98 protein-coding genes, 3 pseudogenes and 1 riboswitch (2 of these 102 cut by a window edge) are annotated in these 115,343 nt (G+C 63.7%); of the genes and pseudogenes, 49 read left to right on the top strand and 52 right to left on the bottom strand.

What is annotated here, in order from left to right:
• Window positions 1-299 carry the 3' portion of a hypothetical protein gene (locus DM450_RS19465; RefSeq protein ID WP_142638339.1) on the top strand. It extends 22 nt beyond the left edge of the window, so 299 of the gene's 321 nt are visible here — the last part of the coding sequence; its start codon lies beyond the left edge, outside the window; its stop codon occupies window positions 297-299.
• Between the two features lie 1,061 nt (window positions 300-1,360).
• On the opposite strand, the gene DM450_RS19460 is transcribed toward DM450_RS19465, so the two are convergent.
• Window positions 1,361-1,603: a hypothetical protein gene (locus tag DM450_RS19460; protein WP_142638337.1), complete on the bottom strand. Its 243-nt coding sequence runs from the start codon at window positions 1,601-1,603 to the stop codon at window positions 1,361-1,363.
• A 381-nt stretch (window positions 1,604-1,984) separates the two neighbouring features.
• Here DM450_RS19460 and istA (DM450_RS19455) point away from each other — a divergent pair, with 381 nt between their 5' ends.
• The 3 genes from istA (DM450_RS19455) (at window position 1,985) to DM450_RS19445 (ending at window position 4,946) form a co-directional block, all read left to right on the top strand.
• Window positions 1,985-3,448 (top strand): IS21 family transposase, encoded by a 1,464-nt coding sequence (gene istA, locus DM450_RS19455; RefSeq protein WP_260610094.1) that lies wholly within the window; start codon window positions 1,985-1,987, stop codon window positions 3,446-3,448.
• Window positions 3,445-4,302 carry an IS21-like element helper ATPase IstB gene (gene istB, locus DM450_RS19450; RefSeq protein ID WP_142632411.1) on the top strand — a complete coding sequence of 286 codons (858 nt, stop codon included), beginning with the start codon at window positions 3,445-3,447 and terminating at the stop codon, window positions 4,300-4,302. Before istA (DM450_RS19455) ends, istB (DM450_RS19450) begins: the two co-directional genes overlap by 4 nt.
• A 164-nt stretch (window positions 4,303-4,466) precedes the next feature.
• Window positions 4,467-4,946 (top strand): hypothetical protein, encoded by a 480-nt coding sequence (locus DM450_RS19445; protein ID WP_142638335.1) that lies wholly within the window; start codon window positions 4,467-4,469, stop codon window positions 4,944-4,946.
• Between the two features lie 149 nt (window positions 4,947-5,095).
• On the opposite strand, the gene istB (DM450_RS19440) is transcribed toward DM450_RS19445, so the two are convergent.
• The 3 genes from istB (DM450_RS19440) to DM450_RS19430 all read right to left on the bottom strand — a co-directional run bounded on the left by istB (DM450_RS19440) (window position 5,096) and on the right by DM450_RS19430 (window position 8,028).
• The gene (gene istB / locus DM450_RS19440; RefSeq protein WP_013831348.1) at window positions 5,096-5,824 is read right to left on the bottom strand and encodes an IS21-like element ISSsp4 family helper ATPase IstB; all 729 of its coding nucleotides are present in this window, start codon (window positions 5,822-5,824) and stop codon (window positions 5,096-5,098) included.
• Window positions 5,811-7,325 carry an IS21 family transposase gene (istA, locus tag DM450_RS19435; protein ID WP_142632652.1) on the bottom strand — a complete coding sequence of 505 codons (1,515 nt, stop codon included), beginning with the start codon at window positions 7,323-7,325 and terminating at the stop codon, window positions 5,811-5,813. The genes istB (DM450_RS19440) and istA (DM450_RS19435) overlap by 14 nt, the downstream gene beginning before the upstream one ends.
• 76 nt (window positions 7,326-7,401) lie before the next feature.
• Entirely contained in the window at window positions 7,402-8,028 is a 627-nt protein-coding gene (locus tag DM450_RS19430; protein WP_142638333.1) for a hypothetical protein, read from the bottom strand.
• Between the two features lie 472 nt (window positions 8,029-8,500).
• Here DM450_RS19430 and DM450_RS19425 point away from each other — a divergent pair.
• Window positions 8,501-9,864, top strand: a protein-coding gene (locus DM450_RS19425; RefSeq protein WP_142638330.1) for an IS3 family transposase whose coding sequence is annotated in 2 segments (ribosomal slippage) — window positions 8,501-8,848 and window positions 8,851-9,864 — 1,362 coding nt in all. Because the reading frame shifts where the segments join, the coding sequence is not laid out codon by codon here.
• Window positions 9,865-10,699: 835 nt separating this feature from the next.
• On the opposite strand, the gene DM450_RS19420 is transcribed toward DM450_RS19425, so the two are convergent.
• Window positions 10,700-11,533, bottom strand: coding sequence for an IS5 family transposase (locus tag DM450_RS19420; RefSeq protein WP_142632654.1), 834 nt, complete (start codon window positions 11,531-11,533; stop codon window positions 10,700-10,702).
• 135 nt (window positions 11,534-11,668) lie between these two features.
• Here DM450_RS19420 and DM450_RS19415 point away from each other — a divergent pair, with 135 nt between their 5' ends.
• The 4 genes and pseudogenes from DM450_RS19415 (at window position 11,669) to DM450_RS26335 (ending at window position 14,306) form a co-directional block, all read left to right on the top strand.
• Window positions 11,669-11,941 carry a hypothetical protein gene (locus tag DM450_RS19415; protein ID WP_142638328.1) on the top strand — a complete coding sequence of 91 codons (273 nt, stop codon included), beginning with the start codon at window positions 11,669-11,671 and terminating at the stop codon, window positions 11,939-11,941.
• Window positions 11,934-13,328, top strand: a complete 1,395-nt coding sequence (locus DM450_RS19410; protein ID WP_142638326.1) for a hypothetical protein — start codon at window positions 11,934-11,936, stop codon at window positions 13,326-13,328. Before DM450_RS19415 ends, DM450_RS19410 begins: the two co-directional genes overlap by 8 nt.
• A 60-nt stretch (window positions 13,329-13,388) precedes the next feature.
• Window positions 13,389-13,709 (top strand): annotated as a pseudogene (locus DM450_RS26565) (restriction endonuclease); the annotation flags it as partial.
• Between the two features lie 27 nt (window positions 13,710-13,736).
• Complete coding sequence (locus DM450_RS26335) at window positions 13,737-14,306, top strand: hypothetical protein (protein ID WP_260610583.1); 570 nt, start codon at window positions 13,737-13,739, stop codon at window positions 14,304-14,306.
• 114 nt (window positions 14,307-14,420) lie between these two features.
• Here the strand turns inward: DM450_RS26335 and DM450_RS19400 are convergent, their stop codons facing one another.
• Window positions 14,421-15,368, bottom strand: a complete 948-nt coding sequence (locus tag DM450_RS19400) for an alpha/beta fold hydrolase (protein ID WP_142638322.1) — start codon at window positions 15,366-15,368, stop codon at window positions 14,421-14,423.
• Window positions 15,369-15,713: 345 nt separating this feature from the next.
• Between DM450_RS19400 and DM450_RS19395 the strand changes: the two genes are divergently transcribed.
• The 7 genes and pseudogenes from DM450_RS19395 to istB (DM450_RS19365) all read left to right on the top strand — a co-directional run bounded on the left by DM450_RS19395 (window position 15,714) and on the right by istB (DM450_RS19365) (window position 23,596).
• The gene (locus DM450_RS19395) at window positions 15,714-16,064 is read left to right on the top strand and encodes a winged helix-turn-helix transcriptional regulator (RefSeq protein ID WP_142638320.1); all 351 of its coding nucleotides are present in this window, start codon (window positions 15,714-15,716) and stop codon (window positions 16,062-16,064) included.
• A gap of 104 nt (window positions 16,065-16,168) precedes the next feature.
• A complete protein-coding gene (istA, locus tag DM450_RS19390; RefSeq protein ID WP_142637815.1) occupies window positions 16,169-17,689 on the top strand; it encodes an IS21 family transposase in 1,521 nt (506 codons plus the stop codon).
• Window positions 17,679-18,458 carry an IS21-like element helper ATPase IstB gene (istB, locus tag DM450_RS19385; protein ID WP_132470100.1) on the top strand — a complete coding sequence of 260 codons (780 nt, stop codon included), beginning with the start codon at window positions 17,679-17,681 and terminating at the stop codon, window positions 18,456-18,458. The genes istA (DM450_RS19390) and istB (DM450_RS19385) overlap by 11 nt, the downstream gene beginning before the upstream one ends.
• A gap of 718 nt (window positions 18,459-19,176) precedes the next feature.
• Window positions 19,177-20,637 (top strand): catalase, encoded by a 1,461-nt coding sequence (locus DM450_RS19380; RefSeq protein WP_142638318.1) that lies wholly within the window; start codon window positions 19,177-19,179, stop codon window positions 20,635-20,637.
• Between the two features lie 378 nt (window positions 20,638-21,015).
• Window positions 21,016-21,252, top strand: a pseudogene (locus tag DM450_RS19375) (alpha/beta fold hydrolase); the annotation flags it as partial.
• A gap of 114 nt (window positions 21,253-21,366) precedes the next feature.
• Complete coding sequence (gene istA, locus DM450_RS19370) at window positions 21,367-22,881, top strand: IS21 family transposase (protein WP_142632652.1); 1,515 nt, start codon at window positions 21,367-21,369, stop codon at window positions 22,879-22,881.
• On the top strand, window positions 22,868-23,596 hold the full coding sequence (istB, locus tag DM450_RS19365; RefSeq protein ID WP_013831348.1) for an IS21-like element ISSsp4 family helper ATPase IstB: 729 nt from the start codon (window positions 22,868-22,870) through the stop codon (window positions 23,594-23,596). Before istA (DM450_RS19370) ends, istB (DM450_RS19365) begins: the two co-directional genes overlap by 14 nt.
• Here the strand turns inward: istB (DM450_RS19365) and rpoD are convergent.
• Together rpoD and DM450_RS26490 are read right to left on the bottom strand one after the other, a co-directional pair.
• Window positions 23,580-25,466: an RNA polymerase sigma factor RpoD gene (gene rpoD / locus DM450_RS19360; protein ID WP_260610582.1), complete on the bottom strand. Its 1,887-nt coding sequence runs from the start codon at window positions 25,464-25,466 to the stop codon at window positions 23,580-23,582. The genes istB (DM450_RS19365) and rpoD overlap by 17 nt on opposite strands.
• Window positions 25,467-25,820: 354 nt before the next feature.
• Window positions 25,821-26,477, bottom strand: coding sequence for a cold-shock protein (locus tag DM450_RS26490; RefSeq protein ID WP_142638316.1), 657 nt, complete (start codon window positions 26,475-26,477; stop codon window positions 25,821-25,823).
• 434 nt (window positions 26,478-26,911) lie between these two features.
• On the opposite strand from DM450_RS26490, the gene DM450_RS19350 reads away from it, so the two are divergent.
• Both DM450_RS19350 and DM450_RS19345 read left to right on the top strand, forming a co-directional pair.
• Window positions 26,912-27,925 carry a nucleoside hydrolase gene (locus tag DM450_RS19350; protein ID WP_142638314.1) on the top strand — a complete coding sequence of 338 codons (1,014 nt, stop codon included), beginning with the start codon at window positions 26,912-26,914 and terminating at the stop codon, window positions 27,923-27,925.
• Between the two features lie 70 nt (window positions 27,926-27,995).
• Window positions 27,996-29,342: a family 1 glycosylhydrolase gene (locus DM450_RS19345; RefSeq protein ID WP_142638312.1), complete on the top strand. Its 1,347-nt coding sequence runs from the start codon at window positions 27,996-27,998 to the stop codon at window positions 29,340-29,342.
• A gap of 269 nt (window positions 29,343-29,611) precedes the next feature.
• Here the strand turns inward: DM450_RS19345 and DM450_RS19340 are convergent, their stop codons facing one another.
• Genes DM450_RS19340 through DM450_RS19330 form a run of 3 tightly spaced genes read right to left on the bottom strand, consistent with a single transcriptional unit; the run spans window position 29,612 to window position 35,667 of the window.
• Complete coding sequence (locus tag DM450_RS19340; RefSeq protein ID WP_260610580.1) at window positions 29,612-31,375, bottom strand: arylsulfatase; 1,764 nt, start codon at window positions 31,373-31,375, stop codon at window positions 29,612-29,614.
• 48 nt (window positions 31,376-31,423) lie between these two features.
• Window positions 31,424-32,905, bottom strand: a complete 1,482-nt coding sequence (locus DM450_RS19335; RefSeq protein ID WP_142638310.1) for a sulfatase-like hydrolase/transferase — start codon at window positions 32,903-32,905, stop codon at window positions 31,424-31,426.
• A gap of 8 nt (window positions 32,906-32,913) precedes the next feature.
• Window positions 32,914-35,667 carry a TonB-dependent receptor gene (locus DM450_RS19330; protein ID WP_142638308.1) on the bottom strand — a complete coding sequence of 918 codons (2,754 nt, stop codon included), beginning with the start codon at window positions 35,665-35,667 and terminating at the stop codon, window positions 32,914-32,916.
• A gap of 266 nt (window positions 35,668-35,933) precedes the next feature.
• On the opposite strand from DM450_RS19330, the gene DM450_RS19325 reads away from it, so the two are divergent.
• A complete protein-coding gene (locus tag DM450_RS19325) occupies window positions 35,934-36,986 on the top strand; it encodes a LacI family DNA-binding transcriptional regulator (protein WP_142638306.1) in 1,053 nt (350 codons plus the stop codon).
• Between the two features lie 462 nt (window positions 36,987-37,448).
• A complete protein-coding gene (locus DM450_RS19320; RefSeq protein ID WP_142638304.1) occupies window positions 37,449-38,213 on the top strand; it encodes an IS6 family transposase in 765 nt (254 codons plus the stop codon).
• Window positions 38,214-38,319: 106 nt separating this feature from the next.
• Here the strand turns inward: DM450_RS19320 and istA (DM450_RS19315) are convergent, their stop codons facing one another.
• The 14 genes from istA (DM450_RS19315) to DM450_RS19250 form a co-directional block, all read right to left on the bottom strand.
• The gene (istA, locus tag DM450_RS19315; RefSeq protein ID WP_142633904.1) at window positions 38,320-39,813 is read right to left on the bottom strand and encodes an IS21 family transposase; all 1,494 of its coding nucleotides are present in this window, start codon (window positions 39,811-39,813) and stop codon (window positions 38,320-38,322) included.
• A 183-nt stretch (window positions 39,814-39,996) separates the two neighbouring features.
• On the bottom strand, window positions 39,997-40,746 hold the full coding sequence (locus DM450_RS19310) for an HAD-IIB family hydrolase (protein ID WP_004212890.1): 750 nt from the start codon (window positions 40,744-40,746) through the stop codon (window positions 39,997-39,999).
• The gene (locus tag DM450_RS19305) at window positions 40,743-43,244 is read right to left on the bottom strand and encodes a heavy metal translocating P-type ATPase (protein ID WP_004212886.1); all 2,502 of its coding nucleotides are present in this window, start codon (window positions 43,242-43,244) and stop codon (window positions 40,743-40,745) included. Before DM450_RS19305 ends, DM450_RS19310 begins: the two co-directional genes overlap by 4 nt.
• Window positions 43,241-43,849: a cation transporter gene (locus DM450_RS19300; RefSeq protein WP_004212885.1), complete on the bottom strand. Its 609-nt coding sequence runs from the start codon at window positions 43,847-43,849 to the stop codon at window positions 43,241-43,243. The genes DM450_RS19305 and DM450_RS19300 overlap by 4 nt, the downstream gene beginning before the upstream one ends.
• The gene (locus tag DM450_RS19295; RefSeq protein WP_004212882.1) at window positions 43,846-44,532 is read right to left on the bottom strand and encodes a ZIP family metal transporter; all 687 of its coding nucleotides are present in this window, start codon (window positions 44,530-44,532) and stop codon (window positions 43,846-43,848) included. The genes DM450_RS19300 and DM450_RS19295 overlap by 4 nt, the downstream gene beginning before the upstream one ends.
• Before the next feature lie 3 nt (window positions 44,533-44,535).
• Window positions 44,536-44,949 carry a hypothetical protein gene (locus DM450_RS19290; protein WP_004212881.1) on the bottom strand — a complete coding sequence of 138 codons (414 nt, stop codon included), beginning with the start codon at window positions 44,947-44,949 and terminating at the stop codon, window positions 44,536-44,538.
• A gap of 47 nt (window positions 44,950-44,996) precedes the next feature.
• The gene (locus tag DM450_RS19285) at window positions 44,997-45,374 is read right to left on the bottom strand and encodes a hypothetical protein (protein ID WP_039396774.1); all 378 of its coding nucleotides are present in this window, start codon (window positions 45,372-45,374) and stop codon (window positions 44,997-44,999) included.
• Window positions 45,371-45,859, bottom strand: coding sequence for an SRPBCC domain-containing protein (locus DM450_RS19280; RefSeq protein WP_039396771.1), 489 nt, complete (start codon window positions 45,857-45,859; stop codon window positions 45,371-45,373). The genes DM450_RS19285 and DM450_RS19280 overlap by 4 nt, the downstream gene beginning before the upstream one ends.
• A gap of 53 nt (window positions 45,860-45,912) precedes the next feature.
• Window positions 45,913-49,158: an efflux RND transporter permease subunit gene (locus DM450_RS19275; protein ID WP_039396767.1), complete on the bottom strand. Its 3,246-nt coding sequence runs from the start codon at window positions 49,156-49,158 to the stop codon at window positions 45,913-45,915.
• A 3-nt stretch (window positions 49,159-49,161) separates the two neighbouring features.
• Window positions 49,162-50,340, bottom strand: coding sequence for an efflux RND transporter periplasmic adaptor subunit (locus DM450_RS19270; protein ID WP_039396764.1), 1,179 nt, complete (start codon window positions 50,338-50,340; stop codon window positions 49,162-49,164).
• Entirely contained in the window at window positions 50,340-51,617 is a 1,278-nt protein-coding gene (locus tag DM450_RS19265) for a TolC family protein (protein WP_004212875.1), read from the bottom strand. Before DM450_RS19265 ends, DM450_RS19270 begins: the two co-directional genes overlap by 1 nt.
• Window positions 51,618-51,677: 60 nt before the next feature.
• A complete protein-coding gene (locus DM450_RS19260) occupies window positions 51,678-51,974 on the bottom strand; it encodes a hypothetical protein (RefSeq protein ID WP_039396785.1) in 297 nt (98 codons plus the stop codon).
• A gap of 73 nt (window positions 51,975-52,047) precedes the next feature.
• Complete coding sequence (locus DM450_RS19255) at window positions 52,048-54,015, bottom strand: cytochrome c/FTR1 family iron permease (protein ID WP_009824024.1); 1,968 nt, start codon at window positions 54,013-54,015, stop codon at window positions 52,048-52,050.
• A complete protein-coding gene (locus DM450_RS19250; RefSeq protein ID WP_142638302.1) occupies window positions 54,015-54,641 on the bottom strand; it encodes a cation transporter in 627 nt (208 codons plus the stop codon). The genes DM450_RS19255 and DM450_RS19250 overlap by 1 nt, the downstream gene beginning before the upstream one ends.
• A gap of 75 nt (window positions 54,642-54,716) precedes the next feature.
• Here DM450_RS19250 and DM450_RS19245 point away from each other — a divergent pair, with 75 nt between their 5' ends.
• Window positions 54,717-55,136: a MerR family transcriptional regulator gene (locus DM450_RS19245; protein WP_007406847.1), complete on the top strand. Its 420-nt coding sequence runs from the start codon at window positions 54,717-54,719 to the stop codon at window positions 55,134-55,136.
• On the opposite strand, the gene DM450_RS19240 is transcribed toward DM450_RS19245, so the two are convergent.
• Both DM450_RS19240 and DM450_RS19235 read right to left on the bottom strand, forming a co-directional pair.
• On the bottom strand, window positions 55,130-56,332 hold the full coding sequence (locus DM450_RS19240) for an aspartyl protease family protein (protein ID WP_013039112.1): 1,203 nt from the start codon (window positions 56,330-56,332) through the stop codon (window positions 55,130-55,132). The genes DM450_RS19245 and DM450_RS19240 overlap by 7 nt on opposite strands.
• 289 nt (window positions 56,333-56,621) lie before the next feature.
• On the bottom strand, window positions 56,622-57,194 hold the full coding sequence (locus tag DM450_RS19235; protein WP_021224432.1) for a recombinase family protein: 573 nt from the start codon (window positions 57,192-57,194) through the stop codon (window positions 56,622-56,624).
• 191 nt (window positions 57,195-57,385) lie between these two features.
• Here DM450_RS19235 and DM450_RS19230 point away from each other — a divergent pair, with 191 nt between their 5' ends.
• Complete coding sequence (locus DM450_RS19230; RefSeq protein ID WP_142638300.1) at window positions 57,386-58,786, top strand: Mu transposase C-terminal domain-containing protein; 1,401 nt, start codon at window positions 57,386-57,388, stop codon at window positions 58,784-58,786.
• Entirely contained in the window at window positions 58,713-59,591 is an 879-nt protein-coding gene (locus DM450_RS19225) for an AAA family ATPase (protein WP_084592359.1), read from the top strand. The genes DM450_RS19230 and DM450_RS19225 overlap by 74 nt, the downstream gene beginning before the upstream one ends.
• Window positions 59,592-59,905: 314 nt before the next feature.
• Here DM450_RS19225 and DM450_RS19220 read toward each other — a convergent pair whose 3' ends face one another.
• A complete protein-coding gene (locus DM450_RS19220) occupies window positions 59,906-61,144 on the bottom strand; it encodes a tyrosine-type recombinase/integrase (RefSeq protein ID WP_039396757.1) in 1,239 nt (412 codons plus the stop codon).
• 191 nt (window positions 61,145-61,335) lie between these two features.
• On the opposite strand from DM450_RS19220, the gene DM450_RS19215 reads away from it, so the two are divergent.
• From DM450_RS19215 to DM450_RS26560, 3 genes are read left to right on the top strand one after another with little or no spacing between them, the layout of a single operon-like run.
• Entirely contained in the window at window positions 61,336-62,994 is a 1,659-nt protein-coding gene (locus DM450_RS19215; RefSeq protein ID WP_142638298.1) for a Mu transposase C-terminal domain-containing protein, read from the top strand.
• Window positions 62,991-63,914 (top strand): TniB family NTP-binding protein, encoded by a 924-nt coding sequence (locus DM450_RS19210; protein ID WP_036526781.1) that lies wholly within the window; start codon window positions 62,991-62,993, stop codon window positions 63,912-63,914. Before DM450_RS19215 ends, DM450_RS19210 begins: the two co-directional genes overlap by 4 nt.
• Window positions 63,911-65,050, top strand: a complete 1,140-nt coding sequence (locus DM450_RS26560) for a TniQ family protein (RefSeq protein WP_080727012.1) — start codon at window positions 63,911-63,913, stop codon at window positions 65,048-65,050. The genes DM450_RS19210 and DM450_RS26560 overlap by 4 nt, the downstream gene beginning before the upstream one ends.
• Before the next feature lie 230 nt (window positions 65,051-65,280).
• On the opposite strand, the gene DM450_RS19200 is transcribed toward DM450_RS26560, so the two are convergent.
• From DM450_RS19200 to DM450_RS19180, 5 genes are all read right to left on the bottom strand, one after another.
• Complete coding sequence (locus DM450_RS19200; RefSeq protein ID WP_008830650.1) at window positions 65,281-65,757, bottom strand: hypothetical protein; 477 nt, start codon at window positions 65,755-65,757, stop codon at window positions 65,281-65,283.
• An 11-nt stretch (window positions 65,758-65,768) separates the two neighbouring features.
• On the bottom strand, window positions 65,769-67,019 hold the full coding sequence (locus DM450_RS19195; RefSeq protein ID WP_008830651.1) for a molybdopterin-dependent oxidoreductase: 1,251 nt from the start codon (window positions 67,017-67,019) through the stop codon (window positions 65,769-65,771).
• 85 nt (window positions 67,020-67,104) lie between these two features.
• Window positions 67,105-68,259 (bottom strand): TDT family transporter, encoded by a 1,155-nt coding sequence (locus DM450_RS19190; RefSeq protein WP_185928826.1) that lies wholly within the window; start codon window positions 68,257-68,259, stop codon window positions 67,105-67,107.
• Window positions 68,256-69,125, bottom strand: coding sequence for a LysR family transcriptional regulator (locus DM450_RS19185; RefSeq protein WP_008830653.1), 870 nt, complete (start codon window positions 69,123-69,125; stop codon window positions 68,256-68,258). Before DM450_RS19185 ends, DM450_RS19190 begins: the two co-directional genes overlap by 4 nt.
• 83 nt (window positions 69,126-69,208) lie before the next feature.
• Window positions 69,209-69,805 (bottom strand): uracil-DNA glycosylase, encoded by a 597-nt coding sequence (locus tag DM450_RS19180; protein ID WP_008830654.1) that lies wholly within the window; start codon window positions 69,803-69,805, stop codon window positions 69,209-69,211.
• On the opposite strand from DM450_RS19180, the gene DM450_RS19175 reads away from it, so the two are divergent.
• Genes DM450_RS19175 through DM450_RS19165 form a run of 3 tightly spaced genes read left to right on the top strand, consistent with a single transcriptional unit; the run spans window position 69,805 to window position 72,373 of the window.
• A complete protein-coding gene (locus DM450_RS19175) occupies window positions 69,805-70,371 on the top strand; it encodes a DUF305 domain-containing protein (RefSeq protein WP_243692798.1) in 567 nt (188 codons plus the stop codon). The genes DM450_RS19180 and DM450_RS19175 overlap by 1 nt on opposite strands.
• Entirely contained in the window at window positions 70,368-71,804 is a 1,437-nt protein-coding gene (locus DM450_RS19170) for a beta-propeller fold lactonase family protein (protein WP_142638294.1), read from the top strand. The genes DM450_RS19175 and DM450_RS19170 overlap by 4 nt, the downstream gene beginning before the upstream one ends.
• Window positions 71,801-72,373, top strand: a complete 573-nt coding sequence (locus tag DM450_RS19165) for a DedA family protein (protein WP_142638292.1) — start codon at window positions 71,801-71,803, stop codon at window positions 72,371-72,373. The genes DM450_RS19170 and DM450_RS19165 overlap by 4 nt, the downstream gene beginning before the upstream one ends.
• A gap of 67 nt (window positions 72,374-72,440) precedes the next feature.
• On the opposite strand, the gene DM450_RS19160 is transcribed toward DM450_RS19165, so the two are convergent.
• The 5 genes from DM450_RS19160 to DM450_RS19140 form a co-directional block, all read right to left on the bottom strand.
• Complete coding sequence (locus tag DM450_RS19160) at window positions 72,441-73,691, bottom strand: phospholipase D-like domain-containing protein (RefSeq protein WP_260610573.1); 1,251 nt, start codon at window positions 73,689-73,691, stop codon at window positions 72,441-72,443.
• Between the two features lie 129 nt (window positions 73,692-73,820).
• On the bottom strand, window positions 73,821-74,681 hold the full coding sequence (locus tag DM450_RS19155) for a universal stress protein (protein WP_260610571.1): 861 nt from the start codon (window positions 74,679-74,681) through the stop codon (window positions 73,821-73,823).
• Entirely contained in the window at window positions 74,633-75,034 is a 402-nt protein-coding gene (locus DM450_RS19150) for a DUF190 domain-containing protein (protein ID WP_008830660.1), read from the bottom strand. Before DM450_RS19150 ends, DM450_RS19155 begins: the two co-directional genes overlap by 49 nt.
• Complete coding sequence (locus DM450_RS19145; RefSeq protein ID WP_010339505.1) at window positions 75,027-76,415, bottom strand: voltage-gated chloride channel family protein; 1,389 nt, start codon at window positions 76,413-76,415, stop codon at window positions 75,027-75,029. The genes DM450_RS19150 and DM450_RS19145 overlap by 8 nt, the downstream gene beginning before the upstream one ends.
• 23 nt (window positions 76,416-76,438) lie before the next feature.
• Window positions 76,439-76,509, bottom strand: a riboswitch (Fluoride riboswitch).
• A gap of 131 nt (window positions 76,510-76,640) precedes the next feature.
• Window positions 76,641-77,558 (bottom strand): recombinase family protein, encoded by a 918-nt coding sequence (locus DM450_RS19140; RefSeq protein WP_017503726.1) that lies wholly within the window; start codon window positions 77,556-77,558, stop codon window positions 76,641-76,643.
• Between the two features lie 292 nt (window positions 77,559-77,850).
• Here DM450_RS19140 and DM450_RS19135 point away from each other — a divergent pair, with 292 nt between their 5' ends.
• Window positions 77,851-79,200: an IS1380-like element ISSp1 family transposase gene (locus DM450_RS19135; protein WP_013039775.1), complete on the top strand. Its 1,350-nt coding sequence runs from the start codon at window positions 77,851-77,853 to the stop codon at window positions 79,198-79,200.
• Between the two features lie 1,121 nt (window positions 79,201-80,321).
• Window positions 80,322-81,371 (top strand): annotated as a pseudogene (locus DM450_RS26320) (recombinase family protein); the annotation flags it as partial.
• 651 nt (window positions 81,372-82,022) lie between these two features.
• Here DM450_RS26320 and DM450_RS19120 read toward each other — a convergent pair.
• From DM450_RS19120 to DM450_RS19095, 6 genes are all read right to left on the bottom strand, one after another.
• A complete protein-coding gene (locus DM450_RS19120; RefSeq protein WP_260610647.1) occupies window positions 82,023-82,658 on the bottom strand; it encodes a copper resistance protein B in 636 nt (211 codons plus the stop codon).
• Window positions 82,659-82,993: 335 nt separating this feature from the next.
• Complete coding sequence (locus tag DM450_RS19115) at window positions 82,994-84,766, bottom strand: copper resistance system multicopper oxidase (protein ID WP_260610566.1); 1,773 nt, start codon at window positions 84,764-84,766, stop codon at window positions 82,994-82,996.
• Between the two features lie 100 nt (window positions 84,767-84,866).
• The gene (locus DM450_RS19110) at window positions 84,867-86,960 is read right to left on the bottom strand and encodes a bifunctional diguanylate cyclase/phosphodiesterase (protein ID WP_185928825.1); all 2,094 of its coding nucleotides are present in this window, start codon (window positions 86,958-86,960) and stop codon (window positions 84,867-84,869) included.
• Between the two features lie 221 nt (window positions 86,961-87,181).
• Window positions 87,182-87,769 (bottom strand): RNA polymerase sigma factor, encoded by a 588-nt coding sequence (locus DM450_RS19105; RefSeq protein ID WP_260610565.1) that lies wholly within the window; start codon window positions 87,767-87,769, stop codon window positions 87,182-87,184.
• A 6-nt stretch (window positions 87,770-87,775) separates the two neighbouring features.
• Entirely contained in the window at window positions 87,776-88,213 is a 438-nt protein-coding gene (locus DM450_RS19100; RefSeq protein WP_142638288.1) for a Spy/CpxP family protein refolding chaperone, read from the bottom strand.
• A 3-nt stretch (window positions 88,214-88,216) separates the two neighbouring features.
• Window positions 88,217-88,492 carry a hypothetical protein gene (locus tag DM450_RS19095; RefSeq protein WP_142638286.1) on the bottom strand — a complete coding sequence of 92 codons (276 nt, stop codon included), beginning with the start codon at window positions 88,490-88,492 and terminating at the stop codon, window positions 88,217-88,219.
• Between the two features lie 189 nt (window positions 88,493-88,681).
• Here DM450_RS19095 and copC point away from each other — a divergent pair, with 189 nt between their 5' ends.
• Window positions 88,682-89,056 (top strand): copper homeostasis periplasmic binding protein CopC, encoded by a 375-nt coding sequence (copC, locus tag DM450_RS19090; protein WP_142638284.1) that lies wholly within the window; start codon window positions 88,682-88,684, stop codon window positions 89,054-89,056.
• Window positions 89,057-89,060: 4 nt separating this feature from the next.
• Entirely contained in the window at window positions 89,061-89,930 is an 870-nt protein-coding gene (gene copD, locus DM450_RS19085; RefSeq protein ID WP_142638282.1) for a copper homeostasis membrane protein CopD, read from the top strand.
• Window positions 89,931-89,993: 63 nt separating this feature from the next.
• On the opposite strand, the gene DM450_RS19080 is transcribed toward copD, so the two are convergent.
• Window positions 89,994-90,482, bottom strand: coding sequence for a hypothetical protein (locus DM450_RS19080; RefSeq protein WP_142638280.1), 489 nt, complete (start codon window positions 90,480-90,482; stop codon window positions 89,994-89,996).
• A 238-nt stretch (window positions 90,483-90,720) separates the two neighbouring features.
• On the opposite strand from DM450_RS19080, the gene cyoA reads away from it, so the two are divergent.
• The 7 genes from cyoA (at window position 90,721) to DM450_RS19045 (ending at window position 96,508) form a co-directional block, all read left to right on the top strand.
• Window positions 90,721-91,764: a ubiquinol oxidase subunit II gene (cyoA, locus tag DM450_RS19075; protein ID WP_142638278.1), complete on the top strand. Its 1,044-nt coding sequence runs from the start codon at window positions 90,721-90,723 to the stop codon at window positions 91,762-91,764.
• Between the two features lie 21 nt (window positions 91,765-91,785).
• Window positions 91,786-93,783 (top strand): cytochrome o ubiquinol oxidase subunit I, encoded by a 1,998-nt coding sequence (gene cyoB, locus DM450_RS19070; RefSeq protein ID WP_142638276.1) that lies wholly within the window; start codon window positions 91,786-91,788, stop codon window positions 93,781-93,783.
• Between the two features lie 2 nt (window positions 93,784-93,785).
• Window positions 93,786-94,409 carry a cytochrome o ubiquinol oxidase subunit III gene (gene cyoC / locus DM450_RS19065; protein WP_142638274.1) on the top strand — a complete coding sequence of 208 codons (624 nt, stop codon included), beginning with the start codon at window positions 93,786-93,788 and terminating at the stop codon, window positions 94,407-94,409.
• A complete protein-coding gene (gene cyoD, locus DM450_RS19060; RefSeq protein WP_142638272.1) occupies window positions 94,406-94,792 on the top strand; it encodes a cytochrome o ubiquinol oxidase subunit IV in 387 nt (128 codons plus the stop codon). Before cyoC ends, cyoD begins: the two co-directional genes overlap by 4 nt.
• Before the next feature lie 17 nt (window positions 94,793-94,809).
• Window positions 94,810-95,556, top strand: a complete 747-nt coding sequence (locus DM450_RS19055) for an SURF1 family protein (RefSeq protein ID WP_142638270.1) — start codon at window positions 94,810-94,812, stop codon at window positions 95,554-95,556.
• 38 nt (window positions 95,557-95,594) lie between these two features.
• Window positions 95,595-95,804 carry a helix-turn-helix transcriptional regulator gene (locus DM450_RS19050; protein ID WP_312846184.1) on the top strand — a complete coding sequence of 70 codons (210 nt, stop codon included), beginning with the start codon at window positions 95,595-95,597 and terminating at the stop codon, window positions 95,802-95,804.
• A gap of 71 nt (window positions 95,805-95,875) precedes the next feature.
• A complete protein-coding gene (locus DM450_RS19045) occupies window positions 95,876-96,508 on the top strand; it encodes a flavin reductase family protein (protein ID WP_142638268.1) in 633 nt (210 codons plus the stop codon).
• A 97-nt stretch (window positions 96,509-96,605) separates the two neighbouring features.
• Here DM450_RS19045 and DM450_RS19040 read toward each other — a convergent pair whose 3' ends face one another.
• Both DM450_RS19040 and DM450_RS19035 read right to left on the bottom strand, forming a co-directional pair.
• Complete coding sequence (locus DM450_RS19040) at window positions 96,606-98,045, bottom strand: NAD-dependent succinate-semialdehyde dehydrogenase (RefSeq protein ID WP_142638266.1); 1,440 nt, start codon at window positions 98,043-98,045, stop codon at window positions 96,606-96,608.
• Window positions 98,046-98,210: 165 nt separating this feature from the next.
• On the bottom strand, window positions 98,211-99,245 hold the full coding sequence (locus tag DM450_RS19035; protein WP_142638264.1) for a CDP-alcohol phosphatidyltransferase family protein: 1,035 nt from the start codon (window positions 99,243-99,245) through the stop codon (window positions 98,211-98,213).
• A 134-nt stretch (window positions 99,246-99,379) separates the two neighbouring features.
• Between DM450_RS19035 and DM450_RS19030 the strand changes: the two genes are divergently transcribed.
• Window positions 99,380-100,294: a CDP-alcohol phosphatidyltransferase family protein gene (locus DM450_RS19030; protein WP_142638262.1), complete on the top strand. Its 915-nt coding sequence runs from the start codon at window positions 99,380-99,382 to the stop codon at window positions 100,292-100,294.
• Here the strand turns inward: DM450_RS19030 and DM450_RS19025 are convergent.
• Window positions 100,264-101,394 carry a glycosyltransferase family 4 protein gene (locus DM450_RS19025; protein WP_142638260.1) on the bottom strand — a complete coding sequence of 377 codons (1,131 nt, stop codon included), beginning with the start codon at window positions 101,392-101,394 and terminating at the stop codon, window positions 100,264-100,266. The two genes, DM450_RS19030 and DM450_RS19025, sit on opposite strands and share 31 nt — an antisense overlap.
• A gap of 495 nt (window positions 101,395-101,889) precedes the next feature.
• Between DM450_RS19025 and DM450_RS19020 the strand changes: the two genes are divergently transcribed.
• The 8 genes from DM450_RS19020 to DM450_RS18985 are packed head-to-tail and all read left to right on the top strand — an operon-like array spanning window position 101,890 to window position 111,042.
• Entirely contained in the window at window positions 101,890-102,990 is a 1,101-nt protein-coding gene (locus DM450_RS19020) for an inositol-3-phosphate synthase (RefSeq protein ID WP_142638258.1), read from the top strand.
• Window positions 102,987-103,829 carry an NTP transferase domain-containing protein gene (locus DM450_RS19015; RefSeq protein ID WP_142638256.1) on the top strand — a complete coding sequence of 281 codons (843 nt, stop codon included), beginning with the start codon at window positions 102,987-102,989 and terminating at the stop codon, window positions 103,827-103,829. The genes DM450_RS19020 and DM450_RS19015 overlap by 4 nt, the downstream gene beginning before the upstream one ends.
• 7 nt (window positions 103,830-103,836) lie before the next feature.
• Entirely contained in the window at window positions 103,837-105,057 is a 1,221-nt protein-coding gene (locus tag DM450_RS19010) for a glycosyltransferase (protein ID WP_142638254.1), read from the top strand.
• A gap of 7 nt (window positions 105,058-105,064) precedes the next feature.
• On the top strand, window positions 105,065-106,240 hold the full coding sequence (locus DM450_RS19005) for a hypothetical protein (RefSeq protein ID WP_260610563.1): 1,176 nt from the start codon (window positions 105,065-105,067) through the stop codon (window positions 106,238-106,240).
• Window positions 106,240-107,061 (top strand): ABC transporter permease, encoded by an 822-nt coding sequence (locus DM450_RS19000; RefSeq protein ID WP_142638252.1) that lies wholly within the window; start codon window positions 106,240-106,242, stop codon window positions 107,059-107,061. Before DM450_RS19005 ends, DM450_RS19000 begins: the two co-directional genes overlap by 1 nt.
• Window positions 107,058-108,527, top strand: a complete 1,470-nt coding sequence (locus DM450_RS26485; RefSeq protein ID WP_142638250.1) for an ABC transporter ATP-binding protein — start codon at window positions 107,058-107,060, stop codon at window positions 108,525-108,527. The genes DM450_RS19000 and DM450_RS26485 overlap by 4 nt, the downstream gene beginning before the upstream one ends.
• Window positions 108,524-109,831, top strand: a complete 1,308-nt coding sequence (locus DM450_RS18990; protein ID WP_142638248.1) for a glycosyltransferase family 4 protein — start codon at window positions 108,524-108,526, stop codon at window positions 109,829-109,831. Before DM450_RS26485 ends, DM450_RS18990 begins: the two co-directional genes overlap by 4 nt.
• Window positions 109,828-111,042, top strand: a complete 1,215-nt coding sequence (locus tag DM450_RS18985) for a polysaccharide biosynthesis/export family protein (protein WP_142638246.1) — start codon at window positions 109,828-109,830, stop codon at window positions 111,040-111,042. Before DM450_RS18990 ends, DM450_RS18985 begins: the two co-directional genes overlap by 4 nt.
• Before the next feature lie 42 nt (window positions 111,043-111,084).
• On the opposite strand, the gene DM450_RS18980 is transcribed toward DM450_RS18985, so the two are convergent.
• From DM450_RS18980 to DM450_RS18965, 4 genes are all read right to left on the bottom strand, one after another.
• Entirely contained in the window at window positions 111,085-111,813 is a 729-nt protein-coding gene (locus DM450_RS18980; protein WP_142638244.1) for a GntR family transcriptional regulator, read from the bottom strand.
• Between the two features lie 6 nt (window positions 111,814-111,819).
• Window positions 111,820-112,710 carry an N-acetylmuramic acid 6-phosphate etherase gene (locus tag DM450_RS18975; protein WP_185928824.1) on the bottom strand — a complete coding sequence of 297 codons (891 nt, stop codon included), beginning with the start codon at window positions 112,708-112,710 and terminating at the stop codon, window positions 111,820-111,822.
• Window positions 112,711-112,738: 28 nt separating this feature from the next.
• Window positions 112,739-114,304 (bottom strand): sodium:solute symporter, encoded by a 1,566-nt coding sequence (locus DM450_RS18970; protein ID WP_142638242.1) that lies wholly within the window; start codon window positions 114,302-114,304, stop codon window positions 112,739-112,741.
• A gap of 112 nt (window positions 114,305-114,416) precedes the next feature.
• A protein-coding gene (locus DM450_RS18965) for a TonB-dependent receptor domain-containing protein (RefSeq protein ID WP_142638239.1) crosses the window boundary here: on the bottom strand, window positions 114,417-115,343 show its 3' portion. 1,800 nt of this gene lie beyond the right edge of the window; only the last 927 of its 2,727 coding nucleotides appear in the window; its start codon lies off the right edge, out of view — the gene reads right to left on this strand; its stop codon occupies window positions 114,417-114,419.

Here is a 115,343-nt window from a genome sequence, read left to right as displayed (position 1 = left end):
GCAGCTATGTTGAAGGGATGGAAAAAAGCCTCTGCATTGCAATACTGCCGTTGGCCCTCATCGCATATTTCGTTCAAGGCAAGATCGCCCCCATAAAGCTCATCGCTTGCGGTGGGCTTGCAATAATGGTTTCGCTTGGCGCGGCATTTGCGGGAGCAGTGATGCCTGCGACCCGCGATCTATCTGACGCCACTGCCGAGATGCTTGTGATCGGTATCGGCGCGATTGGCGTCTTCGGTGTGATGTTGGTGGTGCCCGCGCTTTCTAGCATCATTTTCCGTCGACAGCGGGGAAGCTAAGGACGCGCATGCACTGGACCGTTTGGCGCCCAAGTAGGCCGCTCGAGGGCCGATATGATGCGTCAGGGAGCGGCCCGTCCGCTTTCCCTTGCCGACCAGATCGACCAGCAGCTTAGATGGGTGGGAAGCGGACGCTTAAGTCATCGCCCTTCGGCATGCCAAACCTGGATGCGGCGAGCTAAAATTAGGCCAAAAATTGCGGATGCACCGAATGCCAATCGGTCGTGAGAGCCGAACCAACCAAGGCTCAGATAGTAATTCAGAGCCGAAGGAATAAGTGTGACCAGCATTAGAACAGCACAAATTATCATGCCCTGTGGAGCGGATTTCCAGAAGTCACGAGCAGGCATGCCGCAATCCGTCCATGAATGTTAATTGCTCCCCGAGCATCTAGCCAAATCTAGAACCTCTGCAACAGGGTTGACGCGATGACCGCAATGGGGCGTATGCAGCTGGCCCGCATTGCGCCCTAGCCAGATGCTCTAGGCGCGATCTGATGACCTTGGAAGCAGCCATTCAATGCCAGCCCGTCGGTCAGTCGTTGCGCTGGTTGGGAAGAAGGTGTGGGGAATCTTGCGAATGCCAGATTCATCGCTGTGATCGCAGATAGGTAGTCAGTGCCGGAACGGCTGCCAGGCGGCTGATCGTGCACTCGCGAGCCGACGCGCTGTTCTCACCAACGAAACGAAAAACGCCCGTAGAGAAGCCGGGCGGCACTAGCCCATGATTGGCGGTGCTGCCGTCCACCTTCGCGCCACAACCCGCCGCTGCCTTTATAACTGCAGCAGCTTCAACGCCCTCGGCGACCCAATACCATCCTGTGGTGGGCTGATCCCAGTAGGCATGGTCACGCGACGGATAGATATCCGGCGTGGAGCATCCGGTCAGCACTACGCTTAGTAGCAGCACTCTCATCGTCACCCCCGTCGAGGTCTATTGACGATGGAGCAGCGGCGGCAATGTTGCGGCTGCAACGGGGTGCAAGTGGAAATTCTGCCACGCGCCCAAGTTGGTCGCTCAGTGTTCGAAGGCGCGCTCCCGAAACCGGTCATGCCGGAAAACTACGAAATTGGGCGAGATGGTGTGCCGAACTGGTGCCGGTCAAAAATTTCGACTTGAGCCAAGCTATCGCCCTCGTTCCAGATCGAAACCCAGTTGTCGGGATGCACATCAATTGAATGAGGATGCCCATCATCGAGAATTACTGCAGCTTCGCCACCCGGAGGGACCTCGTATTGATCGCAAATTGGCTCGATGAAAATCGTAAGTGGGGTCGCCAGGTAATTTCGAATGGGCAATCGCATTCCGAGGCTCTTTCAATTAGCTTGGCCGAAGAGCCTACGTTGGTATCTCGACTTCCGCAAAGGCTCCGATTCGGCGATTGCCTAGCGCCCTTGTCGGTCGTTGTAGGGCGGATTTGAAGCACCCGAAATCTGACAGTTCGCTTTACTTATCGATCAGTGTCGCGCGACATTCAGGTTGAGAAAGCGCGACAAACAAGATGAGAATCCTGCGTTCCGGGATTGGCGAAGGGCGTAGCCCGTAGCCGATCCCGGAACGCAGGAGGCGCCTTTTGAAGGGTGCCTGTGATGGTCGTGGTGGTCGCTATGCATTGGGTTTTCCCAGGGAGGAGGACCTGACGTGTGGCGGGCCGACACATCAACGATCATCAGGTGAGACTTTTCATGACCCACAGACGTAACGATCCCGTCGCCCTGGCGGCGGCCAAGGCCGGTTTCAGCCCGGCGACCGGCTACCGGGTGCTGCAGGATGCGCGCCTGCGTTCCCAGCGACAGGCGCCGCGCGGCCGACGGCGGCCTGATCCGCTATCAGGCATTTTCGAAGAAGTCGTCGTGCCGATGCTGGAGGCCGCCCCCGGTCTTCGTCCTGTCGCGATCTTCGAGGAACTGCGCCGCCGGTACCCGGATACCGAGTTCGGCTCACGACGAACCCTGGAGAGGCGTATTCGCGACTGGCGCGCTCTGAACGGCCAGGATCGGGAAGTCATCTTCAGGCAGGTTCATGAACCGGGTCGGCTCGGCATGTCCGATTTTACGTGCATGAACGATCTGGACGTCGCCATCGCCGGGGCACCGCTGGATCACTTGCTCTATCACTTCCGCCTGCCTTGCGGTGGCTTTGAACATGGGCATGTCATTTTGGGCGGCGAGAGTTTCGTCGCCCTGGCCGAAGGGCTGCAGAATGCGCTCTGGTCTGCCGGCGGAGCGCCCAGGCTCCACCGCACCGACAGCCTGTCGGCCGCCTTCCGCAATCTGGACGCCGATACGAAGGCCGACCTGACCAGGCGGTATGACGCCCTATGCGCCCATTATGGAATGGAGCCGACGCGCAACAACACAGGCATTGCTCACGAGAACGGTGCGATCGAGAGCGCCCACGGCCATATCAAGGCCGCAGTGAAGGACGCGCTGTTGCTGCGCGGAACCACGGACTTCACCGACCTTGCCGATTATCGCCGCTTCATCGACGAAGTCGTGACCGCAAGGAACCGGCGCCATGGTCCCGGCATCGATGCCGAACGCAAGGCGCTGCGATCCCTCCCAAACATGCGGACAACCGATTACGAGGAAGTCCTCGTGACGGTGACGTCCTCGGGCGGCTTCACCCTGCGCAAGGTGTTCTACACGGTCCCCTCGCGCCTGATCGGACATCGCCTGCGAGTGCGCCTTTACGACGACCGTCTCGATGTCTTCATCGGCGGCACAAGGCTCATGACCCTGCAGCGCGGCCGCGCCGGTGCGAACGGCAAGCACGGCCACGTTGTCGATTATCGTCATGTCATTCATTCCCTGCGCCGCAAGCCGATGGCCCTGCGGGGATTGGTCTATCGTGACAGCCTGTTCCCCCGCGCGCCCTACCGCCTCATGTTCGAGCACTTGCTGGACGCCGTGGGCGAGAAAGAAGCCTGCCGGATCATGGTCGAGCTTCTGGCCATGGCCCACGAGCGCGCCTGCGAGGCGGAGCTCGCCCATCTCCTGGAGGAGGACCTGGCGATCCGCAGGATCCCATGCCTGGCGGCATTACGGGCACGCTTCAGCCCCGATCCCGCCACTTTACCCGAAGTCGTAGTCGAGATGGTGTCGCTCTCGATCTACGACGGGCTGATCGAACAGGGAGAAGCAGCATGAGCACGGCTCCCATGATCGACGCACAGCGCCTGAGCCTGATGCTCAATGAACTGCGCCTGCCAACCATCAAGCATATCTGGGGAGATTTTGCGGCCCAGGCGGATAAGGAAGGATGGCCCGCGAGCCGGTTCCTTGCAGCTCTCGCCGAACACGAACTCGCCGAACGCGATCGCCGCCGGATCGGGCGTCATCTTGCCGAAGCCCACCTGCCGGCGGGCAAGACACTGGACTGCTTCGCCTTCGAGGCTGTGCCAATGATCTCCAAGGCTCAGGTCATGGCCCTGTGCGCCGGCGATGGCTGGCTCGACCAGGGTTCCAATCTCATCCTGTTCGGCCCGCCAGGCGGCGGTAAAAGCCATCTGGCGGCGGCGATCGGCCTGGCATTGGTGGAAAATGGCTGGCGAGCGCTGTTCACCCGCACCTCCGACCTCGTTCAGCGTCTGCAGGTCGCTCGCCGCGAACTGACGCTGGAATCCGCCATCGCCAAGCTCGACAAGTACCATCTGCTCATCCTCGACGACTTCGCCTACGTCTCGCGCGATCAGGCGGAAACCTCCGTCCTCTTCGAATTGATCAGCGCCCGATACGAACGCAGATCCTTGCTCATCACCGCCAACCAACCCTTCGGTGAGTGGAACCGCGTCTTCCCGGACCCGGCAATGACGCTCGCTGCAGTCGACAGGCTCGTACATCACGCCACGATCTTCGAGATGAACGTCGAAAGCTATCGCCGGCGCACAGCCCAGGCCCGCCGCACCGGGGCTGGACGTCCTGCCGCCTACACCACACCCAAAGTCCTCGAGACCATCCGCGACAATCAGGATGAGAACGAGGTCCTTGCCAGCGACAATTAAAATCGGCACTGAATGACGCGCCGCGACAATCACATTCTCATCCTGATTGACGCGCAATCCTCATCCTGTTTGTCGCGCTACAGATCAGATCAGCCAGTTTCAGAAACCGGCCGGGAGCAGTCTGAGGGAATTGCCGATTGGCTGGAATGCGGTAAGCCTCAGGCATGGAACTCAGGTATGTGCATTTATCGCCGGAACAAAGCCCGCCAGAACTAACTTGCGGCCCGTTCCGCGCCCTGGTTGTTTCCGATGTGACGGTTACAAAAGAATGGCGGCATCGCATCGCCAAATGGCTTGTGGCGAGCGGCTGCCTATATGTCATTGCTTGGGGTCTTGAGTGCGAAGACTGGCACGATTCCGTTGATTGGGCGGTCCTCGAAGAGTTCGATTTTGGTGATATCCCCGACCACAAGTTCGTAATGACGACATGGCACGCTATCGAACCATTGTCGGAGGCAATGTGGTTCGCCGGACAATGTGCTTTTCACCCCGACGTCGAACTTGGAGCAACGGTAGTCCTGGACGTTGCACCTGCGGCTAGGGAAGCCGAGATTATGGACGCCTTCCTTGCGAGCCAAGAGTGTCAACCGGCGCGCAAAACTGACCCCCTATCGGCGCCCAATATTGACCCCACCTTTCGGTAGTCTGGCGGTTATCCCGGTAGTCGATAGGAGGGGCCCACGGACGACGACGCGCACCGTCAGGTGTGCTGGCGGCGGCGTCCGTGGGAGGTCCCTGTTGACCCACCGGGTTAACCGCCGGGGATGGGGGTCCGGGGGAAGGGGTTTTCGGCTCAGTTCCGGTTTTTGAACCGCCAGCTGTCATTGCCCGTCTCGATGATGTCGCAGTGGTGCGTGATGCGATCGAGAAGAGCGGTGGTCATCTTGGGGTCGTGGAAGACGCTCGGCCATTCGCCGAAGGCGAGATTGGTCGTGATAATGACCGAGGTCTTTTCGTAGAGCTTGCTGATCAGGTGGAAGAGCATCTGGCCACCGGACCGGGCGAACGGCAGGTAGCCGAGCTCGTCAAGCACCACGAGATCAAGCCGCGAGAGTTGGGTGGCAAGGCTGCCGGCCTTGCCCAGGCGAGCCTCTTCCTCAAGCCGGTTCACCAGATCGACCGTATTGAAGTATCGGCCTCTGGCACCGGCGCGCACCACTGCGGCGGTGATGGCGAGAGCCAGATGAGTCTTGCCCGTGCCTGTTCCGCCGATCAGCACGATATTGCGCCGTTCCGGCAGGAACGAGCCCGTATGAAGCGAGCGGATCAGTCCTTCGTTGATCGGCGTGCCATCGAACATGAACCCATCCAGGTCCTTGATCGCCGGAAGCTTGGCTGCGGTCATGCGATAACGGATCGATGCCGCATCCCGGTGCGCCGTCTCCGCACGCAACAGGTCGCCCAACATCTCCATGACCGTTCTGTCTCGGCGGATGCCGTTGGTGACGGCATCATCGAAGGCCGCCACCATGCCCTTGAGCCCCAGCCCCTTGAGGGCGGCCATGATCTCATGCCGCTGCATCGAGGTCTCGCACGGTATCGTAGCGGCCGCAGTTCGCCTCTGGCGGATGCTTGAGCTTCAGGTTGACGACGACGTCCATAGCCTGGGCATCATGAGGCTCGCGGCGACGGGACAGGATGTTGAGGATGATCTCGTCGCTGATAGTACCGGCGCTGAGTGCCTCGCGCACTGCGGCCTCGACAGCCTCCAGGCCATCTTCGGGGACAGCGGCGAGGACGCGTACAAAGCGCCGGTCGGCATCGTCGCCCTTGCCCAACTTACGCCGCAATTGGGCCAGTGCAGGTGGGAGAGCCCAGTCCTGGAAGGGAGCACCATTGCGCAACGCACCGGGCTTGCGGGCGAGGATGGGCAGGTAGTGCCATGGATCGAAGATTGTCTGGTTCCGGCCGAAGACCCGTTCGTGTTCGGCCACGACAGCGCCGTCGCAGCGGATCACGATGCGCGTTGCATAGGCCCGCACCTGCACAGCCTGATGGGCCGCCTTTGCCATCACCGAGTACCGATTGCGATCGAAGCTCACGAGGCACGTCGAACTGGCTACGTGTTCGCTCTCGAAGAACCCGTCGAAGGGAACCGGTAGCGGTTGCAGCATCGGCCGCTCCACCTCCAGCGCCTGCGCGATCGTCATGCCTTCCTGGTCAGGATGCTGGTTGCGTTCCGCCCAGCGCCGGCACTCGGCTTCCAGCCAGATGTTCAGTTCCTCGAGGCTGGCAAAGCGCAGGCGCGGCTTGAACAGGCGCTCCCTACTGGTCTGAACCTGGTTCTCGACCTGACCCTTCTCCCACCCTGCGGCAGGACTACAGGCCACCGGCTCAACGCGATAGTGGTCCGTCATGATCAGAAACCGCCGGTTGAACAGGCGTTCCTTGCCGGTGAACACCGTCGTCACCGCCGTCTTCATATTGTCGTAGATGCCGCGCGTCGGAATCCCACCGAAGAAGGCAAAGGCGCGGGCATGTGCGTCGAACACCATCTCTTGCGTCTCGCGAGGATAGGCACGGACAAATGGTGCCCGTGACCAGCAAAACCGCATATGCGCGACCTTCACGCGCATTGGCTTGCCGGCGATCTCGACGTCCTCATGGCTCCAGTCGAACTGGTAAGCCTCGCCGGGCCGGTACATCAACGGGATGAACGCCTTGGTCATATCGCCGGCGTCAACGCGACGCTCACGCTTCCAGCGTGCAGCATAGCGCCGCACAGCGTCATAAGAGCCGCCAAACCCTTCGCGCTGAAGCAGATCATGGATCCGCGTCATGCGAAGCCGGTCACGCCGGGGCAGCCCTTCGTTCTCTTCAAGCAGTTCTTCCAGGCGAGTGCTGAAAGGGCCGGTCTGCGGCCGATGCTGTTCCTTGCGCTCGTAACTGGCATCCGCGTTCGGCGCCCGGATCGCCTTGCGCACCGTGTTGCGCGACAGCCGCAAATCCCGCGCTATCGCCTTGATCGGCTTACCGTCCCGGTGCTCCCGACGGATCCTCGTAATCGTCTCCACAACCAACATCCCTGTACCCGCCGTCCGGAACCGAAACGGCGGCGCTTCTCACAATGAGATGAAGGGGGTCAATTTTAGACGCCGATCACCCCGCTAAGGGGGTCAATTTTGCACGCCGCTCCACAGTTATGCTGCCCGCGAAATTTGGCCGGCCATGAATTTCAGCGGTGTAAATTCTCTCATTTTTTAGATCGGGTTTTCCAAACTCAAGCGCCGCAACCGGTTTCCCGCGATAGAAACTCTCTATAGCCGCCTCAAGTTTGTCTTCCGATCCGTCATCAGAAGAGAGGCTATGGTAGATGTGATGGATGACGTAATGGGTAGGAAGCGACCTCTTCTTGGAGGCGGATATCAGCCCCAAGGACAGGGCGGTGAAAAAGCCATCAAGCCGCCTGATATCAACGCGATACGCGACCCCCTGTCCAGCTTTCACTGCGCCTTCCGAAAGCATCTTGCGAAGTTTGCCTTGCTGATGCTTCAACTGGGGTGCGACAGACCTCATCCACACCTCGCGCGCCCTGTTGTTCGGCGACGCGTTCATGCAAATCTGCGCTATAGCATATAGGTCATCCTGAGATTTTCCGGTATTGTGGGCGTGGCAAGATTTCACCGTAAGAAGCTGAAACCGCTCATCCTTCGGAAAAAATGCCTTAGGCGGCACGTGTTCCGTCGTCGTTCCCTTCGCTGTACAGCCTTGATAGTAGCAGCTCACTCGCTTCCTTCCCTACGCGGTCTCAGGGCCAGTTCTCGCCAACGGCCATCCTCTAGCCGTTCCCACTCGTTGCACAACATTCACCACGCGTACCCCGGCAGGTTCGTGCAAAAGCGAGCTTGAAGCGCGCTATTTCTGAAGCCCGAGAACATCCCGAGCGAAAAGTTCGCACCGCGCTTCGGCGCGTATTCTTGGGGTCGCACCAGTCACAACATATTTGCGGTTCATCGACTGAAGCCCTGGGTGAGAGCCCTGAAACGCAGGATTCCGGCCAACCAGACCCACCGCCAGCACTGCCGGGGCGCTCAACGCCACCAAGTGCTGCACGTCAGGGGGTAACAGGCGGCGAAGCCGCTCCACGTTGTGCGTCTCCTGGACTTCCGCGTCTGTCCCCCGTCAGCACCCATGGCACAGATTTGAGGTTGTGATTTAAGGAGGGTTGGGGCTTCGTCGTAGTGACGAAGGAACGAAGATGAAGTCCCAACCCTCCTTGAAAAAATCGCCGGTGAAGGCCCCTGCTGAGCGGGTGGTAAAGGACATTCGGCGCCAGACCCGGCGCCATTTCTCGGCCGAGGACAAGATCCGCATCGTGCTCGACGGCCTGCGCGGCGAGGACAGCATTGCCGAGCTGTGCCGCAAGGAAGGCATTGCCCAGAGCCTGTACTACACCTGGTCCAAGGAGTTCATGGAGGCCGGCAAACGCCGCCTGGCCGGTGACACCGCCCGCGCCGCGACCACCGGCGAGGTGCAGGACCTGCGCCGAGAGACCCGGGCGCTCAAGGAATGCGTGGCCGACCTGACGCTGGAAAACCGCTTGCTGAAAAAAAGCATGATTGCGGATGGGGGCGACGACGAATGAGATATCCTGCATCCGAGAAGCTGGAGATCATCCGGATCGTCGAGCAGTCGCACCTGCCCGCCAAGCGCACGCTGGAGCAGCTCGGCATCGCCCGTCGGACGTTCTACCGCTGGTACGACCGCTACCTCGAAGGCGGGCCGGAGGCGCTGGAAGATCGGCCATCGGCCCCGAGCCGGGTGTGGAACCGCATCGCGCCCGAGGTGCAGGATCAGATCATCGAAATGGCGCTGGATCACAGCGAGCTCAGCCCGCGCGAGCTGGCGGTGCGATTTACCGACGAAACGCGCTACTTTGTGTCCGAAGCCACGGTTTACCGCCTGCTCAAGGCCCGCGACCTGATCACCAGCCCGGCCTATGTCGTGATCAAGGCCGCCGATCAGTTCCACACCAAGACCACCCGGCCGAACGAGATGTGGCAGACCGACTTTACCTACTTCAAGATCATCGGGTGGGGTTGGATGTATCTCTCGACCGTGCTCGACGACTTCTCGCGCTACATCATCGCCTGGAAGCTGTGCACCAACATGCGGGCCGAGGATGTGACCGACACGCTGGACCTCGCCCTTGCTGCCTCGGGCTGCGACAGCGCCACGGTGCTGCACAAACCTCGGCTGCTGTCCGACAATGGCCCCAGCTACATCGCCGGCGAACTGGCGGAATACATCGAGGCCCGGAAGATGAGCCATGTGCGCGGCGCCCCGATGCACCCACAAACCCAGGGCAAGATCGAGCGCTGGCACCAGACCCTGAAAAACCGCATCCTGCTGGAGAACTACTTCTTGCCCGGCGACCTTGAGGCCCAGATCGAGGCCTTCGTCGAGCATTACAACCACCAGCGATACCACGAGAGCCTGAACAACGTGACGCCCGCCGACGCCTACTTCGGCAGAGCGGCAGCCATCATCAAACAGCGTGAAAGGATCAAGCGACAGACCATCGAACATCGGCGCTTGCAACACCGCAAGCTCGCCGCATAACATCAACCCCCAGACGAGGCCCGCTCTCCGCTATTCTACGCCGCGATCTGCGCCAAATGTTCTGACGACGGACAACGATGACCTCGATGTCACCGACCATAAGGCCGTAGCGCGAGGGTACGAGTTCTTCCGCACCGCCTTCGGGGGTTTCGACGTTGCTGTGGAGTTGCATCTTCCTGTCCTTCTGAAAATCTTGTCTCGATCAAGACGAGGGCGAAGCTACAGCCGTGCTATGGTGGAAACGATTGGCGTGAGGCAGTGCGCGATCTATCCTCTAGGACAGGTACCGTACTATGATCACATAGTCGGCATGTGCCCTGCAGCTTGCTGCAGTTGGGATGAAGGTGAACCTTGCGTTCGTCGATCGGCGCGAGGGTTCCCGAGCGCAGGATAATCGATAGCTCGCAACCGCCAGTTCAAGGGGCTGCCGGATTCGTTCTGGATCACGACGACCAGCAGCGACAACCGCTTCGGAAAAAATGCCTTTCTTTTACGTCTTCCCGCTCAGGCCCGGCTAACCCAAGCGTCGCCTCAACGACTTCCCAATAAAAAAACGGACTTCATTCGATTGCATATCTTCACTCAAACCGAGCCGGTAACGGGATCTGCACAGAACGAAATCTCCCGCAGCAGCAGAGAACGACGCAAGATCAACAGAGATCATTCTGGCCATTCAAGCCCGTTTATCCATGGGATTTCACTTAGCTTCTCGGAGCCACGCAATCGACCAGCCGTTTTTCATAGATAACGGCCAATCATGATCATTATCGATCTTGTCTGCCCTCCGATATTCGCAGATGATGGAGTCCGTCTAAGAGCCCGATTCAAAAGTGTCTCAAGCGTAGCAATATCTTGCGGTTCTGCGGATGAGCATGCGGATAGAAGCGATCGTGGCCCAGGCGGTAGACGAGGCGATGGTCGCCTCCCAGTCCTTTGCGAGGCGGCGGCACCGCCCCAGCCAGGCGAACGTGCGCTCGACGACCCAGCGGCGCGGGAGGACTTCGAAGCCCTCGGCCTTGTCGGAACGCTTGATGATCTCGATTACCCAATTCCCGACTTTGGCGAGTGCTCTCCTGAGCTTGTCTCCGGCGTAGCCACCATCGGCGAAGATATGGCGCAGCCAGGGGAAGCGCTGGCATATGCCTTTGAGCACGTCGACGGCGCCATCACGGTCCTGAATATCGGCGGTGTGCACGAGGATGGAGATCAGAAAACCGGAGGTGTCGGTCAGGATATGACGCTTGCGGCCTTTGACTTTCTTGCCCGCGTCATATCCACTCGGGCCGCCGCTTTCGGTCGTTTTCACGCTCTGGCTATCGATGATGCCCGCACTGGGAGAGGCTTCGCGCCCCTCGATCTCTCGCAGGTTCATGACCAGCAGCGTGTTCATCACCTCGAACAATCCCGCGTTACGCCAGGCGTAGAAATAGCGCCGAACCGTCGAGACCGGTGGAAAGCACTTGGGCAGCAGGCGCCAGGCACACCCGGCCGAAGCCAGATAGAGCAGCGCGTTGGCCACTTCGCGCATATTCGTGCTGCGCCGCCGACCGCCTTGCTTTGCCGGGGGAATGAACGGGGCCACCAGCGCCCACTCCTTATCCGTCATGTCGCTTGGATAACGCAGTCCCTTGCGGCTATGCTCCTCTCGAGCAATGCCAGTCCATGCCATTGATCACTCCATCTCTCGCAAGGACGGCGTGAATCATAACATGCTGGTATTGCTCAACAACTTTTGGATCGGGCTCTAACGATTTAGCAGCGTTAGACGGCGTGCGGGGGCACGTCATCAAGGGGGGCAAAGCACATGGCAACGCGTGCGCAAATTTGGCAAGCAGCACAGTCTGCTGTTCGAGATGAGGTGCGATCACATCGGCCGCGGCAGCATGTCTGGACAGCAGTGAAACCGGAAAGCTTCGGACTGGACGCCGATGGTTGGTTGATCTGGTCAAGGGCCATGGTCAAGCGCTTCAATGATGCAGGGGTCACTGCGGCGCCGATCGACATATCCGACACCAAGCAGCGCGGATATGTCGACAAAGTGCTACTGGATTTCGCAAAGGCGCTCCGTGATGCGTAAAGTGACGCTTCCCCTGCTGCTGAGCGGTGTGACGTTGCTGATCGCAACACCCGCGCAGGCTGACGACCTAGCCTCCGCCACCAGCAGCATAGATATCGCATGTGCTGGCATAACGTCAGCCACTCCCATAAAGCAGGCCAAGCTTGCCGAGGTCACATTGGTGATCGCCGGGCTTCAGCCGTCGGAACTCCTCGGTCTTGTAACAGCCAAATTAGGACGCCCACCCAGCAGCGACGAGCTATCCGCAACCGCACTGCTGCTGGTGCGCGATACGTCGCTGCTTCCCAAGGCCGTCGCCGATCAGGTCGACGCCATCACAGCGACGATGGCCAATAATCTCACCTATGACGATGGCCTCCTTATCAAGAAGCTGGTCGTCCGAGGCGCTCGCAAAGATCAGTCGCCTTTCGAGGATGGCCTGGAGCTCGTCTGTCCGGGCAAAACCGAATTGGCGAGCATAGATGGTGCAGTCGTTCCTCGTGAGGACAAGGAAGGGCATGGAAAGGGCGAGAACAGTTTCGTTCTCCGTGCGAAGCTTGAAGATGCCACCGTGGCCTCCAAGGATGCGAGCGGCTCGTTCCAGGGCTCCTATGCACGGACACGTTCGACCGATCTCGACGGCGAAACCAATTGGACAAAAACCATAGCCGTTCAGGGCGTGGCCGCGCTCCGCGTTGCCGGCGATTCCAAGAGCAGTTATCTCTACGGTTACGGGGACTATGCGCTCAATCAGGTGCGCAAACGCTCTGCGCCAACCCCGACCCCCGAGGAAAAGGATGGCAGCAAGGATGACGTCAACGCCCTGGAAGTGGGCGCTTATGCCTCCGCGCCCATCGGCATCTCCCAAAGCTTCATTCTTCGCAGTTCGGTCCGAGCTGGCGGCGTATTCGATTTCGAGCATGGCGCACGGCGCCTCGTTGCCGGCTTCCGCTTTCAACCCGTCCTTTCAACGCTGACCATCGGGCCGGCGCGATATCCCTTATGCGGCGTCGGCTTCTACTCGGACAGCATCTTCGGCCTACCGCTCGAGGCGCGATGCACGGGCGCCCTACGCGCCGATGCCAGTGAGGTCCTCAAGGCAGGAAGCGCGGAACTCACTGCCAAGGACGAAATTCTGGCGCTTGGCGGCGAACTCGGATTCGAATTCCGTCCGCCGCTGAGGGGCAACGAGCCAGGCGATGGCCTTGTCGGCGGAGTGACCTATCGTTACCAACAAACCATTGCTGGCGACGCGCCCAGTATCGACCGATTGGATCTGACCCTCAAATACCGATGGTGGATCAACAAGCTCGCGGTCGATTTCGGGCTCACCTTCGCCGATGGCATCGAAACCAAAAGCTTCGCGGATGAGAACAAGTTTGGCGTAACCTTAGGAATTCTCTACTGAAGCATACGCTTGGCATCATAATCTCCAGCACTGCGAGCGTGCGCGACCGAGGGCCCAGATTTGAGAAAGAGTGACCGGCCGGGGAAGAAACTGGAGCGGCTCATTGCCTCATTGGAGCGCACGCTAGCGTCATCGAATGCGACAATCGAAGCGCCGTGCCGGCGGTTGAAGGACCGGGACACCAACCGCCGCCGAGAGCATGACGTGGTCATCACGTGGGACTTTGGGCATCACGTGTTGATCACCGCTATTGAATGCCGGGACCGCTCGCGGCCCGTTGGCGTCCCGGAAGTCGAGAGTTTCGCCAAAAAGTGTGAAAGGACCGGCGTTAATCACGGTGTGATCGTATCAGCCCGGGGTTTCAGAGATTCCGCGAGGGAGAAGGCGGATGCTTGCGGCATCCTATGCATGAGCCTCGAGGATGCGGGGGCCTTCGACTGGCTTCCAATTCCGACCTGCGTGTTCGGATACACCAAGAATTTCGGCCACGTAGACCTTCGGTTGATGTTCGAGCTTGAGGCTCCCGAGACCGTCGGAGCAGTGCATGACGTGACCGGCGCCACCGTGAGCCAAGATCAAATCGTACAGATGGTTTCAAATCTTGTTCCGCTACCGGACGATGTCGATGATAAAATCGGGAAGCTGATCCCTGTCTCGCTTCGCATGAACTGTCCTGGATGGACCATGAAGGACGATCTCGGGAAAATCTGGCAATTGGATCACATCATGGCCCGAACCACATTGCAGATCGATCGGACAGTGTCGTCTTTCGATCTCCACCGTTACTCCGGGGGTGGGAAGTCCTACAATTTCGCGAGTTGCGACGTCAAAATCGCGGGCCTCCACGGTCAAATCGTGATGGTACAAAATGATGACGAGGAAGTCGGCATATGGCTCATTCCTGACAAGACCCCGGTGCCGTCAGTCACTGAACGTACGCGCAGTGAGGCAAAGGATGGAATCAGCACCGATGGCTGAGACCTAGCCAAAAATGCGGGGCCATCTCGCGAGCATTTCCGTTCGACGGCGCCATCACCCAATCCCCATTGCAAGCAGGCTCAAACCCGTAATTCACGGCGCGGGATTGGCGCTTTACCGCGCCACTGGAGCCGGAATAAAAGCGGAAACAGCCGCAATGACCTGTTGCGGTTGTTCCTCCGCGACCCAATGCCCGCTGTCGGTGATCGTTACCGTCTTCACATCCGTTGCGACATTACGCAGGAGGATACCGATGGTTTCACCAAGCCCCCCGGATGCCCCGACCCCCAGCACGGGAATAGCCAGCGGTTTCTTCGAAAATTCGCGATTATCAAGCTCGTCCTGCGCGAAGGCGCGGTAATACTCGAAGCCACCTCGCAGCGCGCCCGGCCGCGCATAAGCGACCGCGTAATAGTCTTCCGATTCCGGTGTCAGTGCGCTGGTGTTCACAGCCTCGACGTTCCTGAACCAGCGAATGAATTCACCTTCCTGCCCCGTGATCAGCATCTCGGGAAGGTCACGCACGCCGAAGAATTTGAAGTGCCATGTCCGCGGCGTCGCCGATATCTCTTTCCAGGGGTCTACGCCTGGAAGAGGCACATCCATGATCACGAGACGCGAGACGTCACTCCGATATTGCGCGGCATAGGCGTAAGCGATCATTCCGCCTATGTCGTGCCCCACCATGGTAACACGTGCCCCCAGTCCGAGTGCTGCAACCAGCGCATGAACGTCCCGGGCCACATTTGCCTTTTCATACCCATCCGCGGGCCGTCCGGTGTCCCCCAACCCCCTAATGTCAGGAGCGATAACCGTGTGCCCACGCGCAATGAGCGCAGGCATAACGTAGCGCCACATGTAGGAGGTCTCGCCCCAGCCATGGAGAAGAACGATCGGCTCGCCGCGGCCGTGGGCGATCAGATAGTGATACTGGACGCCATTGATTTCGATCTTGCCGTCTTGAATTGCAGCCTTGGCATCTGCCGTCGGCGGCGAAGCCATGGCGGTCGTGGGAGACACGGTCACGAGAAGAAGGGCGGCGGCTAGCCAAGCCTTGCGCATTGGAATTGCTCTCAGCAAGATGGGAAATAACCCGTGTGCCACGCGCTGGGGGGTGGATGATATCATCCCAAAGCTCAGTGATGGCTATCCAAGCATCGAGCTCTCCCTGCCCTATTCATGAGCATGACATCCCTCGCTTCGCGAGCCACAAACGGGGTTCGCCAACGGCGGCGACTTGCACCCGGTATTCGGGAAGACTCATGGGCCGATGCGCGGTCCGGCTCGGGTTTCCTCGTCGCCGGAGATCTGCGGCCTTCGCGGGAGCTGCCATTCCTGATTATGGCAGCCTTCCTCGTCGGGCCTCATCGTCCTCAGGCCAATAGGGTCATTGGAGAATAGCATCAGATGTCGGTACGCCGCCTTCCGGAAACTGACACCGATCATCACCGATTCATCGATGTCATCAATCTGATTGGCAACAAGTGGACGGTGTTGATCGTCATAACCCTCCTCAGTTCGCCGAAGCGCTTCAACGAGATCAAGCGCGCGGTAACCGGCATTTCTCAGCAGATGCTCACCCGGACGTTGAAGGCGCTCGAGCGAGACGGCCTGGTGACGCGCACGGTCCATCCGACGATCCCTCCGCAGGTCGAATATGCGCTGACTACGCTGGGGAATTCACTTTCCGAGCCAGTGATGGAGCTTGGAGCTTGGGCAACGAGAAACCTCGACGAGATTGAGACCCATCGCTGTTGATTGCCACTGAGATGTGACCCGGGGGGCGTATAAATTACCATTGAGAATTGACCCATGTTTCCCTCGCCTCCGGCTGCCAGTCGGAGGGTCGTGGAGTGATCGACATGGACTTACTCAGTGTGATCCGCCGGTGGCATTTCCGGCAGAAGATCTCCATTCGGGAGATCAAGAGGCGGACCGGCCTGTCCCGCAATACCATCCGCAAATATCTGCGTTCTGACGCGATTGAGCCGAGCTTCAAGGTTCCGATCCGGCCGAGCAAGCTCGACCCTTACGCCGAGAAGCTGACGGCCTGGTTGCGAGTGGAATCCAAGAAGTCCCGTAAACAAAGGCGGACTGCCAAGCAGTTGCATGCTGATCTGGTCGAGCTGGGATACGATGGCTCTTATAACCGGGTTGCCGCTTTTGCCCGACGATGGCGGACCGAGCTGCAATATGAGCAGCAGACCAGCGGGCGTGGAACATTCGTGCCCCTGGTTTTCCAGCCTGGCGAGGCGTTCCAGTTCGACTGGAGCGAGGACTATGCCGTACTGGATGGCAAGCCCACGAAGCTGCAGGTCGCTCATACCAAACTGGCGCATAGCCGCGCCTTCATCGTCCGCGCCTATCTGCTCCAGACCCATGAGATGCTGTTCGACGCGCTGACGCAGGCGTTCCGAGTGCTGGGCGGCGTGCCCCAGCGTGGGATCTTCGATAATATGAGGACCGCTGTCGACAAGATCGGGACCGGGAAGGCGCGGCAGGTCAACGCAAGATTTGCCGCCATGGCCAGCCACTATCTGTTCGAGACGGATTTCTGCAATCCGGCTTCTGGTTGGGAGAAGGGTCAGGTCGAGAAGAACGTCCAGGACGCTCGGCGCCGGTTGTGGCAACCGATGCCCAGTTTCCCTGGCCTGGCTGAGCTGAACGCCTGGCTGGAAGAGCAATGCATCGTCCAATGGAGCGATATCCAGCATGGCGTCATGCCCGGCACGGTGGCCGATGCGCATGCCGAGGAAGTTTCCTGCCTGATGCCGCTGGGCCGGCCCTTCGATGGCTTTGTCGAGCAGATCAAGCGCGTGTCGCCGACCTGCCTCATCGCCTTTGACCGCAACCGCTACTCGGTACCTGCCTCCTTCGCGAACCGACCGGTCAGCCTGCGGATCTACCCTGATCGTCTGGTCATAGCGGCCGAAGGCCAGATCGTGTGCGAACATGCCCGGCTCATCGAGCGCTCTCATCACAAGCCGGGACGCACAATCTATGACTGGCGGCATTATCTGGCGGTAATCCAGCGCAAGCCCGGCGCCTTGCGTAATGGCGCTCCCTTCCTCGAGATGCCCGAAGCCTTCCGGCAGTTACAGGGCCATCTGCTCAAGCGCCCTGGTGGCGACAGGGAGATGGTCGAGATACTTTCTCTCGTTCTGCATCACGACGAACAGGCTGTGTTGAGCGCGGTCGAGTTGGCTTTGGGGGCCGGTGTCGCCACCAAGACTCACGTTCTCAACGTGTTACATCGCCTCATCGACGGCAAGGCGCCTCCAGCTTCGCCGATCGATGCGCCTCAAGCCCTGCGCCTGACGCAGGAGCCCGAGGCCAATGTCGTTCGCTATGACAGGCTGAGGGATATCCGCCATGCGTCATGACCCCGCCAGCGCCGCGGTCGTCGTCATGCTGCGCAGCCTCAAGATGTTCGGCATGGCTCAGGCCGCCGACGAACTGATCGAGCAGGGCGCGCCTGCCTTCGATGCTGCCGTGCCGATGCTCGCTGGACTCCTGAAGGCAGAGATGGCCGAACGCGAGGTCAGGTCCATCGCCTATCAAATCAAGGCGGCCCGCTTCCCGGCCTATAAGGATCTGGCTGGCTTCGACTTTGCTGCCAGCGAGATCAACGAAGCCCTCGTCCGCCAGCTTCATCAGGGCGACTTCATGGAAAACGCCGACAATGTCGTGCTGATTGGCGGGCCCGGAACCGGCAAGAGCCATATCGCAACTGCGCTGGGCGTCCAGGCCGTCGAGCATCACCGCAAGAAGGTCCGCTTCTTCTCCACGGTCGATTTGGTCAATGCGCTTGAGCAGGAAAAGACCATGAACCGATCCGGCCAGCTGGCAGAACGCCTGCTACGTCTCGACCTGCTCATCCTCGACGAGCTGGGTTATCTGCCCTTCAGCCCATCGGGCGGAGCCATGCTCTTCCATCTGCTCAGCAAGCTGTACGAGCGCACCAGCGTCGTCATCACCACCAACCTAAGCTTCAGCGAATGGGCTGGCGTGTTCGGCGATGCCAAGATGACCACCGCGTTGCTCGATCGGCTAACCCACCACTGCCACATCCTGGAAACCGGAAACGACAGCTTCCGCTTCCGTGCCAGCACCGCTGCGCCAAAAGCCAGAAAGGAGAAGCCAGCATCTTGAACCTGCCAGGATACGGCAGCACATAACCCATACCCACCCGGGTCAATTCTCAATGGAAACCCTGGGTCACATCTCAGTGGCAATCAACATACTACCTTTGTCGCGGCGAGAATCTGCTCTGCCCAATCCGGAGCATTCTTCGTCGCGCCTATTCTGTCCACGAGTGGGCGAACGCCGGAAATATCGAGCGTCCACCAAGGCTGATCAACGGACGGTGCTTCCATTTCAGTACGTGACCTCACTGACGGGTAGTTGGCACAAGCAGATCATCGGCTGAGGGCTATTGTGTATCAGCTTTCGCATCCTAGCCTCCCCTCTTGCGGCACGCAGATCCTGCAGCTCATATCAGGCCATATCCGGGAGACTTATGTAACCATCCCGAGGTGTAGGTTTTTCCGCCTTTTCGATAGGTGCATTGGTGCCCGCGCATGTTTGCTGGGCAGCCGACGCAGGTGCCGACGTCGGCTCAGGCCGTATGCCGGATATTGAGCGTCGAGCTCAAGAATCTCCCTAAACCGGCGCAAGCTCCTATCCAGACCGATCGTTGATGGCTTCTTACCTAGGCTTGGGGGCTAATGCTGCCGCCAAGGCCGATGGGTTAGCCTATTCTTCCGTATGCCCTCCATCCGCCCTCAACCCAGTCGATCTCCGACCATGCCCAAACCTACGCTCCAAGGCGCAATATTTCACCCGAACACGCTTTGGGAATGGAGCGAAGATGACTTCCAACAAGACGCTTACCAACGCCGCAGGCGCTCCCGTTACGGACAACCTGAACATCATGACTGCCGGCCCTCGGGGTCCTGCTCTCCTTCAGAACGTGTGGCTCATCGAGAAGCTCGCCCATTTCGATCGCGAGGTAATCCCTGAGCGGCGAATGCACGCCAAAGGCTGGGGCGCGCACGGTACCTTTACGGTTACGCATGATGTCACAGCGCTCACCCGTGCCAAAATCTTCTCCGAAGTCGGCAAGAAGACCGAGGTGTTCATGCGATTTTCCACTGTCGCCGGAGAGCGTGGCGCCGCTGACGCCGAGCGCGATATCCGAGGCTTCGCGATCAAGTTCTACACCGAGGAAGGCAACTGGGATCTCGTCGGCAATAACACACCTGTGTTCTTCTTCCGCGATCCGCTTCGGTTCCCCGATCTCAACCACGCGGTGAAGCGCGACCCCCGCAGCGGCTTTCGCTCGGCCGAGAACAACTGGGATTTCTGGTCGCTGTTACCCGAAGCACTTCATCAGGTCACGATCATTATGTCGGATCGAGGCATTCCGGCAAGTTTCCGCCATATGCATGGCTTCGGCAGTCACACCCTGAGCATGATCAATGCTGACAACGAGCGCGTGTGGGTCAAGTTTCACTTCCGCACCCGACAGGGGATCAAGAACCTCACCGATGCCGAAGCTGGGGCAGTGGTCGCTGCGGACCGGGAAAGCAATGGCCGGGACTTGTTTCAGTCCATCGAGAAGGGCGATTTCCCGCAGTGGGACCTCAGCATCCAGATCATGACCGACGATCAAGCCAGGACGCACCGGCACAATCCTTTTGACGTTACCAAGGTCTGGCCGAAGGGGGAGTATCCCCTCCATCCCGTGGGAACTCTCGAGCTCAACCGAAACCCGGACAACTTCTTCGCCGAGACTGAACAGGTTGCCTTCTCGCCGGCGAACATTGTTCCCGGCATCGGCTTTTCTCCAGACCGGATGCTCCAGGCACGCCTGTTTTCCTATGGAGATGCGCAGCGTTACAGGCTGGGCGTGAACTTCAATCACATCCCCGTGAATGCCCCTCGCTGCCCGTTCCAGAGCTACCACCGAGATGGCGCCATGCGAACCGATGGGAATCTGGGCGCAACCAAGACATATTTCCCCAATAGCGCGGGCGTGTGGGACGTCGCTCCAGGCCTTGAGGAGCCTGCCCTCGAGCTGGACGGCGTCGCGGCCCATTGGGATCACCGGGTAGACGAAGATCATTGGGAACAGCCCGGCAATTTGTTCCGCCTGATGAATCGTGAGCAGCGCCAGGCCCTGTTCGAGAACACCGCCCGATCAATCTACGACGCTCCAAGCGATATCCAGCAGCGCCACATCGAGAACTGCCGAAAGGCCGACTCCGAGTACGGCGAGGGCGTTGCGGCTGCATTGGCGGCGTACTCGGCCACCCAGGACAAGCAGTGATGTGACGGAGGCCTGGGCCGATGTTCATAGTGATCTTTGGTCTCGGATTCCGAATGCCGGACACTGAACTCGTATCGGCTCAGGCTCGGTGCTGCAGCCTCAAGGTGCCTGCGAACGAACCGGCCGATCGACGATGCCAATGCGATCTCGCGCCTTCGGGTCGCCGGTCCAACGCCGCACCTCCGCCTCCCATCAAGAGAACCTAGCAACAGGAAGGGACTTCGTATGCCAGATGAGAAATTTGCCCGCATGGATCGCCGCGAAATGTTGGCGGCAACATCCGTGATCGGTGTCGCAGCCGCAGTTGGTCTTGCGGGACCGGCCTTTGCCGCCCCCGCCCCCAAAATCCCCCCCCAAGCACTAAAAGGAGTGGTTACAATGAACACAATCACCACGAAGGACGGCGTCTCCCTGTATTATAAGGACTGGGGTCCCCGCAACGGACAGGTCGTCACACTCAGCCACGGCTGGCCCCTGAGCTCCGATAGCTGGGAAAGCGCGTCCTTCTTCCTCGCCAATCAAGGTTATCGCGTCGTCGCCCACGACCGCCGCGGCCATGGTCGTTCGAGCCAGCCGTGGGACGGCAACGATATGGACCACTACGCCGATGACCTGTGGAGCGGCGTGCAAAATTGACCCCCTTAGCGGGGTGATCGGCGTCTAAAATTGACCCCCTTCATCTCATTGTGAGAAGCGCCGCCGTTTCGGTTCCGGACGGCGGGTACAGGGATGTTGGTTGTGGAGACGATTACGAGGATCCGTCGGGAGCACCGGGACGGTAAGCCGATCAAGGCGATAGCGCGGGATTTGCGGCTGTCGCGCAACACGGTGCGCAAGGCGATCCGGGCGCCGAACGCGGATGCCAGTTACGAGCGCAAGGAACAGCATCGGCCGCAGACCGGCCCTTTCAGCACTCGCCTGGAAGAACTGCTTGAAGAGAACGAAGGGCTGCCCCGGCGTGACCGGCTTCGCATGACGCGGATCCATGATCTGCTTCAGCGCGAAGGGTTTGGCGGCTCTTATGACGCTGTGCGGCGCTATGCTGCACGCTGGAAGCGTGAGCGTCGCGTTGACGCCGGCGATATGACCAAGGCGTTCATCCCGTTGATGTACCGGCCCGGCGAGGCTTACCAGTTCGACTGGAGCCATGAGGACGTCGAGATCGCCGGCAAGCCAATGCGCGTGAAGGTCGCGCATATGCGGTTTTGCTGGTCACGGGCACCATTTGTCCGTGCCTATCCTCGCGAGACGCAAGAGATGGTGTTCGACGCACATGCCCGCGCCTTTGCCTTCTTCGGTGGGATTCCGACGCGCGGCATCTACGACAATATGAAGACGGCGGTGACGACGGTGTTCACCGGCAAGGAACGCCTGTTCAACCGGCGGTTTCTGATCATGACGGACCACTATCGCGTTGAGCCGGTGGCCTGTAGTCCTGCCGCAGGGTGGGAGAAGGGTCAGGTCGAGAACCAGGTTCAGACCAGTAGGGAGCGCCTGTTCAAGCCGCGCCTGCGCTTTGCCAGCCTCGAGGAACTGAACATCTGGCTGGAAGCCGAGTGCCGGCGCTGGGCGGAACGCAACCAGCATCCTGACCAGGAAGGCATGACGATCGCGCAGGCGCTGGAGGTGGAGCGGCCGATGCTGCAACCGCTACCGGTTCCCTTCGACGGGTTCTTCGAGAGCGAACACGTAGCCAGTTCGACGTGCCTCGTGAGCTTCGATCGCAATCGGTACTCGGTGATGGCAAAGGCGGCCCATCAGGCTGTGCAGGTGCGGGCCTATGCAACGCGCATCGTGATCCGCTGCGACGGCGCTGTCGTGGCCGAACACGAACGGGTCTTCGGCCGGAACCAGACAATCTTCGATCCATGGCACTACCTGCCCATCCTCGCCCGCAAGCCCGGTGCGTTGCGCAATGGTGCTCCCTTCCAGGACTGGGCTCTCCCACCTGCACTGGCCCAATTGCGGCGTAAGTTGGGCAAGGGCGACGATGCCGACCGGCGCTTTGTACGCGTCCTCGCCGCTGTCCCCGAAGATGGCCTGGAGGCTGTCGAGGCCGCAGTGCGCGAGGCACTCAGCGCCGGTACTATCAGCGACGAGATCATCCTCAACATCCTGTCCCGTCGCCGCGAGCCTCATGATGCCCAGGCTATGGACGTCGTCGTCAACCTGAAGCTCAAGCATCCGCCAGAGGCGAACTGCGGCCGCTACGATACCGTGCGAGACCTCGATGCAGCGGCATGAGATCATGGCCGCCCTCAAGGGGCTGGGGCTCAAGGGCATGGTGGCGGCCTTCGATGATGCCGTCACCAACGGCATCCGCCGAGACAGAACGGTCATGGAGATGTTGGGCGACCTGTTGCGTGCGGAGACGGCGCACCGGGATGCGGCATCGATCCGTTATCGCATGACCGCAGCCAAGCTTCCGGCGATCAAGGACCTGGATGGGTTCATGTTCGATGGCACGCCGATCAACGAAGGACTGATCCGCTCGCTTCATACGGGCTCGTTCCTGCCGGAACGGCGCAATATCGTGCTGATCGGCGGAACAGGCACGGGCAAGACTCATCTGGCTCTCGCCATCACCGCCGCAGTGGTGCGCGCCGGTGCCAGAGGCCGATACTTCAATACGGTCGATCTGGTGAACCGGCTTGAGGAAGAGGCTCGCCTGGGCAAGGCCGGCAGCCTTGCCACCCAACTCTCGCGGCTTGATCTCGTGGTGCTTGACGAGCTCGGCTACCTGCCGTTCGCCCGGTCCGGTGGCCAGATGCTCTTCCACCTGATCAGCAAGCTCTACGAAAAGACCTCGGTCATTATCACGACCAATCTCGCCTTCGGCGAATGGCCGAGCGTCTTCCACGACCCCAAGATGACCACCGCTCTTCTCGATCGCATCACGCACCACTGCGACATCATCGAGACGGGCAATGACAGCTGGCGGTTCAAAAACCGGAACTGAGCCGAAAACCCCTTCCCCCGGACCCCCATCCCCGGCGGTTAACCCGGTGGGTCAACAGGGACCTCCCACGGACGCCGCCGCCAGCACACCTGACGGTGCGCGTCGTCGTCCGTGGGCCCCTCCTATCGACTACCGGGATAACCGCCAGACTACCGAAAGGTGGGGTCAATATTGGGCGCCGATAGGGGGTCAGTTTTGCGCGCCGGTTGACAGACAAACGCTCGGCCATTTCTTCCGGCGTTGGCTCGCGGCCCTGCTCGTGAAGGAACTGGCGACTGGTGCGGACCAGCTTGTTGATCGTCTCGATCATATGCACCGGGATACGGATCGTGCGGGCCTGGTCAGCGATCGAACGCGTGATCGCCTGGCGAATCCACCAGGTGGCATAAGTCGAGAACTTATAGCCGCGACGGTACTGAAATTTGTCGACCGCCTTCATCAGGCCGATGTTGCCTTCCTGGATGAGGTCCAGGAACTGCAGGCCGCGGTTCGTGTATTTCTTGGCGATCGAGATCACCAGGCGCAGGTTCGCCTCGACCATTTCCTTTTTGGCGATGCGTGCTTCACGCTCCGCCTTCTGGACCATGTTCACGATACGGCGGAACTCGGACAGTGCCATGCCGGTGGACGCGGCGATGTCCGATATCTCCAATCGGATGCGCTCGGCAGGTTCTGCCTCGTTTTGCGCGAAAGCTGCCCACTTCTTGTCCGTCTTAGCCACTTCGGCGACCCAGGCGTCGTCCAGTTCGCGGCCCGTGTAGGCTTCCAAGAAATCGGCGCGCTTGACCTTGTGACGTTCGGCCAGACGTAGCATCTGCCCGCTTAGCGCCGTCAGGCGCCGATTGAACGAATAGAGGTTGTCGACCAGATACTCGATCTTGGCCGCGTGGAATTGCACCGATTCCACTTGCGCTGTCAGTTCCTCGCGCAGCGAATGGTACCGTTCTTCCTTGGCGGCCGGGAAATCGATACCCAGCGCCAGAGCGTCGAGCCGCTGGGCCTGCACCTCTTCGAAGGTGCGGAACAGTTCAGTAATGAGCGCGAACTTTTCCAGCGCTTCCGGCGTCAGTGCGGCTTCCATCTGGCCGAGGGAGAGGGTGTGGTCCTCTTCATCGTCCTCGACCTTGCGCTTGGGGATCGGATTGCCATCCTCGTCGACTTCCTCCGAGTTGTCCTCGCCGGAATCGTCATCGTCCTTGAAGGAAGGCCCTGCGATGGCCGCGGAAATCTCGCCGTCGCCTTCACCGTCCTCGCCCAGATTTTCGGGCTGCGGATCCTTGGAGAGCATCGCGTCGAGATCGAGGATCTCGCGAAGCTGCATCTCGCCGTTGTTGAGTGCCTGGGACCAACCGATGATCGCATGGAAGGTCATGGGGCTTTCGCACAGCCCGATAATCATCATGTCCCGGCCGGCTTCGATGCGCTTGGCAATGGCCGCTTCACCCTCGCGGCTGAGCATCTCGGCGGATCCCATTTCCTGCAGGTACAACCGCACCGGGTCGTCGGAACGTCCTGCCGTGTCCGCCTTGCGGTTCTCACCGGGCCGACGCCGCGAATTGCCTTCGTCTAATTCGGATTCCAAATCGGAGTCATCGTCGCGACCGTCGGCGGCGTCCACACCGTCTTCCTGCTCGCCGTCCTCATCGTCATCGTCGTCGTTCTCGATGATCTTGACGCCCATTTCCGAGATCGCGGCCATGATGTCCTCGATCTGATCGGCGGTCATCTGGTCCTGCGGCAGGGCGGCATTCAACTCCTTGACCGAGATGACGCCCTGCTTCTTGGCACGCGCGATGAAGCGCTGAACGGAACCCTTGTCCATATCGAGAAGAGGAGAGTCGTTGTCGCCGCTGCGATCGTCGTTAATCATGCAATCCATTGTCATCTAAGGCATTTTCATGACGATCATTCCGTCAGGACAAGCCTGGGTTTCGAGGGCATCAGCCTGATGGTGACACTGAACGGGCAGTTTCACAGACAGCGATGAACACTTCTGGTTGGGGCTTTATGTAATGTGGTCGGACGTCATTTCCAGAAGGAAGCTGGTCCCGGAGCAGGATGTTCCGTCCATACGACTGAAGGGGGCAAAGCAATGTCCTTGAAGGCAACCGGTGGAGGGCGGCCTGGATCAGGGGCTTCGGTACCTTCCGCTGCCGATCGCCATGCGATCGGGGGCAGCCGGAACTGAGGCCATGGCCACCTGCGGCAGCCATGGCCGGATCCATCAGCGCTGGATCAGATTTACAGCAGATGCCTTGCCGCGGCGATCGATCTCGATCTCGAATTCGAGCTGGTCGCCTTCCGAAAGGCCATGCAGACCGGAACGCTCAACGGCACTGATGTGAACAAACGCATCAGGCTGGCCGTCATCGCGCACAATGAAACCGAAACCTTTGGTGCCGTTGAAGAACTTGACCGTGCCTGTAGCCTTCTCACCAGTCGATTGACGCTGGTTCGAAGCCGGAGCGCGCTCACGGCGTTCGGCCACGATGATCTCACCGACGATGGTCAGCTCAGACGCGGAGACCTTGCCGCCTCGCTCAACCAGCTGGAATTCCAACTGCTGGCCTTCAGCGAGTGTTTCGAGGCCGGCGGATTGCACGGCACTGATGTGCACGAATGCGTCGTCGCCGCCGTCTTCAAGCTGGATAAAGCCGAAGCCCTTGTCCGAATTGAAGAACTTGACCGTCCCCCGGCCCTGGCCGACGACTTGCCCTGGGCCGCCCCGCGAACCGCCACCGCCAAAACCGCCGCCTCGGGATCCACCGAAGCCACCACGCTGGCCGCCACCCCCAAAGCGATCGCCGCCGCCGCCCCAACGATCATCACCACCGCCGAACCGATCGCGCCCATGGCCGCGATTTCCCCTGTCGAATGACATCTTTCAAGCACCCCAATCTACGTCCGAAGTAACCCATCCTCGCGAGTGAACGTAACACGCAAGGCCGCAGAGCCTGGCTCAGGATGCGGGGATGAAGCGATAACAGCACAGCTACGCATTGGCGACCAGAGTTCTGCGGAGGCCTCGATGCATCGCACGCAGACGGTTTCATTACGCTAATGGCGGAAGCTTCGCGCAATTCCGACAATCATTCCGGCCGCGTTCGCCCCCTTCGCAGACGTTGAGGGCGTTGTCAGCCAATCCAAAAACCGGCCATTCGATTTGGCTACAGGTCCGGAGTCGAGTGTTCCCAGTTTCGTACGTCAGGCATAGGCAGAGCCTATGCTTATGCAAAAAATACCTATTTTACATGATGTTTTGAATGGGTGACAAAACGCGAGAAAACAAACAGGAGAGGTGGATTGCCCCATAAAATGGGTCGCCGAAGCTTTGTCGGGTCGACGATGGTGCTCGCTAGCGCTCTCGCCATGCCCGCAAGTGCATTCGGCAAGCAACCTGCCTTGGCGCGGGTAATCCTCGACAACGACTTCGCCGGCGATCCGGATGGGTTGTTTCAACTTGCCCACCATGTGCTGTGTTCATCGGTCAAGATTCCTCTCATCGTGGGATCGCATCTTCCCGCCAGGTTCGGCAGTGGGCACGACGCCCGGGATGCGACTGCGCGGGTGGACGAAGTTCTCCAAATCATGAGCCTTGCCGACAAGTTTAACGTCATGGCTGGATCCGAGACGCCGATCCCGTCACGCACGACCTGGAAACCCAGCGCAGCGTCGGAAGCCATCGTCCGCGAGGCGATGCGGGATGACGCTAAGGAGCCGCTGATTTACGCGGCCGGCGCAGGGCTGACCGATCTCGCGCTGGCTTGGCTGTCTGAACCGCGTATCGGTCGCCGCGTGAAGTTGATCTGGATCGGCGGCAACACGCATGCGGGTTTTGGAAATCCGGGGGCCAAACCCAGCGAACCGGAATTCAACTTCTCGATCGATCCGATAGCCGCGCAAGTGCTGTTCAACGAGTCCGATATCGAGATCTGGCAAGTGCCCTCGGATGCTTACAGCCAGATGCTGTTCAGCACGGCCGAGCTTGAAGAACTCGGCGCGCAGAGCCGTCTGGGGGCCTATCTGAAGGCCAGGGTCGATGCGATACCAGAGATGTTTGCCAAGATACCCGGCGTGCCGCCAGTGGCCATGACCGACGCCTACGTTCTTGGCGACAGTCCGTTGGTAACATTGACCGCGCTGGTTCCGCCAATGCAGCCAGACGCCACTTCAAGCCGGTACAGGTTGCTGCCAACGCCAAGGCTGCTCGACAACGGAAGCTATGAAGAACGTTCGGGTGGACGTCCAATGCGGGTTTACACTTACCTCGATGCGGGGCTGACATTCAGGGACATGGCGGCGCGTTTCAGGCTTCATTCGGCTGCATAAGCTCCTGAACAACCGCCTGTCCGATTTCATGACTGGGCGTGCCTGCCCGCCTCTTCAACAAGGACTCTCTATGATCGACCGACGTTCACTCATCGCCGGTGCTGCCGCGTTCGCCGCAGCGCCCACGCTTGTCGGAAAGGCGGTCGCCGCTCCCGCGCAGAAGCGAGCCTTGCCAGGATCGGCCAGTTTCCCTTCCGGCTTCCTGTGGGGCGCGGCTACCGCCGGCCACCAGAACGAGGGCAACAACACGAATTCCGACCAATGGCTTCTCGAGAATGTGAAGCCCACCATCACCGGCGCGCCGTCGGGGGATGCTGTCAACAGCTTCGAGCTTTGGCGAGACGACCTTGACCTTGTGAAAAGCATGGGGCTCAACGCCTTTCGCTTCAGCCTTGAGTGGCCACGCATCGAGCCGGAACCGGGAATGTTCTCGCGTGCCATGCTGGACCATTACAAGGCCATCATCGATGGCTGCCGGGAACGCGGTATTTCACCGGTGGTTTCCTTCAATCATTATACGACGCCGCGCTGGTTCGCCGCTCAGGGCGGATGGCTGCATCCCGATGCAAGCGACCTGTTCACCCGTTTCTGCGAACGGGCGGCCAAGCATCTGGCAGGCGGCATCGCCGTCGCGACGACCTTGAACGAGCCGAACCTGCCCCGCCTGCTACCCTTCGTTCTGCCCCCGCAGTTCATGGCAGGCTTGCGCGCCAATCTGGCGGCAGCCGCAAAGGCTGCGGGCGTACCGCGCTATCTCGTGGCCAATACCGTCTTGCCGGAGGACGTCCCCGCCCTGACCGCCGCGATGATCAAGGGCCACAAAAGTGCGCGCGCCGCGATCAAGGCAGTGCGCCCCGATCTTCCCGTCGGCTTCACACTGTCGATCGCCGACGACCAGCCCGTCGGCCCGAATTCGATCCGAGACCGGATGCGGGCCGAACTTTATGGAGACTGGCTGGCCGTGGCGCGCGACGACGATTTCGTCGCGATCCAGAATTACGAACGGATCCTGTGGGGCAAGGATGGGCGCCTTCCCGCCCCGGATGGGACGCCGCGCAATTTCCGCGGCGCCGAAGTTTATGCTCCGTCCTTGGCCGGTGCCGCCCGATACGCCCATCAAGCAACCGGCAAGCCGGTCTTGATAACCGAGCACGGTGTCGGAACCGACGACGATACGATCCGCGTCAACCTCATTCGCGATGGGCTGGGAGAGCTCCACAAGGCGATCGCCGAAGGCGTTCCGGTACAGGGCTATATCCATTGGACGCTGATGGACAATTACGAGTGGGGCGCTGGCATCGGCCACGGCGCCTTCGGGCTTGCCAGCGTCGATCCGGTTACGTTCAAGCGGTCTCCCAAGCCGAGCGCTCTGGTTTTGAAGGCGATCGCTCAGTCGAATTCAATATCAGCGGCTTGAGGTGGCCGCAGCCGGACTCGATCACATCCACACGGAAAGGCGCGAAACTCGTTCTCGCCTTTCCGACCGTATCTGCCCCAAGCAGACAGGCGTATTCGATCACCTTGGCAGGACGGCAATCGCCCCCATAGCGGCCGCTGCTGACGCAAGAGTGATGTACTGAAACTTGCCATTGGTTCAGCCACGCGCGGCGATTTTCTCGCAAAGAGTCCAGCGCCAAATATGCAGACAGCCGGCACCCGCTGATGCCAGCTGTCTGACCGTGCGGATCATGGCTGCTGCGGCTGGGCCGGCAAGTCGTCGTCAAACTGGCGGAAGCGACGCAGTTGCGGTGCAGGTTCGGCCAAGGGTGGATTGCTGTATTTGCGCGCCTCGTTCCACCAGAGCGCCTGCAGTTCCTTCAGCTTTTCGGGATATTTCGCGGACAGGTCCTGGCTTTCTGAAAAGTCCTTCGCCACGTTGAAAAGAGCCCAACGATCCTCATCGAAGCTGGTGCCATAGCTATGCATCGCGATCGCTTTCCAATCGGCGGCGGTAATCGCGCGATTGCCCCGTAATTCGAAGAATTGCACGTCCCGGCCGCCCGCTTTTGCCGAAGTGAAGGACGCCCGGAAGGAATGGCCTGCCACGGGCAATTGCTCCACGCCGTTCACCGAGGGATGAAATTCCGTCCCTGCAACGTCGAGCAGGGTCGGGCCAACATCGACGGCATCGATATGCTGCCCTCGCACCACTCCTTGCGCCTTGATGCCCTTCGCCCACGAGACGATGAGGGGCGTGCGGATCCCGCCTGCATAGGGCCACAACTTGTAGCGGCGGAATGGCGTGACCCCCGCCATAGCCCAGGGCCGCTGGTAGAGGGACTGGGTGTCGGGACCGCCGAGTTTGTCGAGATTTTGAGCCATCTCCGCGACTGACGTGCTGGGATCGTAAGGTCTCCAGAACCCGCCGTTCTGCCCGGCTTCAGGTGCGGCACCATTGTCGGAGAGGACGACGAACAGCGTATTGTCATATTGGCCGGTCTGCTTGAGATGTGCAACCAGCCTGCCGATCTGGTCGTCCGCATGGGTGATGAACCCCGCGTAAGTCGCCATGAAGCGTGCGAAAACCGTCTTTTCCTGATCGCTGAGCGACGACCACGGGCGATCGCCCGGATTGATCGGCGGCAGCACCGTGTCCGCCGGGATGATGCCCAGTTTCTTCTGCCTGGCGAAGCGCTCTGCGCGGATGGCATCCCAACCCTTGGCATAAGTATCGCCATAGGCATCGATGTAGGACTTGGGCGCCTGGATCGGTGCATGGGCAGTGCCCAGCGCCACATAGACAAAACTGGGCTTGCCGCTGCCCGAGGCCTTGTCCGTATCGAACGCGGCGATGGCGTGATCGATCAGGTCGGGGGCGAGCAGATAGCCGGGGGCGTTCGGCGTTGGAATATGGGCGTTATCCTGCACCAGATCAGGCTTGTACTGATCTGTCCAGCCGCTCAGGAAGCCGTAGAAATGCTGGAAGCCGCGCTGCAATGGCCAACTGCCTTTGTCATGGCCCGGCGCTTCATCGTACTTCGGCGCCAGATGCCATTTGCCGACCGCCCAGGTCGAATAGCCCGCGCTTTCCAAGGCCTGCGCAATGGTTTCGGCATTGCGCGGCAATTCACCGCGCTGCGAGGGATTGATCGCGGGATCGGGCTGCGCTGCGTTGGAGGCAAGATCCTCCATGCCCACCGTCTGGTTGTTCCGCCCGGTCAACAAGGCCGCGCGGCTGGAGGAGCAGATCGCCTTGCTGTCGAACCGGTTGTAGCGCAGGCCGGCCTGCGCCAGTGCGTCGATATTGGGCGTGCGGATTTCCGAGCCGAATGCGCCAAGATCGGAAAAGCCGGTGTCGTCCAGAACGATGAGAACGATGTTGGGCCTGCCCTCTGCCCGTGCAGGTGCGGGTACCCGTGCTGGCGCCTTGGCGGCGACCGGCGTCAGCGCGCTGGCCCCCATCAAGCCGGCAAGCGCAAGGCCGCCAAGTGCGATCTTCCATCCCTTCATATACTGTCTCCTTATAGTGCTTGCGGTCGGGCGGAACCGCCCAGCGTGTCAGATGCCCCGGCGTGGGTGGCTGCGGCCCGATTGCTGAAGTTCGGTGAGCGTGGCCGAGAGGCGGGCCACGATCTCTGGATGGGCATCGTAAAGATTGCGCTCTTCGCGCGGGTCGGCATCCAGATCGTACAATTGCCCCTTCGGTCCGCCAGCCGCGGGTGCAACCGATTTGGGCGCGCTGAAACCGCCCGATCCCAAGCCCAGCACAAGCTTCCAGTTGCCCTCGCGGATGGTGAACATCCCTTCCAGCGAATGGTCGACGATATTGGGCCGGATCGGCGCATGCCCGGTCTGTTGCAACGCGGGTAACAGGTTGAAGCTGTCCTCGGCCGCATCGTCAGGAAGCGACAGGTCGAGCGCGCCGGCGACGGTCGCCATGATGTCGGTCAGCGATCCCGTCTCCCGGCTTACCGTGCCGGGCGCGATGTGGCCGGGCCAGCGAATGACGAAGGGTATGCGGTGGCCCGCTTCCCAAGCGTCGGCCTTCTCGCCGCGCCAGTCGGCATTGGCGCGATGGGCGAAGCGGGCTGCATCCTCCGGCTTCCAGTCGGCACCATTGTCGCTGGTGACGATCACGATCGTATCGTCTCCGTCCGGACGCGCATCGATCGCATCGAGCAAGCGGCCGATCATGGCATCGGTTTCGACGACGTAGTCTCCGTAATCGCCGGCGTTCGAGGTGCCCTTGTATTCGGGCAGCGGCACCCAAGGCGTATGCGGCGACGGCAGGGGGAAGTAGAGGAAGAAGGGCTTGTCCCTCTTCGCTACCTTCACATAGTCCACGGCCCTGGCAGTGAGTGTCGGCACCACCTCCTCCATGCGGAAGTGCGGCGCGATACCGCCTGCGCGCCAGAACACGCCGCGCGGTTCTTTGCTGCCTTCGGTGTGGCCGCTCGGCGCCTCCACCACATGATCGTTCTCAAAGTAGAGATAGGGCGGAAAGTCGAGCGAGGAGGGAATGCCGAAATAGCTGTCGAAGCCATGATCGATCGGCCCGGGGCGCAACGGTTTGCCGTAATCGGTAGCCTCGCCCGATCCCAGGCCGAGGTGCCATTTGCCGATCCCGGCGGTGCGGTAACCTGCCTTTTGCAGCAGGCCCGGCAGCGTAAGGCGGCCTTCCTCGATCAGGTCGGTGCCGCTGCCGTCCAGCACGCCGGACTTGAGGCGCGAGCGCCAGCAATAGCGGCCGTTGAGGATCGAGTAGCGGCTTGGCGTACAGACCGCGGAGGAGGCGTGCATGTCTGCAAAGCGCATGCCCTGCGCCGCCAGTCGGTCGATATTCGGCGTCGGGATCGCCGACCAAGGGTTGTAGATTTGCGCGTCGCCGATCCCGAAATCATCGAGCAGCACCAGAACGATGTTCGGCCGGCGCCGCGGCACGGGCAGCGCGGAACCGCGCGATGTGGCCACTAACAGGGCGCCGGTAGCCGCGCCTTCCAGCAGGAAGGCACGGCGCGCGAGCTTGCGTGATCCGCTCATCCGCCGGCTCACATCGCGAACCGGATGCCGCCGAAGATGCGCTTGCCTGCATCCAGATAGGACGCCGGCAGTCCGTTGGTGTAGCGGACCCGCTCATCGGTATCGAGAATGTTAACCGCTTCCAGCACGAGCGAGAATCGATCGCTCAGCTGCAGATTTATGCTGCCGTCGAGCGTGCCGTATGCGCGTGTATACTGGCTCATCGCCGGCACGACCGCCGCGCTCGAAAGGAAGCCGCTGCGCCAGGAGTAGGACAGGCGGATGCCGATCGGGCCCTTCTCGTAGTAACCGGTCGCGTTGTAATTGTGCTTGGACGCGCCAGTCAGCTGGGTCGGATCGCTGTTGTCGATATAGGTGTAGTTCAGCACGGCCCCCAGCCCGTCGAACGGCGCGGGCAGGAAGCGGAACGCCTGCTGGTAATAGACTTCGAAACCCTTGACCGTGACGCCGGAGCCATTGACCAGCTTGCTCACGGTGAAATCCAGATCGGAACTCACCCGTGTGCCGTTCGAATAGACGAAGGTCACCGGCACCGCCTGGACGGTGGTCTGATTGCGGATCAGCGACTTCAGATCCTTGTAGAACAGCGAACTGCCGATCAGCGAATCCTTGCCGAAATACCATTCCACCGTGGCATCCAGATTGTTTGCGCGGAACGGGTCGAGGTCGGGATTGTTCTGCGTAATCGTCCGCGCCGTTCCGCTGGCGGTGGTCGTGGGTGAGATCTGGCTGAGATTGGGCCGGGTCATCGTGCGCGAGGCCGAGAAACGGAACAGCAGATCGTCCGTCGCCTGCCATTTGAGGTTCAGCGCGGGGAGGAAATCCCAATAGTCGCGTTTCACCGTGATCGGAGCAGAGGCGGGCACGCGGGTGACATTGCCAGCATCGGGCTCGACAGTGATGGCGGTCAGATCCGGGCTGACACCAACGGTCGCCTGCCGCGTCTGCACTACGCGGAAGCCGACATTGCCGGACAATTGGCCGAACACGAAATCGCCGCGCGCATAGCCTGCAAATACGCGTTCCTGAACATCGGTAATGCCGGTGGCATCATTGGTGTACGTGCCGGCCGCGATCAGCTCATCATCGGAAAAGTTGGAGATGAACGACCGGGTGTCGGACGCCAGCCAACTCGTCGCGAAATTCGCGCCCCCGCCGTAGCTGCCAAGATAGCTGCCCTTCCCCGCCGTGATCAGCTGCATGAAGGGCGCGGCACTGTAGGAACCGGCGATCGGGCCGGCGCCCAGCGGCGAACCGGTCAACGCGGCATAGAGGTTCGAAACCCCGGCCGCCTGAATGGTCAGCGAATTGTTGTCCTGATAAATCTTGCGGTCGCTGTAGTGGAAGCCGCTCTGGAAGGCGGTGAGCCCCTGATCGCCGAACTCGCGCCGCACATTGCCCTTGATGTCCCACAACCGGTCCGAGCTGTGGCGGCCAAACGATCCGTTGATGCTGGCCACCCGGTAGCTGTTCGGATCGAGCCGAGCCGTATCGAAACCATTGTAATAGTTCATCGACCACAGCGTATCGCCGGGGTTCGAGATGAACTCGCCCTCGCCCGTGGCGATATCGGCAATGTTCAGGTTGTTCAGATGCTGCTTAGAGGAGGCATAGGACCCGTCGAGCGAGGCGGTCCAGCCATCGGCATCGTACTGTGCACCGCCGACCAGCGAGTACGTGTTGCTGACGCGATCCTCGAACCGGCCGCCGCCGCGCATGTCAAGGTCGGTCACGCGCATCTGCGTCACCGTTGGCAGCCCGTCGATAACCTCGGTCGTCGCGCTAACGACGTTGCGGGCGTTGGCGAAGATCTGAAGGAATTCGTTGGTTATCGCCTGCACCTTGAGGCGGGTGTAGAAACCGTCGAGCGAAAAGGTCAGCGCGTCCGACGCACGGAACTGCAGCGATCCGATTGCCGCAAGCCGCTGATTATCCTCGTCATACTGGTAGTAGTTGATCTGGTTGGGGAAACGGACAGTCAGGTTCTTGTCGATCACGCCATCGCCATTGAGATCGGCCGGCGCAACGCCGCTGCCTTCCTTGGCCGTCGTATAGCTGGCGCTGGCGCTTTGGGTCTGCGGCTGGCGGCGGTTGTAGGAGACACCCAGCGAGATGCCGAGCCGGTCATCGGCGAACGTGTCCGAATAGAAGGCAGACAGGCGCGGCGATGCCTTGCCGGAATTGGTCTCATATTCGGCCTGCGCGGCGGCGGAAAAGACCCGCTTGCCGATATCGAACGGACGCGGCGTGCGAACGTCGACAGTGCCCGCCAGACCGCCTTCCTCCAGATCGGCCGTCGGCGATTTGTAGACCGACAGGGTCCGCACGAATTCGGGCGGAAGGATGGAAAAGTCGAACGTGCGGCTTCCAGCGGAATCGCCGCTGGCATTGGGCAGAACGCGGCCGTTCAGCGTCGTCTGCGTGAAGTTGGAGGGCAGGCCACGAATGTTCACGCTGCGCCCCTCACCGCGTACCCGGTTGATCTGCACGCCGCTGATGCGCTGAACGGATTCGGCAATGTTGACGTCCGGGAAATGCCCTACATCGTCGGCGCTGATCGCATCGACCACGCTGTCGGCATTGCGCTTGACGCCTAGCGAGCGATCAAGGCCGGCGCGGATGCCGGTAACGACGATTGCCTCTTCCGCCGGCGCATCGGCCGCCAGTGCCGCGCTATCGGCTACCTGTACTTGCGCGAAGGCCGGCGCCGCCGCCAGACTTCCTACGCTCAATGCCACAATCGAACTCAAGGTCGACTTCATGTCTTTGCCCCTCTGACGAAATCTCGGATTCGCGGCCCTCCACGTGGGAAGGCTCAAACCTCCGGTTCGTCCGGTCGGCAAAGCTGAGGGGGAAGATTTGTGCGCGACATGGCGCCATGCACCGCCCCCATGTCAGCGCTGACATCAGTTAGCTGCACATTGTCTACCAAAGAAGTAGAAAATACATTGCCGGCTGATATTTTTTCTATGGACAACATCGCCAGGCGGCGCGTAGCGCCGTGGTTGTATGAGGCTAGGAGGCGCAGATGCGGCCGGTGACGCTGGATGACGTAGCTGCACGGGTAGGCGTATCCGGTAAGACTGTGTCGCGCGTGGTGAACGGCGACGCCCACGTCAGCCCCGAAACACGCGAGCGGGTAGAGGAAGCGGTGCGGCAACTGGGCTATCGGCCGAACCTGGCCGCCCGTTCGCTCGCGACATCGCGGTCCAGCCTGATCGCCCTGTTCACCCCCACCTCCGGCCTGTCTCACTTCTTCAGCGAACTGACCCATTCGGCGATCCGCGCCTGCCGAAAGCATGACCACAATCTGGTCGTTGAAGAGTTCGACATGCATGCGCCCACGGTCGTCGACACTTACCGCCGGGGCTTGCGAGCATTGCGATGCGACGGCATGATCCTGCCTTCGCCGGTCTGCGACGATCTGCCCCTACTCGACGCGCTGGACGCCGACGGCGTGCGCTACGTCCGCATTTCGCCCGCGAAGGAGATAGAGCGCGCACCTGCGATCATCTCCGATCACGCATCGGGCGCGCGCGCGGTGGCGCAGCACTTCTGGTCGCTCGGGCACCGCCGCTTGGGTATCGTCACCGGCCTGCCGCATCAGGCCTCCTCCCCGATCCGCCGCGACAGCTTCGTCGCCGGAATCGTCGAGAGCGGCGGCAACCTGTCCGACATCACGATCCTTGAAATGCAGAACCTGAGGCGGGAGATGGGGCCCGGTCTGCATTCCGGTATGGACCTTGGACGCGCGGCGGCGGCGAAACTGCTCGGCGGACCCGACCGCCCGGCGGCGATCTTTTCCTATAACGACGAACTGGCTGCGGGATTGATTTCGGGCGCACGGGACCTCGGTGTCGCCGTTCCGGGCCAGCTATCGGTTGCAGGGTTCGATGACAGCGAAGCCGCCCGCCTCTGCTGGCCCGCCATTACTACCGTGCGCCAGCCGATCGCCGATATCGCTGCCAAAGCCGTGGCTATTCTCGTTTCGCCTGATGTCTTGGAAAACAGCACGATCCTATGCCCGGTCGAACTGATTGTCCGCGGCAGTACTGGTCGGACAGAAATCACAACCGGCTGAAAAACCTAACGCTGACGTAGACGGCTTAGCGCCTCCCGCCGGCAAAGCCGCCGTTCGCCAGCCCAATTCGGGCCTTGCGAACCTGCCTTACAGCCATCTGCCCACCCGTGGACCTGAACGGATCGCAGAACTTCGGCCGACGCTGACCACGGGAGCCGGACTGACCCTCTCGTTGCGACATTTCATTGAGACATGAAAAGTAGCGTCCTCAGAGCCTTGGCAGGGATCGTTGCTTACTCGGAATCTGAAAACTTCCAGCCCCGTCCAGTGCGCGATGATCTCCACACGGCCCTTTGCTTGCCCCCCTTCTGAAGCCCAGAAAGGATCTTCTTAACTCAATTCCATCATCCCTCTTCGCAAATGCTACCACACGCCGGACGGCAGGTGCTTGCAGTCGGGCTCTGTTGCAAACTCTGGCGCATTCGCCAAGATTGGGCTGCTGGATTGGCAGGATCGGTTGCGATGAACGATTTCAAGGGGCGGCACTTCACCGGAGAGGTCATCCTATGGGCGGTGCGCTGGTATTGTCGATACGGCATCAGCTATCGTGATCTCGCGGAAATGCTGGCTGAGCGTGGGATCGATGTCGATCATACGACTATCTATCGTTGGGTGCAGCGCTACGCGCCAGAGATGGAGAAACGACTCCGCTGGTTCTGGCGGCGTGGTTTTGATCCGAGCTGGCGCCTCGATGAGACTTACATCAAGGTGCGGGGCAAATGGACCTACCTGTATCGGGCGGTCGACAAGCGGGGCGACACGATTGATTTCTACCTGTCACCGACCCGCAGCGCCAAGGCTGCGAAGCGCTTTCTGGGAAAAGCCCTTCGCGGTCTGAAGGACTGGGAAAAGCCGACGAAACTCAACACCGACAAGGCACCAAGCTACGGCGCCGCAATCGCTGAGTTGAAACGAGAAGGAAAGCTCGCGGCGGCAACTGAACACCGGCAGGTGAAATACCTGAACAATGTGATCGAGGCTGATCATGGCAAGCTCAAGATATTGATCAAGCCCGTCCGTGGTTTCAAATCGATGCCCACAGCCTACGCCACGATCAAAGGCTTCGAGGTCATGCGCGCCCTACGCAAAGGACAGGCCCGACCGTGGTGCCAGCAACCAGGGATCATGGGCGAGGTGCGTCTTGTCGAGCGAGCTTTCGGCATTGGACCGTCAGCGCTGACCGAGACCATGGAACTACTCAACCAACACTTGGTCGCGGCCGCCTGATTGCCATGAAGCGGCGGATCTCACTCGCTCGCGGACAATCTTTGCAACAGAGCCAACTTGAGTGCCTTGAGATGATGAGCGAGAAGAAGCTCCGGGGCCTGATCGCTCATGCGGCTTCCTGCCTGTCGGAGAGCAGGCTCAGATAGGCTCTGGCAAAAGTCTTCTCGACCGTTGTGCGTGGCAGGAAGGGATAGACGTCCAGGTCGAGCCTGGGCGGTACGCGTTCGACCCGGCACAGGACGAGGTGCTTGACGGCATCGAAGCCGATGGCGCCAAGGGCGATGGCCTGTTCCACCGCCGCCTGGAGATCGGCGATGGCGAACGTTTCCAGCAGGCGCAGCACTTGCACATATTCGCGCCTGCCATGTTTGTGCATGCGCCCTTCCATCAGCCGCTGCAGTGTCGTGAACGCTTCGGGCAAATCCCAGCCCTGCAAAGGCGCGGCCTGGTCGAATGCGTTGATCTTCTGCTCGATCAGCGGGAGATAGTGGAGCGGGTTGAAGATAACCTCCTCGCGGGCATAGCAACGAGGATGACGGGCGATGACTTCGCTGCGGCAGCCGACCACCACCTCATCGACATAGGCCCTGATCCAGACTTCCTGATGGCCCCAGGCCACCGGAACCGAATAATCGTTGGTCCTGTAGCGCACCAGGGATTGCGAGGAGACCCGCCCGCCCGCCTGATCGCAGGCTTCGAAGGGTGTAGCGGGCAGAGGCTGCATGGCCGCGAGATCGCGTTGCAAGCGCTCACCGATCGTCTCGCTCTGTCCGCGCACCTTGTCCTGCTGGCGCTTGCGGCATTGCTCCTCCAGCCACATGTTGAAGGCCTCCCAGGTCGGGAACTTCGGGATCGGCACCATGAAATTGCGGCGGCAGTAACCAACCAGCCCTTCCACATTGCCTTTCTCGTTCCCCTTGCCCGGGCGGGCATAGCGGTCGCGGATCACGTAATGCGACAGGAAAGCGCTGAACAGCGTAGCACGCTTGCGCGTGCCGTCTGGCAGGATCTTCGCCACAAGACAGCGGTCGTTGTCGTAGACGATCGATCGCGGCACCGCCCCGAAGAACGCGAAGGCATGAACGTGACCGTCCACCCAGGCCTCCGCCACTGCCGCCGGATAGGCCCGCACATAGCAGGCATCACTGTGCGGCAGATCGAGCGCGAAGAAGTAGGCTTTCTGCAGGACCCCGCCGATCTCCACCAGAGCTTCCCCGAAATCGGCCTGCGCATCTCCCGCCGGGTGCGCCAGTGGCACGAACATTTCCCGGCTGCGCTGCTCGCGCTCGCGGATGTAATCCTTGATGATCGTATAGCCGCCGGTGAAACCATGCTCGGTGCGCAAACGGTCAAATACCCGCTTCGCCGTATGGCGCTGCTTGCGTGGGACACTGCGGTCCCCTTCAAGCCATCCATCGATGATCGCCACAAACCCGTCCAACTTCGGGCGCTGCGGTACAGACTGACGCCGGTAACCCGGTGGCGATGAAAATGACAGCATCTTGCGCACCGTATCGCGCGACACATTGAAACGCTTCGCCGCCGCCCGTTGGCTCATGCCATCCGCGCAAGCCAAACGGACCTGAAGATAAAGTTCCACGCTGTAGATCCCCACACCTCCCTGACTTGGCAGAAAGGCTTCAAGGTGGACGACTTTTACGCCGCCCGCAGCGGGACTATCCCGCCGCTAGCGTGGCCGAATATTGCTCCGCCGTTCTCACGACAGAAGCCAGAGCTTTGACAATGCGGCATTCCGCGATGGAGCCGACCATGTATCTTGATCCTATCGGTGCAGACACGCGATGATGGCGGTCACGACGGCGGTGGTTTCCGCGACGTCGCGCACCCTCACTGTGTCGAGGCCGATTTCAGCAGCGGGATAGTCATTCCCACCGGGGAATATCGCATCCCCAATGAACAGCATCCCGTCGAGCGGGACACCGCTCTCGGCACTCAGGCGCTTCAGGCCATAGCCCTTGTCGATCCCTGCTCTGGTCACGTCGATCGATGTCGTGCCACCGAGATTGATCGAGAGCTCCGGCAGCTTCGCGCGCAACGTGGCCTGCAACGCGGTCCTCTTCTTTCGGTCAGGATCCCACGCTTCCTTTTCCTTCAGCGGCGCTGCCTGCCCCAGGCCCGAAAAGGTGATCTGGCTGCCCCGGTCCTCGATCCGTTCGCCCCAGATACGTTCGTCGGCGAGACCGGCATCGGTCAGCGCCTGATCGAAGGCCGTGCGGATCTTCGCCTTCTCCGCGTCGTCGAACAGTTCGGCATAGACCGCGCGCCAAGCGCCATTGATGAACCGATAGAGTTTCGTGCCTGTGGTCGGCATCAACCAGAGACGGTCGAGCGCGACGCCGGCAGGAAGGCGCGAGGCGATCTGCTTTTCGAACTGCGGCCAGTCCCCGCCCGAGATCACCGCCACATCCGTGATGGCGAGCAATCGGGCGAGGATTGCGGCCATATCCTCCGATAACGGCCGCTTGCTCTCGGCAAGCGTGCCGTCGAGGTCGAAGGCGATCAGCCACTTCATGCCGCCTTCCCTGCCGGATCGCGGTAGGCGAGCAGCCTGAGCGCATTGATGACGACGAGCAGCGTCGATCCCTCATGAACCGCCACCGCTGGCCCAATGCCGAGGCCGAGGATGGTAGCAGGCACCAGGAAGGCGACGACACCCAGGCTGACGAAGACGTTCTGCCGGATGATTCCACGGGTATGGCGGCTAAGACCGACTGCGAATGGCAGGTGCGCCAGATCGTCGGCCATCAGCGCCACGTCGGCTGTCTCCAGCGCAACGTCCGACCCCGCCGCGCCCATCGCGATGCCGACCGTGGCGCTTGCCATCGCCGGCGCATCGTTCACGCCGTCGCCCACCATCGCGACCTTGTCTTCGCCGGCGAGCTTCTTGATCGCGGCAACCTTGTCTTCGGGCATGAGGTCGCCCCACGCTTCGTCGATCCCGACTTCGTCGGCGATCGCTTCGGCGACTTTCTGGTGATCGCCGGAGATCATTATCATCCGCGACACGCCCATCTCGTGCAGCCGACGCAACGCGGTCTTGGCAGCTTCGCGAGGCGTGTCCATCAGGCCGATCGCGCCCAGGTCGCGGTCCCCCTTGCGGACCACCATTGTCGTGCGGCCGTTCTCGCGCAGCTTCGCGATTGCGTCCTGCGCGCCCTGCCCCAGCGCCGGAATGCCCTCACTTCCGAACATCTCGGCCTTGCCGATCCACACCGTCTCGCCATCCACGCTCGCGGTGACGCCCCGACCGGTCAGGCTCTTGAGGTCGCCGGCAGTCGGCACGGCACGATCGTTCAGACGTTCGCGGCCGTCCTTGACGATCGCTTGGGCCAGGGGATGGTCGCTCAACGCTTCGACGGCGACAGCCAGCGCCAGCAACTCGCCTTCATCGGCGCCATCGACGGGCACGACATCAGTGATGCGCGGACGACCTTCGGTCAGCGTGCCCGTCTTGTCGAAAGCGATCGCTTTGAGCGACCCGAGGTTTTCGAGCGGTGCACCGCCCTTCACGAGCACGCCGCCCCGCGCTGCACGGGCAACGCCCGACAGGACCGCGCTCGGCGTTGCGATCGCGAGCGCGCACGGGCTTGCCGCCACCAGCACCGCCATCGCGCGATAGAAGCTGTCGCGGAACGGCTCGTCGACGACCACCCATGCGAACAGCAGGAGCACTGACAGGACCAGGACGGCGGGCACGAAGATCCGTTCGAACCGGTCGGTGAAGCGCTGCGTCGGCGACTTCTGCGTCTCCGCTTCGCTCACCATCTTCACGACCTTGGCAAGCGCGCTTTCATTGGAACGGCGTGTCACCTCGATCTCGATCGCGCCGCCGCCGTTGATCGTACCAGCAAAAACCCGGCTTTCCGCGTCGACTGCATCGGGCTTGGCGCGTGCCGCTGCGGCATCTGCGACCGGCACCTTGTCGACCGGGATGCTTTCACCCGTGACCGGGGCCTGGTTGATCGCGCTGGTGCCCTTGATGACGAAGCCGTCGGCAGGCAGGCGCTCGTTCGGGCGGACGATGGCAATGTCCCCGACGACCATCTGCTCGACCGGGATTTCGCTGGTCTGCCCGCCGCGTCGCACGGTCGCGGTTTCGGGCGCGAGCTTCGCCAGCGCCTCGATCGCCTTCTTGGCGCGGCCCATTGCATAATGCTCAAGCGCATGGCCGAGGCTGAACAGGAACAGCAGCAGCGCACCTTCGGCCCATGCGCCCAGCGCAGCGGCGCCGGCCGCAGCGACCAACATCAGCGTGTCGATCTCGAACTTCTTCATCCGGAGGTTGTCGATCGCCTCGCGCAGCGTGAAGAATCCGCCGAAGAAATAGGCTGCGATATAGCAGGCGGTCGGCAGCCATTCGGGCGCGCCAGCGACCAGCCTCTCGATCGCGTAGCCGATCCCCAGCAGCGCGCCACAGGCGAGCGCGAAGATCAGCTCGGTATTGGGGCCGAGAAATTCGGCGTGGCTATGGTCGTGGCCATCGCCGGGGCCGTGCTTCTCTTCGCCCGCGCCGTGGCCCCCGGGGCCGTGGTCGTGGCCGGCATGTTCATCGGCAGCGACCCGCTTGCCCACCCTCACCTTCAGCTTGCGAAGCGCAGCGCGCACCTCCTCTTCGGTGGTTTCGCGGCGATCATATTCGACCCGGACAGACCCGCTGGTGCTGGCGCTTGCCTGGACCACGCCGGGCAAGGCGCACAGCGCATCGCTGACCGTGCGCGCCCGACGTTCGTGGTTGATCCCCGTCACCTGCCAGATCGCATGGCCGTAGCGCTCGGTGATTTCGGCACCTGCGGCGCGCACCATTTCGCGCAACCGTGGCAGCGGCAGCTTGGCGGCATCGAAATGGATGCACAGCGCCGCTGGCGTGTTGCCGTCGAGACAGATCACATGCGCCCGCTCGACACCTTCGCGCTTTGACAGGGTTGATACGAGACGGTCCAGGCAGGCATCGGCCGCGTCAGGAAGGTCCGGCAACAACACTGGAATGTCGAGTTCGAGCTTGTCGTTCATGACGACCTCCTTTCGCTTTTCTTGGTTTCGGCGCGCGCGTCGCGCAGGATTTCGACACCGCCCTTGATGGCGATGATGGCGGTGGCGAAGCCGACCAGCAGGTCCGGCCAATTGGTACCCAACCACAGCACCAGCACGCCGGCGATCAGGATGCCGCCGTTGGAAATGAAGTCGTTGAAGCTGAAGGTGGTTGCGGCCCGGAGATTGACGTCCGGATCCTTGAGGCGCTGGAGCAGCCGCAGGCAGAGGTAATTCACGACGCCGGCGATCGCGGACATGACCATCATGGTAGGTCCGATGGGCTCGCTGCCCTGCACGTAGCGCCGTCCGACATCGATCAAGATGCCGCCCGCGAAGATCAGCAGCATGACGCCCGAAGCGACCGCGGCGCGTGTCTTCCATGTCTGGCCCCGGGTGAGCGCCACAAGGCTCAGCGCATACACAGCCGTATCGGACAGGTTGTCGACGCCGTTGGCGATCAGCGCGCTCGAGTCCGCGAAGAAGCCGGAAACGAAGAAGCCCGCAGCGATCGCCGCGTTCAGCAGCAGGACGATCCACAGTGTGCGGCGCTCCTGCCCGCCATTGTTGTCGTTGCCCGGGATCATCCCATCATCTCCTCAAGTGTCAGCAGGGCCAGGAAGCCGACGAAAAACATCGAGCTGATGAGCGGGGTGTCGGGTTTCTCGTGCGCCTCGACCAGCAACTCCTCCGTGACGAGGTAGAGCAGCGCCATCAGCCCGAAGCTGAGGAAGCCGGCGATCATCACCGGCGACAGCGCGGCGACCGGCACGGCAGCGAGCGCGCCGATCGGCAGCAGCAGGGCCAATGCCGAGACGATCACGATGATGCGCAAGCGCGAGCGATAGGTTTCCGCCAGCTCGTCGGTCAGCGTCAGTCCCAGAAATAACACTTCCAGAGTGAGCGCGATCGTCAGCAGGAGACCTGCCTTCTCGCCCGCCACGAAAGCGAGGCCGAGCACCAGGCCGTCGACCAGAATGTCGATGCCGATCGCGGCGAGTAGCGCCATCGGCCCCTTGAAGCGGGCCTCAAGAGCCTTGAGCCCCAGCATGGTCGCGACGCCCGCCGCCCCGCCGATCAACGTCGCGCTGGGCGATGCCTCATGCTTGACCTGCGGCAGGATTTCGGTCGCTGCCGCCGCGAACACGACGCCGGCAGCGAGATGCTGTAGGCCCGCCACGAGGCCAGGTTTCAACTTGGTGCGGCTCGCGACAATCGCGCCGAGCACGACCGCCAGCACAGGCGCAAGCGTATAGAGCAGTGCCTGCATTTCCTAGGACTCCTCCGGGGTTCGGTGGCAGACGCGGATCTTCCCGCGTCGCGTGAACGCGATCGATCCGCCCGCCACGACAGCCCGCGAATGGTCGCCGCGAAACTCGTCACCGGTTCGCTGTGCGCGCAGGATCTCGGTCCTGCCCTTCGGCAGCCAGGTGACGGCCATTTTCAAGCCGTCATCGATGAAGTCGACATCGGCGCGTGTGCCGTCGTCGCAGTACATGATGCGCTGCGCGATTAGTTTCGACGTCAGATGCTTTTCATGCGCCGGCTCGGTAGGCTGGGTCGGCGCTGGATTACACGCCCCTATAACCGCCCCGGAGACGAGAACGACGCCGAGGCGCGCGATCGCCAGACCGGCCCGATTCAGGCCGCACAAGGTTGTCACATTTGAAATCGACGTGTCAGACATCGGTCTCTTCCGACGAAGCGCCCTGTGGCGTTCGAAGGCAGGGCAGTTCATCGCGTGCCTTCCCGCTCGCAGATCCGGGTACGGCCATCGCCTTCCACGATGGTGAGCTGCGACCCCTTGAAGGTCGCGGTGGCTGTTTCGCCGACATATTGCAGGCCCTGCGCTGGCGCGGTCAGCATCATCGGCGGTCCCCCGTTGGAGCGCCGCAAATCGATCTGCAGGCCGTTGTCCTTGTAATCGACGAACAGCGGTTCCCCGTCGGAACAGCGATATCTATGCCGCCCCATTTCCCCGGTCGCCACGGCGCTGTCGGACGAATGGAACTGCTGCTCCGTTGGCGGGGCTGGCGGCTTTCTTTCCGAGCACGCCGCGAGTCCGACAACGAGGATGACGGCGGGCAGCACCCGCTTACAGTGCATCATCATCCCGCCTTCCTCCTGTAGCGGAAGGGGACGCGCTGACGATTGATAGCCCGGGCAGGCTGACCTACCCGCCAGCGGAGATAGGTTGCGAGGCGATCGTCAGATTCGACCATCAGGGATCGCAGGCGGCGCAACATCATCGCCGCGAACGGCAGGGAGAGCGCCCCGCGCAGCGTGCAGCTATGCGTTAGCCTGGTGCCGCCATCGTCCCCCGCCAGCTCGTACCGCTCTTCGAGCGTGAACAGATAGGGGATGCCGCAGGACCAAGCGAAGGCGTGCGGTTTATCGAATCGATCAATCCGTGCTGGCGTCCGAATTGGCCGGGTGATGCCCTGGATCGCAAAGGTGCATTCTGTGTCGCCGAGCCGGGACGGATCATCGAGAAATACGAGCGGACTCCACGCCCGGCGATGATCCGGATCGGTGAGTGCCGACCAGATGCGCAGTGGCCCGCCGTGAAGCATCGAGCTGGTTATGGTGCGAGGCATATCCCCATCTCCCAGAGATGGGCGGGGCGATCGCGGATCGCCCCGCCCATCCATCAGGCCAAGTTGTTCACGAAGGTCTGACCGTGGTCGTCCCCTTCATGCTCCTCATTGTAGTGCTCGGGTTTCTCGATCACTTTCTGCCCGAACCGGGCATAGAGTGTCGGCAGCACGAACAGCGTAAGAAGCGTCGCCGAGATCAGACCGCCGATGACGACCGTCGCCAAAGGCTTTTGAACCTCTGCGCCGGCGCCTTCGCCCAGCGCCATCGGCACGAAGCCGAGGCTGGCGACTAGCGCGGTCATGATGACGGGTCGCAGACGCTGCATCGCGCCAACATGCGCGGCTTCCTCGCGGCTCATCCCTGATCGGATCAGATCTTGGATCGAGCTGACCATGACGAGGCCGTTGAGGACCGCGATGCCCGAGAGGGCGATGAAGCCCACTGCCGCCGAGATCGAGAAGTCCATGCCCCGCAGGAACAGCAACAGGACGCCGCCCACCAGCGCGAAAGGCACGCCGGTGAACACGATCGCGGCGTCGCGGACCGATCCCAACGCCCCGTAGAGGAGCAGCAGGATCAAGATGAAGCAAGCCGGAATGACCAGCTTCAGCCGTTCGCTTGCCGATTGGAGGTTCTCGAACTGGCCGCCCCATTCGAGATAGGTGCCGGCAGGCAGCCGGAGTTGGCTGCCGATCGCCGCCTGCGCATCCGCCACGACGGATCCGACGTCGCGGCCACGCACGTTGGCTTGCACCACCACGCGCCGCTTGCCGTTCTCGCGGCTGATCTGGTTCGGACCATCGACCACCTTGATCTCGGCGACGCTGGACAGCGGTACATAGCCGCCGCCTGCCACCGGCACCTGCACCTGTTGGAGCAGGCCGATGTCGGCACGCTGCGCCTCCGACAGGCGGATCACCACGGGGAAGCGACGGTCGCCCTCGAAGATCTGGCCCGATGTTCGCCCGCCGATCGTCGCAGTCACGGTGTCCTGCACATCCTGAGCCGTAACGCCCAACCGCGCCATCGCGTCGCGGTTGACGCGAATGTCGAGCATGGGAAGACCGGTCGTCTGCTCCACCTTCACGTCCGCTGCGCCTTGCGTTCTGCGCAGCACCGCCGCGATTTGCTCGGCCGTCCGGTTCATCTGGTTGAAGTCGTCCCCGAACACCTTCACCGCGATGTCGCCGCGCACGCCGGCGATCAGCTCGTTGAAGCGCATCTGGATGGGCTGGGTGATCTCGTAGGCATTTCCCGGAATCTTCGCGAGATTACCCTCGATCCGGCTGACCAGCTCCTCCTTGGGAAGCTCAGGATCCGGCCAATCCTTGCGCGGCTTCAGGATGACGAACATGTCGGTCGCGTTCGGCGGCATCGGGTCGGCCGCCAGCTCGGCGGTGCCCGTCTTGGAATAGACGAATTGCACCTCCGGCTGCTTCGACATCATCCGCTCGATCGGCACCTGCATCGCCTGGCTCTGCTGGACCGACGTTGCCGGAATGCGGAGCGACTGGATCAGCAAATCGCCTTCGTCGAGCTGCGGCAGGAACACCGAGCCGAGCGTAGTGAAAGCAAGCGCCGCCACCACAAGGCTTCCCACACCCGCACCGATCGTCAGCGCCGGGCGCTTCATGGCCCGGTCGAGACCGGGTTCGTAGCGCTTCTTCAGCCACGTGATGATGCGGCCGTCCTTCTCCTCGACCTTCTTCGACAGCCAGATCGCAATCATCGCCGGCACGAAGGTGAGAGAGAGGATGAAGGCGAAGGCGAGCGCGATGATGACGGTCAGCGCCATCGGTCCGAACGTTTTACCCTCCACGCCGGTCAGCGTGAGCAGCGGTACGTAGACGAGGATGATGATTGCCTGCCCGTACACAGAGGGACGGATCATCTCACGCGCAGCGGCTGCCACGGTCGCGAGCCGTTCCTTGACGCTGAGCAATCGGCCTTCATGATGCTGTTGCTCGGCAAGCCGGCGCAGCGCGTTTTCGACAATGATGACGGCGCCGTCGACGATCAGACCGAAGTCCAAAGCCCCAAGGCTCATCAGATTGGCCGAGACCCCAGCGCGCAGCATACCAAAGCCTGTCAGCATCATGGTGATCGGGATGACCAACGCCGCGATCAGGGCCGCACGGAAGTTGCCGAGCAGCAGGAAGAGCACGACGATGACCAGCACCGCGCCTTCGGACAGGTTTTTCGCGACCGTCTTGATCGTCGAATTGACCAGCTCGGTGCGGTTCAGCACCGGCTGAATTACGACGTCAGGAGGCAGCGAAGCGTTGATCGTCTTCAGTTTCTCAGCGACCGCGGTCGACACGATGCGGCTGTTCTCGCCGATCCGCATGATCGCCGTGCCGACGACGACTTCGGTACCGTTCTCCGATGCCGAACCCATGCGGATCGCCTGACCCGTCTTCACAGTCGCAACTTGTTCGACCGTGATCGGCACGCCGTTACGTGTCGCGATCACGGTCCTGGCCAACTCGCTGGCATTGCGAACGAGCGCATCCGAGCGAACAGCCAGACCTTCGCCATTGCGATTGACGAAGCCACCGCCGACGCTGGTGTTATTGCGCTCCAGCGCATTTCCCAGGTCCGTCAGCGTGATGCCGAGCGAGGCCAGCTTCTGCACGTCGGGCACGACGAGGAACTGCTTGGCGTAACCGCCAATCGAGTCGACACCGGCGAGGCCCGGTGTGGTCTTCAGAAGCGGCGTCACGATCCAGTCCTGCGCGGTGCGCAGGTAGGTCGCCTTGTCCTCTTCGGTCGTCAGTCGCTCGCCCTCTGGCGTGATGTAGCTGCCATCGGGCTGTTGGCCCGGTTCACCGGGCTTGTGCTTGTCGTCCTCGCGATGATCGAGACGAACGGTGTACATGTACACCTCGCCCAGGCCTGTCGCGATCGGACCCATTTCAGGGTTCACGCCGTCGGGCAGATTCTCTTGCACGCCCCGCAGACGCTCGCCCACCTGCTGGCGGGCGAAATAGATGTCCGTCGCGTCCGAAAAGACCGCCGTGATCTGCGCGAAGCCGTTGCGGCTCAACGAGCGCGTATATTCCAGGCCGGGGGTGCCGGCGAGCGCGGTTTCGATTGGAAACGACACCTGCTTCTCGACCAGCTCGGGCGAGAGGGCAGGCGCGCGGACGTTGATCTGGACCTGATTGTTGGTGATGTCCGGCACCGCGTCGATCGGTAGCCGGTAGAGGGAAAAGGCGCCGATGGCGGCGACGATGACGGTGAGGAGCAGGACTAGCCAGCGCTTCTCGACCGCCCAGGTTACGATACGGGCGATCATGGCTTAATCCTCGTGGCTCGCTTCGCCCTTGCCGATCTCGGCCTTGAGCGTGAAACTTCCGGTGGTGGCGATCTGTTCGTTGCCGGTCAGGCCCGACCGGACGATCACCGTGTCGCCCGACGCATCGCCGAGCTGGACCGGGGTCGCCTTGAAGCCGGTGGGCGTGCGCACGAACACGACCGACTTGCCCTCGAAACTCTGGACCGCCGTCGTCGGCACGCGGACCGCCCCGCTCCCGCCGCTGCCCGTGAGCTGCACGGCTGCCGTCACAGGCTCGCCGACCCGCCATTCGCCACCGCGATTGTCGAGGGTGGCGAGCGCAGGCACGAGCCGCGTCTGCGGATCAAGCGCCGGCGACACGAAGGTCACGCGGGCGGTCGCCTGACGGCCTGCCGCCTTCACCAGCACCGTATTGCCGGGACGCACCCGGCCCGCATCCTCGGGCTTGAGATTAAGCGCGATCGACACCTGGCTCAGGTTGGCGATGCGATAGAGTTCGGCATCCGCCGCGACCGTTTGTCCCAGCGTCACGGGGCGCGCAATGATCTGGCCCGAGATCGGCGCGGCAATGCCGAGCCGGTTGAGCCCGCCGCCGCCGACACCCGCCGCCGAAACCATGCTCTGCGCCTGCGTCAGGGCGATCCGCGCCTCCGTCGCCGCTGTGCGGGCGGCGATCAGATCCTGTTCAGGGGAGACTCTCTGCGCGAACAGCCGCTGTTCGCGCGCGAGGTTCGAATTAGCGAGCTGAAGCCGCGCCCGCGCCGCCTCGACCTCGCCCTTGATCTGCGCCGCCTCGCGGCTTTCGATGACCGCAATGGTCTGGCCGCGTTCGACCGATTGGCCGAGGTTACGGGTGAGCGCGACCACGCGTCCCGCAATTGCGGCCGAGACGACCTGCGTTCCCTGTGGGTCGCCCTCGATGATCGCGGGCAGCTCGATCGTCCCGGCCCCGCCGATGATCGGCCGTCCGACCTGGACGCCCGCTGTGGCGATCTGGTCGGCACCCAATGTGACGACGCCTTCACCGGCATGACCGCCTTCAGCACCGCCCTTTTCCGTGCCCGCTGCCGTCTCATTGGCAGCTGCGCCTTCGGCAGTTGCCTCGTTTCCGCCATCCTTGCCGCCGCAGGCAGCCAAGAGCAGGGCGAGCGACGCCGCGCCCGCGAGATAAAAGCTCTTCATCACTGATTCCCCCCATTGGGCGCACGAGCGGTCAGTCGCTCCACTTGCGCGCGGGCATTCTGGTAATTGGCAAGCGCGTCGATCGCGGCGACCCGCGTTTCGGCGAGCGTGCGTTCAGCATCGAGCAATTCGAGCTGGCCGAACTTGCCCTCGCGATAGCCGATCCGCGCGATGCGGGCGGCCTCCTGTGCAGCCGCCAGCGCCGGCCCCGACGCCGCACGAGCCGTCGTTGCGGCATTGGCCGCCTGCGCCTGCGCGTCCGTGATCGCCTGTTCGATGTCGAGCGCGGTCACGCGGCGCTGCGCATCCGCCTGGGTCCGCTGCGCGGTCGCCTGCGCAATCGCGGCGCGACCATTGTTGAACACCGGGATCGGGATCGACACGCTGAACACCGCCGCCATGTCGTTGGTCGCTTCCAGGCGGCGGATCGACGGCCCGACGTTCAGGTCAGGCACGCGATTGGCGCGCGCGAGCCGCACGCCGGCTTCGGCAATGGAGAAATCCGCGTTGGCTGCCGCCAGCGCGAGTGTGCCGGTCGTGTTGACCGGTGCCAACGGCCCATAGACGTTCACACCGGGAAGGCGATCGAGCAGCGTGTCATCGAGCAGGCCGTCGATCGGCCGTCCGATCCGACGCGCCAGATTGGCGCGGGCCGCCTCGGCCAAGCGAAGCTGCCGCTCCACATTGGCGTCGGCATTGATACGCGCGACATCCGCGCGCTGTTGCTCGAGTGGCGATGCCCGCCCTGCCTGCACGCGAACGCTCGCGGCCCGCAGCGCATCGCTGGCGATCCGGGCCTGATCGCGGGCTGTCATTACCCGGCGATCGGCCGCGACCGCTTCGACATAGAGCTGCGTTACCTGAAGCCGGACATCCGCCGCGATGATCGCGGCCTGGATCTCGGCCCGGGACAATTGCGCATTGGCGACCGCGACGCGGGCGCCGCGCTTGCCGCCTAGCTCGATCGGGATCGCAAAGCCGACCGTGGTTTCCGCGCTGCGGACCCCCCGATACGGCCCGGAGCCGATGACATTCTCGACTTGGCCTTGAACCACCGGATTGGGCCGCAAGCCGGCGACTGTGCGACCTGCACGGGCCGCGTCGATTCCAGCTGTCGCCGCTTCCGCAGCAGGGGCCGAACCGCCCGCTGCACTGACCGCTTGGTCAAGCGTGTAGACCGGCGCATCCTGCGCAACAGGCGCGGACGGTCCGACCTGCGCCTGCGCCATCGTGGCGCAAGACGCTGCGGCCAGCATGGCCGCGAGGATACGATTCATGAAAATAGGACTCCTGACGATGATCGACAGGGGCGCGCCAACGCACGCCCAAATCGGACGTCAGGCTTGGGGGGGCCTCAAATGGACCATGCCGGTGCGGCCGTCGAGCGACGCAGAGGCGGAGATTGTCGGCTTGAGCACTGTGAGGACGGGGGTATATTCCATCGTCGTGCGCGCAGGCGCGCCGACGTCGTGTCCGTGACAATAATTGTGATGATGCGGGACATTCTTGTCCGAGTCCGATGGCACCTGATCGATGTCACCGGCGGTATGGACCGTGAACTCAACGCCCGCGATGCTTCCCCCCGCCAGATCGGCGGCATGGGCCATGCCGGAGAAGCTGGTCAGGACCAGCATCAGGCATGTCAGGAAAGGCAAAAAGGCTCGCACTAGCTTGCCTCTATCACGGAAGGGTTTTCATGTCATTGCACTAATTCGAACCAAGGGTCACTGAGCCGGAACCCGAGCGGGATCGGTCGCGCCCGTTCCAGGCGAACCCGACCGCAATGGCGACCGCCATCAGGAGTTGCGCCAGCACCGATTGCCAAGTGGGAAACACGCCGAGCATCGACAGCCGTGGCACGTCCGCGAGCGGTGCGATGTTGATAAGGCCGGCTTCCTGGAGCGCGGCGACGCCTTTACCCGCCAGCACGACGGTCAGGACCGCCATGAGCCAGGAGCTATAGCGGAAGAACTGCGCGATCGGCAGCTTGCGACTGTAGCGAAGCATGGCCCAAGCGATCAGGCTGAGCAGTCCAATCGCCGACCCGGCCCCCGCGAGAAGCATCCCGTTGTCACCTTGCGCCGAAAGCGCGGCATAGAACAGGATCGTCTCGAAGACCTCGCGATAAACTACGACGAACGCCAGCCCGAACAGGAACCAGCCCGACCCGCCCGAGAGCGCCCGCGACATCTTCTCGCGAATATAGCGCTGCCACTGATCGGCCTGCGCCTTGCCGTGCATCCAAATCCCGACCGAGAGCAGCACGACCGCGGCGAACAGCGAGCCAAACCCTTCCGTCAGCTCCCGGCTCGCACCGCTGATCCCGATCGCATAGGTGGCGACCGCCCAGGTGATCCCGCCCGCGATGATCGCGCTGACCCAGCCGCCATGCACGTACCGCAGCGCCTCGCCGCGCTCGGCTTTACGCAGGAACGCGATCATGGCGACAACGATGAGCAGGGCTTCGAGCCCTTCACGCAGCAGGATCGTGAACGCGCCCAGGAACGTGGACGCTTCGGTGGCGGCATCAGGCGCGAGCGCCGCTTCCGCATCGTCGAAAAGGCCGCCCAGTACTGCGACCTTCTCCGCGAGATCATCGGGCGACGCGCCCCGGTCGATCGAGGCGCGGAACTCCCCCATCGCGCCCTCGATTCGACCCATCAGCGTCGCGTCGCGCGCGGTGAGTGTTGGCTCGATCGGCTCGAACCCATCGAGATAGGCCGACAGCGCCAGCTCTTTCGCCATGCGCGCATCGCCGCGCCGCGCAGCCGCCACGCTTTCGGCGAGTTTGGCGCGGGCGACCGCGAGCGAGCCGGGAGCCTGTTGTATCACCTGTTCGGGATGACGACGCAGGAACGCGAGCACTGGGTCAGCCTTGGCGTCGCCGATCGCCGCGCCGAGCGCGGCCGGGGTGAGCGCGACCAGGGTTTTCAGGTCCGGAATGCGCCGGCGAAGGGTCGGGTCGGATTTCCAAAGCCGCTCGCCTTCGCGCGCCTGCGCATCCGTGAAGGCGAAGCTCCCGGCTCGGAATGCTAACGCCCAGCGCTGATCGTTGGGCAGATCGGCGAAGCTCTGCATCGCGGTCCCGTCGATGCCTTGCGTCACCACCTGATAGAGCGCGAACACGCTGCGCTGGCGCGCGCGCTCGGCATCGGTGAAAGCAATCGGGGGCGTAGCGAGCTTGGCGGCGTCAGGGCCACGGCCGTTGCCCGTCATCCCGTGGCAGGACGCGCAGGATTGTCGGAACAGGGCATCGCTGGAGACGAGGTTCGGAGCCTTATCGGGCGCGAGCGGCACCGGGTAGGCGCGCAACAGATCGGCCGCGAGCCCGTGCGCCAATGTTGCCACCTGTTCAGTCGGTCCCTTTTCCGCGATCACCGCCTGGAGGTTGGCAGCCCGCTGGATGAGGGCTTGACGCTCCGGCTTCGCCGGCAGGCCCTGAAACCGTGTCGAGACCGACGCGGCGAACTCCGTCATCTCGGCATATTCCGACGTGCTCTTGATCCGACCGTTGGCGACCGCGCCGCCATAATCGACGGCCATATAGTCGAGCAGCCGCCATGCGGTTTGCACGTCGCCGGGTTCGGCGATTGCCGCAGCAGGGATCAGCAGCGCCGCGAGCGCGGAGAGCAGCCGCAACGAGAGCATTGCCCGGATCAACGCGAGCAGACGCACTACCGCTCTCCCAATTCGCGCCGAGCGCCAGTGACGATTTCATAAGCGGAGTGGAGGAACAGGAGGGCGATGAGGCCGGCGACGGCGAGGTCCGGCCAGGCGCTTCCTGTCCACGCCACCAGACCGGCCGCGGCGATCACCGCCACGTTGGCGAGCGCGTCGTTGCGGCTGAACAGCCAGATCGCGCGAACATTGGCGTCCCATTCCCGGAAACGCGCAAGCACCAAGGCGGACACGACATTGATCGCGAGCGCGACAACGCCGATTGTGCCCATCAGTTCGGCATCGGGCGCGGTTGCGTTCAGGGCGCGCCAAATCGCGAAACCGATTACGCCCACGCCAAGCGCACCGAGAAACAACCCCTGCGTCAGCGCGACCTTTGCCCTCGCCCGTGCGGACGAGGCAAGCGCGAGAAGACCGATAAGGCTGATCGACCCGTCCCCGAGAAAATCGAGGGAATCCGCTTTCAGCGCTTGGCTATCGGCGATGAACCCGCCGAACAGCTCGGCGACTCCGAAGCCGAGGTTGAGCACCACGACGGTCAGCAGCGCACGGCGATAGGCCGGATCGGTTTGCGCGCGCGCGGGCTCCCCGTGGCACCCGCAGCTTTCGGTAGAAGCATTCATGCGGCCTTCCTTACCACCTCCAGTCGCTGTAGAAGCAAGCGAAATGTGCGACACGTTCGCATAAGCAAGGATGGCATGATGAAGCCGGTGATGATTGGGCAGCTCGCCAGCGAGACCTCGACGAAGGTGACGACGATCCGCTTTTATGAGTCGATCGGGTTGCTCCGATCCGCCCCTCGCACGGCGTCGGGTCGCAGAACCTACGATGCCAGTGACATTGAGCGTTTGCACTTCATCCGCAACGGTCGCCGGCTTGGCTTCTCCGTCGACGAGATCCGTTCGTTGATGGGGCTGGCGCAGAACCCGGACCAGGATTGTGGTGCCGCCTCAGCTATCGCTGCTCAGCACCTCAAGGATGTGGAGGAGAGACTGGCGCAACTCGCGGTGTTGCGGGATGAGTTGGCAATGCTCAGCCAGAGCTGCACCAAGGCGCGCATGGCCGATTGTCGGATCATGAAGGCGATCGGCAAAGGCCACCCTCAAGCCGATCAATAATAATCGGCCAGCCTGAGCTCGCGCACATCACCCGAGGCCATCGTCAGCTTTACGAGGGTGCCAGCAGGCCGGGAGCGCACTTGCCAGAGCTCCCCACGCGTATAGTTCGCATCGATCGAATGGCCGTTCACCGCCACGATCCGGTCGCCGACCGCCCAGCCAGCCTTTTCCGCGGGACTGTTCGCCGCCACATGAACAACGGTGAGCGCCGTTGGTGAGGCTGCGAGGCCAAGGCCGCTACGGTCCTTCAGCATCGGCAGGCGACGACGAGGACCGAGTGGCCGGAGCCACACGAATCCGGCGGTCACGTCGAACACCACGTCGAATTGAGCGATCAGCGGTAGGCCGACATTGCCAACCGTGCTGGTGGAGAGCCAAGCTCTCATCCCGAGTGTGGGGACGTTCGAGACGCCAAGCCCTTCGATGTTGATGTTCTGGATCGTGAAAGCATCGTTGATACGCACACCATCGACGCCGCCGATCGCCGCGGTCGAGACGAGCTTCCCGTTCAACAGCCCTTGATCGCGGGCATAGGCCGACGAGAGCATCAGCGCGGCCGAGCTGCCAAGATCGATCATCAAGGGCACGGGAGGCAAACCCGAGACGGAAGCTCGAATGAACAGCTCCTGCTTGGCACCGCGCCCGAGCGCGACAGCGCGCCAGTCGGGACCGGCGAGAAACGTGCCTGACTTGACGACCGCCATACGCCTTTTCGCGAAATCGAGCGCGATGCAGCTACCCGTGAACATATCGGCACCGAGGAGGATATCGATCGGTCGTCCGAAGGCCGCCGACACTGAACTCAGATCACCAACGACGGCAAAGGGTAAGCGACGGGTTTCGCGGGCGAGCTGTACGTCGATGTCGCGGACCAGCAGCACCGGGGCCTTGGCGCTCAGCCCGCTAATCATGCGCCGCTCACCATCGTTCAAGCCGAGCTTCGCCGCGAGCGCCGTGCTCATGATCGACGCGCCGCTGCCACTGTCGAGCACCGCCCGCACCGGCACTCCGCGCACTTGTGCCGAAACAAGGAGGGTATCACCCGTGCCGACTTCCAGCGGCTCCCATTCGAGGTGAGCCGCACCGAAGTTCCACGAGCCCGCAGACCGGGAAGTCTGTCGCGCGAGCGTTGGAGAACCGAGCACCAAGCCGGTTCCACAGGCCACCAGCCGCGCCACTAATGAGCGTCGAGACATACCGATTGCTTCAACACGGGCCGTCAAAAAGCCACCTCCAGCCCCCCGTCCGCAGGAGAGCAAATTGCGGTTACATGCTCCAGCCACTGGAGGAGCAAGTGCTTTTGGTGCGCCCGAAAATCCTCAGAAGCGCTTGGAGAACTTTAGATGAAGGATGGTGCAGACCGCTTAGATGCCTTCCCGATAACGAACGGTTCCGGGGGACGCTGGGCCGATCGGGACCGCGAACGGTGTAAACGCTCGCGCTAAGTGGCGGCATTCTGATCGCGCTATTTGTCGGCGAGCGTCGCTACGCGGCTACCGGCTTGGTCTCGGCCGATCGCACATAGGCGTAGAGTTTTGGCTTGGAGATGCCGAGCATCGAGCAAATCTTGGCGATCGGCATCGTGTTCTCGTGGTAGAGCCTGACGGGCAGGTCGCGCTTTTCCTTGCCGAGTGCGGCCGGCCGGCCACCCTTCTTGCCGCGAGCGCGGGCTGCGGTGAGACCGGCCTGGGTCCGCTCGCGGATCAGGTTGCGCTCGAACTCCGCCAATGCCCCGAACAGGTGGAAGGTAAGCTTGCCCGACGTGGTGGTCGTGTCGATCGCCTCGTGCAGGCTCAGCAGCCCGACCTTTTCCTCGTCGAGGTAGGTCATCCATCCGATCAGATCACGGAGCGAGCGGCCGAGCCTGTCGAGGCGCCAGACCACCAGTGTGTCGCCGGCGCGAAGCAGCTCCTTCACCTTTTCCAATCCAGGGCGAGCGGCAGTCGCCCCGGAGGCCTTGTCGGTGATGACCTTCTCGCAGCCGGCAGCCTTCAGCGCATCACGCTGGAGGTCCAGGTTCTGCTCGGCGGTCGATACGCGGGCGTAACCGATTTTCATGCGTAGGGCCGGTGGCGCCCCGATCGGGCGCGGTTTGGGAAGAAAGTCGTCATCGGCAGGTCTATGTTGCCCTAGTTTTCTTTACCGGGTAGATTTACGTCGAACAGGCCGGTTTGGCAACGCGAGCGGACTCGCATGGCGATGGGCAGGCAAATCTCCGTTTTCCTTACCTGCGACACGGACCGTCGGCGGTGACGCATCCGGCGCTTGTCCCGCCGCTGGCGATCGAGCGCTACCGCGTCCTTGAACCGCACCTCGCCGATGGCATCCCGCTCGCGGACCTCGCCCGCACCGGCACGCTGAGCGAGCGGACGTTGCAGCGCTGGCTCGGGCGCTACCGTGCCGAAGGACTTGCCGGTCTCGCGCGTCTGCCGCGCAACGATCGGGGCAGGCTGCACCTGCCGGAACATCTGGTCGAACTGACCCGCACTCTCGCCACCAAGCGCCCGCGACCCCCGGTCGCCGCCATTCACCGAAAGGTGCAGGAACTCGCCATCGCGCATGGACACCGAACCCCCAGCTATGCGGCCGTCGCGCGTGTCGTCAGGGCGATACCGGCAAGCCAGATCGCCGCAGCCTCCGATCCGGCCGTCTACCGCGACCAGCACGAGCTAGTGCATCGGCGCGAAGCCGCGACCTCGAACGAGATGTGGCAGGCCGATCATACCGTTCTCGACATTCTCGTGCTCGATGATGCCGGAACCCCGGTGCGTCCTTGGCTGACCGTCATCGTTGACGATCACAGCCGAGCCATCGCCGGTTACTTCCTCAGCCTCGATGCCCCCAGTGCCCTCAACACGGCGCTCGCCTTGCGGCAGGCGATCTGGCGCAAGCCCAATCCCGAATGGATCGTCAGCGGCATTCCCGAACAGCTTTACGTCGACAACGGCTCGGATTTCATCTCCGAGCATATCGAGCAGGCGTGCATCGCCCTCAAAATCCGCCTCATCCATTCGCTGCCGGGGCGTCCTGGCGGGCGCGGCAAGATCGAGCGGCTGTTCCGCACCATCAACGACATGTTCCTGCCCGACCTGCCCGGCCACCTGATCGCGGGCAAGCCGCTGTCGGCGCCAGTGCTCACGCTCGACGAGCTGCGCGCCCGCTTCGAGGCGTTCGTGTGCGGCGTCTATCATCGTCGCCCGCATGGCAGCACCGGCGAACCGCCGATCACGCGCTGGCAGAAGGGCGGGTTCCTGCCCGCAATGCCCGACAGCCTTGAACAGCTCGACATGCTGCTCGTGCACGTGCCCAAGCCCCGTAAAGTGCTGCGCGACGGCATCCGTCTGATGGGCAGGCGCTATGTCGAACCCACGCTCGCGGCCTTCGTCGGCGAGCAGGTCGAGGCGGTCTATGACCCCCGCGACCTGACCGAGATCCACGTCTACCACCAGGGCCGGTTCGTCTGCCGTGCGCTCAGCTCCGAGCACGCTGGGCACCCGTCGTTGCGCGCGATCCAGCGCGCCCGGCGCGGCGCGAAGGAGCGCGACAAGCAGGTGCCTGCCCCCACGGAGACCTTCGATGGCGACCAAGAGGATACGGCTTTCCGGCCCACCACCTACCGAGGGCTCCGGCTCTACGCCGCTGACGATTGAGTTCCTGGTCGAGCAGCCGTTCCTGGCGACCCGCGAACATGCCCGGTTCGTCGAGTTTGCCGAAGCCTGCGCGCACTACCGCTATATCGGCGTGTGTCATGGCCGGCCGGGCGTCGGAAAGACGCGATCGGCGCGCGAGTTTTCCAGCTTCCCCGACCTGGGGGAATATGCCGCGCTCCGTCCCATTGCCGCGCTCCTTGGCGAAAAGGTCGCTCGCTGCCGCGCCGTCTTCTACACCGTGTCGGTCAGCAACACGCCCAAGACGATCGACGCGGTGTTGGGCCTCAACCTCATTAAGCTGGGCTATGCCCGGCTGACGGTCGCGGGCGGCTCGCAGGACGAAATCACCCATGACGCCGCCCGCATCGCCTGCCCCCTCGTCATCGTCGACGAGGCCGACCGCCTGACCATAAAGTCGCTCGAACATCTCCGCGACATGGCCGATCGCCACGGCTTCGGGCTGATCCTGATGGGTATGCCGGGCTTGGAGAAGCGCCTCGCCCGCTATGCCCAGCTCTACTCGCGGATCGGCTTCGTCCACGAGTTCAAACCGCTTACCGAGACCGAAATGCGGCTGCTGCTCGCGACCCACGCCGGCGATTTCGGGATCAGCTTCGACCCGGCCCAACTCGACGCGATCGAAGCGCAGGCAGCCGTGATCCGCATCACGCGCGGCAACTTCCGGCTCATGGAGCGCCTGTTCGCGCAGATGCGGCGGATCATGACCCTCAACCGCGTCGAGGAGGTCACCGCTGACATCGTTCAGGCCGCGCGCGATTGCCTCGTCATCGGACCCGGCAACTGACAAATAGCGCGATCAGAACGCCGCCATTTAGCGCGAGCGTTTACACAGGATAAGATCCATACCGTTTCCGGAACCACTTTCTTGTTTCCTCTTCGAAATTGGACTGTGCTGATGAGTTTGAGCGATGGTGGCTTCGCTCATACACTACGCGCTACCAGGCCCCTGCCCGTTTCTTAGGCTTAACGTTGTAGCTCAAGACCCCGGGGGCTCAGCCTCCCTTCTCCGGTTCTTGCCGCTGCGCAAATCCCTCGATCTACCTGCCGCCGTCGTGTGGTCGCACGGCATCATCCAAAGACCTATTTAGGCCGTCATGACTAGCCAATCTTCGCCATAAGGCGCCCCGCCGCCCCCTGCTCTGCCGCGAGATTGCGATTATAAGCGAGCGGCATCCGCGGCGACTTCCACCGCAGCGCGTCCATGATGCCGGCCAAATCCTCCCCGCTGGCGAACAGGTCCTGATTGAGCCCGATCCGCGTCGAGTGCGCACTGATCCCCTTCAGCAACCGCGCCAGATCGTCCGCCGTCAAATCGGGCAGCGCGCCGCGATCGAACGCACGCTGAATGATTGCCCGCCAGATCGGGCCGATCGATCCCGGATGGAGCGCCGCGGCGCCGATGTCATACTCGACCCGCGCCTTCACAGCGGGCTTGGACAGCGTCTTGCGCAGATCCCAAGTCTCACGGCCCGAGATGCTGTCGATCGAACGACCCTTCACAGCCGCCCGCGCTTTGTAGCGCCGTACCTGCACCCGCCGGAACAACGGCCCCGCGTCGATCCCAGCGGCCTCTCTCCACGCCGCGACAGCCCGCACAGAGCGGGGCGACAAATAGGCTGTGGCTCCCTCGCCCTCCTGATCGCCTTTGCTTCGCGCGATGGCGAGGAGGCGCGCTTCGGGATCAAGCGCCTCGAGAATGTCATTGATGCTGATTGCGACGAGCTCCGATGCACGGAGCCCCGTGTCATAGGCCACCGACAACAGGGCTCGGTCCCGCAGGCCTGGCAGATCGCCCGCGCACGCCTCCAGCAAAGCTCGCACATTCAGTCCGCGAGGACTGTCGCGCTCCACGTCTCGCACTGGCCCCTTGAAGCGCAAGGGACGCGCCTGAGCCTGCGCGGTGCCCTTCTCGCGCCGGATCGCGCGTAGCCGCAGCTTCACGAGATCAGCCTGGGTGGGATCCTTGAGATCAAGCAGCTGATGGATCTTGGCGATCGACGCCTTGTAGCGGCCAAGCGAGGCGGGCTTGGCCCCCTGCCCTGCCCGCGCGTCGAGATAGTCGGCGACGATCTCGGGCGTGGCCGGCAGTGCAATCCGGTTGTTGCGCCTACACCACGCATCGAACGCCTCGACGTCGGACTTGAGCGCACGGATGCTATGGGGCGATGAAGCGGCCTGATAGGCGGCGATCAGGCCCTCGTTGACGGTGATGCGCTCGCCGGCGCGCATCTGCACGATCGTCCGCGCAAGGTCGGCCGGCGCCCTGACCGCCGGCAGGACAGCCTCAGGCGGCGCTACGGGGATTTCTGGCCCTTCCCGGGCGGTTTCGGTGCTCACGACGCGCCTCGCTCCTCAGCCGCGCTTGTAGCCCACCTTGTCACTTAAAGAATACGGGCGGACGAGAAAACGGCCGAGTTGCGTGGATCATGTACAAGAATACCTCCGGACGTTCGACCTGACAGCGCGATTCTGCTACAAAACGACCGGACCCGGCAACACGAGTCCCTGGCGAAAATCGGGGATAGGTCATGGCCGAAACAGGCACTGCCCTCACGACGGTTGATCATACAGAATGGCGCAAAGCTTGTGAGCGCGAGCCTATCATTCGTGCGCTTACGGCAGAGCCCCGGCTCGGACGCAAAGCGATTGCTGAGGCCGGCCTGAAGCTGAGCCTCAACCGGTCCCGAATTTACGAACTGCTCGCGAGATACCGGGAAAACCCAGTGACCAGTTCGTTGGTCGACCAGCACGATGGATTTCCCAAAGGGCGCTCTCGCCTCCCTTGCGAGGTGGAACGCCTGATCGATGCCAAAATAGAGCAATTTTATCTCAGCCGTCCAAAGCCCACCATCGCACAACTGGTCCGTCAAATTCGCTTTTCGTGCCTGGAGCAGAATCTGCGACCTCCAGCACGGCAAACTGTTGTCCTGCGGGTCAACGCCGTGGAACGGACACGCCTGACAGGCGCCCGTGATGGGACCAAAGCCGCAGCAGACCGCTTCCGACCCGTCGTCAGCTCATACGAGGCGCAGTACCCTCTTCAGGTCGTACAGATGGACCACACGCTGGTCGATATCATCATCGTCGATGAGTATCTCAGGAGACCGGTCGGGCGGCCAACGCTGACCCTGCAGATCGACGTAGCGACGCGGGTGATACCCGGCTTCTACATTTCACTGGAACGACCTTCCGCGATTTCGGTCGGCATGGCGATCCGTCATGCAGTACTGCCCAAGAATGATTGGCTGGCCGATCGAGAGCTCACCTTCGCATGGCCTGTCTTCGGCCTGCCAGACATCCTCCATCTCGACAATGCCTCGGAATTTCACTCACGCGCGCTGACTCGGGGCTGCCAGCAATTTGGGATCGAGCTTCACTACCGTCCACCGCGCACTCCGCACTTTGGCGGGCACATCGAGCGCATGATCGGCACCGCCATCGGCGAAGTTCACCTTCTTCCGGGTACTACGTTCTCCAACATCCAGGACAAGGGAGACTACGACGCTGAGGGCAAAGCCTGCATGACCCTCAAGGAATTCGAGCGATGGTTCGCCCTCCAGGTGGGAATCTATCATCGCACCATTCACAGCTCACTTGGCGTCCCCCCGATGACAGCGTGGCAGGACGATCAAGGTAAGCGTGTTGCAGCCCTGCGCCTGCCGGCCGATGAAGAACGTTTTCTGCTCGACTTCCTCCCGTTCGAGATGCGCCGGGTCCGGCGCGAGGGCATCAAACTCTTCCACGTTTTCTACTGGCATGGCGCTTTGGCCACGCTGGTCGCGAACAGCGTTCATAAATTCCCGATCAAATACAATCCGCTCAACCTCTCGGCCGTCTATCTCGAACTGCCCGGCGGCGAGCATGTCACAGTTCCTCTTCGCGATAAGCGGCGTCCTGCAATTACCAAGTTCGAGCACGACCAAGCCCTGAGAGCGCTTCGAGAGCGCGGGCGAACCGCCGTCGATGAGCAGATGCTTTTCGAGATGGTGAGCACGCAGCGCAGGATTGTGCTAAGGGCCGTAGAGAAGACGCGCGGAGCTCGACGATCAACCCAACGCATCGTCGATGCGCTCATCCGCGACGAACCGCCTGCGGCCTTTGTCCAGCACCAAGAGGCCAACGCGCAGCTGACACCGCCAAATCTCGACGGGCCGGTTGTACCACTCGCGATCGAGGAGCAGTCATGAACGTGCTCTACAGCCATATCTTCCCGGCTTATCGCGAGTATGCCGAATTGACCGATGAGGCCCGGATCGACTGGCTACGCCGCGACCGCTGGATATCGTTGCCACAGGCTGAGGCCGCGCTCCGCCACCTTGAAGACCTGGTAATCTATCCGCCGCGAGGGCGAATGCCCTGCCTGTTACTGTTTGGCGCCACCGGGATGGGCAAGACCGAAATTGTCAGCCGCTTCTCGAAACTTCACGCTCCTCAGTTCGATATCAGGACCGGGCTCAGCAAGATGCCGGTGTTGCTCGCGCAGATACCGCCAGAGCCGAGTGAGGAGCAATTTTACACCGAGGTGCTGACCGCGCTAAATTGCGTCGACCTTAGCCGACTGTCCGTGCGATCGATGCGAGCGGAAGCCAGGCAACTGCTTGCCGAAGTCGAAACCAAGGTGCTCGTCCTGGATGAAATCGACAAGATGCTCGCCGGCACTCCTCGCCAGCAGCGGGTGTTCCTCAATACTATCCGCTTTTTGACCAACGATCTGAAAATTCCAATTGTTTGCGCAGGGACCGAGGACGCGCGGATGGCGGTCCTGATGGATCCGAACCTTGCCGACCGGTTTGGGGCGTTCGAATTGATGCCATGGCGCAACGATCATGCCCTGCGCCAGCTGCTTGCGAGCTTCTCGGGCCTGCTGCCCCTGAGACGCCCATCGATGCTCGACACCGTCGAAGCGCGGCAACGCGTGCTGGCCCTCACCCAGGGTGTGACGGGCCGAATATTCCGGCTCATCGAGGCAGCCGCTGTCACGGCTATCCGCGATGGCCGCGAGATGCTTGATGCCGCAAGCTTCGAGGCCAACGACGTGACGCTTCCTCTCGTCTCCATGTTTACGTCGGCAGGCAAGCGAAGGACAATCGGCCGGGCGACCGTATGAGTTTCGTGGAGCCATTCGCGGATGAACTTCTCAGTTCATGGCTGGCGCGCGTGCGCGATCAGCGGGCTCCGGGTGAGCCTTTGCTGCGCGCCTATCGAAATCGCGCAGGCCATTGGCGGCATCCCGATGTAAACCCAAAAAAATCGATGATCGCTGAGCTTGCCGCAAGCGAGGGCTTCACGGAAAACAGTGTCGCCGAACTCGGTCTTTGCTATCGGTATCCGAGGATCACCCCGGATTTTGTAGCCTGGCACCACGTTCCATCCGATGATCCTAGCCGAGATTTCGCGCCCGCTCTTACCCTCCGGTTGAGCTGGTGCAGTCGTTGCCTTGCCGAGGACTATGCCGCTGGCCGCCCCGCCTATATCCGTGCGGACTGGGCCATGGCTGCGTGGGGCTTCTGTTTCCGGCACCACTGGCCACTCGTCGATCGATGCGTGTCTTGCGGGAGTAGTCATTGGGCGATTAAGCGGTCATCGCAGGGGCCGCCAAGATTGTGCTGTATTCGCTGCCGTCGGGGCCTCGAACGGGCGCACCCCAGGGCGCTCGAGCTTGAGCCAGCAGCGCAGCCCATCTGGATCAATATCGTAGCCTTTGAAGCCGCGCTGAGGGGTGCGCTTAGGGGAAAGGTCCCAGATCAATTTCGCTTCAACGACACTTCAGCCGGTCAGCTGCTCGAAGAATCCGCCAGAATCTGTCTACTGTTCGCAAGGGCCCACAGGCGCTGGAGACTGCGTGATAGACTCCTACATCGGTTTGCGGCGCCTGTGCTCACGCTCGATAACGTTTGCCCCAACGAGCCTTCCTGTGAAATGCCGCTCGCGCTTGCCAGCCCCTCAATGCGTCGTTGCCTTATCGCAATCTGCGCCGCGATGCTCGATGCAGACTGTGACCCAACGGTGCGAAACGAGGACGAGCCGGTTGTCGACGTATGGGCGCGGATGGTCGATAGCATCGCACTCCAACAGTTCATCCAAGATCGTCAGGCGTGCTCGCCGACGTTGAAAAGAACAGTGGAAGCAGCGTGCCATCGGAACGAAAAAGTCGAGCGGATGTCCGCGTTACGGAGCGCCTCGACGGCCTACAAAACTCTCTTCCGTGACGCGGCCGGAAATGCGTTCTCTTCGCGCCATTAAGTACCCGCGAGCCTACGGATGGCAGGCGCATTTGGCCTCTAGCTGGCCGCACGCTTTTTAGCGGCAAGTGTCCATTAACTTAGGAGGTTGGCGGCGCGCACCTGAATGCGGCGCTTCTGCTGGATTTCATCAATTCCATTCCGTCCCGCGATTGGGCAACATGCGCCCATTCCCGCCGCTCAATGCTCCTAGGGTAGCGCCTGAAAGCAGACGTTACGCAGCTTGGCGCCTCAACCCGTTCCTCCGGAGGCATCCGGCGCGGTGCCGGGGGCGGTATCCTGAGCCTTTCCGGTCGGCGCCCCATCCTGCGCTGCACTCATCGCCGTCAGATAGTCGACGATAGCCGGAATGTCCTTGTCCGCCACGGGAGCCTTGTAGACATCCTTCATCTTGGTGACCGTTGCCTTCCACTGGTCCGCTGAAAGCACTGGCTGGGTCATCGCCATGCTGGCGGAATGGCAAGACGTGCAATTCGCATTGATGACATCGGCATGAGGGCCATCGGGATATTGCTGCTCATCGATAGGAAGATCGACCGTATCCGAGGTCATGGTAAAGCCGTTCACGGAAATGCTGCTGGGTGTAGGCCCTGTGGATTGGGGTTCGGGCAGCGGGGTGTAGCTGCCGGGAGGGCCCACCATCATGAGGGTGAAGACGGTCACGCCGAGCAGTCCGACGGCCAGCATGCCTGGGGTTGGCGCTTTCATGCCAAAGCTCCTTATGCCGTCACGATGGTAGTGGTTTCGATATTGCCGCGCATGAAACCGCCAGGGTTCCAGATCGGCGCCATCGGCTGTGCGACGCCTGCCGTATTCCAGCAGCGCGACATAAGCGACGTCTTTCCGGGGCCGGGCAAGGGAACCTGGGCGTCCCACCGCCGGAAACTGTACTTCCCGTGGTCCGGTCCGAGCTTGGTTGCAAACCAGTGGCGACCGCCGTCGGTGGACACATCGACCCGTGCCACGCCGCAGTCGCCGCCCATGGCAATACCGCCGAGCGGGATCGAGGCCTCGTGTGCGATCCGCTGACCTTCGCCCAGACTGGTAACCCACGAACGCGGGATCATGCGGTTGATCGGAACGGTTGGGAAGTCCTTGGCGCCGGGCTTTACATTGGCGCCCGGCGTCGCCGGGATCTTGTAGGCCTTGGCCATCCAGTATTCGTCATCAGGCCCGGGCAAGACCTCGATGTCGTTCAGCATCTTGACCCAGTAAGTCGAGTACCAGCCCGGCACGATCAGCCGGATCGGGAAGCCGTTGAGGAGCGGCAGCTGCGTGCCGTTCATGCCGAAGGCGATCATCACTTCGCCGTCGCGGGCATGATCGATGTCGAGCGCCTTCTCGAAGTCCGGGGCACCGGCGACCACAGGTTGATCGAGCGCCCCGAACCGGACCTGGACCGCCCCCGCCTTCACCCCGGCCAGATCGAGCACATCGCGCAGGCGCACGCCGAGCCACTTCGCATTGCCCATCGCCCCGTTGCCCCACTGCGCGCCGGGGACGCGGGGCTGGAACAGCCCGCGCGAATTGCCCGAGCACTGGTTCACCGCGGCCATCTCCACCCGCGGCAGGCGCATCAGCTGTTCGAGGCTGATTGCGATCGGCTTGTTGACGTGCCCGCGGATAGTGAGCCGGAAGGCATCGACGTCGATCGAGGTCGGGATGTCCGCCCAATGCCAGCGCACGAAGAACTGGTCATTGGGGGTGAACACATCTCGGTCGAAGACATCCATCGGTGTTTCCAGCAACGGCGGATGGACGCGCTGGAGGATCATGCTTCCTTTGCCGGGAAATGCGCTCGTCATTGGGCGCTGCGCATTGCCGCCGGGGAGATGCAGGTCGGTCAGACCCTGCGTGATGCCTTGCGCCAGAGCGGGTGCGGCAGCGATGGCTGCACCGCCGAGCGCGGCATTCTGCAGGAAACGGCGGCGGCTTGTTTCGGCCGCGAGCTCAGCATCCAGTCTGTCCATGGTCGTATCCTCTCGGGCAAAATGGTGGCGGGTGCTGCTGTGAGAAGCAAGCGATCAGAACGCCGTTACTGATCGCAATGCCCGATCAGTTTGTAGCGGCGATACAGGGTGATACGAACAGATTGCCGCGCCATCCGCCGATCAGGGTCTTGGCGGCCACCACGATCCACATCAGCGCGAGCGCCAGGGTCAGGGCGGTGCCGACGATACCGAAGAAGGCAAGGTTCAGGGTCGTGCCAAGGCGAAAGGTTGCCACGGTGAAGACGCCTAGCGGGAAGGTGTAACCCCACCAGCCAAGGTTGAACGGGATACCTGCCCGCCAGTAGCGCCAGGTGATGAGCGAGGCGAGCGCCAGCCACCAGAGGCCAAACCCCCAGAGCAGCAGGCCGGCGATTGTGCCGATACCCTGGGCGACAGCGCCGACATCGGCCAGCCCATGCCCGGCCATGATCGCAGGCGCATCGCCGCCCAGAACCAGCATGCCCAGCGCGCCGGTGCCGATGGGGCCGAGTGCCAGCCAGCTCGATGCGGCCATGCCCTCATGCGGCAGCTTGTGCAGCGCCATGCGCAGGATCAGCAGCGCCAGGATGCTGAAGGCGACCGGGACCGAATAGGCCCACAGGATGTAGGACGTGACGAGCATCCCAAACTGTGCGCTGCCCTGCGCCAGATGCGGCGCCAACAGTCCTCCGCTGGCAGCCGTCACTTCGGCCGCCACGACCGGCAGCAGCCACACCGCCGTCATCCCATCGAGTGAATGCTGGTGGCGCGTGAACATGAAGTACGGGATCAGCACACCGCAGCTCACCGCCATGGCGGCGTCGATCCACCACAAGACCGTGGCGACCGGCACGATGCCCTCGCCGAAGCGCGCGATACCGAATGCGAGACAGCCGTTGATGATCGTGGCGAGGCCCATCGGGATCGTGCCGATGAACATCGATACGGTATTGTGCCCGAAGATGCGCCGCGCTTCGTGGCCGAACAGGATCCAGCGCGCGGTATAGAGCGCGGTAAAAAGGGTGAAGAGCCCGATGTTAAAGAACCACATCACTTCTCCCATCGGCTTGAGCGAAGCGCCGATGCCCGGCATCTGCGGGAGGGCCAGCGCAAGGATGCCCGTGCCCATGGTTGCGGCAAACCAGTTGGGCGTGAACTGGCGGATCATCTCGCGCGGGTGATCGAGCCGGCTGAGCGGGCGCATCCCTTCGAGGATGGGCTTGATATCCGTGGTCATCATCCAAACTCCTTGACCAGTTCGGTCAGCGCGTCGGCTGCCCGAGTGCGATACCGTTCCTTGTGGCGTAACGCCTCAAATGGACGGGCTGGCATCGCGAGCGGCAATTCATGAAGGTGCCCCGCAGCAAGCGCGCGGCGCACCACCAGTTCGGACAGGACCGCGACGCCAGCGCCGGCCTCGACAGCAGACCGTACGGCTTCGTTGGACGGCAGCGTCATGGCGATGTCCAGGTCTGCCGGATCGATACCGCGATCACGCAGCACATCCTCGAAACTCGACCGCGTGCCGGACCCGTGCTCTCGCACGATCCAGTTGGCGCCGCGCACCCAGTCCTCATTGATGGTATCGACAGCCTGCCCCGAGATAAGCAGCATCCGGTCCTCGCCGACTTTCCAGTGGGCGAGTGCGGGCTGGTCGATCGAACCTTCGACAAAGCCCAGTTCCGCGCGGCCATCCAGTACCCGCGCTGCCGCACCTTCGCTGTTGTCGATTGCGAGTTCGACGCGGATCGCCGGGTGACGGCTGTGGAACTGGGCGAGGCGCGAAGGGAGCCAGTAGCTGGCGATGGTCTGGCTGGCGACAAGGCGCAGGGTTCCGCGCTTCAGGCCGCCATACTCGGCCAGGGTAAGCTCCGCCGTCGCGGCGCGGCCAAGGACGGCGCGTGCCTCATCGAGGAACATGCGACCCGCCTCGGTCAGTTCGATGCCGCGACCCACGCGGTTGAAGAGCGGAACGTCATGTCTGGCTTCCAGTGTGGCAATCGCGGCGCTGGCGGCGGACTGGGTCACGCCCAGTGCCTCTGCGGCCCGCGTCATATGTTCGCGTTCGGCGACACCTACAAAGATGCGCAATTGTTCAAGGGTCATGGTGATCTCCTGTCACCATCGATACCTCAGCCCTATCAATCACTCCAACGCATTGATTATATCATTCCAATCGTATTTTAAGATCATTCGATTAGTACGGTCCTGGCGGCCACCAGCGCGCTCGCGATCCGTTGGCCGACATCAGGACTGTTGCAGACATTGGCCGGACTAGGATGGGGCATGGTGATGATTGATACATCGGGCCGCGCCTCTTTGATAAGCGCCTCCGCACCTGCAGCCACCCGTCCCGCCAATATGCAGACCCGCACGCACGGCAGTTTCGCAAGCAGGCCGGGAAGCGTTGCGAGACCCTCGGCAATCTCTGCGCGGCGCAGTGCGCGATTGCGGGCGCCGGGGGCGTGGACGATCCAGGGCACGCAGTTCCACTGAACGATGTCGTTTCGGCCAATGCCTGCAGCCTCAAGATAGCGGCGAAGGTTCCGAGCTGTGCCTGACGGATTGTCCCGCGACACGAAGCGAGTGCGATCAGGCCCGGGCCCCGGCGTCTCAAGAAGCAGGAGAAGGCGCGCATTTATGCCGCCATCGAACGGGTCGAAATGCGGCACCGGGTGTCCTGCGCCAACGAGCCCCTCACGCCATATCTCCAGCGGCGCGATGTGCGGCGCACCAAGAGCCGCTTTGCGTTCGGCGATCAACGCGGGATCATCCAGCCAGACCATTGATCGTCAAATCCTGTCGAAACTACAAAAATCATCGGTTGGATCGATCGCGACGGTTGCGCCATCCGTTCGATAGGCAACGCCTGCGTTGGCGCACATGCTCCTCAGCAGCTCGCATTTTTTCCGTTGCGCACTGCGACGATGACACTTGCGTCCGCTGTGGGCGTTATCGCCGGAGCGCCATGACGAAAGGGCTTCACTTGAAACTGCTATGGGGATTGGCCGGCCTTTGCGCGGCGACAGCATCGGCGGCCGCACTGGCGACATCGCCCGATGGCTTCGCAAGCCAGATGGCAGCCTCCATGGAGCGGATGCACCATGCGATGATGAATGCGCCATCGGGCGACCCGGACCGCGACTTCGCGGCAATAATGATCCCCCATCACCAGGGCGCAATCGAGATGGCGGAAGCGGAACTCAGGTATGGAAAAGACGAACGCCTGCGCCGTCTGGCTCAGGGCATCATCGTCGAGCAGCGGCAGGAGATCGCCGTCATGCAGGACATCCTCGCCGAAAAGACCGGCCCCGCTGCCGGCGCGCATCATCACATGGGAGACGACAAATGAACAAGACGCTGAGCATCGTGTCATGCACCTTGCCGATAGCGGCTGCCCTGGTCGCACTCCCGGCATCTGCGCAGCAGGTCCCCAATGCCCAGCCCGACAGGGCAGTCAGTGCGCAGGACCGCTTCTACACTTCGGACCAGTTTTCCAACACGGTATCGGTCATCGATCCGTCGACGAACACGCTGCTGGGTGTCATCAAGCTCGGCGATCCTACGCCTGCAAATCTCAGCCCGCTCTATCGCGGCCAGCTTCTGGTGCATGGCATGGGCTTCTCGCCTGATCGCCGTACCCTGGCGGTCGTGTCGATCGGGTCCAACTCGGTCAGCTTCATCGATACCGCGACCAATGCCGTGAAGCACACCGCCTATGTCGGGCGCTCCCCGCATGAAGCCTTCTTCCGGCCCGATGGCCGAGAAGCCTGGGTGAGCGTGCGCGGCGAGGATTATATAGCGGTGCTCGACGGGACCACCTTCAAGGAGACGGGCCGTATTGCTGTCCCCAACGGGCCGGGCATGACGATCTTCTCGCCCGATGGGAAATATGGCTACGTCTGTTCCAGCTTCTCGCCAGAAACCGTCGTCATCGACACCAGGTCAAAGCGCATCGTTGGCCGCGTGAAGCAGGACAGCCCCTTCTGCCCCGACATCGCCGCCACGCCTGACGGCAAGCAGGTATGGCTGACGCTCAAGGACGTCGGCAAGGTGATGGTCTTCGACGCCAAGCCGCCCTTCGCCGTGATGAAGACGATCGACACCGGGCCGATCACCAACCACGTCAACATCGCCAGGACAGCTAAAGGCCAGTTCGCCTATGTAACGGTCGGCACGCAGAATATCGTCAAGGTCTTCCGGACCGACACTTTCGAACAAGTCGCCTCGGTGCCGGTCGGCGCGCTGCCGCATGGGCTCTGGCCCTCAGGCGATGGCAGCCGGATCTATGTCGGGCTGGAAAATGACGATGCAGTCGCCGTCATAGATACGGCCACGAACAAGGTCATTGCCACGATCCCGATCGGACAGGGCCCGCAGGGCGTCGCCTATGTGCCCGGCGCCGTGCCTTCGGGGCAAGGCCTCGACAACCTCGTGCCGCTCGCCAAGGCGCAGGGGAAAGCGCAGGTCGTCCTGGAAGGTCAGGGACAGAGCCAGGTGTCGCTGTTCGATCAGGGGCAGGTCCAGATCCTGCAGGCTGCCGTCGCCGGACTGGCGCCCAAGCAGACCTTTACGCTGGGTCTGGCGGCACGTCAGGATGGCACCGGTACAATCGAGCCGCTGGCCAAGTTCATGACCAATCCGGCAGGCGCGGCGATCGTCAATGCGGTTGGCCCGATCCGGCAGATCGTCAAGGATGCCGCGCCTGCAGAGCGCCGCTTCCTCGTAATCCGTTCCGGCGCGCCGGATGAGGCTGGCGCGGTGGTCCAGCGGCAGAAGCCGTGACGCTTGAAGCGATCCTTAGCCAGTACGGCCTTGCGGCTCTGTTCCTTGGTGCGGGCATCGAAGGCGAGACGGTAGTCGTGCTGGGCGGCGTGATGGTCCACCGTGGCCTGATCGCGTACCCCGCCGCCATAGCAGCGGCGGCGCTCGGTTCCTTCGTCGCGGATCAGATCTTCTTTGCCCTCGGCCGCCGGTTCCGCAATCATCGCTACGTTCAGCGCGTCCAGCAGAAAGCCGCGTTCCGCCGCGCCATCGATGTGTTCGAGCAGCGGCCAGTGCTGTTCGTGTTCGGCTTCCGCTTTCTGTATGGCCTGCGCACTGTCAGCCCCATCGCGATCGGCACGACCGCGCTTCCTGCCTCCCGCTTCATGGCTATCAACGCATTGGCGGCCGTGGTCTGGGCGACAGTCTTCGTGACCCTGGGTTACCTGTTCGGTGAGGGCATCGAGGCTGCTTTTGGCCGCGTCCGCGATGTGGGCCATGTTCTGCTGCCCGTACTCGCGGTGCTGCTCCTCGTCGGCCTCGCCGCACACTTCCGGCACCGCAGGCGCGAGGTCACAGCAAAGGACTGACGAGGCGAGCTAGATTTTCGCAGAAGCGGGAAACACGCGGGCGATCACGCCATTCCTCCAGCAAAAGTCAGTCGCTTCGGCGGATGTATCCCCGTTGGACATCCGCGAGAGGTCCGGTGGACGCTTCATCATGCAAGATCAGGCTGATCTCGGCATTCAGCATGAAGGAGCGAACATCGGCATTGCTGGATCCGATGACGGCCATGCGGCCATCGATCGATACGTTCTTCGCGTGCAGCAACCTGTCGCGGTAGAGGTGGAGGCGTACGCCCGCCTCGAGCAGTTCGCTATAATAGGATCGCTGGGCAAGGTTCACGAGCCGCTGGTCCACGACACGCGAAACGACGAGGTCGATCGCGACGCCGCGTGCGACCGCGTTCTTGAGCGCGGTCAGCAGGGCTTCGTCTGGGATCAGATAGGGCGAGACAATGGTGATATTCTCTTGCGCCTCGTGAACGAGTTCGACGAGCAATCGCTCATAGCCGGGCACGCGGTAGTCTGGCCCACTGGGCATCGCCTGCAATTCTGAGGCGCCTGAGGCATCGGGCACGGGCAAGGCCGCGATGGTCTGTTCGGTCTCAAGGAACAAGTCGCTGGCAAAGACCGCATCGAGCGCGCAGACAACCGGGCCTTCAACCCGCGCTACGAGTTCGTCATTTACGATCCCGGGCTTGAAATCGCGGTTCACAATATTCTGCGACCCTACGAAAGCGACCCTGCCATCGATCAGGCACAGCTTGCGGTGATTGCGCAGATCGCTTCGCGCACGGCGAAGCGCCGCGAAGCGAACCGGCAGGACCAGGCGGGCAGTGACGCCTCGGTCCGCCAGCATCGGTAGGCTGCGTTTTGCCCAAGGGCGCGAGCCCAGCGCATCGATCAGGACGCGGACATCGACGCCGCGTGCATGTGCGCGGCCAAGGGCATCTGCGACTTTCTGTCCCGTCCGGTCGTCTGCGAAGATGTAGGTCAGCAGATGCACCCGAACATGGGCTGCATCTATCGCCGTCACCATAGCGTCGATCGTGCCGTCATAGTCCTCAAGCAGATGGAGGGCGTTGCCCCCACAGTTTGGAAAACCGCCCAGCCATTGTGCAAGCACAGCTGTCCGGGAAGGCGCGCTTTTGCTGCTCATCAGCGCCTGCCCGGCACTCTCCCGCTCCGGCGCCGCCCGCCTGAAGCGGTCCCGCCGCCAGGATGGGAACGCGGCCCGGCCGATCAGGCGGTACAGGATGAAGGCGGGCACCGGCAAGAACAGCACGAGAAGCAGCCAACTGCGCGCCGCTTCGGGCGGACGCCGCACCGGAATGACCACCACCATGATGAGCCGGATCGCCCATTCGAGCAGCAGATAAGCGAGCGTCAGGTTCGGGATGGAGATCATCGCGCGATGCTACCTGTCTCTGCTGCGTCGTGTCGATGCGCCCGTCAGATCACGCCCCCTTCAACCTTAGCGAACCATCAGGAGCGGGATGTCCGCCTTGGCGAGCAGGTGCCGGGTGGTTCCGCCTGCGAACCATTCGATCAGCTGGTTATGCCGATAGGCTCCCGTCACAAGCATATCCGCTCCCGCCAGATGGGCCTCAGTCAGGAGTTGCTGACCAAGGTTTTCGTGCGAGCGCGGCACGACGTGGAGCTGGTGCGCAATCCCTGCATCGTCGAGCAGCGCTTCCAGCTTGAGCGCCGGATCACCTGCATCGCCGATCCGAATAGCGGTGACGTCAGTGGCGCCTTCCAACCAGGGCGTGGCCGCCTCGATGGCGCGCCTTGCCGCATCGGAGTCGCTCAAGCCGGCAGCCACACGCGAAAAGCTCTGACCGGGCTGGGGCTTCCAGGAAACCGGGACGATCAGCACCGGTTTCTGGCTATCGAACAGCGCGGCATGCAGGGCGTCCCCGCCGTCCATGTTTCGCTCGTGGGCGATCACGACCAGCAGGTCGGCATTGTTCGCCTCCTGCGTCACCACGACTTGCTCATCCCCAACGATGGTTCGCCAGGCAACGGGTGGCGCGTCCTGGGCGGCTCCTGCGGTCCATGCCACGAAAGCCGTGTGGCAGGCGGCCGATCGCTCGCTGGCCGTGCCTTCCCAATGTTCGCGCAGACGCTGCATATCGACCTCTTCGCTGGCGGCAACGAGCAGGCCGGGATCGACCACGACATTCAGCGCTTCGATTGTACAGTCCCCCACGCTCTGCGCTGCGAGAACGGCTGCATTGAGGCATGTCGCAGTGCTGTCGGCTCCGACGATGACGGAAAGGATCTTTATGCTTTGCTCTCCTGATGCGGCCTTGCCGGGGCTTCGATCGACCAATGTTCGAGCTGTTTGTAGATGACCACCTTCGTCGACAGCAGGGCGGCATGCCGCTGGCAGAACAGTTCAAGATCGGCGCGGTGGCCGATCAGTTCGACGCACATGGTCAGATAGGGATTGCTCGTTTCCGCGCCCTGATCGAGCACCGGCCCGTGGTTGCTGAAGCCGTAATGGGTATGATGGGCTACGGCGTTCATCAGACCGGCAGCCTTGGCCTGGACGACAAGCTCACGATAGAGCGGGCGTGCTGACCACAGCTTCCATGCCTTGCGCGGCTCTGCCGTATCACGCGGCGCCATGTAGATACGCAGCATGCCGATCTCGCTGGACGTGAGAATAGCCGTGTCAGTCATTTTTACGAAGATCCTGCTTTGTGATCTGAGGGCGCGCGGCGCGAACGCTCCGCAGCGTAATGCCGGGGCTGATGGAAATGCGCGGATGCTTGGGGACGGCAATCTGCTGAGACAGGTAGATGCCGCTGTGGCCTGAGCACAGATAGGCGACGAAACAGGCTACGGCGATGTAGACGGCATGGGTAGCACCGAACAGTTCGATGCCCATGATGGTGCAGGCCAAAGGCGTGTTCGCTGCCCCGGCAAAGACAGCAACGAACCCGAGACCGGCAAAAAGATCGACAGGAGCGCCGAATAGGGTGCCAAGGGCGTGGCCGAGCGCCGCGCCGATGAAGAACAGCGGCGTTACCTCGCCTCCCTTGAAGCCGGTGCCCAGCGTCACGACCGTGAACAGCAGCTTGAGCGCCCAACTCCAGTAGTCAGGCCCCGGCGCGAAAAAGCCGGCGATGGTGGGTGTCGAGGCGTCGGGCGCCCAGACGCCGAGGCCAAGATAGTCGCGCGTACCGAGCAGATAGACCAGAGCGATCACCGCCAGGCCGCCCAGGAAGGGACGCAGCGGCCCGAAGCGGACGTGGCGCTTCACGAAGTCGCCGAAGCCGTGCGACAGTTCGGAGAACAGCAGGCCGACCAGTCCAAACGCCACACCGGCAACGCCCGCCTCGAGCAGAAGCACCGGGTCGACGGCAATCGGTCCGACCGCGCGCTGGAGATAGTCGATATGGTACAATCCGTGGTGGATTCCCCACTGGTGACAGGTCCAGTCGCCGACAATCGCAGCTATCAGTACCGGCACCAGCGCCCGATATTCCACACGGCCGACTGCCAGCACTTCGAGAGCGAAAACGGCGCCTGCCAGCGGTGTGCCGAAAACGGCCCCGAAACCTGCGGCAATACCCGCCATCAGGATGATGCGGGTACTCTCGGCATCAAGCCGAAACATCGTGGCGAAGGCGCTGGCAAGGCTGCCGCCCAGCTGCACAGCCGTCCCTTCTCGCCCGGCCGAGCCGCCGAACAGGTGCGTGACAACGGTGCCGAGGAAGATTAGCGGCGCCATGCGCAAAGGTACGCCGCCGCCCGGTTCATGGACCTGCTCGACGATCAGGTTGTTGCCGCCTTCGACGCTGCGGCCAAACAGATGATAGAGCAGCCCGACCGCGAACCCGCCGACCGGCAGGAGGAACAGCAGCCATGGATGCGCAAAGCGCGTGCGCGTGGCAATATCCAGGCTCCAGAGGAAGGCTGCGCAGAGACTGCCCACCGCCGCCGCCATGGGAACAAGGAGCGCCAGCCAACGCAACACGGACAGAGCATGGTCGTGCCGGTCCCGAACAAAGGTCAGGACGTTCAGGTTCGACAGCAATATTGCGAATTTAGCGCGCACGATTCCTCCTTGTTGCGAAAACGCATCAGGTAGGAATCATCAGCCCGAAGGCGGTTCGGCCGAAGCCCGGCGGAAATCCATCGCCTTGCCGGCGCATATCGTATGGCGAATGCGTTTGGTCAAGCAGCAACGCATGCGGAGGTGGATCTGTACGGCAACTTCATGCCTCTCCTGCGCTGGAAGCTGTCAGTCGCCTTTCGGCCCGCAGCCGACCTTCTCCGGCATTCACGGCGATAAGGTCGCCGGTAACTTCGGCACGACGATCAAGCCCAAATTCCGCGCCTGAGAAATCACGCGCCTCACCCCCTCAGGCGACCATTGCGTACCTTTGCGCGGCGTTGGCTCTCGCAAATCCTTGCTCAACCACGTCGCGAGGCTGCGAAGAGTAGCATCTGGATCGTTGTTGAGCTTGTCGGCCACCAGCAATGCGATCCGACTGTCGGGAGCCAATCGCGGCGCCGCCTCGAGTATCACCCGATCAGCGTAGCCCGCTTCGACCAACGTTCGGCATGCCTTCACCAGGGTACGCTCGGAGAACGACCGCACCGGCGGCTTAAGCGCCTGAATACGCCGGAGCACCAAGCTCCAGGGTAAGTGCGGTCGCAACCGCTCGACGATTGGCAGCCATCGAAGCCGGCCATCGACCAATTCGTGAAGATGCTTTTCCTTCAAACTGTGGCGCAAGTCGCCTATCGCCGACGGGTCTCTCGCGCGCATCTTCGGATTTCCCGGTCTGGCGCCGCGCGCAACCGCGGCCTTCAGCCCTGCCCGCGTCCGCTCGCGAATAAGCGCACGTTCGAACTCCGCAAAGGCGCCAAGCATCTGTGTCATCAGCATCCCTTGCGGGCTGCTGGTGTCGATCGGATCATTGATCGAGCGAAAATACGCTCCCTTGGCGCGGAGCGCTTCGACGATTTCCAGCAAATGTGACAACGATCGTGCGAGGCGATCGATCCGCACAACCACGAGGGTGTCCCCCTGTCCCACCGCTGCGAGCGCGCTGGCCAGTTTCGGACGGCTGCGGCTAGCGCCGCTGGCCCGGTCCTCGAATAGGGTTACACAGCCTGCGCGTCTTAACTCACTAATCTGGGCGAAGGTATCCTGTTCGTCGGTAGAAACGCGGGCGTAACCGATCAAGGGCATTTGTCACAATCCATCTAACGGGGTCAACCGACCGGTTGTCCCCGTATGGTAATCGCTTGAGCCCCGGTTGACCATCGTCCGAGGCGGATCAGATGCCTGGCACCCATCCCGTTTGAACCGAGTGTGCGGACGTTGAGAGAAGCCCCCTGCCCCGCCTGTCCTAGCCCGCCTTATTCACCAAAAGTGTCCTGAAGGGTTGGCGGGAGTGGCGTAAGCCTCTGATCTGAATTAGGAACTGGGTGTCTAAGCCGAACCTGCCGCAGGGCAGAAAATGCCACGGGCCACACCCGCCATGAACGATGATATCGCAAGCTCATTTGGATTCCCAGCAGTCGGCCGCAAGAAAATCACAGCTGCGTTCGACGGTGGCCGGCTTACCTCGGATGGCGGTGTTCTACTGCTTGCACAGGCCGAGCGCGCGATGGGGATTTGCCAGCGCCTGGCGGCTTGTATTGCCGATCCGCGCGATCCAGCGCGGGTGATCCATCGCCTGGATGACATTCTGCGTGCCCGTGTGTTCGCGATTGCGTGCGGCTATGAGGATGCCGATGATCTCGATGCTCTGCGCGACGATCCAGGCTTCCGCCTGGCGCTCGGCAAGCTGCCGGAATCGGGCGCGGGGCTGGCCAGCCAACCGACGATGAGCCGGTGGGAAAATGCACCGACTACGCGCGAACTGGCCAGCATGATGGCCGCGATGATCGACATCTACTGCGCCAGCTATCCCGCCCCTCCGACAGCGGTCACGCTGGATATCGACGACACGTGCGACGTCGTGCATGGCTATCAACAGCTCTCGTTCTGGAACGGGCATCATGGGGAGCGCTGCTTCCTACCGATCCATATCTACGACACCGCGACCGGCAGGCCGGTGGCCATGCTGCTGCGCACAGGCAAGACGCCTTCTGGAAAGGAGGCGGCGGGGCACATCCGACGCCTGGTGCGTCACCTGCGCCGTAATTGGCCCGATACCCACATCACTATCCGCGGCGACGGGCACTATGGTCGACCCGAGGTCATGGCCTACTGCGATGCGGCCCGCGTCGATTACGTGTTCGGCCTGCCCACCAATTCAGCGCTGCGCGCCGATCCCGCCATTGTTGCGGTCGCCGATGCCTGCGCGGTCAAGCGCGCCCAGCGTCAGTGTCCCGTCCTGCGCAACTATGCCGAGACCCGCTATGGGGCAAAGACCTGGAAGTGCCAGCGTCGCGTCGTTGCACGGATCGAGGCCAGCACGCTGGGCATGGACATCCGCTATGTCGTCACCTCGTTGGCAACAGGATCGGCCGAGCACATCTACGACACGCTCTACTGCGCGCGTGGTCAGGCCGAGAACCTGATCAAGCGCCACAAGTCCCAGCTCGCCAGCGACCGAACCTCGTGCCGCTCGGCCAATGCCAATCAGATGCGCCTGATACTGCACACTGCCGCATACTGGCTGCTATGGCGCATCCAGCAGGCGATGCCCAGGACCGCTGCTCTGGCAAGCGCGGAGTTTACCACCTTGCGCCTGCGGCTGCTCAAGGTCGCTGCGCGCGTCGTAGAAAGTGCTAGCCGCATCCGCATTGCCTTCGCTTCCGCCTGTCCGGATGCCGACCTGTTCCGCGCCCTCGTTCTCCGGCTGAAGCCTGCGCCGACGTAGCCCATGCGGCAGCGCCGCAGAACTCCGAGCCCAGCCCTTCAACCCGAAAAGCCCATCAATCCGAATGCGGTGAAACAAACGCCAGCGATGCCGGTCGTCCGCGCAATACAGCCAGCCGCAGCAAATGCCCAGAGCGGGCCCGAAACCGAGCGTCGTGAATAAGAGAGGCTAGCCTGTGAATGCGCTAAGAAAGTGTCGCCGAAAAACGCTGGAGATCAGCCACGCAGCATCCAGGCGTCCGGCGGTATTCTTCCCTGAATCCAGCCGTATTCTTTCAACGCAGGATCCAGAAATTGGGCGGCGCCGGAGCGTCCAGTCGTATCCTGAAAACGACAACACCTTATAGAAAGGCGTCAAATCCGCTTATATGATAACTGCAATTATCGCGTGTCCATTTCCGTACTTTTTACTTGGCTTTACTGACCAGATGAATGCTCCGCGCCAGAGCATGCATTGGACAGCCCATAAAAAGGTGAGAATAGGCGAATGGACATCGCGTTATCTTGAAAGCCTTTTCGAAATCATCCGCACCAGTCGGTGAAAATTTTTTTCGAAGCCATCAAAGCCCCTGTGTACGCCTTGGAACTCGGGTGGACGATTCCAAGAAAAGGCCTTCCTTTGGAGCCTCTTGAAGTTCAATCACGCGCCCCCATTGCTGACAGATCGCCTCTTCGACAGTAGGTTTTCCATGTCCGTTCTCCGACGAAGTTTGGACACTTTCGCTCTTTTCGGAGAGGTACTCGGCACCTTCCGAGCCCTTGGGTCGACTGCGCCTCGAGACGCTGAAGTCAGCCACTATTTGAAGAGCTAGCCCACCAAAGCGTGCACGAATCAGAAGCCTTTTGCCGGACTGCGAACCTACAGGTGTGCGCGTTGATCCGCCCGGAGACTGACGCGGGCATTGATGGTGCCCCCGAACCTGCTGACGAGCAGCAAAACCGAACTCGTGATGCCCTGGTTTGCCTTGCTCGCCTGCTGGGACGCCAGATCGCCCGCGAGTTAAACGCGACACAACCTCCGCCTCACGACCAAGAGAAACCCGCAATCAATAAACCGTAGGGGGAAAGGGCGCCGCAGGCGTCATGCGTGCATGACGGCCTTCCGCTGTCGGGAGCTATTTCATGATCCGCACTGCGCTCTATGCCCGGTACTCCACCGACCGGCAAAGTCCATCATCGATTGAAGACCAACTGCGCATTTGCCATGAACACGCCGCCAGAGAAGGCTGGCGCGTGATCGGAAGCTACATGGACGCCGCCATTTCCGGATCGAGCGTGACTCTGCGTCCAGGCATTCAACAATTGCTCGAAGATGCCAGGACGGGGAAGTTCGATCTTCTGCTGGCGGAAGCACTTGATCGTATCTCCCGTGACCAGGCCGACATCGCGACACTTTTCAAACATCTGCAGTTTGCCGGCATAACCATCGTCACTCTCGCCGAAGGCGAAATCTCCGAACTCCATGTCGGCCTCAAGGGCACGATGAACGCGCTGTTCTTGAAGGATCTTGCGAAGAAGACACATCGCGGCTTGCGTGGGCGGGTCGAGAAGGGAAAGGCTGGCGGCGGCCTGTCCTACGGCTACGATCTGGTGAGGCGCCTTGACGCTGGTGGCGAACCGATCCGCGGCGAGCGCACAATCAACCTAGCAGAAGCCGAGGTCATCCGCCGCGTATTTCGTGACTATGCGAACGGCATTAGCCCGTTAGCGATAGCCAAGCGGCTCAACGCAGAGAGAGTTCCGGGCCCATTTGGTAAGCTCTGGGGGGCCACTACACTACGCGGACACACCAAGCGCGGAACTGGCCTCCTTAACAACGAGCTCTATATCGGCCGGATCGTCTGGAACCGGCAACGTTATCTGAAGAATCCTCAGACCGGTAAGCGCGTCTCACGCCTCAATCCTCAGTCCGAGTGGATTACAGCAGAAGTCGCCGAACTCAGAATTATCGATGACGACTTGTGGCAGGCTGTGAAGGCGCGCCAAACCTCGCAGCGAATTGAGTTCACTAGTTCCATCGAAGGCGAGAACGCAGCGGCAAAACTGCATATGCAGCGGCGTCCAAAGTCGTTGCTATCCGGTCTGCTCGTCTGCGGAGCGTGTAATGGCCCGGTATCTCTGCGCGGACAGGATCGTTTCGCATGTTCGGCGCATGCTAGCCGGCGCTCGTGCTCAAACGCTCGTTCGATAAAACGCGAAGTGCTTGAGGCGCGTGTACTCGAAGGTCTGCGCCACCGGTTGATGGCTCCCGAGATTGTTGCTGAAGCGATTCATGCCTATGTCGAGGAAACCAACCGGCTCAATCAACAGCAGCGCGCCGCAGGGATTTCCGACAAGGCGGAACTAAAAAAGGTCGTGAAGGCCATAGAGCGTCTGGTGAACATGGCAGCCGATGGTGAGTCGACACGGGGTCTGATCGATAAGCTGCTGGCGTTGGAAGCACAGGAAGATGCCATACGGGCGCGCATGAGCGAGGCGCCTCATGTTACCCCGGACATCCACCCGAACATTGCGGAATTCTACCGGAAGAAAGTCGAACGCCTAGCGGAGGCGCTGCAGCATCCGTCTGAACGGGATGAAGCCGCATGTGCCATTCGCGGTCTGATCGAGCGCGTCATACTGTTTCCCGGAGCTAAACGTGGCGAGATGACTGCCACGCTTCACGGCGAGTTCGGAGCTATTATGGAATGGGCATCACAACACGAAACGGCCGGAATGGCCTTCATATCCGGGTCTCTTGCTCCGCCATTGTCGGTATCAGTGGTTGCGGGGGTACGCAATCATTACAAATTGCGCCCATTCCAATACGATTCAGCGCTGCAATCAAAACATCGCACGAACGCCGAAAACCGCCGAGACGCCAGACACACCCTCACCCGCATCCCGCGCAATCCGGGCGGTTCCGCCAAGCTTACGCTCCCAGTTGACTCCCACGTAAGGCGCCAGCGAGCGGTTGCGTTCATAGCGAAGCCTCGCGCCCAGTTCGAGGCGCTCGAAGCCCGCTCCGACGTTCAGCGCCGGTACGTCCTGAAAGGCGAAATCCACCTCGGCTTCAGGTTCGAGCACCAAAGACTGGGTGATGCGCTGGGTATAGCCCGCCTTGCCGCGCGCATGGACATCGCCCTTGTTCGAGACGAGCAACTGGCCTTGCAGCTCGAACCAGTACGGCGCCAGCCCTTCGATGCCGACCAGCGCGTAAGTGCGCTGCGGATCGGGTCGAAAATCCTGCCGCATGCCGAGTTGCAGGTTGAACCAGGGATCGAGCGCATGGCGCCAGTAGGCATTAAGCTCGATACGTTCGGCCCGCTCGCCGAATGTGCCTTCGCCCTCGCTGGCCAATACGATCCGGTCGATATCGCCGCCGTACCACGCCTGCCCTTCCCAGCCGAAACCGTCCCCGCCCTTGCCGGTGCGGAATTCCAGTTGATCGACCTGAAGCGCGAAGGTGCTGAACTTCATCTCCTTCACCATCGCCGCGCGCGACGCCGCCATGCGACCAGGCGCAAAGAAGCGCTCGGCAGGAAAGTCGGTCGGCACCGGCGGCGGCGGGGCATCACCCGGCTCGTCGGAGACCGTGCTTGCGGGCACGGCGTGGGCCGAGTGATCCATGCCCTTCATATCCGGCGCGCTCATGTCCATGCCGGACATGTCCATCTGCGAATGGTCCATGCTGGCATGATCCATTCCGGCATGTTCGTCGGCTTGAGGCGGTGTGGGATTAGCCTCCTGCGCTTGCACGGCCAGAGGAGAAGTCGCCAGCAGCAGCGAGGTGAGGACCGGGAAGAACCGAGCCATCAGGCTTCTCCCTCCCGGCGCACCGTCACCACGCGCATCATCCCCGCATGCATGTGCAGAAGCATGTGACAGTGAAACGCCCAGTCGCCCTCGGCATCGGCCGTGAGATCGAACGACGCCTTTCCGCCCGGCAGCACGTTGATGGTGTGCTTGCGCGCGCGGTTTCCCGGCTCGCCGCTGACCAGTTCGAAGAAGTGGCCGTGGATGTGGATCGGGTGCGGCATCATCGTGTCGTTGACGAGATTGACGCGTACGCGCTCGCCCAGACGGAACGGGATCGGCGCCGGATTTTCCGACATCGCCTCGCCGTCCATCGACCACATGTACCGTTCCATGTTGGCGGTCAGATGCACGTCGATCTGGCGGCTCGGCACGCGCGGATCGGGATTGGGGTCGCGCGAGCGCAAGTCGGCATACGTCAACACGCGGTGGTCGGCGCTTTCCAGCCCGGTCGGGCGGTCGGCAAGCCGGTCCACCGGCATCGGCGAGAGCGTGGCGACGCCCGGCCCCATCTTCACGCCGGGCGCGACCGAGGGATCGCGCATCGACATCGAGTGGCCGCTCATCGAACTGTTGGCAGGCTTGCTGAGGTCGATCACGCCGCCCTCGCCCATGTCCATCCCCTCCATGTCCATGCCCATGTCGCGCATGGTGAGCACCGGCCGCTCGCGCAGCTTCGGCGTTTCTCCGACAAGGCCCACCCGCTGCGCCAGTGTCGCGCGGACCTGGCCGGAGCGGTCGATAGCCTCGGCGATCACGCCGTAGCTTTCCGCCGAACCGGGCTCGACGATGAAGTCGTAAGTCTCGGCAATCGCGATCTGCACTTCATCGGTCTCGACCGGCTGCACGGGATTGCCGTCCGCCGCCACCACGGTCAGCGGCAGGCCGGGAATGCGGAAGTTGAAGTTGGTCATCGCCGACGCATTGATGACGCGCAGGCGCACTTTCTCGCCCGGTGCAAAAAGCCCGGTCCAGTTCTCCGCATTGCCGTGGCCGTTGACGAGGAAGCTGTAGGTCGAGCCGGTCACGTCCGAGATGTCGGTCGCGTCCATGCGCATCTTGGCCCAGGCGAGGCGGTCGGCCAGCGACTGGTCCTTGCCCGCGAGCAGTCCCGACAGCGTCTGGCGCTGGCGGTTGAAATAGCCGCCCATCATCTTCAGGCGGCGCATCTGTTCGTGCGGATGGATCGGGCTCCAGTCCGACAGCACCAGCACATGCTCACGGTCGCAGGCGATCGGATCGGCACCGGCGGGATCGATGACGATCGGACCAAACAGCCCTTCCGCCTCCTGCATGCCCGAGTGCGAGTGATACCAGTACGTGCCCGACTGGATGAGCGGGAACTCGTAGACGAACGTCTCGCCGGGATCGATGCCGGGGAAGCTCACGCCCGGAACGCCGTCCATCTGGAACGGCACCAGCAGCCCGTGCCAGTGGATCGAGGTCTGCTCTTTCAGGCGGTTGGTGACGGCGATCCGCACCTTTTCGCCTTCACGCAGGCGCAACAGCGGCGCCGGCAGCGTGCCGTTGACGGTTACCGCGTGCCCCGAACGGCCACCGGTCGAAAAGTGGCTCTCCCCGATCTGCAGCGCGATGGAATTGCCCGAAAGAACGCCGGAATCGGTACTGGCGTGAACGATGCCCGGCGTGCCGCTTCGCGCCCAGGCCGGGAACAGGCCCGCCATGCCGAGGCTGCCCGCAAAGGCGCCGCCAAGGGCCAGGAAACGCCTGCGCTGCAGCAGGGAGCGATGGAAACTGTCGTTCGGCATCATGCATGGGATACGCGCCCTTGGCAGGTATCCCTCACGCAACCGTCAAAAAACACCGCTGCAAGTGCCCCACCCCCGGTTGCGGCGATGGGGAGCCCCGGCGTCAGACAATCGTCAAACGCTGCTCCGGGCCTTCGGCCACTTCGCTTTCGGCAACCTTCTGCCGCAGCATGGCAATCGTGCGCTTGGTTGCCCAAACCGGGGCGGGGCGCCCGAAATGATAGCCCTGCGCATAGTCGCACGACCAGTCCTGCAGGATGCGGGCCTCTTCCTCTTCCTCGATGCCTTCCGCCACGACCTGGATCCCGAGGCGGTGGCAGATGTCGATGACCCCGCGGACCAGCGCAGCGCTGCGTTCGCTCTGGGTGCGGCCTCCGCTGACAAAACTCTTGTCGAGCTTCAGGCGCTGGATGTCGAACTCCGACAGGTAGCTGAGCGAGGAGTAGCCGGTGCCGAAATCGTCCAGCGCCAGCGTATAACCGCGCTGGCGCAGACCTACGAGATTGCTGCGGACGGTGTCGGAATCGGCGAGGAGAATGCCTTCGGTGATCTCGAACCCGATCGAGGCCGGGCTGACGTTGTAGCGGGCGCGGTGGAAGTCGATCTGGTCGAGCAGCGCCGGATTTTCAAGCTGAAGCGGCGACAGGTTGATCGACGTCTTCAGCCCCAGCCACTTGCGGCTGTCGGCAAAGGCCTGCGCGATGATCCAGCCGCCGAGCTGCGGCATCAGCCCCAGCTTCTCGATGACCGGCACAAATTCCGCCGGTGTGGCCGAGGCGCCCTGCTTCAGGCGCAGCAGCGCCTCGACCCCGTTGGGACGCATCGTGCGCAGATCGACGATGGGCTGGTAGAACAGTTCGAAGCCCTGTTCGTCGATGGCCTGCTTCATCTGCGCTTCGAGATCCTTGCGCGACTTGAACGCCTGGCCCAGCGCCGGATCGAAGATGACGTGATGGGCCGATCCCGCCGCCTTGGCCGCACCCAGCGCGATGTCGGCATTCTGCATGAGGTCTTCGGCGGTATGGCCATGTTCGGGGGCCGCGGCGATGCCCGCGGACAGCGTGATGGTCGTGGTGGGATGCCCGCGCCGCCGCTTCTCGACAAAGACCTGCGTCGCCTTTGGGCCCAGCGAATGAATCTGGCCCGCCCCAAGCACGAGAATGGCGAATTCGTCGCCATCGAGCCGGGCGATCAGGCAGCGGTCGGCGCTGAACACCTTGACCAGCCGCTTGCTGAATTCCCGAATGACCTCGTCCCCGCCGGGCAGGCCGAACGCATCGTTGATCGCGCTGAAATCGTCGATGTCGAGCCGGAGCAGCTGGCAGGGGTGATTGCCGGCAATCTGGTCGAGCCGCATCATGAAGGTCGCGCGGTTGACGAGACCCGTGGTCGGATCGAACCGCTCGAGATAGTTCACCCGCGTCGTCGAAGTCCGCGCCCGGTGCGCCATGCCCCAGAACAAGGCGAGGACGATGGCCCCGAACACCAGTTCGGCAGGCAGGATGTAGCGCGTCAGGACATCGCCGGGACGGTCGGGCTGCCAGGCCATCCTGCCGATGGTTTCGCCGCCGTTTCCGGCCAGCCTGACCTGCCGCCAGCCGGCCGGCACGGGTCGGCGCGGCGACAGCAGCGCCAGCCGCTCCAGCATGAACGCGTTGGCCCAGCGGGCGATCGTGGGGTCATCGAAGTAGGTGAACGTGACCAGCTTCAACGCGCTGCCCTCGCCCCCGGAAATCGGGGCAGACGGCGCGATCGGCGCGGCGGAGACAACGGCAGGAACGCCGTTGATGTTGCGGACATCGGTGGTCGCCCCGCCAGCATGGACCATGTCCGAGACCGACTGGGCCAGGGGCTCCATCTCGCGGGTGGACAGGCGACCGCCTTCGGCAAAACCGTAGACCGCACCGTCACGCCCGGCGATCAGGACCGTCTTCGTGCTCACCGTTGCCGTGGCCGGCTGGCCCAGTTCCTCGTCGAGCCATTCAGCCGCACCGTCGGGCCCGTTGGCGGCCAGCTGACGGGCAAGTTCATGCCGCTGACCCAGCGCCTTGGCCTGTTCGTCGGAATTATGCCGCGCACGGGAGATCGCACCGCGCACTTGCTCGACCTGGCGCTGGGACTCCCGGCTGTTCAAGGCACCCGCGGCAACCCACAAGCTCACCGCCGCACCGAGCGTCATCGCAGAAATTGCGACCATCGCTCCGGTACTTCGCTTGGCCACGGGGGAATGGCGGGGGGTGTCCATCTGCGATCCTCGTTAGCGCACCGCGCTGTCTCTAAAATAGACGCTTGGATTGGCCTAAGGGTTTAATCGATCGAATTTTCCATAAATTCTATCTATTATACGACAAATTTCGTGCGCCCCGGAATCCTCAATGCACAATCCTGCGAACGGTTGCACGCCGCCCCCTGTACCCGTCATGGATCGCCGCCGCCCGCATCACTATTCCCTGCCCCGTTCCAATGTGCAAGATGCCTGCGCGCACGATAGATCCGCGTTTCCACGGCCTTGCGGCTGATGCCGAGGATCGCGGCGGCCTCTTCCTGCGACAGGCCCTCCAGCGCACAGAGCAGCAGCGGCTCCTTCAAGGCATCGGGCAATGCGGCGATATCGGCGTGGATGCGCGCCACTTCCCTGCGCGAGGCCAGTGCCTGCTCGGGATCGTGGCCCTCATCCGCAACCCCCGCGGCCTCCTCGATCGGCAGCGCAAAGGCGAAAAATCGCCGAACCTTGCGGCGCCGCGCCCAGTCGTGACACTTGTTGAGGGCGATGCGCAGGATCCAGCCGCGGAAGGGCCGGGCCGGATCGTAGCGATGCAGGGCAAGGAAGGCGGCGACGAAGCTCTCCTGCGTCACGTCCAGCGCGTCCGCCTCGTTGCCGAGGTGGCCGCGCACCATGCGGAACACGGCGTCGCGGTGGGCATCCATCAGCGCGGTGAAGCCCGCCTGGCGCCCGGCAAGCGCGGCCGCGACGGCGGCTTTATCGTCCCCTTGCGGCGCGGCCACGCCGGGTCAGTCCTGCGGCTTGGTCAGGGCTTCGGCGACGGCCTTGTCGAAGCGGCCGGTCTGCTCCGGGCGCAATACGGCGCGCATCGCGAAGACGTGCTGGAGGGTCGCCTTCTGCAATTCGCCCATGGCCATGTGCGAGCGATCGACTGCCTTTTCCACGTCCGGGCCATAGGCATGTTCATGCTCGATGGCGCGGGCGAGATCGGCATTGGCGGCGCGCAGTTCGCCTTCCAGCTGGCTGCGACGGGCGGCAAAACCCCGCTCCAGCGCTTCGATCCTCTGTTTCTGCCCGGAATCGAGGTCCAGCTCGCGGTGCAGCAGCACATGGATGCGGCTTTCCTGAGGCTCCTCGCCCCGCAGCGCCTGCCCCAGCCAAAGCGCCCCTAGAGCGACCAGAAACGCCGCAAGCGCGACCAGAACGTACCGATAGCCACTGCGCATCGGTCAGCTGGCCAGCAAGTGCGACGGCGCTGCGGCCGGCATGCCCAGCAGCGGCTCGCCGTGCCCGTGATCCCGTTCGAAAGCGGGGACCGGCAAGGCGAGGCCGCCCCCCAGCCCGACCACCGCCGCCACGCTGCAGGCAAGCACCAGTCCGCGGCGCACCGCCCGGCGTTCCCGCCCGGAGGCGAGGCCGGCCATGACCGCGCCGTCGATCCCGCCCAGCGCGCCGGGCAGCGGTTCGCCGCGCAAGAGCGCGAACATCTGGTCCACTTCGTTCATCGGCCTGTTCCCGTCTGCCTGTCGTATTTCGCTTCTCACCCGCCGATACGCGCGGGCGCAGCGTCATCCCTCATCGTCGCGTCGAAAAATTTGCGCCGGGCTTGAGGGATGCCCGTCCCGCCCTGCGTATGGGTTCCTGCAAGTCCGGGCAAGCTCGTTCGCCCGGACCTCAAGGATCGGAGCCCCCACATGCGTTTTCCTGCACTTGCCGCCGCCATTCTCGCGGTTGCCGCCGTTCCCGCCGTTGCCCTTGCCCACCCCAAGCTGCTGAGCGCCACGCCTGCCGCCAATTCGGCGGTCGCCAAGCCGACCTCGATCGCGCTGACTTTCTCGGAAGACCTCGTTGCCCCGCTTTCGGGCATCGACCTGGTGATGACCGGCATGCCCGGCATGGCCAACCATCAGCCGATGCCGATCAAGGGCATCACCGCCAAGGCCAAGGGCAAGACGATGACCGTCGCCCTCCCGCGTCCGCTGCCGACCGGCACCTACCAGCTGACCTGGCACGCGGTTGCCGCCGACCAGCACCGCATCGAAGGCTCCTACAGCTTCACGGTTCGCTGAGCCGATGGAAAACGGCAGTCTCGTCGCCGCGCGCTTCGTCAGTTATGCGCTGTTGCTGATGGCCGCGGGCCTGCCGTTCCACGCCCTGATCGAAGGGCCCCGGTCCGCGGCCGGGGCCCGCTTCGGCACGCCCGCCCGCCTCGCCCTGGCGGTGCTCGCCGCCGGCGCGGCAGCGGCATCGCTGTGGTGGGCAATGGCCAATGTCGCGGCGATGGCGGCAATCCCGCTGGCCGAGCTCGACCGCGAGACATTCACCGCCGTGATCGGCGCCACTCCGCTGGGCACGCTGCTCACCGTTCGCGCCGCGGCGCTGGCCCTGTTCGTGGCCGCCCTCGTCCTGCGCCCCGCCCCCTCACTGCTGGCCCCCCCGGCACTGGCCGCGCTCGCCAGCGCCGCCTGGGCGGGTCATGCCGGAGCCGGTGAAGCCCTTGGCGGCGACCTGCTGCGCGCGGGCGACGTGCTCCACCTGGCCGCCGCCGCACTCTGGCTGGGGGCGATGCTTGCGTTCCTGGCGGACATGCGCGGCAACGGGCGGGAGGCCGGCGTGGCCCACAGCCTCGCCGCCTTTGCCCGCACCGGCACGCTGGTCGTGGCCGTGCTGCTGGTGACCGGGGCGACCAATGCCTGGCTGATCAGCGGCGGCAGCTGGCCGTCGGGGTCCTGGCCCCGCCTGATCGCGCTGAAGATCGTGCTGTTCGCGCTGATGCTGGGGCTGGCCGCGCGCAATCGCTGGATACTCGTGCCCGCGCTCGAAGCACGGATGCCCGGCGCCGCGCGGCGACTGGCCCGCTCGCTGGTGCTGGAGATGGCCTGCGGCCTTGCCGTCGTGCTGGTGGTGGCCGCCGCCGGACTGCTCGATCCCCACGGCGCCTGAAGCCCGCCTGCCGGCCTCAGAGGCTGTTTGAAATGCCCGAAAGGCGAATTTCCAAACGGGCTCTCAGGCCAGACCGCTTTCCGCGCCGTGGTGCAGCAACCCGCGCAGCGACTGGCGGGCCCGGCCGGTCAGCCGTTCGTCGAGCAGGGTCAGCAGCGAGAGCGCCTCGAGGTGCAGGGTATGGCGCGCGTTTTCCTGGAGATCGCTGACCAGACGGTGCAGTTCCCGCAGCGCCACCGCATCGGGATCGAGGCGCAGGAGGCTGCCCAGTTCCTGCGCGTCGAGCGCGTCGCGGATCTGCCGGCGCAGGATCACCGCCAGGATCGAATCCTCGCAGGCCGCCGGGCTGCCGCCGAACAGCGTATGCAGCACATCGTCCGCCAGCCGGACCCGCCGATCGAAGGCGGATTCCAGTTCATGCGCGATGAACGTCCGTATTTCGCACGGCTTGCCGACGACAAAATCGGCGACAATGACAGTAAGCGCCTCGCAGATCTTTCGTATTCGCGCATGATCCATCACCAGATCGACGATGTCTTCATCATCGATCATGTTTGATCTTGCTGCCGTGCGCGACAGCCATTGAGGCATGGCCAGATGTTGCATGAGGCGAAGGCATAACGCCGCGCCCGGCTTCCACATTGACCACCGTCAAATATCGGTTTCACCTAGGAAAATCGGGACTCCTTGATCGAGATCAAACGATTGCAGAAGATTCGCGCCTAGCGCGTTGCGCATGCAACCTCCAACCTCCAGACACCCTCGCCGGGCCTTGTGCCTATCGGTCGCTATGCTGCCCATGCTGCTGGGTGGCTGCGACATGGTCGTGATGAACCCAACAGGCGATATCGCCATGCAGCAGCGCAACCTCATCCTGTTGTCACTGGGACTGATGCTGCTGATCATCGTTCCGGTGATCGCGCTGACCGTGGCCTTCGCCTGGAAATACCGTCGCGGTAATCCCAACAAGGACTACGATCCCGAGTTCCATCATTCCACAACCCTTGAACTGGTGATCTGGGCCTGCCCGCTCGCCATCATCACCATCCTGGGCGCCGTCACCTGGGCCTCCACCCACCAGCTCGATCCCTTCCGCCCGCTCGAACGCATCGCCCCGGGCAAGCCCATTCCCGCCGGTACCAAGCCGCTCAACGTCCAGGTCGTCGCCATGGACTGGAAGTGGCTGTTCATCTACCCCGACCTCGGCGTCGCCACGGTCAACGAACTCGCGCTGCCGGTCGACGTGCCGGTGCGCTTCTCGATCACCTCCACCGACCAGTTCAACACCTTCTCCGCGCCGACGCTGGCCGGCATGATCTATGCGATGCCGACGATGCGTTCGGAGCTGAACGCCGTGCTCAACAAGACCGGCGACAGCTGGGGCTATTCGGGCAACTACACCGGCGCCGGTTATTCCGACATGCGCTTCAAGCTGCGCGGCGTCACCAAGGCCGGGTTCGACAGCTGGATCGCCGAGGCCAAGGCCAAGGGCACCCCGCTTTCGACCGAGACTTACGTCGCGCTCACCAAGCCGACCACCAAGGCCCCGGTCGTGCGCTATTCCTCGGTCCAGGCCGGTCTGTTCGACCGCATCGTCAATGCCTGCGCCGCGCCCGGCAAGCCCTGCATGATCGACGTCATGCGGCGCGACATGCTGGCCGGCAAGATGCACATGGGCGAACGCCCCGCGACCTGCGACGACAAGGACGGCAAGCTGGCCCCCAAGGCGGCCCCCAAGGCGGCCAAGGCCGAACCCGCCGCAGCGCGTGATCCCAAAGTCTCCGCAACCGACACCCTCCTCCTCCCCGGCGCCGTGCGCGCAGAGCGGGCCTGACCTCGCCCTATCGGAACCATCATGACAGACACGTTAGCAAAAACCGTGTTCGGACGCCTGAGTTGGGAGTCCCTACCATTTCACGAGCCGATATTGCTCGGCACCTTCATCGTCGTTGTCCTGCTCGGGCTTGGCGTGGTCGGGGCGGTCACCCGCTTCGGGCTGTGGGGCTATCTCTGGAAGGAGTGGTTCACCAGCGTCGATCACAAGAAGATCGGCATCATGTACATTATCCTGGGCATCATCATGCTGCTGCGCGGCTTTGCCGACGCGCTGATGATGCGCCTGCAGCAGGCGATCGCCTTCGGCTCCAACCCCGGCTACCTGCCGCCGTCGCACTACGACCAGATCTTCACCGCGCACGGCACGATCATGATCTTCTTCGTGGCGATCCCGCTGGTGGTGGGCCTGATCAACTTCGTGATGCCGCTGCAGATCGGCGCGCGCGACGTGGCCTTCCCGTTCCTCAACAACCTCAGCTTCTGGCTGACGGTCTCGGGCGCGGTGCTGACCATGATCTCGCTGTTCGTCGGCGAGTTCGCGCGTACCGGCTGGCTGTCCTACGCACCGCTGGCGGAACTGGCCTATAGCCCCGATACCGGCGTCGACTACTACTTGTGGTCGCTGCAGATCGCGGGCGTGGGTACCACGCTGTCGGCGATCAACATGGTCGCCACCATCGTCAAGATGCGCGCCCCCGGCATGACCATGATGAAGATGCCCGTCTTCACCTGGACGGCGCTGTGCTCCAACGTGCTGGCCATCGCCATCTTCCCCGCGCTTACCGCCGCCTTCTTCCTGCTGATGCTCGACCGCTACGTCGGCACCCACTTCTTCACCAACGAACTCGGCGGCGCGCCGATGATGTACTGGAATATGGTGTGGATCTGGGGTCACCCGGAAGTCTACGTCCTGATCCTGCCCGCCTTCGGCATCTATTCGGAAATCACCTCCACCTTCACGGGCAAGCGCCTGTTCGGCTACAACTCGATGGTCTACGCGACCGTCGTCATCACCATCCTGTCCTACCTCGTCTGGCTGCACCACTTCTTCACGATGGGTGCCGGTCCCTCGGTCAACAGCTTCTTCGGCATCGCCACGATGGTGATCGCCATCCCCACCGGCGCTAAGGTCTTCAACTGGCTGTTCACCATGTACAAGGGTGACATCCGCTACGACGTGCCGATGATGTGGGTGGTCGCCTTCATGATCACCTTCGTGGTCGGCGGCATGACCGGCGTGCTCCTCGCCATTCCGCCGGCGGACTTCGTGCTTCACAACTCGCTGTTCCTGGTTGCCCACTTCCACAACACCATCATCGGCGGCGTCGTCTTCGGTCTCTTCGCCGGCATGGTCTACTGGTTCCCCAAGGCTTTCGGCTTCAAGCTCGACCCGTGGTGGGGCAAGGTCGGCTTCTGGGGCTGGGTGATCGGCTACTGGCTGGCCTGGACGCCGATCTACATCGTCGGCCTGATGGGCAACACGCGCCGCGTCAACCACTTCGACGATCCCAGCATCCAGCCCTACTTCATCGTGGCGCTGATCGGTGCCGTGGTCATCCTGATCGGCGTGCTGGGCTTCGTGATGAGCATCGTCATGGGCTTCGTGAAGCGCAAGCAGCTGGCCGATACCACGGGCGATCCGTGGAACGGCCGCACGCTCGAATGGTCGACCAGCTCGCCGCCGCCGGCCTACAACTTCGCGGTGACGCCGGTGGTCCACGACCTCGACGCCTGGCACGACATGAAGACGCGCGGCTATCGCCGTCCGGCTTCGGGCTTCCAGCCGATCCACATGCCCAAGAACACCGCGGCCGGGATCATCCTGGCGGGCCTTGCCACCGTGCTCGGCTTCGCGATGATCTGGTACATCTGGTGGCTCGCCGCGCTCGCCTTCGCAGGCCTGCTCGTCACCGCCATCGGCCACACCTTCAACTTCAAGCGCGACTACTACATCCCCCAGGATGAAGTCGCCCGAACCGAAGCCAAGCGGCCGCTGCCGCTGGGCGCGGGAGCCTGACCATGACGCAGCATGTGATGATCGCCCGCGAGGAGCCAGTCGTCTGGCACCTCGCGGAAGAGGAACACCCCGCCAGCCCCACCGGGCTCGGCTTCTGGATCTACCTGATGAGCGACGCGCTCATCTTCGCCTCGCTCTTCGCCATGTTCGGCGTGGTGAGCACCGCCTTCGCGGGCGGCCCCGGACCACGGCAGATCTTCGATCTGCCGCTGGTCGCGCTCAACACCGCGTTCCTGCTCGCCTCGTCGATCACCTTCGGCCAGGCGATCCCGCACATGGAAGCGGGCCGGGTGGGGCCGACGCGCTTCTGGCTGGCCATCACCGGCCTGCTCGGCGCGGCCTTCGTGGGCGTCGAACTCTACGAGTTCTCGCATATGATCGCCGAAGGCGCGGGTCCGGACCGCAGCGCGTTCCTGTCCTCGTTCTTCGCGCTGGTGGGCACCCACGGGGCCCACGTCACCGTCGGCCTGATCTGGATCGCCACGCTGCTGATCCAGCTTGGCTCGCAGGGCCTGAGCGAGGCGATGAAGCGCCGCGTGATGTGCCTTTCGATGTTCTGGCACTTCCTCGACATCATCTGGATCGGGGTCTTCACCTTCGTCTACCTGTATGGAGTGATCCGTTGAGCACCTCCTCGCACCCTGTCGCCCATGGTCACGCCGGTGACCATGGCAGCTCTCACGGCAGCCGGGCGGCCTATCGCGCCGGCTCCATCCTCTCGATCCTGCTGACGGCGATCCCGTTCCTGCTGGTGATGACCAACGTGCTGCCCGACCGGGGCATCATCGCGCCGATCATCTTCGCGCTCGGGTTCATCCAGATCGTTGTCCACGTGCTCTGCTTCCTCCACCTCGACACCCGTTCGGAAGGTGGCTGGACGCTGCTGGCGTTCCTGTTCACGACGATCATCGTCGTGCTGACGATCGCCGGTTCGATCTGGGTCATGTATCACCTCAACGCCAACATGATGCCGATGCCGGGCGGTCCGATGGACGGCTCGGTGCACTGAGCCAAGTGGATTAGGCCATGCAGCGAACATCGAACGCCAAGCGGATCGTGATGCTTGCCATTTCCCTGTTCGCTGCCGCTGCCTTTGCGGCGCTCGGGGTCTGGCAGCTCGAGCGCCGCGTCTGGAAGCTGGCCCTGATCGAGGCGGTGGAAAGCCGCATCCACGCAGAGCCGGCCCCGCCGCCGCCCCCTTCCGCGTGGGGCGGCGTCTCGGCGGCAAAGGACCAGTACCGCCGCGTCGTGGCCACCGGCCACTTCCTCAATGCCCGCGAGACTTTGGTCCGGACCGCCACCGAGTTCGGCCCCGGCTACTGGGTGATGACCCCGCTGGAACAGGCCGACGGCACCCTGATCCTCGTCAATCGCGGCTTCGTGCCCGAACGCCTGGCCCCGCGCAGCGCCCGCCCGCAGAGCCTGCCCACCGGCACGGTCCGGGTCACCGGCCTGCTGCGCATGAGCGAGCCAGAAGGCCGTTTCCTGCGCGCCAACCGGCCGGACCAGGACCGCTGGTACGCGCGCGACGTTGCCGCCATCGCCCGGGCGCGCGGCCTCCCCGCCATGGCCCCCTATTTCATCGACGCCGAGGCAGCTCCTGTTTTGGCCCCTGGCGCCAGCGCCTGGCCGCGCGGCGGGCTCACCATCGTCGCCTTCCCCAACAACCACCTGACTTACGCCGCCACCTGGTTCGCCCTCTGCCTGCTGAGCCTGTTCGGTTTCGCGATGTTCTGGCGGCAGGGCACGGACACCCAGACCGCAGACGCCTGACACGGCGCCCGCCGCCGTCCATTCATCCGGGAGAGGCCATGATGCACAACCGACTGCGAGAATTGCGCAGCCAGCACGGCCTGACCCAGGCCGCGCTGGCCAGCCAGGTCGGCGCCTCGCGCCAGACCATCAACCTCATCGAGAACGCCCGCCACGACCCCTCGCTGTCCCTGGCCTTCGCGATCGCCCGCCTGTTCGGTCTGCCGATCGAGACGATCTTTTTCGAAGCCACGCCAAGACCGGGCTGACTTGCCGAAGGCCGCCGGGGGGATCATAGCAGGCCGCACTCCTCCCCCCTCTGCGCAGGAAAGCACTCCCGATGGATGACAGCCGCTGGCATTTCTACGAGCCCGAGCAGGGCCACGGCCTCGCCCACGATCCCTTCAACGCGATCATCGGCCCGCGGCCGATCGGCTGGATCTCGTCACTCTCGGCCGGCGGCGTGCCCAACCTTGCCCCCTACAGCTTCTTCAACGCCTTCAACTATCATCCGCCGATCATCGGTTTCGCCTCGATCGGCTGGAAGGACACGGTCGCCAACATCGCCGCGACCGGTGCCTTTGCATGGAACCTCGCCACGCGCACACTGGCCGAGCCGATGAACCGCAGCTGCGCCCCCCTGCCCCCCGAGCGCGACGAATTCGCCTTCGCCGGACTGACCAGCGCGCCCAGCCGGCTGATCGCGGCCCCGCGGGTTGCCGAAAGCCCGGTCTCGTTCGAATGCATGCTCACGCAAATGGTCCAGCTCGAAGGCCGGGACGGCAGCACGGTGCAGACCTGGCTGGTGCTCGGCGAAGTGGTGGGGGTCCATATCGACCGCGCGCTGCTGGAGGACGGCGTCTACCAGACCGCCCGCGCCGAGCCGATCCTGCGCGCCGGCGGCCCCACCAGCTATTTCGCGATCAGCCCCGAGAACGAATTCCACATGAGGCGGCCGACCGCGACCGCCTGAAGCGGGCAAGGACCGCCTCGGGCCGCATGTCCCCAAGGCCCGCGCTGCCCCCGCGCCGCCTACGGGGGCAGCGTGGGCGGCGCGGGAACAGGGCCGATCAGACGTTGGCGACGGCCACCGCCCTCGTGTTGAGGTAGTTGTCGAGCGCTTCCGGCCCGCCCTCGGTGCCGTAGCCCGAATCCTTGATGCCGCCGAACGGCAGTTCGGCCGAGGACGCCGCGGGCATGTTGACCCACAGCATGCCCACTTCCACGCGCCGCGTCAGCAGGTCGGCATGGGCCAGCGAACGGGTGAAGGCATAACCGGCCAGCCCGAAGGACAGGCGGTTGGCCTCGGCGATCGCTTCCTCCAGCCTGTCGAAACCGCGAATGCCCGCAACCGGCCCGAACGGCTCGTCATTGAACAGCCGCGCATCGAGCGGCACGTCGGACAGCACGGTCGGCTGCCAGAAGTTGCCGCTCTCGCCGATCCGCGCACCGCCGGCCAGCACCCGCGCGCCGCGCGCGACGGCATCCTGCTGGAACTCGGCCATGGCGGCGAGACGGCGCTCGTTGGCGAGCGGGCCCATCTGCGTGCCCTCGTCGAGCCCGTCACCCACGACGATGCCCCGCGCCACTTCGGCCATGGCCTCGGCAAAATGGTCCTTCACGCTGTTATGCACGAGGAAACGCGTGGGCGAGATGCAGACCTGCCCGGCATTGCGGAACTTGGCGCGCCCGGCGGTGCGCACGGCCAGGTCGACATCGGCATCCTCGCAGACGATCACCGGGGCATGACCGCCCAGTTCCATCGACACCCGCTTCATGTGCCTGCCCGCCTGACCGGCCAGCAGCTTGCCCACCGGCGTGGAGCCGGTGAAGGTGATCTTGCGGATCACCGGGCTGGCGATCAGGTACTCGGAGATCCCGGCGGGATCGCCGTAGACGAGGTTGAGCACGCCTTCGGGCAGGCCCGCCTCCTCGAACGCGCGGATCAGCGCGGCGGGGCTGGCGGGGGTTTCCTCCGGCGCCTTGACGATCATCGAGCAGCCCGCGGCAAGCCCGGCGCCGATCTTGCGCACCACCTGGTTGATCGGGAAGTTCCACGGCGTGAAGGCCGCGACCGGGCCGACGGGATCCTTGATGACCATCTGGCGCACGGTGATGTCGCTGCGATGCGGAACCAGACGGCCGTAGACGCGGAAGCCCTCTTCGGCGAACCATTCGATGATGTCCGCCGCCGCCATCGCCTCGCTGCGCGCCTCGATCCGCGGTTTGCCCTGTTCCTGGGTCATCACCGCGGCAATCGTGTCGGCACGCTCGCGCATCAGCGCGGCGGCCTTGCGCAGGATCACGCTGCGCCGGGCGGGCGTATAGTCGCGCCAGACCTCGAAACCGCGCGCCGCCGCGTCCAGCGCCAGGTCGAGATCGGCACGCCCGGCATGGGCGACCCGGCCGATCTCCTGCCCGGTGGCCGGGTTCCGAACCGCCAGCGTCCGGCCATCGGCGGCATCGCGCCATGCACCGTTGATGAAGAGCTGGGTATCCGGATAGGCCATTCGTGAACTCCTTTGCACGCGGCCGGCAGCGTGCTGCGGCGCCGGCAGGCGGGCGCCCCATATCGGGGGCCACGCCGCGCCCTGCAACCCGTGCGCAGCGCTTTTTGCCGGTGCGACGAATGCGCCCGCACGTGCGGAATTTTCACGGCACGGTGCCGCCCCGCATCAGGCCGCTTTCCGGGTCGCGCCGAGCACCGTCAGCGTATAGGCCAGCCACAGGGCGGTGCAGACGGCAAAACCGACAAGGGCATGCGGCGCCAGACCGCACAGGATCAGCACGGCGGCAAGGGCGGCAAAGAAGTCGCGCATGGTCAGCCAGGTCAGCCATTGCATCAGCCGCGAGGGCTTGCGCGCGGCATGGTGCTTGACCGCATCGAACGTGAAGGCACCGCCCTGCCGGGCCGAACGCATGCCGATGGCGGCCAGCCCGCTCGCCAGCATGACGAGGCCCGCCGCGCCCGCCATCGCCGCGCCGGAATGCCCCGCCAATGCCAGATTGGCCGTCACGCCGCCGATGAAGGCAAGGTTTGTCGCCGCATCGATCAGGCTGTCGATCATCGCCCCTCGCGGCGAGGTCTGGAACGTGGCGCGGGCGATCTCGCCATCGACGCCGTCGAAGATCGAGGCCGCCTGGAACAGCAGCGCCCCGGCCATGAGCCCGCTCTCCCCGCCCAGCAGCAGGCATGCCGCCATCGCAAGCCCCAGCAGCGCCGTGCCGACACTGGCATGGTTCGGGGTGATCCCGGGGATTTTCAGGAGCTGGCGGGAGATGGCCTGCGATACCGGGCGGTTGAGATGGCGCGACACGATACCGTCGCCGGGTTTTGCCGTGGCGGCGAGCAGCGCCGCACCCGCCGCCCGCAAGGCCGCGAGCGGCTGCGCGGCGCCGCGCGGTGCCGCCGGCATGTCGATGCGCGCGGCGGCAAGCACCAGCGCCACCCCGTCGAGCACCGGGGCACCGCCTTGCGGCTGCCCGCCCTCCTGCGCGGTGCGGCACACTGCCCCGGGCACAAGCCGCGCCCATTGCGCCCGGCAATGGGCGCTCGGCTCCCATGGCTCGGGCGTCACAAAGATGCACGCGGCGCCGTCCCCACGATCCCCGGCCAGCGCCTGGACCGCCGCGCGGACCGCGGCAGGAATGCCGGCCACGAGACAGGCCGCCGCCCGCGCGGAGGGGAAGGCGATCACAAGGCTTTGCACGATGAGGGACTCCGGATTTCGGGGGAACACTTGGCGCCGGGCAGGAGCGCCGTATAAGGCGGCGGAACAGGCTCCGCCGGAACAGGCAACGCCGGATATGGCCAGCCGCAGGCGGCGACCAACGAACAGGAACGATGAGCGCAGATCTTCGCCAATCGCATGGAGCGCCCGCTTCGCGCCAGCGCCCTCCGGCCCGCCCGCGCGAGCTTCAGGACGGGCTCAACCACCGGCTTTACCACCCGCTGGCCTGGCGGCTCGCGGTGCAGCTCTCGGCAACGCCGGTGACACCCAACGCGGTCTCGGTCGCGGGCGCGCTGCTCGTCGTCATGGCCGGGCTTGCCTATGTCGGCCTGCCCTGGCCGGTCGGGGCTCTGGCCGGCCTCTGCCTGCACATGAGCTGGCACGTGTTCGACGGCACCGACGGCGATCTCGCGCGCCTGACCGGCCGCAGCAGCCCCTCCGGTGAACTGGTCGATGGCATCTGCGACTATGCCAGCCACATCGTGCTCTACCTGCTGCTCGGCTTCCAGCTGCAACAGAGCCTCGGCGCGATTGCCTGGCTGCCGACCCTCGGCGCGGGACTGAGCCGCGTGGTCCAGGCGAACTGGTACGAAACCCGGCGCCGCCAATACCAGTGGTGGGCATACGGCGTGCCATGGCTGCGCCAGACGCAGGACCAGCGCGGACCGCGCGCATCCTGGCTCGGCGCCGCCTACCTGAAACTTGCCCAGCGCACCGGGCCGAGGAGCGAGGCGCTCGATGCGGCGATTGCCGGGGCCGCCGACGACGCGCAGGCGCTGGTCCGCGTGCGGCAGGCGGTACGGGACGCCAGCAAGGCCCTGCTGCCGCCGAGCCCGCTGCTGGGCGCCAATTACCGGACCATCGGGCTGGGGCTCTCGATGCTGGCGGGCTCGCCGCTCTGGTACTTCCTTTATGAAGCGGCCGCGCTCAACCTGCTGCTGCTCGCATCGATCCTGCGCGCGGCGCGCGGCGAGCGCGCGGTTTCGCTCGGCCTCGCTCATGCGCCGGCCCCCAGCACCCGGCGGTAGACCGCAAGGTTGGCTTCGGCAAACCGCCGCCAGCTGAGTTCGCGCGCCCGCGCCAGGCCGCGTTGCCGCATGGCTCCGGCCAGCCCGGCATCGTCGACGACGCGCCGCAACTGGGCGGCGATGGCGCCTGGATCGTACGGGCTGGCAAGCAGCGCCGCGCCCGCGGTCACTTCCGGCATCGCCGAGACGTCGCTGGTCACCACCGGGCAGCCGCAGGCCATGGCCTCGGCCAGCGGATTGCCGAAACCTTCGCAGAACGAGGGGTGCAGCAGCGCCGCGGCGGAGGAATAGAGCGCCAGCAGGTCCTCGAAGGCCACCCCCGCCAGCACCTGCACGCGCCCGCCGACCCCCAGCTGCTCCGCCAACGCCAGAAGCGCGCTGGCGCCCCGGCCCATGCGCTGGACCAGCACGAGATCGACATCGCTACGCCCTGCAAACGCCTGCGCAAATGCCCGCAGCGCCCCGTCGTGGTTCTTGTAGGGCGCATATTGGCCAACCGTCAGGACATGGCGCCGCCCCGCCGCCAGCCCCAGCGCGGCGAGCCTGCCCTCCATGCCGCCGACCGGCGCAAAGCGCGGCGAAACCCCCGACAGGGTGACCGACGTGCGCGCCGCCGCTGACGGCGCCAGTGCCGCGATCGCGCCCGCGCTGGCGGCGCTGACCGTCGCCACCGCCACCGCGTCCCGCAGCGCCCGGCGGATGCCGTGCCGGTAGAACGCACGGTCGATCAGCCCCCGCACACCCGAGCGGCACCATGACGGGTGGGTCAGCCACATCACGTCGTGAACGGTCACGACACAGGGCACGGGAAGCCCCGCGGGCATGATGTTGGCCGGTGCATGGAACAGATCGACACCCTTGAGGTCGACGACATGGCGCAGCCACCACATCGTTGCCGGCCCGTTCGCGGCATGGGGCACGATCACTTCGGCAACGTTCGGCGCGGTACTGAGCGGCGTATTGCGCCGGGCGCTGCGCAGCAGCAGGAAGCGCAGGTCGGGGGCAAGCACGGGCACCCAGTCCACCAGCCCTTGCACGACCTCGCCGATCCCGCTCGGGCGAGCGCCGATATAGCGGCAGTCGATGCAGATGGTGGTCATGGAGCGCCGGGCCTTCGAAGGGCAACCGCGAGAGCGCGGCGAGAAGCGATTTCGCCGCCTTGATGGCAGCAGGATCAGGCCGCTGCAAGCAAGCGCATCACAAAAACATCACCGGAAATTAAATTCAAGGCTGTCCGGCAACGGCTCCGTCATCCCCTCGAAACCCCGCCGGAAGCATTGCAACACAATACCGACAATTACCCTAATCCGGGCCGACAAGAGACGAACCGATGAAACACTATCGAAACACGCACGTGAACTGACGCCCTCATCCCTCAGGGCAGGATCACGGCAGGAAACGGCAAGCATGTTCATCGCGCCTCTTCTGGATGGCCATCACGCCGATCGCGAGCGGTGCCCGGGGCGTTTCCCCCTCGTCTTCGCGAATCACGACCCTAAAATTACGTGCACTATTCAGACATCTGCCATTCCAATTTGAATCAGACGTCAACCCATACAGAATTCACATTGATATGATCTGGAGTTAAGCCTGCAATGACAGCAATCAAGGTCGCGGTAATCGGTGTAGGCAATTGCGCCAGTTCGCTGATTCAGGGTGTGGCCCATTATGCAGCCACCGGATCGAGCAGCGGCCTGATCCATGAACGCATCGGCGGCTACGGCGCGGCGGACGTCGAGTTCGTCATGGCAGTGGACATCGATGCCCGCAAGGTCGGCCTGGACCTTGCCGATGCCATCTTCGCGGCCCCGAACAACACCACCGTGTTCCACCGGGACGTGCCCGCGACCGGGGTGACGGTCATGAAGGGCGTGGCACTGGACGGTGTCGCGCGCCACATGACCACGGCCGGGCCGCGCGGCTTCATCGTCTCGGACGCCGCGGAACCCGACCAGGCCGCCGTCGTCGCGGCGCTGCGCGCCTCGGGCGCCGATATCCTGATCAACTTCCTCCCGGTCGGCTCGCAGAAGGCCAGTGAATTCTACATGGAATGCGCACTCGAGGCCGGGCTCGGCGTCGTCAACTGCATTCCCGTCTTCATTGCCAGCGACCCGGTATGGGAAGCGCGCTTCCGCGAACGCGGCCTGCCCATCGTCGGCGACGACATCAAGGCCCAGGTCGGCGCCACCATCGTCCACCGTACGCTTTCGAGCCTGTTCACCGCGCGGGGCGTGACCACCGAGCGCACGTACCAGCTCAATACCGGCGGCAATACCGACTTCATGAACATGCTCGACAGAGAACGCCTGTCGAGCAAGAAGGAATCGAAGACAGAAGCCGTACAGGCAGCGCTGGCGCATAGGCTTGCTGACGAGAATATCCTTATCGGCCCGTCGGAATACGTTCCCTGGCAGAAGGACAACAAGATCTGCTTCCTGCGCATGGAAGGCGTGCAGTGGGGCGACGTGCCGATGCACCTGGAACTGCGCCTCTCGGTCGAGGACAGCCCGAATGCCGCGGCCTGCGTGATGGACGCGATCCGCTGCTGCAAGCTGGCGCTCGAACGCGGCGAGAGCGGCGCGCTGATCGCCCCCTCGGCCAGCTTCTGCAAGCATCCGCCGCAGCAGTTCGCCGACGAGACGGCGATGCGCCTGCTCGACAGCTATCTCGACGAAGAGCTGCGGGCCGCCGAATGACCCTCGGCGCGCCCCGCCCCCCGAGGGACGCGCTGATCCTCGCGGCCGGTTACGGCAGCAGGCTGCGCCAGCTGGGTTCCTCCAAGCCGCTGACGCCGGTAGCCGGCATCCCGCTCATCGAACTGGGCATGCGGCAGGCGGCTGCGGCCGGGGTGGCACGCGTGGTCGTGGCGACCGGCCACGAAGCGGACCGCCTCGAGGCCGCGCTTTCCGCCATCGCCGCGCGCGCGGGCGTCCTGCTGGATGTCCGCCGCGTGGGGGACTGGTCGCGTCCCAACGGATGGTCGGTCCTGGCGGGCGCCGCTGCCATCGAAGGCGATTACCTGTTGATGATGGCCGACCACATCTTCTCCGCGCCGATCCTTGCCGGGCTGGCACGGACCGGCAGGCGCGAGCACGGGGTGACGCTGGCGATCGACCGCCGCACCGACAGCCCCATGGTCGATCCCGAGGATGCCACCTGGGTGCGCCTCGGCCAGGACGACAGGATCGCCCGCATCGGCAAGACGATCGCCGACTACGATGCCGTCGATTGCGGCGCCTTCCTCGCGACGCCGGAACTGGCCGAAGCCATCGGCGCGGCGATCGCCGCCGGGCGGGCGGGCAGCCTGTCGGACGGCATGCAGGTGCTGGCCGACCGGGGCCGCGCCGCCACCATGGACATCGGCTCCGCCTGGTGGATCGACGTCGACGATGCCGCCATGCACGCCCTTGCCGAAAGCATGGTGGCGCGCGAACTTCCCGGGATCTACGCAAGGGCTGGCGCGCGCGGCCCCGCCATGGCCGCAGCCGGCCTGACAACAGCCGGAATGGCCGCTCCCTCGCAGGCAGGCGCCTGATCCGGCGATGACCGAGGACCGCCCCCTGCTGCTCGACGTCACGCGGCTGATCGCGCGCAGCTGGTCGCGCCGCTTGCCGACCGGGATCGACCGCGTCGGCCAGGCCTACCTGCGACGCTTTGCCCTGCGCGCGCAGGCCGTCGTCCAGCACCGAGGCGTCGTGCGGGTGCTGGACCGGCCCCATTCGCGCGAGCTGTTCGACCTCCTGCTGGGCAGCGACGCCGGTTTTCGCCGCCGCATGACCGCCTTCGCGCCCCGCGCGCTGGGCTGGAGTTGGGGTTGGGGCCGGACACCGCGCCCCGCCCACGGCACGATCTACCTCAACGTCAACCACACCGACTTCGACCTTGCCAGCCACCAGCGCTGGACCCGCTCGGCCGGGCTGCGCAGCGCCTATCTGCTGCACGACCTGATCCCGCTGACTCACGCGGACCATTGCCGCCCCCATGCCGTCCGCCGCCACCGGGGGCGGGTCCTGGGGGCGCTGCGGCACGGCACGGGCATTGTCGTGAGCACCGCGGCGGTTGCGCGGGACCTGCGGGACTTTGCCCGCCTCGAAGGACTGGAAGTGCCGCCGGTGCTGGTGGCGCCCATCGCCGGACAGCGCCTCGCCGCGCCTGCCTCCAGCGCGCCTTCCCCCAGCACGTCTCCCCATAGCGCTCTTCGCCGCCCGTTCTTCCTGTGCCTCGGCACCATCGAAAGCCGCAAGAACCACGGCTTTCTGCTCGATGTCTGGAGCATGCTCGTGCACAGGCTCGGCGAGCACGCCCCCGAACTGGTGATCGCGGGCCAGTGGGGCGCGGGCTCCGATCCGGTGCGCCGTCGCCTCGCTGGCCATCCGGCGCTGAACGGACGGGTGACCCTGCTCGAACGCTGCGGCGACGACGAGGTCGCGCGCCTGCTGGCCGCGGCCACCGCGCTGCTCCTGCCCACGCTCGCCGAAGGGTACGGCCTGCCGATGGTCGAGGCCTTGCAAGCGGGCACGCCGGTCATCGCCAGCGACCTGCCCTGCTTCCACGAAGTCGGCCAGGGCATCCCCACGCTCCTGCCGGTGAACGCCAGCCTGCACTGGGAAACCGCCATCGCCGGCTTTGCCCCCGGCACCCCCGAGCACGACCGCCAGCACGCCGCCATGGCGCGGTTCCGCCCCCCGACATGGGAGAGCCATTTCGACCGCGTCGAGACCTGGCTTTCCGCGCTAGGCACCGCCCCCGCGCACGCGGAGTGAAAGACGCATGGACACCCTGAGTTCGCACACCGCGTACGATCCCCTGCCCCCCCGTTCGACGATGAAGGATACCGCGCTGTCCCGCCTCCAGTCCGGCCTGAAAACACTCGGCCAACCGATCTTCCTGTGCACCGTCCTGATCCCGACGCTGCTGGCGATCCTCTATTTCGGCGTCTTCGCCAGCGACGTCTACATCTCGGAATCGCGCTTCGTGGTGCGCAGCGCCAACAAAAGCAGCATGTCCCCGCTCGGCCTCATGCTGGGCGGCAGCGGGCTCAGCGCGGCGAGCGAGGAGAGCAATGCCGTGCAGGAATACCTCGGCTCGCGCCTGGCCTTGCAGGAAGCGGACAGCGACGGCCTCCTGACCCGCGCCTATACCGCGCCCGCGATCTTCTGGCTCGACCGGTTCGGCTTCGGCGGCAAGCGTGACCGCGAGCACTTCTACGAATACTACCTGAAGCGCGTCAAAGTGGAGAACGAGACCACCACGCAAGTGGTCTACCTCACCGTGCGGGCCTACGATGCGAAGCAGGCGCACGCGATCAACGAACGCTTGCTGGAACGCTCCGAGGCACTGGTCAACCGCCTGTCGGACCGCGCGCGGGCGGATGCAGTCGCCGCCGCGAAGGCCGAAGCGGATGCGGCGCAGGAGCGCGCCCGCAGCGCCGCCCGCGCGCTGGCTGCCTATCGCAACGACGAGGGCGTGATCGACCCGGAAAAGGAAGCCGCGGTCCGCCTGCAGATGATCTCCAAGTTGCAGGACGAACTGCTCTCGGTGCGCACCCAGCTCAGCCAGTTGCAGAGCTACACCCCCGAGGCCTCGCAGATCCCCTACTTGCGCACGCAGGAACGCGCATTGCAGGCGGAGATCGACCAGCAGACCAGCGGCATCGCCGGCGGCCGCAAGTCGCTCTCGGCCACTGCCGCGCGCTATCAGGAACTGCAGCTCGACAGCGAGATCGCCGGCAAGCAGCTTGCCACCGCGCTCGCCTCGCTGCAGGACGCGCGCAACGACGCCAGCCGCAAGCGTGCCTATGTGCAGCGTATCGCCGATCCCAGCACGCCGGACTATGCCATGGAGCCGCGCCGCGTGATCGGCATCTTCGCGGCCCTGCTGCTCGGCCTGATCGCCTGGGGCGTGCTGTCGACGCTGCTGGTCGGCATTCGCGAGCACCGCGACTGATGGCGCGCGCAACCGACAGTGCCCCGCACACCCTGCCGCCCCCTTCGCTGCGCCAGAGCCTCAGCATCCAGCGGCGTGTCCTCGGCGCCCTGCTGATCCGCGAGATGCTGACCCGTTACGGGCGCCACAACATCGGGTTTCTCTGGCTTTTTGTCGAACCGATGATGTTCACGCTGGGTGTCACCGCGCTGTGGACCGCCACCAAGTCGGTCCACGGCAGCGACCTGCCGATCGTCGCCTTCGCGCTCACCGGCTATTCCAGCGTCCTGCTCTGGCGCAACATGCCGGGGCGCTGCATCGGCGCGCTGTGGAGCAACTTGTCCTTGCTCTACCACCGCAACATCCGCGTGTTCGACATCTATGCCGCCCGCGTCATCCTCGAATTCGGCGGGGCGACGATCTCGTTCGCCACGCTCAGCCTGCTGTTCATCTCGGTCGGCTGGCTCAAGCCGCCCGAGAACGTGCTGGAAGTGGCGGGCGGCTGGCTGCTGATCGCCTGGTTCGGCGGCGCGCTGGCCGTCACGCTGGGCGCGCTCTCGCACGAGAGCGAGCTGGTCGACAAGCTGTGGCACCCCTTCTCCTACCTGCTGTTCCCGATGTCCGGCGCCGCCTTCATGGTCGACGCCCTGCCCAAGATCGCGCAGGACTACGTGCTCTACATCCCGATGGTCCACGGCACCGAGATCGTGCGCGAGGGCTATTTCGGGACCCGCGCCCATGCCCATTACGATCTCGCCTACGTGATCCCCTTTAGCCTCGTGCTGACGCTCGCCGGACTCTTGGCGGTGCGCTGGGTCTCGGCCCGGGTGGTGCCCGAATGATCCGCCTCACCGACGTCCGCAAGGTCTACCGGACGCGCTTCGGGCACAATGTCGTGCTCGACGGGATCGGCCTTGAAATGCACATGGGCGAGCGGCTGGGCGTGCTCGGCCGCAACGGGGCGGGCAAGTCGACCATGATGCGCCTGATCAGCGGCGCCGAGCGGCCGACCTCCGGCCGCATCGAACGCACCATGTCGGTCTCCTGGCCGCTCGCTTTCGGCGGCGCGTTCCAGACGATGCTGACCGGGGTGGACAACATCCGCTTCATCAGCCGCATCTACGATCAGGACTTTGCCCGCAACCTCGCTTTCGTCGAGGAATTCTCGGAACTCGGCGCCTATCTGCGCGAGCCGGTGCGCACCTATTCCTCGGGCATGCGCGCGCGGCTGGCTTTCGCGATCTCGATGATCATCGAGTTCGACTGCTTCCTGATCGACGAGATCGGCGCCGTGGGCGACGCGCGTTTCCACGACCGCTGCAACCACGAACTGTTCGGCAAGCGCGGCGACCGGGCGATGGTGATCATCTCCCACGATGCCGCCTATGTGCGCGACCATTGCAACCGCTTTGCGGTGCTGCACCAGGGCCACCTCGCGCACTACGAGGACTTCGACGAGGCCTACGAGGACTTCCGCGAACACATCGGCCTCGGCAATCGCAAGGCCAGCCTATCGCTGCCCGGAAGCCACGGCATTGCCCCCGGTCGCAGCGCCCTGATCGAGGTGTCACAGCACCGGGCCCTGCAGGACGAGCGCTTCCGCGCGCTGGTCATGGAAGGGGACTGGCGCCGCGATGCCAGGGCCTGGGACGAGGCGGCCGGGCGTTATGCCGCCGCCCTTGCGCTCTATCCCTTCCAGCGCTCCTACTGGGTGCAGCACGGCCATGTCAGCAAGGAACAGGGCCTGTTCGAACGCGCCGAGATTTCCTACCGCACCGCCTGCGCGCTGGGCGAGCCGGTGCAGGACGTCGAAGAGCACCTCGCCTTCGTCATGGCGCAGCAGGGGCTGGACATCGATGCCGCGCCGCCCGGGCGCTACCGCAAGGGCGAGGTGGCGGGGCAGGCGCCGGGACAGGCGGACATCGACCTCCTTGCCCGCGCCGTGTGGCGCTGCGAGCCCCAGATCGGAATAAGCGACGGCGACCGCGCCCGGCTGCTGCGCACCCATGCCACCTGCGACGCGCTGCTGGCCGCGATGATCCGCGATTCCCGCGCCGTAGCCGCGAACTCCGGCACGCAGGGCGGCGCAGGCGCAGGCGCAGGCGCCAGCGGGGGCGAGGACTGGATCCGCGCGCTCTGCGCCGTCGCCTTCGCTCCCGCCGACCTGCCCCGCATGGTTGCCGCCGCGCAGGCGATCACCGGCATGGAGGATGCCTGGCGGCACCTCCTCGCCGCCGGTGGCTTCGCCGACTGGCCGCTGACCCAGGCGGCCCTGCAACAGGCGCAAACACCCGAGTTCAAGTCATGACCGCAAGCACCCGCACCATCCTCATCGACGGCTACAACCTCAGCCTCCAGAAAGGCACCGGGGTCGCCACCTATGCCCGCAACCTCAGCAAGGAGATCGGCCGCATCGGCCACGAGGTCGCCGTGCTCTACGGCAACCGCTCGAACATGTCCCCGGACCCGCTGCTGCGCGAGGTCTCGTTCTTCGATACCGACGCCCAGCGCCATCCCGGCACGTGGGGCAACGCGCTGGAGCAGTGCCTTTACGCCCTGCGCGGGCCGCTGGGGCAGACCGCGCGTGCGGTGCCGACCACCGGCAAGGTCGTCACCCGCACCTTTGCCTCCAGGCTTCCCCACTACGACCGGGTGTTCAACGCCCCCGACGTGTTCCGCCGCGCCCAGAGCGCCTTCAAGCTGTGGGGCAAGCTGTCGGCGATCAAACCGCCCGAAATGCCGGATCTCGCGCATTGGACCTACCCGATGCCGCTGCGACTGGCCGGGCGGCCCAACATCTACACGCTGCACGACATGGTGCCGCTGCGGCTGCCCTATACCACGCTCGACGACAAGCGCGCCTACCTCCGGCTGATCCGCAAGCTGGACCGCAGCGCCGACCATTTCGTCACGGTGTCCGAATGCTCCAGGCGGGACCTCGTCGAAGTGGCGGGCATTGCGCCGGAGCGGATCACCAATACCTACCAGTCGGTCGACATCCCCGCCGCGCTGCGCGACAAGCCGGAGGATCAGGTGGCCCGCGAGGTCGAGGGTTTTGCCGACCTCGGCTACCGCGACTATCTGCTGTTCTGGGGCTCGATCGAACCCAAGAAGAACATCGGCCGCCTGCTCGAAGCCTATCTCGCCAGCCAGGTCGACGTGCCGCTGCTGGTGATCGGCGCGCAGGCGTGGAAGTCGGATCAGGAACTCCAGGTCCTCAACCAGAAAGGCAAGCTGGGCGAAAAGGCACGCAAGCGCGTGGTGCAATTGCCCTATGTGCCCTTCCCCATGCTCATCACCCTGATCCGGGGCGCGCGCGGGGTGCTGTTCCCCTCGCTCTACGAAGGTTTCGGCCTGCCGGCGCTGGAGGCGATGCTGCTGGGCACGCCGGTGCTCTGCTCCGACACCGCCTCGCTGCCCGAGATCGCGGGCGATGCCGCCTTGATGGTCGACCCCTATGACACCGCCGCGATCTGCCAGGGCATCCGCACGCTTTGCGCCGATGCCGACTTGCGCGCGGAACTGAGCCGCAGGGGCCTCATCCAGGCGCGAAAATTCGCGCCCGAGGCCTATCGCGCCCGCCTTGACGAACTCTACCGGAGGTTCCTGTGACAGTCCCCGCCAGCCGCTGCCGCCGTGTGGCCCTGCTCCTGCGCCCCGCCGCCGTGGCGCTGGGCCTTGCCGCCTTGTCGGGCTGCGCCAGTTTCGGCAGTTCCGGCCCGTCCACCGGCGCGATTACGGAGGCTGGAAAGGCCGCGGGCAAGACCGCGCATGGCAAGACCGCTCAGGCCGACGCGGACATCCACGTCGTCGACCTCAGCGATGCCGTGATCGGGCGGGGGCGCGACTACGCGCAGTCGCGGCACTTCTCCGACCTGTTCGGCACGGGCACGCCGGTCGGCACGGTGATCGGGACCGGCGACGTGCTCGACATCGGCGTCTGGGAAGCACCGCCTGCGGTGCTGTTCGGCAGCGCCCGGGTCGAGACCGGCATGGCCGTTGCCCAGGGCGCGGCGATCCCCCAGCAGATGGTGGGCGAGGATGGCACCGTGACCATCCCCTTTGTCGGCCAGGTGCCGGTGCTCGGCCGCACGCCGGCCGAGGTGGAGCGCACCATCGCCGCGCGCCTCAAGGGGCGCGCCCACGATCCGCAGGTCGTCGTGCGCCTCGTCCAGAACGAGGCGCGGACGGTCACCGTGCTGGGCGAAGTCGGCGCCAGCCGGCGCGTACCGCTGACCGCGCGGGGCGAGCGCCTGCTCGACATCATCGCCAGCAGCGGCGGCCCGCGCCAGCCGGTCGGCAAGACCACCCTGCAGCTCGCCCGCGGCACCGCCGTGGCGCGCATGCCGCTGGACACCGTCGTGCGCGATCCCAAGCAGAACATCATCGTCCAGCCTGGCGACGTGCTGACCGTGATGTTCCAGCCCTACAGCTTCATCGCGCTGGGTGCGGTGAGCCGGAGCTCCGAAGTACCCTTCGAGGGCGGCGGCCTTTCGCTGGCGCAGGCGCTCGGCCGGGTCGGCGGGCTGATCGACCAGCAGGCCAATGTCCGCGGCGTCTTCGTGTTCCGTCTTGAAGACCCCGCCGCGCTCGCCCCGGCCATGGCCGAAACCGCCCGGCGCACGCGCGACGGCAAGGTCCCGGTGATCTACCGCCTCGACATGTCGCAAGCGCAGAGCCTGTTCCTGGCGCAGGACTTCACCATCGAGGATCGCGACGTGCTGTTTGTCTCGAATGCGCCGGCGGTCGACCTGCAGAAGTTCATCAACACGGTATCGAGCGCGGCGTTCTCGGTCGTCGCCGTCACCAATTCGGTCAACTGAGACCGGCGCGCGCCCGCCGGAAACCCCGGCGGGCGCGCGTTTTCACAGTTCCTTGAGGTCGGTCACGAACTCGTAGCGGTCGCCGCGATAGACCGAGCGGGTGAACTCGACGATGCGGCCATCGGGAATGCGGGTCGTGCGTTCGATGCGCAGGACTTCGGAATTCTGCTTCACGCAGAGGATGCCCGCCTCGGTCGGCGTCGCCAGCGAGGCGCGGACGCGCTGGGTTCCGGTCGTCGGACAGAAACCATGGGTCTCGAGCGCCTGGTAGAGCGAGTCCCCCAGGCTTTCGAGATCCGGCATGAACTCGGCCGGGATCACCGCATGCTCGATCGCCAGCGGTTCGCCGCCCGACAGGCGGACGCGGCCAAGCCGCGCCACCCGCGCCGTCACCGGCACGCCGAGCGCGGCGGCCTCTTCCTCGGTCGGCTGGGCATAGGACTTGTAGATCCACACGACGCCCGGATCCTCGCCGCGCAGTCGGGCATCGGTGCTGAAGCTGCTGAGACGCGCGCCGGGCGCCTCGATCCGCTTGGCAACGAACGTGCCCGACCCCTGCTTGCGGACCAGCACGCCTTCGCCGATCAGCTGTTCGATGCCCTTGCGTACCGTGACGCGCGAGAGGCCGGCCATCTCGCTCAGCTCGCGCTCGGATGGCACCGCGCTGCCCGGATCGATCGCCCCGCTGTTGATATGTTCACGCAGGCTGCGGGCGAGTTGCAGGTAGAGGGGCGTGCCCTCCTCGCTGCGGGTCCAGGCAATGTCACGCATCGTCGATCAGTCCCGCGTTTCGAGCACCTGCAGCACGTGCCGCAGATTGCCCTTGTGCACATCGAGCAGTGCCTTGCCTTCCGCCACCGGCACGCCCAGCGCGGCGATGACGCCGAGCCGGATGTCGTTGTCCGCCGCCGCCAGCGCACGCTCCGCGGCATCGGCCTCTACCCCGGCAATATCCTGGACCATGTTTCTGCCGCGTTGCAAGAGCTTCGCATTGGAAATCCGCATCGCCACCATGCGCCCCTGATAGACAAGGCCCAAGCGGATCATGATCGCGGTGGTCAAGAGGTTCAGCACCGCCTTCTGCGCGGTGCCCGCCTTCATGCGGGTGGACCCGCCGACAACCTCGCTGCCGGTCTTCACCAGCACCCCGTGCTCGGCGCTTTCGAGCAGCGCGGAACCCGGATTGTTGGCCACGCCGATCGTCAGCGCCCCGGCGGCGCGCGCCTGCTCGATGACGGCGAGGGTATAGGGCGTCCGGCCGCTCGCGGCGACGCCGATCACCACGTCGTCAGGGCCGATCGCGTCCTGTACGACGGCGGCCCGCCCGGCCTCGGCATCGTCCTCGGCCCCTTCGACCGCCTCGGTCAGCGCGCCCGCGCCCCCGGCCATGAGGAACACCAGCCGCTCCGGCCCCCAGCTGTAGGTCGGGTAGAGTTCGGTGCCGTCCTGCACCGCCAGCCGGCCGGAGGTGCCGGCCCCTGCAAAGACCAGTCGCCCGGTGTCCCCGAGCCGCGCCGCGGCGGCGTCGGCCGCAGCGGCAATGGCGGCCGTCTGCGACTGGACGGCGGCGATGGCGGCCAGTTGCCCTTCCAGCATAGCCTCCACCGCCAGTTCGGTCGGCCAGAGGTCGAGATCGAGATAACGGGCGTCGAGCGCTTCAGTATTCATGATATCCTTGTTCCCGATTTCGGGATCGTCATTCGGCCGGAGCCATGAGTTTGCCCGATCCGGCAGGCACCGCGCAAACGACGAATGCGACAAGCGTGCCGATGCAAAGCTGGAACGGGAACGAAAGTTTGCTCAGCATGGCCGGCATGCCGATGGCATGGGCGATGCCCGGCTGAAGCAACAGGATGGTGGCAAAGCCGATCAGGAGCGAGGCGATGACCGAACCCGTCGTCCCCCGCCCGGTGAACAGGGCGGTGAAATAGACGCCCAGCAGGCCCGCATAGGTGAAGACCATGACCTGCAGCGCGAACTCCAGCAGCCCCATGTCGGTATAGCGCTGCCAGTAGAACGAGACGACCGCCATGACGAACATCGCCGCGCCGATCACGCCCATGCCCACCCGGCCGGCGGAAACGAAGTGATGCTCGGGCGCGGCAGCGCCGCGCTTCTCGCGCCAGGGACGGTAGAAGTCCTGCACCAGCACCGAGGACATGGCGTTGAGCGCCGAATTGGTAGTGGCCACTGCCGCCGCGCAGATGCCCACGGTGACAAGACCGCGCAGCCCCCCGGGAAGCTGAGTGAGGATGTAGTGCATGAAGATGCTGATCTTCTCGCCGCCGAACTGGTTTCCGGCGGCTGCCGTCGCCCCGCCCATCAGGTCGGGCCGGTCGTAGAAGACATGGAGCAGCAGGCCGATAACGATGAACATGCCCACCACCGGCACGGTCGCGAAGACCGAAAGATAGAGGCCGCGCGCACCGGTCTTGGCGTCCTTGCAGGCGAGCAGGCGCTGGGTGGTGTCCTGGTCCATGCCGGAATTGGCGATGTAGAGCAGCGAGAGCCCCAGCACGATCGCCAGCACCGAGAACGGGTGCGAGGTGTCGAGCGAGAAGTCGAGGATCTTGAGCTTGTTCACGCCCTCGGGCGTATGGGCAAGGCCCTGGATGATCTCGCCGGTCGAGGCGGGGATCGAAAGCCGCAGGAACACCAGCACCGCGATCGCCGAGCCCAGGTAGACCACGAACTGGATCAGGTCGTTCCACAGCACCGACTTGAGGCCGCCGACAAAGGTGAACAGCACGCTCGCCACGATCAGCAGCGCCGCGGCAATCATGATGCCCTGCGCCTCGACCGTGCCGGTGATCACCATGGCCAGCGCGATGGCGGCCAGATAGACCCGCGCGCCGCCCGCAAAGACGCGGCCGATCAGGAACATGCCGCCCGCCCAGCGCGTCGCCTTCTCGCTGAAGCGCAGGGTCAGCAGTTCGTAGGCGGTGGTCGCCTTGATCGCGTAGAAGCGCGGGATCATCACCTTGGCGACAAAGATCGCGCCGATCAGTCCGCCGATATTGCCGCTGAGATAGGTAAGGTCGCCGTGATAACCGTAGTCCGGCCCGCCCAGGAACGTCGCGGCCGACTGCGTGGCCGAGAGCACCGAAACCGCCGCCAGCCAGGCGGGGACGCTGCCGCCTGCCAGGAAGTAGTCATGCGCGGACTCGGTCTTGCGCGGCGTGAAGATCCAGCCTCCCGCGAGCAGCAGCAGCAGATAGCCGGCGATCACCAGCCAGTCCGCCGTCGTGAAAGGCAACATCATCGAACTCGTCTCCGGACCCGGCCCTGAACGCGGGTGCTCAGGGCCCGACAAAAAAGCGGGCGCCCGGTCGGAGGAGGAGGGGTGACCGGGCGCCGCGCAGGGTGGGGTTTCCTCAGATATGCGCGGTCAGCGAGAAGCCGATCGTGCGTCCGAGGATGTCGTATGTGTCGGGGAAGGTGTTGAAGACACCGCCCGTCGACACATAAGGAGGATTCTTGTCGAACAGGTTGTAGATGCCGGCGCTGAAGGTGATCGCGTCGGTGAACTCATAGGAGGCCGAAAGGTCGAAGGTGTTCTGCGCCGAGATCGTCTCGGTCGAACCGACCGTGCTCGACTTGACCTTGCCGATACGCTGCCAGTCGAACTGGATCACGCCCTTGTCGAACAGCCAGGAAAGACCGGCGGTGTGACGGTAATCGGGCTGGACCAGCGTGGTGCCGTCGCTCGAGCAGGTGGCGCCGAAGGTGCCCTTGCACTGCACCGCCGAAACGGTGGAGTTGGCCTGGATCAGGTACGAGGTGACGATGTTGCCCTGATAGCTCAGGCGCAGGCCCTCGCCCGGCAGGAACGCGGGATGCAGCGTGTAGCTGGCCGAGATGTCGAAACCGCGCTGGAGCAGGCGTCCCAGGTTCTGGTTGTTGACATAGGCGTCCTTGAAGGTGCCGTCGGCATTGCGGGTCACCAGCGAACACAGCGGATTGCTGGCGGTCGGGTTGGTGACGTAGCAGCTGGTGATCGCCGCGATCGGCTGGATCACGCCCACCGCGCCGCGCAGGTCAAGCTCGTACCAGTCGACGGTGACGTTGAGGCCCGGCAGGAAGCGCGGCGTGAACACCGCGCCCAGCGTGGTGGTGTAGCCGGTTTCCGGCTTGATGTCCGGGTTGCCGCCATAATAGTAGTTGCCGGTCAGGTAGCTGGCCGAAGTCGAGTTGGCCGAACCCACCGCCGGGGCGCCGAAGCGGGCGCACTGGGCCGCATCGCCGGTGCCCAGCACGCAGGGATCGCCGCCGTAGCGCGGCTTCAGGCGGTCGACCGTGAC

The sequence above is a fragment of the Sphingomonas sp. IC081 genome, from assembly GCF_006874585.1.
GTDB lineage: Bacteria > Pseudomonadota > Alphaproteobacteria > Sphingomonadales > Sphingomonadaceae > Novosphingobium.
The sequence above is the reverse complement of the archived record's forward strand: the minus strand, read 5'-3'. Positions and strand labels throughout refer to the sequence as shown.

What these genes read in the sequence shown, in the direction of transcription:
- DM450_RS19460 (WP_142638337.1), bottom strand. Translation starts at nt 1,603, where the DNA reads ATGCGATTGCCCATTCGAAATTACCTGGCGACCCCACTTACGATTTTC.
- istA (WP_260610094.1), top strand. Translation starts at nt 1,985, where the DNA reads ATGACCCACAGACGTAACGATCCCGTCGCCCTGGCGGCGGCCAAGGCC.
- istB (WP_142632411.1), top strand. Translation starts at nt 3,445, where the DNA reads ATGAGCACGGCTCCCATGATCGACGCACAGCGCCTGAGCCTGATGCTC.
- DM450_RS19445 (WP_142638335.1), top strand. Translation starts at nt 4,467, where the DNA reads ATGGAACTCAGGTATGTGCATTTATCGCCGGAACAAAGCCCGCCAGAA.
- istB (WP_013831348.1), bottom strand. Translation starts at nt 5,824, where the DNA reads ATGCAGCGGCATGAGATCATGGCCGCCCTCAAGGGGCTGGGGCTCAAG.
- istA (WP_142632652.1), bottom strand. Translation starts at nt 7,325, where the DNA reads ATGTTGGTTGTGGAGACGATTACGAGGATCCGTCGGGAGCACCGGGAC.
- DM450_RS19420 (WP_142632654.1), bottom strand. Translation starts at nt 11,533, where the DNA reads ATGGCATGGACTGGCATTGCTCGAGAGGAGCATAGCCGCAAGGGACTG.
- DM450_RS19415 (WP_142638328.1), top strand. Translation starts at nt 11,669, where the DNA reads ATGGCAACGCGTGCGCAAATTTGGCAAGCAGCACAGTCTGCTGTTCGA.
- DM450_RS19410 (WP_142638326.1), top strand. Translation starts at nt 11,934, where the DNA reads ATGCGTAAAGTGACGCTTCCCCTGCTGCTGAGCGGTGTGACGTTGCTG.
- DM450_RS26335 (WP_260610583.1), top strand. Translation starts at nt 13,737, where the DNA reads ATGAGCCTCGAGGATGCGGGGGCCTTCGACTGGCTTCCAATTCCGACC.
- DM450_RS19400 (WP_142638322.1), bottom strand. Translation starts at nt 15,368, where the DNA reads ATGCGCAAGGCTTGGCTAGCCGCCGCCCTTCTTCTCGTGACCGTGTCT.
- DM450_RS19395 (WP_142638320.1), top strand. Translation starts at nt 15,714, where the DNA reads ATGTCGGTACGCCGCCTTCCGGAAACTGACACCGATCATCACCGATTC.
- istA (WP_142637815.1), top strand. Translation starts at nt 16,169, where the DNA reads ATGGACTTACTCAGTGTGATCCGCCGGTGGCATTTCCGGCAGAAGATC.
- istB (WP_132470100.1), top strand. Translation starts at nt 17,679, where the DNA reads ATGCGTCATGACCCCGCCAGCGCCGCGGTCGTCGTCATGCTGCGCAGC.
- DM450_RS19380 (WP_142638318.1), top strand. Translation starts at nt 19,177, where the DNA reads ATGACTTCCAACAAGACGCTTACCAACGCCGCAGGCGCTCCCGTTACG.
- istA (WP_142632652.1), top strand. Translation starts at nt 21,367, where the DNA reads ATGTTGGTTGTGGAGACGATTACGAGGATCCGTCGGGAGCACCGGGAC.
- istB (WP_013831348.1), top strand. Translation starts at nt 22,868, where the DNA reads ATGCAGCGGCATGAGATCATGGCCGCCCTCAAGGGGCTGGGGCTCAAG.
- rpoD (WP_260610582.1), bottom strand. Translation starts at nt 25,466, where the DNA reads ATGATTAACGACGATCGCAGCGGCGACAACGACTCTCCTCTTCTCGAT.
- DM450_RS26490 (WP_142638316.1), bottom strand. Translation starts at nt 26,477, where the DNA reads ATGTCATTCGACAGGGGAAATCGCGGCCATGGGCGCGATCGGTTCGGC.
- DM450_RS19350 (WP_142638314.1), top strand. Translation starts at nt 26,912, where the DNA reads ATGGGTCGCCGAAGCTTTGTCGGGTCGACGATGGTGCTCGCTAGCGCT.
- DM450_RS19345 (WP_142638312.1), top strand. Translation starts at nt 27,996, where the DNA reads ATGATCGACCGACGTTCACTCATCGCCGGTGCTGCCGCGTTCGCCGCA.
- DM450_RS19340 (WP_260610580.1), bottom strand. Translation starts at nt 31,375, where the DNA reads ATGAAGGGATGGAAGATCGCACTTGGCGGCCTTGCGCTTGCCGGCTTG.
- DM450_RS19335 (WP_142638310.1), bottom strand. Translation starts at nt 32,905, where the DNA reads ATGAGCGGATCACGCAAGCTCGCGCGCCGTGCCTTCCTGCTGGAAGGC.
- DM450_RS19330 (WP_142638308.1), bottom strand. Translation starts at nt 35,667, where the DNA reads ATGAAGTCGACCTTGAGTTCGATTGTGGCATTGAGCGTAGGAAGTCTG.
- DM450_RS19325 (WP_142638306.1), top strand. Translation starts at nt 35,934, where the DNA reads ATGCGGCCGGTGACGCTGGATGACGTAGCTGCACGGGTAGGCGTATCC.
- DM450_RS19320 (WP_142638304.1), top strand. Translation starts at nt 37,449, where the DNA reads ATGAACGATTTCAAGGGGCGGCACTTCACCGGAGAGGTCATCCTATGG.
- DM450_RS19310 (WP_004212890.1), bottom strand. Translation starts at nt 40,746, where the DNA reads ATGAAGTGGCTGATCGCCTTCGACCTCGACGGCACGCTTGCCGAGAGC.
- DM450_RS19305 (WP_004212886.1), bottom strand. Translation starts at nt 43,244, where the DNA reads ATGAACGACAAGCTCGAACTCGACATTCCAGTGTTGTTGCCGGACCTT.
- DM450_RS19300 (WP_004212885.1), bottom strand. Translation starts at nt 43,849, where the DNA reads ATGATCCCGGGCAACGACAACAATGGCGGGCAGGAGCGCCGCACACTG.
- DM450_RS19295 (WP_004212882.1), bottom strand. Translation starts at nt 44,532, where the DNA reads ATGCAGGCACTGCTCTATACGCTTGCGCCTGTGCTGGCGGTCGTGCTC.
- DM450_RS19290 (WP_004212881.1), bottom strand. Translation starts at nt 44,949, where the DNA reads ATGTCTGACACGTCGATTTCAAATGTGACAACCTTGTGCGGCCTGAAT.
- DM450_RS19285 (WP_039396774.1), bottom strand. Translation starts at nt 45,374, where the DNA reads ATGATGATGCACTGTAAGCGGGTGCTGCCCGCCGTCATCCTCGTTGTC.
- DM450_RS19280 (WP_039396771.1), bottom strand. Translation starts at nt 45,859, where the DNA reads ATGCCTCGCACCATAACCAGCTCGATGCTTCACGGCGGGCCACTGCGC.
- DM450_RS19275 (WP_039396767.1), bottom strand. Translation starts at nt 49,158, where the DNA reads ATGATCGCCCGTATCGTAACCTGGGCGGTCGAGAAGCGCTGGCTAGTC.
- DM450_RS19270 (WP_039396764.1), bottom strand. Translation starts at nt 50,340, where the DNA reads ATGAAGAGCTTTTATCTCGCGGGCGCGGCGTCGCTCGCCCTGCTCTTG.
- DM450_RS19265 (WP_004212875.1), bottom strand. Translation starts at nt 51,617, where the DNA reads ATGAATCGTATCCTCGCGGCCATGCTGGCCGCAGCGTCTTGCGCCACG.
- DM450_RS19260 (WP_039396785.1), bottom strand. Translation starts at nt 51,974, where the DNA reads ATGCTGGTCCTGACCAGCTTCTCCGGCATGGCCCATGCCGCCGATCTG.
- DM450_RS19250 (WP_142638302.1), bottom strand. Translation starts at nt 54,641, where the DNA reads ATGAATGCTTCTACCGAAAGCTGCGGGTGCCACGGGGAGCCCGCGCGC.
- DM450_RS19245 (WP_007406847.1), top strand. Translation starts at nt 54,717, where the DNA reads ATGATGAAGCCGGTGATGATTGGGCAGCTCGCCAGCGAGACCTCGACG.
- DM450_RS19240 (WP_013039112.1), bottom strand. Translation starts at nt 56,332, where the DNA reads ATGTCTCGACGCTCATTAGTGGCGCGGCTGGTGGCCTGTGGAACCGGC.
- DM450_RS19235 (WP_021224432.1), bottom strand. Translation starts at nt 57,194, where the DNA reads ATGAAAATCGGTTACGCCCGCGTATCGACCGCCGAGCAGAACCTGGAC.
- DM450_RS19225 (WP_084592359.1), top strand. Translation starts at nt 58,713, where the DNA reads ATGGCGACCAAGAGGATACGGCTTTCCGGCCCACCACCTACCGAGGGC.
- DM450_RS19215 (WP_142638298.1), top strand. Translation starts at nt 61,336, where the DNA reads ATGGCCGAAACAGGCACTGCCCTCACGACGGTTGATCATACAGAATGG.
- DM450_RS19210 (WP_036526781.1), top strand. Translation starts at nt 62,991, where the DNA reads ATGAACGTGCTCTACAGCCATATCTTCCCGGCTTATCGCGAGTATGCC.
- DM450_RS26560 (WP_080727012.1), top strand. Translation starts at nt 63,911, where the DNA reads ATGAGTTTCGTGGAGCCATTCGCGGATGAACTTCTCAGTTCATGGCTG.
- DM450_RS19200 (WP_008830650.1), bottom strand. Translation starts at nt 65,757, where the DNA reads ATGAAAGCGCCAACCCCAGGCATGCTGGCCGTCGGACTGCTCGGCGTG.
- DM450_RS19195 (WP_008830651.1), bottom strand. Translation starts at nt 67,019, where the DNA reads ATGGACAGACTGGATGCTGAGCTCGCGGCCGAAACAAGCCGCCGCCGT.
- DM450_RS19190 (WP_185928826.1), bottom strand. Translation starts at nt 68,259, where the DNA reads ATGATGACCACGGATATCAAGCCCATCCTCGAAGGGATGCGCCCGCTC.
- DM450_RS19185 (WP_008830653.1), bottom strand. Translation starts at nt 69,125, where the DNA reads ATGACCCTTGAACAATTGCGCATCTTTGTAGGTGTCGCCGAACGCGAA.
- DM450_RS19180 (WP_008830654.1), bottom strand. Translation starts at nt 69,805, where the DNA reads ATGGTCTGGCTGGATGATCCCGCGTTGATCGCCGAACGCAAAGCGGCT.
- DM450_RS19170 (WP_142638294.1), top strand. Translation starts at nt 70,368, where the DNA reads ATGAACAAGACGCTGAGCATCGTGTCATGCACCTTGCCGATAGCGGCT.
- DM450_RS19160 (WP_260610573.1), bottom strand. Translation starts at nt 73,691, where the DNA reads ATGGTGGTGGTCATTCCGGTGCGGCGTCCGCCCGAAGCGGCGCGCAGT.
- DM450_RS19150 (WP_008830660.1), bottom strand. Translation starts at nt 75,034, where the DNA reads ATGACTGACACGGCTATTCTCACGTCCAGCGAGATCGGCATGCTGCGT.
- DM450_RS19140 (WP_017503726.1), bottom strand. Translation starts at nt 77,558, where the DNA reads ATGCCCTTGATCGGTTACGCCCGCGTTTCTACCGACGAACAGGATACC.
- DM450_RS19135 (WP_013039775.1), top strand. Translation starts at nt 77,851, where the DNA reads ATGAACGATGATATCGCAAGCTCATTTGGATTCCCAGCAGTCGGCCGC.
- DM450_RS19120 (WP_260610647.1), bottom strand. Translation starts at nt 82,658, where the DNA reads ATGAAGTTCAGCACCTTCGCGCTTCAGGTCGATCAACTGGAATTCCGC.
- DM450_RS19115 (WP_260610566.1), bottom strand. Translation starts at nt 84,766, where the DNA reads ATGATGCCGAACGACAGTTTCCATCGCTCCCTGCTGCAGCGCAGGCGT.
- DM450_RS19110 (WP_185928825.1), bottom strand. Translation starts at nt 86,960, where the DNA reads ATGGTCGCAATTTCTGCGATGACGCTCGGTGCGGCGGTGAGCTTGTGG.
- DM450_RS19100 (WP_142638288.1), bottom strand. Translation starts at nt 88,213, where the DNA reads ATGCGCAGTGGCTATCGGTACGTTCTGGTCGCGCTTGCGGCGTTTCTG.
- DM450_RS19095 (WP_142638286.1), bottom strand. Translation starts at nt 88,492, where the DNA reads ATGAACGAAGTGGACCAGATGTTCGCGCTCTTGCGCGGCGAACCGCTG.
- copC (WP_142638284.1), top strand. Translation starts at nt 88,682, where the DNA reads ATGCGTTTTCCTGCACTTGCCGCCGCCATTCTCGCGGTTGCCGCCGTT.
- copD (WP_142638282.1), top strand. Translation starts at nt 89,061, where the DNA reads ATGGAAAACGGCAGTCTCGTCGCCGCGCGCTTCGTCAGTTATGCGCTG.
- DM450_RS19080 (WP_142638280.1), bottom strand. Translation starts at nt 90,482, where the DNA reads ATGATCGATGATGAAGACATCGTCGATCTGGTGATGGATCATGCGCGA.
- cyoA (WP_142638278.1), top strand. Translation starts at nt 90,721, where the DNA reads ATGCTGCCCATGCTGCTGGGTGGCTGCGACATGGTCGTGATGAACCCA.
- cyoB (WP_142638276.1), top strand. Translation starts at nt 91,786, where the DNA reads ATGACAGACACGTTAGCAAAAACCGTGTTCGGACGCCTGAGTTGGGAG.
- cyoC (WP_142638274.1), top strand. Translation starts at nt 93,786, where the DNA reads ATGACGCAGCATGTGATGATCGCCCGCGAGGAGCCAGTCGTCTGGCAC.
- DM450_RS19055 (WP_142638270.1), top strand. Translation starts at nt 94,810, where the DNA reads ATGCAGCGAACATCGAACGCCAAGCGGATCGTGATGCTTGCCATTTCC.
- DM450_RS19050 (WP_312846184.1), top strand. Translation starts at nt 95,595, where the DNA reads ATGATGCACAACCGACTGCGAGAATTGCGCAGCCAGCACGGCCTGACC.
- DM450_RS19045 (WP_142638268.1), top strand. Translation starts at nt 95,876, where the DNA reads ATGGATGACAGCCGCTGGCATTTCTACGAGCCCGAGCAGGGCCACGGC.
- DM450_RS19040 (WP_142638266.1), bottom strand. Translation starts at nt 98,045, where the DNA reads ATGGCCTATCCGGATACCCAGCTCTTCATCAACGGTGCATGGCGCGAT.
- DM450_RS19030 (WP_142638262.1), top strand. Translation starts at nt 99,380, where the DNA reads ATGAGCGCAGATCTTCGCCAATCGCATGGAGCGCCCGCTTCGCGCCAG.
- DM450_RS19025 (WP_142638260.1), bottom strand. Translation starts at nt 101,394, where the DNA reads ATGACCACCATCTGCATCGACTGCCGCTATATCGGCGCTCGCCCGAGC.
- DM450_RS19020 (WP_142638258.1), top strand. Translation starts at nt 101,890, where the DNA reads ATGACAGCAATCAAGGTCGCGGTAATCGGTGTAGGCAATTGCGCCAGT.
- DM450_RS19015 (WP_142638256.1), top strand. Translation starts at nt 102,987, where the DNA reads ATGACCCTCGGCGCGCCCCGCCCCCCGAGGGACGCGCTGATCCTCGCG.
- DM450_RS19010 (WP_142638254.1), top strand. Translation starts at nt 103,837, where the DNA reads ATGACCGAGGACCGCCCCCTGCTGCTCGACGTCACGCGGCTGATCGCG.
- DM450_RS19005 (WP_260610563.1), top strand. Translation starts at nt 105,065, where the DNA reads ATGGACACCCTGAGTTCGCACACCGCGTACGATCCCCTGCCCCCCCGT.
- DM450_RS19000 (WP_142638252.1), top strand. Translation starts at nt 106,240, where the DNA reads ATGGCGCGCGCAACCGACAGTGCCCCGCACACCCTGCCGCCCCCTTCG.
- DM450_RS26485 (WP_142638250.1), top strand. Translation starts at nt 107,058, where the DNA reads ATGATCCGCCTCACCGACGTCCGCAAGGTCTACCGGACGCGCTTCGGG.
- DM450_RS18990 (WP_142638248.1), top strand. Translation starts at nt 108,524, where the DNA reads ATGACCGCAAGCACCCGCACCATCCTCATCGACGGCTACAACCTCAGC.
- DM450_RS18980 (WP_142638244.1), bottom strand. Translation starts at nt 111,813, where the DNA reads ATGCGTGACATTGCCTGGACCCGCAGCGAGGAGGGCACGCCCCTCTAC.
- DM450_RS18975 (WP_185928824.1), bottom strand. Translation starts at nt 112,710, where the DNA reads ATGAATACTGAAGCGCTCGACGCCCGTTATCTCGATCTCGACCTCTGG.
- DM450_RS18970 (WP_142638242.1), bottom strand. Translation starts at nt 114,304, where the DNA reads ATGATGTTGCCTTTCACGACGGCGGACTGGCTGGTGATCGCCGGCTAT.